The organism is Candidatus Methanoprimaticola sp. MG2 (assembly GCF_047501175.1).
Taxonomy (GTDB): domain Archaea; phylum Thermoplasmatota; class Thermoplasmata; order Methanomassiliicoccales; family Methanomethylophilaceae; genus Methanoprimaticola.
This window is the reverse complement of the sequence record NZ_JBEQWH010000001.1, coordinates 1-115,343: the sequence shown is the minus strand read 5'-3', so window position 1 is coordinate 115,343 and position 115,343 is coordinate 1. Positions and strand designations below refer to the sequence as shown.

General features: G+C 58.1%; 100 protein-coding genes, 4 tRNA genes, 2 rRNA genes and 2 pseudogenes. 49 read left to right on the top strand and 59 right to left on the bottom strand.

Annotated features, from left to right (window positions below; genetic code table 11):
• The first annotated feature begins 101 nt into the window (after nt 1-101).
• Together ileS and V5D86_RS00535 are read left to right on the top strand one after the other, a co-directional pair.
• Complete coding sequence (gene ileS, locus V5D86_RS00540; RefSeq protein ID WP_414594748.1) at nt 102-3,050, top strand: isoleucine--tRNA ligase; 2,949 nt, start codon at nt 102-104, stop codon at nt 3,048-3,050.
• A gap of 162 nt (nt 3,051-3,212) precedes the next feature.
• Complete coding sequence (locus V5D86_RS00535; RefSeq protein ID WP_414594747.1) at nt 3,213-4,592, top strand: ATP-binding protein; 1,380 nt, start codon at nt 3,213-3,215, stop codon at nt 4,590-4,592.
• On the opposite strand, the gene V5D86_RS00530 is transcribed toward V5D86_RS00535, so the two are convergent.
• Nucleotides 4,582-4,989 (bottom strand): winged helix-turn-helix transcriptional regulator, encoded by a 408-nt coding sequence (locus V5D86_RS00530; protein ID WP_414594746.1) that lies wholly within the window; start codon nt 4,987-4,989, stop codon nt 4,582-4,584. The two genes, V5D86_RS00535 and V5D86_RS00530, sit on opposite strands and share 11 nt — an antisense overlap.
• A gap of 57 nt (nt 4,990-5,046) precedes the next feature.
• Between V5D86_RS00530 and V5D86_RS00525 the strand changes: the two genes are divergently transcribed.
• From V5D86_RS00525 to V5D86_RS00515, 3 genes are all read left to right on the top strand, one after another.
• Nucleotides 5,047-5,613, top strand: coding sequence for a CDP-alcohol phosphatidyltransferase family protein (locus tag V5D86_RS00525; protein ID WP_414594745.1), 567 nt, complete (start codon nt 5,047-5,049; stop codon nt 5,611-5,613).
• Nucleotides 5,614-5,683: 70 nt separating this feature from the next.
• A complete protein-coding gene (locus V5D86_RS00520) occupies nt 5,684-6,445 on the top strand; it encodes an EFR1 family ferrodoxin (RefSeq protein WP_414594744.1) in 762 nt (253 codons plus the stop codon).
• 33 nt (nt 6,446-6,478) lie between these two features.
• Nucleotides 6,479-7,462 (top strand): 4Fe-4S dicluster domain-containing protein, encoded by a 984-nt coding sequence (locus V5D86_RS00515; RefSeq protein ID WP_414594743.1) that lies wholly within the window; start codon nt 6,479-6,481, stop codon nt 7,460-7,462.
• Nucleotides 7,463-7,497: 35 nt separating this feature from the next.
• Here V5D86_RS00515 and V5D86_RS00510 read toward each other — a convergent pair.
• The 3 genes and pseudogenes from V5D86_RS00510 to V5D86_RS00500 form a co-directional block, all read right to left on the bottom strand.
• Nucleotides 7,498-7,872, bottom strand: a pseudogene (locus V5D86_RS00510) (NUDIX domain-containing protein); the annotation flags it as partial.
• A 21-nt stretch (nt 7,873-7,893) separates the two neighbouring features.
• Nucleotides 7,894-8,274 (bottom strand): annotated as a pseudogene (locus V5D86_RS00505) (aconitase X swivel domain-containing protein); the annotation flags it as partial.
• Nucleotides 8,271-9,446: an aconitase X gene (locus tag V5D86_RS00500; RefSeq protein ID WP_414594742.1), complete on the bottom strand. Its 1,176-nt coding sequence runs from the start codon at nt 9,444-9,446 to the stop codon at nt 8,271-8,273. The gene V5D86_RS00500 and the pseudogene V5D86_RS00505, both read right to left, overlap by 4 nt.
• A 74-nt stretch (nt 9,447-9,520) precedes the next feature.
• Between V5D86_RS00500 and V5D86_RS00495 the strand changes: the two genes are divergently transcribed.
• Nucleotides 9,521-9,889, top strand: a complete 369-nt coding sequence (locus V5D86_RS00495; protein WP_414594741.1) for a fluoride efflux transporter FluC — start codon at nt 9,521-9,523, stop codon at nt 9,887-9,889.
• Between the two features lie 9 nt (nt 9,890-9,898).
• Here V5D86_RS00495 and V5D86_RS00490 read toward each other — a convergent pair whose 3' ends face one another.
• Nucleotides 9,899-10,045: a hypothetical protein gene (locus V5D86_RS00490; RefSeq protein WP_414594740.1), complete on the bottom strand. Its 147-nt coding sequence runs from the start codon at nt 10,043-10,045 to the stop codon at nt 9,899-9,901.
• A gap of 50 nt (nt 10,046-10,095) precedes the next feature.
• Nucleotides 10,096-10,575 carry an aminoacyl-tRNA deacylase gene (locus V5D86_RS00485; RefSeq protein WP_414594739.1) on the bottom strand — a complete coding sequence of 160 codons (480 nt, stop codon included), beginning with the start codon at nt 10,573-10,575 and terminating at the stop codon, nt 10,096-10,098.
• Between the two features lie 108 nt (nt 10,576-10,683).
• On the opposite strand from V5D86_RS00485, the gene V5D86_RS00480 reads away from it, so the two are divergent.
• The 5 genes from V5D86_RS00480 to cobT all read left to right on the top strand — a co-directional run bounded on the left by V5D86_RS00480 (nt 10,684) and on the right by cobT (nt 15,997).
• Entirely contained in the window at nt 10,684-11,220 is a 537-nt protein-coding gene (locus V5D86_RS00480) for an inorganic diphosphatase (protein ID WP_414594738.1), read from the top strand.
• 87 nt (nt 11,221-11,307) lie between these two features.
• Entirely contained in the window at nt 11,308-11,679 is a 372-nt protein-coding gene (locus tag V5D86_RS00475; RefSeq protein WP_414594737.1) for a hypothetical protein, read from the top strand.
• A 30-nt stretch (nt 11,680-11,709) separates the two neighbouring features.
• Nucleotides 11,710-13,872 carry a carbamoyltransferase HypF gene (gene hypF, locus V5D86_RS00470; RefSeq protein ID WP_414594736.1) on the top strand — a complete coding sequence of 721 codons (2,163 nt, stop codon included), beginning with the start codon at nt 11,710-11,712 and terminating at the stop codon, nt 13,870-13,872.
• Nucleotides 13,869-14,873 carry a phosphoglycerate mutase gene (locus V5D86_RS00465; RefSeq protein WP_414594735.1) on the top strand — a complete coding sequence of 335 codons (1,005 nt, stop codon included), beginning with the start codon at nt 13,869-13,871 and terminating at the stop codon, nt 14,871-14,873. Before hypF ends, V5D86_RS00465 begins: the two co-directional genes overlap by 4 nt.
• 5 nt (nt 14,874-14,878) lie before the next feature.
• Nucleotides 14,879-15,997 carry a nicotinate mononucleotide-dependent phosphoribosyltransferase CobT gene (gene cobT / locus V5D86_RS00460; RefSeq protein ID WP_414594734.1) on the top strand — a complete coding sequence of 373 codons (1,119 nt, stop codon included), beginning with the start codon at nt 14,879-14,881 and terminating at the stop codon, nt 15,995-15,997.
• On the opposite strand, the gene V5D86_RS00455 is transcribed toward cobT, so the two are convergent.
• The 12 genes from V5D86_RS00455 to V5D86_RS00400 form a co-directional block, all read right to left on the bottom strand.
• On the bottom strand, nt 15,987-16,592 hold the full coding sequence (locus tag V5D86_RS00455) for an NTP transferase domain-containing protein (RefSeq protein WP_414594733.1): 606 nt from the start codon (nt 16,590-16,592) through the stop codon (nt 15,987-15,989). The two genes, cobT and V5D86_RS00455, sit on opposite strands and share 11 nt — an antisense overlap.
• Nucleotides 16,593-17,414, bottom strand: coding sequence for an adenosylcobinamide-GDP ribazoletransferase (locus V5D86_RS00450; RefSeq protein ID WP_414594732.1), 822 nt, complete (start codon nt 17,412-17,414; stop codon nt 16,593-16,595). It lies immediately after the preceding gene.
• Nucleotides 17,414-18,421, bottom strand: coding sequence for an adenosylcobinamide amidohydrolase (locus V5D86_RS00445; RefSeq protein WP_414594731.1), 1,008 nt, complete (start codon nt 18,419-18,421; stop codon nt 17,414-17,416). The genes V5D86_RS00450 and V5D86_RS00445 overlap by 1 nt, the downstream gene beginning before the upstream one ends.
• A complete protein-coding gene (gene cbiB, locus V5D86_RS00440) occupies nt 18,418-19,437 on the bottom strand; it encodes an adenosylcobinamide-phosphate synthase CbiB (RefSeq protein ID WP_414594730.1) in 1,020 nt (339 codons plus the stop codon). Before cbiB ends, V5D86_RS00445 begins: the two co-directional genes overlap by 4 nt.
• A gap of 5 nt (nt 19,438-19,442) precedes the next feature.
• Nucleotides 19,443-20,552, bottom strand: coding sequence for a pyridoxal phosphate-dependent aminotransferase (locus V5D86_RS00435; RefSeq protein ID WP_414594729.1), 1,110 nt, complete (start codon nt 20,550-20,552; stop codon nt 19,443-19,445).
• 162 nt (nt 20,553-20,714) lie between these two features.
• A tRNA-Arg gene (locus V5D86_RS00430) sits at nt 20,715-20,788 on the bottom strand.
• 110 nt (nt 20,789-20,898) lie between these two features.
• Nucleotides 20,899-21,087, bottom strand: coding sequence for a 30S ribosomal protein S27ae (locus tag V5D86_RS00425; protein ID WP_414594728.1), 189 nt, complete (start codon nt 21,085-21,087; stop codon nt 20,899-20,901).
• A gap of 5 nt (nt 21,088-21,092) precedes the next feature.
• A complete protein-coding gene (locus tag V5D86_RS00420) occupies nt 21,093-21,410 on the bottom strand; it encodes a 30S ribosomal protein S24e (RefSeq protein WP_414594727.1) in 318 nt (105 codons plus the stop codon).
• Nucleotides 21,407-21,910, bottom strand: a complete 504-nt coding sequence (locus V5D86_RS00415) for a GTP-dependent dephospho-CoA kinase family protein (protein ID WP_414594726.1) — start codon at nt 21,908-21,910, stop codon at nt 21,407-21,409. The genes V5D86_RS00420 and V5D86_RS00415 overlap by 4 nt, the downstream gene beginning before the upstream one ends.
• A 5-nt stretch (nt 21,911-21,915) precedes the next feature.
• Nucleotides 21,916-22,107 (bottom strand): transcription elongation factor subunit Spt4, encoded by a 192-nt coding sequence (spt4, locus tag V5D86_RS00410; protein ID WP_414594725.1) that lies wholly within the window; start codon nt 22,105-22,107, stop codon nt 21,916-21,918.
• Nucleotides 22,107-22,706 (bottom strand): DNA-directed RNA polymerase, encoded by a 600-nt coding sequence (locus tag V5D86_RS00405; protein WP_414594724.1) that lies wholly within the window; start codon nt 22,704-22,706, stop codon nt 22,107-22,109. Before V5D86_RS00405 ends, spt4 begins: the two co-directional genes overlap by 1 nt.
• Nucleotides 22,707-22,789: 83 nt before the next feature.
• On the bottom strand, nt 22,790-23,272 hold the full coding sequence (locus tag V5D86_RS00400) for a hypothetical protein (RefSeq protein ID WP_414594723.1): 483 nt from the start codon (nt 23,270-23,272) through the stop codon (nt 22,790-22,792).
• Between the two features lie 29 nt (nt 23,273-23,301).
• On the opposite strand from V5D86_RS00400, the gene V5D86_RS00395 reads away from it, so the two are divergent.
• From V5D86_RS00395 to V5D86_RS00365, 7 genes are all read left to right on the top strand, one after another.
• A complete protein-coding gene (locus tag V5D86_RS00395) occupies nt 23,302-23,874 on the top strand; it encodes a dTMP kinase (RefSeq protein WP_414594722.1) in 573 nt (190 codons plus the stop codon).
• 65 nt (nt 23,875-23,939) lie between these two features.
• On the top strand, nt 23,940-24,887 hold the full coding sequence (locus V5D86_RS00390; RefSeq protein WP_414594721.1) for a deoxyhypusine synthase: 948 nt from the start codon (nt 23,940-23,942) through the stop codon (nt 24,885-24,887).
• Entirely contained in the window at nt 24,888-25,856 is a 969-nt protein-coding gene (locus V5D86_RS00385) for an isocitrate/isopropylmalate family dehydrogenase (protein ID WP_414594720.1), read from the top strand.
• A 38-nt stretch (nt 25,857-25,894) separates the two neighbouring features.
• Nucleotides 25,895-26,938: a uroporphyrinogen decarboxylase family protein gene (locus tag V5D86_RS00380; protein WP_414594719.1), complete on the top strand. Its 1,044-nt coding sequence runs from the start codon at nt 25,895-25,897 to the stop codon at nt 26,936-26,938.
• Between the two features lie 40 nt (nt 26,939-26,978).
• Nucleotides 26,979-27,065: transfer RNA gene (locus tag V5D86_RS00375), tRNA-Leu, on the top strand.
• Nucleotides 27,066-27,079: 14 nt separating this feature from the next.
• Entirely contained in the window at nt 27,080-27,421 is a 342-nt protein-coding gene (locus tag V5D86_RS00370; protein WP_414594718.1) for a hypothetical protein, read from the top strand.
• A gap of 223 nt (nt 27,422-27,644) precedes the next feature.
• The gene (locus tag V5D86_RS00365; protein ID WP_414594717.1) at nt 27,645-27,872 is read left to right on the top strand and encodes a hypothetical protein; all 228 of its coding nucleotides are present in this window, start codon (nt 27,645-27,647) and stop codon (nt 27,870-27,872) included.
• 117 nt (nt 27,873-27,989) lie between these two features.
• Here the strand turns inward: V5D86_RS00365 and V5D86_RS00360 are convergent, their stop codons facing one another.
• The gene (locus tag V5D86_RS00360) at nt 27,990-28,364 is read right to left on the bottom strand and encodes a nucleotidyltransferase family protein (RefSeq protein WP_414594716.1); all 375 of its coding nucleotides are present in this window, start codon (nt 28,362-28,364) and stop codon (nt 27,990-27,992) included.
• Nucleotides 28,365-28,419: 55 nt separating this feature from the next.
• On the bottom strand, nt 28,420-29,409 hold the full coding sequence (locus V5D86_RS00355; RefSeq protein WP_414594715.1) for a S66 family peptidase: 990 nt from the start codon (nt 29,407-29,409) through the stop codon (nt 28,420-28,422).
• Between the two features lie 51 nt (nt 29,410-29,460).
• Between V5D86_RS00355 and dcd the strand changes: the two genes are divergently transcribed.
• Complete coding sequence (gene dcd, locus V5D86_RS00350) at nt 29,461-29,952, top strand: dCTP deaminase (RefSeq protein ID WP_414594714.1); 492 nt, start codon at nt 29,461-29,463, stop codon at nt 29,950-29,952.
• Between the two features lie 57 nt (nt 29,953-30,009).
• Here the strand turns inward: dcd and V5D86_RS00345 are convergent, their stop codons facing one another.
• From V5D86_RS00345 to V5D86_RS00310, 8 genes are all read right to left on the bottom strand, one after another.
• On the bottom strand, nt 30,010-31,005 hold the full coding sequence (locus V5D86_RS00345; RefSeq protein WP_414594713.1) for a class I SAM-dependent methyltransferase: 996 nt from the start codon (nt 31,003-31,005) through the stop codon (nt 30,010-30,012).
• Between the two features lie 23 nt (nt 31,006-31,028).
• Nucleotides 31,029-31,835 carry an ABC transporter ATP-binding protein gene (locus tag V5D86_RS00340; RefSeq protein ID WP_414594712.1) on the bottom strand — a complete coding sequence of 269 codons (807 nt, stop codon included), beginning with the start codon at nt 31,833-31,835 and terminating at the stop codon, nt 31,029-31,031.
• Nucleotides 31,828-34,755, bottom strand: coding sequence for an iron chelate uptake ABC transporter family permease subunit (locus V5D86_RS00335; RefSeq protein WP_414594711.1), 2,928 nt, complete (start codon nt 34,753-34,755; stop codon nt 31,828-31,830). Before V5D86_RS00335 ends, V5D86_RS00340 begins: the two co-directional genes overlap by 8 nt.
• Nucleotides 34,756-34,761: 6 nt before the next feature.
• Complete coding sequence (locus tag V5D86_RS00330; RefSeq protein ID WP_414594710.1) at nt 34,762-36,123, bottom strand: ABC transporter substrate-binding protein; 1,362 nt, start codon at nt 36,121-36,123, stop codon at nt 34,762-34,764.
• 52 nt (nt 36,124-36,175) lie between these two features.
• The gene (locus V5D86_RS00325) at nt 36,176-37,174 is read right to left on the bottom strand and encodes a hypothetical protein (RefSeq protein WP_414594709.1); all 999 of its coding nucleotides are present in this window, start codon (nt 37,172-37,174) and stop codon (nt 36,176-36,178) included.
• Between the two features lie 204 nt (nt 37,175-37,378).
• A complete protein-coding gene (dph5, locus tag V5D86_RS00320) occupies nt 37,379-38,176 on the bottom strand; it encodes a diphthine synthase (RefSeq protein WP_414594708.1) in 798 nt (265 codons plus the stop codon).
• Between the two features lie 69 nt (nt 38,177-38,245).
• Nucleotides 38,246-40,342 (bottom strand): acetate--CoA ligase family protein, encoded by a 2,097-nt coding sequence (locus V5D86_RS00315; RefSeq protein WP_414594707.1) that lies wholly within the window; start codon nt 40,340-40,342, stop codon nt 38,246-38,248.
• A gap of 620 nt (nt 40,343-40,962) precedes the next feature.
• On the bottom strand, nt 40,963-41,640 hold the full coding sequence (locus V5D86_RS00310) for a hypothetical protein (protein WP_414594706.1): 678 nt from the start codon (nt 41,638-41,640) through the stop codon (nt 40,963-40,965).
• 290 nt (nt 41,641-41,930) lie between these two features.
• Here V5D86_RS00310 and V5D86_RS00305 point away from each other — a divergent pair, with 290 nt between their 5' ends.
• The 4 genes from V5D86_RS00305 to V5D86_RS00290 all read left to right on the top strand — a co-directional run bounded on the left by V5D86_RS00305 (nt 41,931) and on the right by V5D86_RS00290 (nt 47,071).
• Nucleotides 41,931-42,257 carry a HesB/IscA family protein gene (locus V5D86_RS00305; RefSeq protein ID WP_414594705.1) on the top strand — a complete coding sequence of 109 codons (327 nt, stop codon included), beginning with the start codon at nt 41,931-41,933 and terminating at the stop codon, nt 42,255-42,257.
• 62 nt (nt 42,258-42,319) lie between these two features.
• Nucleotides 42,320-43,993, top strand: coding sequence for a helicase-related protein (locus V5D86_RS00300; protein WP_414594704.1), 1,674 nt, complete (start codon nt 42,320-42,322; stop codon nt 43,991-43,993).
• Complete coding sequence (locus V5D86_RS00295; RefSeq protein ID WP_414594703.1) at nt 43,927-45,714, top strand: ATP-dependent DNA ligase; 1,788 nt, start codon at nt 43,927-43,929, stop codon at nt 45,712-45,714. The genes V5D86_RS00300 and V5D86_RS00295 overlap by 67 nt, the downstream gene beginning before the upstream one ends.
• A 4-nt stretch (nt 45,715-45,718) precedes the next feature.
• A complete protein-coding gene (locus tag V5D86_RS00290) occupies nt 45,719-47,071 on the top strand; it encodes a BRCT domain-containing protein (RefSeq protein WP_414594702.1) in 1,353 nt (450 codons plus the stop codon).
• 350 nt (nt 47,072-47,421) lie between these two features.
• Here the strand turns inward: V5D86_RS00290 and V5D86_RS00285 are convergent, their stop codons facing one another.
• From V5D86_RS00285 to V5D86_RS00260, 6 genes are all read right to left on the bottom strand, one after another.
• Entirely contained in the window at nt 47,422-49,083 is a 1,662-nt protein-coding gene (locus V5D86_RS00285; RefSeq protein WP_414594701.1) for an AMP-binding protein, read from the bottom strand.
• A gap of 9 nt (nt 49,084-49,092) precedes the next feature.
• Complete coding sequence (locus V5D86_RS00280) at nt 49,093-49,647, bottom strand: helix-turn-helix domain-containing protein (RefSeq protein WP_414594700.1); 555 nt, start codon at nt 49,645-49,647, stop codon at nt 49,093-49,095.
• Between the two features lie 54 nt (nt 49,648-49,701).
• On the bottom strand, nt 49,702-50,484 hold the full coding sequence (locus V5D86_RS00275) for an alpha/beta fold hydrolase (RefSeq protein WP_414594699.1): 783 nt from the start codon (nt 50,482-50,484) through the stop codon (nt 49,702-49,704).
• 85 nt (nt 50,485-50,569) lie between these two features.
• Nucleotides 50,570-52,225 (bottom strand): AMP-binding protein, encoded by a 1,656-nt coding sequence (locus V5D86_RS00270; RefSeq protein ID WP_414594698.1) that lies wholly within the window; start codon nt 52,223-52,225, stop codon nt 50,570-50,572.
• Nucleotides 52,226-52,372: 147 nt separating this feature from the next.
• Entirely contained in the window at nt 52,373-54,022 is a 1,650-nt protein-coding gene (locus tag V5D86_RS00265) for an AMP-binding protein (RefSeq protein WP_414594697.1), read from the bottom strand.
• A 2-nt stretch (nt 54,023-54,024) separates the two neighbouring features.
• Nucleotides 54,025-54,516, bottom strand: a complete 492-nt coding sequence (locus tag V5D86_RS00260) for a cupin domain-containing protein (RefSeq protein ID WP_414594696.1) — start codon at nt 54,514-54,516, stop codon at nt 54,025-54,027.
• A gap of 205 nt (nt 54,517-54,721) precedes the next feature.
• Between V5D86_RS00260 and V5D86_RS00255 the strand changes: the two genes are divergently transcribed.
• From V5D86_RS00255 to truD, 7 genes are all read left to right on the top strand, one after another.
• Nucleotides 54,722-55,390, top strand: coding sequence for a ParA family protein (locus V5D86_RS00255; RefSeq protein WP_414594695.1), 669 nt, complete (start codon nt 54,722-54,724; stop codon nt 55,388-55,390).
• Between the two features lie 13 nt (nt 55,391-55,403).
• Nucleotides 55,404-55,610, top strand: coding sequence for a ferredoxin family protein (locus V5D86_RS00250; protein ID WP_414594694.1), 207 nt, complete (start codon nt 55,404-55,406; stop codon nt 55,608-55,610).
• A gap of 2 nt (nt 55,611-55,612) precedes the next feature.
• Nucleotides 55,613-56,677, top strand: a complete 1,065-nt coding sequence (locus tag V5D86_RS00245; RefSeq protein WP_414594693.1) for a 3-methyl-2-oxobutanoate dehydrogenase subunit VorB — start codon at nt 55,613-55,615, stop codon at nt 56,675-56,677.
• Nucleotides 56,677-57,426 (top strand): thiamine pyrophosphate-dependent enzyme, encoded by a 750-nt coding sequence (locus V5D86_RS00240; RefSeq protein ID WP_414594692.1) that lies wholly within the window; start codon nt 56,677-56,679, stop codon nt 57,424-57,426. The genes V5D86_RS00245 and V5D86_RS00240 overlap by 1 nt, the downstream gene beginning before the upstream one ends.
• Entirely contained in the window at nt 57,423-57,956 is a 534-nt protein-coding gene (locus V5D86_RS00235) for a 2-oxoacid:acceptor oxidoreductase family protein (protein ID WP_414594691.1), read from the top strand. Before V5D86_RS00240 ends, V5D86_RS00235 begins: the two co-directional genes overlap by 4 nt.
• A 110-nt stretch (nt 57,957-58,066) precedes the next feature.
• Entirely contained in the window at nt 58,067-58,321 is a 255-nt protein-coding gene (locus tag V5D86_RS00230) for an RpoL/Rpb11 RNA polymerase subunit family protein (protein WP_414594690.1), read from the top strand.
• Nucleotides 58,318-59,625 carry a tRNA pseudouridine(13) synthase TruD gene (truD, locus tag V5D86_RS00225; RefSeq protein ID WP_414594689.1) on the top strand — a complete coding sequence of 436 codons (1,308 nt, stop codon included), beginning with the start codon at nt 58,318-58,320 and terminating at the stop codon, nt 59,623-59,625. Before V5D86_RS00230 ends, truD begins: the two co-directional genes overlap by 4 nt.
• On the opposite strand, the gene V5D86_RS00220 is transcribed toward truD, so the two are convergent.
• Nucleotides 59,626-63,093, bottom strand: a complete 3,468-nt coding sequence (locus V5D86_RS00220) for a tetratricopeptide repeat protein (RefSeq protein ID WP_414594688.1) — start codon at nt 63,091-63,093, stop codon at nt 59,626-59,628.
• 150 nt (nt 63,094-63,243) lie between these two features.
• On the opposite strand from V5D86_RS00220, the gene V5D86_RS00215 reads away from it, so the two are divergent.
• Nucleotides 63,244-63,316, top strand: a tRNA-Gly gene (locus tag V5D86_RS00215).
• Nucleotides 63,317-63,644: 328 nt separating this feature from the next.
• Nucleotides 63,645-64,844, top strand: coding sequence for an ATP-binding protein (locus V5D86_RS00210; RefSeq protein WP_414594687.1), 1,200 nt, complete (start codon nt 63,645-63,647; stop codon nt 64,842-64,844).
• Nucleotides 64,845-65,225: 381 nt separating this feature from the next.
• Here the strand turns inward: V5D86_RS00210 and V5D86_RS00205 are convergent, their stop codons facing one another.
• The 3 genes from V5D86_RS00205 to V5D86_RS00195 form a co-directional block, all read right to left on the bottom strand.
• The gene (locus V5D86_RS00205) at nt 65,226-65,684 is read right to left on the bottom strand and encodes a C-GCAxxG-C-C family protein (protein ID WP_414594686.1); all 459 of its coding nucleotides are present in this window, start codon (nt 65,682-65,684) and stop codon (nt 65,226-65,228) included.
• 450 nt (nt 65,685-66,134) lie between these two features.
• Nucleotides 66,135-66,458, bottom strand: a complete 324-nt coding sequence (locus tag V5D86_RS00200) for a hypothetical protein (protein ID WP_414594685.1) — start codon at nt 66,456-66,458, stop codon at nt 66,135-66,137.
• Between the two features lie 155 nt (nt 66,459-66,613).
• A complete protein-coding gene (locus V5D86_RS00195) occupies nt 66,614-68,194 on the bottom strand; it encodes a mechanosensitive ion channel family protein (RefSeq protein ID WP_414594684.1) in 1,581 nt (526 codons plus the stop codon).
• 299 nt (nt 68,195-68,493) lie between these two features.
• Between V5D86_RS00195 and V5D86_RS00190 the strand changes: the two genes are divergently transcribed.
• Nucleotides 68,494-69,207: a hypothetical protein gene (locus V5D86_RS00190; protein WP_414594683.1), complete on the top strand. Its 714-nt coding sequence runs from the start codon at nt 68,494-68,496 to the stop codon at nt 69,205-69,207.
• A 3-nt stretch (nt 69,208-69,210) separates the two neighbouring features.
• Complete coding sequence (locus V5D86_RS00185) at nt 69,211-70,356, top strand: heavy metal translocating P-type ATPase (protein WP_414594682.1); 1,146 nt, start codon at nt 69,211-69,213, stop codon at nt 70,354-70,356.
• A gap of 665 nt (nt 70,357-71,021) precedes the next feature.
• On the opposite strand, the gene V5D86_RS00180 is transcribed toward V5D86_RS00185, so the two are convergent.
• Nucleotides 71,022-72,281 (bottom strand): chloride channel protein, encoded by a 1,260-nt coding sequence (locus V5D86_RS00180; RefSeq protein ID WP_414594681.1) that lies wholly within the window; start codon nt 72,279-72,281, stop codon nt 71,022-71,024.
• 98 nt (nt 72,282-72,379) lie between these two features.
• On the opposite strand from V5D86_RS00180, the gene V5D86_RS00175 reads away from it, so the two are divergent.
• Genes V5D86_RS00175 through V5D86_RS00165 form a run of 3 tightly spaced genes read left to right on the top strand, consistent with a single transcriptional unit; the run spans nt 72,380 to nt 75,908 of the window.
• Complete coding sequence (locus tag V5D86_RS00175; protein ID WP_414594680.1) at nt 72,380-73,891, top strand: AMP phosphorylase; 1,512 nt, start codon at nt 72,380-72,382, stop codon at nt 73,889-73,891.
• Nucleotides 73,892-73,923: 32 nt separating this feature from the next.
• Nucleotides 73,924-74,934 (top strand): hypothetical protein, encoded by a 1,011-nt coding sequence (locus V5D86_RS00170; RefSeq protein ID WP_414594679.1) that lies wholly within the window; start codon nt 73,924-73,926, stop codon nt 74,932-74,934.
• Nucleotides 74,931-75,908 carry a hypothetical protein gene (locus V5D86_RS00165; RefSeq protein ID WP_414594678.1) on the top strand — a complete coding sequence of 326 codons (978 nt, stop codon included), beginning with the start codon at nt 74,931-74,933 and terminating at the stop codon, nt 75,906-75,908. The genes V5D86_RS00170 and V5D86_RS00165 overlap by 4 nt, the downstream gene beginning before the upstream one ends.
• Before the next feature lie 18 nt (nt 75,909-75,926).
• Here V5D86_RS00165 and V5D86_RS00160 read toward each other — a convergent pair whose 3' ends face one another.
• A complete protein-coding gene (locus V5D86_RS00160) occupies nt 75,927-76,676 on the bottom strand; it encodes an SDR family NAD(P)-dependent oxidoreductase (protein ID WP_414594677.1) in 750 nt (249 codons plus the stop codon).
• Between the two features lie 123 nt (nt 76,677-76,799).
• On the opposite strand from V5D86_RS00160, the gene V5D86_RS00155 reads away from it, so the two are divergent.
• The 4 genes from V5D86_RS00155 to V5D86_RS00140 all read left to right on the top strand — a co-directional run bounded on the left by V5D86_RS00155 (nt 76,800) and on the right by V5D86_RS00140 (nt 81,355).
• Nucleotides 76,800-77,354: a flavodoxin family protein gene (locus tag V5D86_RS00155; RefSeq protein WP_414594676.1), complete on the top strand. Its 555-nt coding sequence runs from the start codon at nt 76,800-76,802 to the stop codon at nt 77,352-77,354.
• 15 nt (nt 77,355-77,369) lie between these two features.
• A complete protein-coding gene (locus tag V5D86_RS00150; RefSeq protein WP_414594675.1) occupies nt 77,370-78,092 on the top strand; it encodes an ATP-binding protein in 723 nt (240 codons plus the stop codon).
• Nucleotides 78,089-78,304 (top strand): hypothetical protein, encoded by a 216-nt coding sequence (locus V5D86_RS00145; protein ID WP_414594674.1) that lies wholly within the window; start codon nt 78,089-78,091, stop codon nt 78,302-78,304. Before V5D86_RS00150 ends, V5D86_RS00145 begins: the two co-directional genes overlap by 4 nt.
• A gap of 204 nt (nt 78,305-78,508) precedes the next feature.
• Nucleotides 78,509-81,355, top strand: coding sequence for a DUF3427 domain-containing protein (locus V5D86_RS00140; protein WP_414594673.1), 2,847 nt, complete (start codon nt 78,509-78,511; stop codon nt 81,353-81,355).
• A 319-nt stretch (nt 81,356-81,674) separates the two neighbouring features.
• Here the strand turns inward: V5D86_RS00140 and V5D86_RS00135 are convergent, their stop codons facing one another.
• The 3 genes from V5D86_RS00135 to V5D86_RS00125 all read right to left on the bottom strand — a co-directional run bounded on the left by V5D86_RS00135 (nt 81,675) and on the right by V5D86_RS00125 (nt 85,064).
• On the bottom strand, nt 81,675-84,005 hold the full coding sequence (locus V5D86_RS00135) for a UvrD-helicase domain-containing protein (RefSeq protein ID WP_414594672.1): 2,331 nt from the start codon (nt 84,003-84,005) through the stop codon (nt 81,675-81,677).
• 289 nt (nt 84,006-84,294) lie between these two features.
• A complete protein-coding gene (locus V5D86_RS00130) occupies nt 84,295-84,765 on the bottom strand; it encodes a hypothetical protein (RefSeq protein ID WP_414594671.1) in 471 nt (156 codons plus the stop codon).
• 146 nt (nt 84,766-84,911) lie between these two features.
• Nucleotides 84,912-85,064 carry a hypothetical protein gene (locus V5D86_RS00125; protein ID WP_414594670.1) on the bottom strand — a complete coding sequence of 51 codons (153 nt, stop codon included), beginning with the start codon at nt 85,062-85,064 and terminating at the stop codon, nt 84,912-84,914.
• Between the two features lie 230 nt (nt 85,065-85,294).
• Between V5D86_RS00125 and V5D86_RS00120 the strand changes: the two genes are divergently transcribed.
• The 4 genes from V5D86_RS00120 to V5D86_RS00105 are packed head-to-tail and all read left to right on the top strand — an operon-like array spanning nt 85,295 to nt 88,875.
• Nucleotides 85,295-86,422 carry a pyridoxal phosphate-dependent aminotransferase gene (locus tag V5D86_RS00120; protein WP_414594669.1) on the top strand — a complete coding sequence of 376 codons (1,128 nt, stop codon included), beginning with the start codon at nt 85,295-85,297 and terminating at the stop codon, nt 86,420-86,422.
• Nucleotides 86,423-86,426: 4 nt separating this feature from the next.
• Complete coding sequence (locus tag V5D86_RS00115; RefSeq protein WP_414594668.1) at nt 86,427-86,942, top strand: hypothetical protein; 516 nt, start codon at nt 86,427-86,429, stop codon at nt 86,940-86,942.
• Nucleotides 86,942-87,907, top strand: a complete 966-nt coding sequence (mvk, locus tag V5D86_RS00110) for a mevalonate kinase (protein WP_414594667.1) — start codon at nt 86,942-86,944, stop codon at nt 87,905-87,907. The genes V5D86_RS00115 and mvk overlap by 1 nt, the downstream gene beginning before the upstream one ends.
• Nucleotides 87,904-88,875 carry a 4Fe-4S dicluster domain-containing protein gene (locus V5D86_RS00105; protein WP_414594666.1) on the top strand — a complete coding sequence of 324 codons (972 nt, stop codon included), beginning with the start codon at nt 87,904-87,906 and terminating at the stop codon, nt 88,873-88,875. Before mvk ends, V5D86_RS00105 begins: the two co-directional genes overlap by 4 nt.
• A gap of 49 nt (nt 88,876-88,924) precedes the next feature.
• On the opposite strand, the gene V5D86_RS00100 is transcribed toward V5D86_RS00105, so the two are convergent.
• The 5 genes from V5D86_RS00100 to tes all read right to left on the bottom strand — a co-directional run bounded on the left by V5D86_RS00100 (nt 88,925) and on the right by tes (nt 93,279).
• The gene (locus V5D86_RS00100) at nt 88,925-89,545 is read right to left on the bottom strand and encodes a flavodoxin family protein (protein WP_414594665.1); all 621 of its coding nucleotides are present in this window, start codon (nt 89,543-89,545) and stop codon (nt 88,925-88,927) included.
• Complete coding sequence (locus V5D86_RS00095; protein WP_414594664.1) at nt 89,542-90,078, bottom strand: flavodoxin family protein; 537 nt, start codon at nt 90,076-90,078, stop codon at nt 89,542-89,544. Before V5D86_RS00095 ends, V5D86_RS00100 begins: the two co-directional genes overlap by 4 nt.
• A gap of 188 nt (nt 90,079-90,266) precedes the next feature.
• Nucleotides 90,267-91,457, bottom strand: coding sequence for an NAD(P)/FAD-dependent oxidoreductase (locus V5D86_RS00090; protein ID WP_414594663.1), 1,191 nt, complete (start codon nt 91,455-91,457; stop codon nt 90,267-90,269).
• Nucleotides 91,454-91,627 carry a DUF362 domain-containing protein gene (locus V5D86_RS00085; protein WP_414594662.1) on the bottom strand — a complete coding sequence of 58 codons (174 nt, stop codon included), beginning with the start codon at nt 91,625-91,627 and terminating at the stop codon, nt 91,454-91,456. The genes V5D86_RS00090 and V5D86_RS00085 overlap by 4 nt, the downstream gene beginning before the upstream one ends.
• 5 nt (nt 91,628-91,632) lie before the next feature.
• A complete protein-coding gene (gene tes, locus V5D86_RS00080; RefSeq protein ID WP_414594661.1) occupies nt 91,633-93,279 on the bottom strand; it encodes a tetraether lipid synthase Tes in 1,647 nt (548 codons plus the stop codon).
• 317 nt (nt 93,280-93,596) lie between these two features.
• Between tes and V5D86_RS00075 the strand changes: the two genes are divergently transcribed.
• From V5D86_RS00075 to V5D86_RS00065, 3 genes are read left to right on the top strand one after another with little or no spacing between them, the layout of a single operon-like run.
• The gene (locus V5D86_RS00075; RefSeq protein ID WP_414594660.1) at nt 93,597-97,535 is read left to right on the top strand and encodes a lamin tail domain-containing protein; all 3,939 of its coding nucleotides are present in this window, start codon (nt 93,597-93,599) and stop codon (nt 97,533-97,535) included.
• Between the two features lie 54 nt (nt 97,536-97,589).
• Nucleotides 97,590-98,609 (top strand): NOG1 family protein, encoded by a 1,020-nt coding sequence (locus V5D86_RS00070; RefSeq protein WP_414594659.1) that lies wholly within the window; start codon nt 97,590-97,592, stop codon nt 98,607-98,609.
• Nucleotides 98,606-101,995: a DNA polymerase II large subunit gene (locus V5D86_RS00065; protein WP_414594658.1), complete on the top strand. Its 3,390-nt coding sequence runs from the start codon at nt 98,606-98,608 to the stop codon at nt 101,993-101,995. The genes V5D86_RS00070 and V5D86_RS00065 overlap by 4 nt, the downstream gene beginning before the upstream one ends.
• On the opposite strand, the gene V5D86_RS00060 is transcribed toward V5D86_RS00065, so the two are convergent.
• The 10 genes from V5D86_RS00060 to V5D86_RS00015 form a co-directional block, all read right to left on the bottom strand.
• On the bottom strand, nt 101,996-102,886 hold the full coding sequence (locus V5D86_RS00060) for a hypothetical protein (protein ID WP_414594657.1): 891 nt from the start codon (nt 102,884-102,886) through the stop codon (nt 101,996-101,998).
• A gap of 69 nt (nt 102,887-102,955) precedes the next feature.
• Nucleotides 102,956-103,804 carry a DNA-directed RNA polymerase subunit D gene (locus V5D86_RS00055; RefSeq protein WP_414594656.1) on the bottom strand — a complete coding sequence of 283 codons (849 nt, stop codon included), beginning with the start codon at nt 103,802-103,804 and terminating at the stop codon, nt 102,956-102,958.
• Between the two features lie 12 nt (nt 103,805-103,816).
• On the bottom strand, nt 103,817-104,203 hold the full coding sequence (locus V5D86_RS00050) for a 30S ribosomal protein S11 (RefSeq protein ID WP_414594655.1): 387 nt from the start codon (nt 104,201-104,203) through the stop codon (nt 103,817-103,819).
• Nucleotides 104,203-104,850, bottom strand: a complete 648-nt coding sequence (locus V5D86_RS00045; protein WP_414594654.1) for a 30S ribosomal protein S4 — start codon at nt 104,848-104,850, stop codon at nt 104,203-104,205. Before V5D86_RS00045 ends, V5D86_RS00050 begins: the two co-directional genes overlap by 1 nt.
• A 10-nt stretch (nt 104,851-104,860) precedes the next feature.
• Nucleotides 104,861-105,340 carry a 30S ribosomal protein S13 gene (locus tag V5D86_RS00040; RefSeq protein ID WP_414594653.1) on the bottom strand — a complete coding sequence of 160 codons (480 nt, stop codon included), beginning with the start codon at nt 105,338-105,340 and terminating at the stop codon, nt 104,861-104,863.
• Nucleotides 105,341-105,620: 280 nt separating this feature from the next.
• Nucleotides 105,621-105,708, bottom strand: a tRNA-Leu gene (locus V5D86_RS00035).
• A 14-nt stretch (nt 105,709-105,722) separates the two neighbouring features.
• Entirely contained in the window at nt 105,723-106,613 is an 891-nt protein-coding gene (map, locus tag V5D86_RS00030; RefSeq protein ID WP_414594652.1) for a type II methionyl aminopeptidase, read from the bottom strand.
• Nucleotides 106,607-107,254 (bottom strand): L-threonylcarbamoyladenylate synthase, encoded by a 648-nt coding sequence (locus V5D86_RS00025; RefSeq protein ID WP_414594651.1) that lies wholly within the window; start codon nt 107,252-107,254, stop codon nt 106,607-106,609. Before V5D86_RS00025 ends, map begins: the two co-directional genes overlap by 7 nt.
• The gene (locus tag V5D86_RS00020; protein WP_414594650.1) at nt 107,247-107,885 is read right to left on the bottom strand and encodes an MBL fold metallo-hydrolase; all 639 of its coding nucleotides are present in this window, start codon (nt 107,883-107,885) and stop codon (nt 107,247-107,249) included. Before V5D86_RS00020 ends, V5D86_RS00025 begins: the two co-directional genes overlap by 8 nt.
• Before the next feature lie 155 nt (nt 107,886-108,040).
• Nucleotides 108,041-110,954 (bottom strand): 23S ribosomal RNA (locus tag V5D86_RS00015).
• A gap of 558 nt (nt 110,955-111,512) precedes the next feature.
• On the opposite strand from V5D86_RS00015, the gene V5D86_RS00010 reads away from it, so the two are divergent.
• Nucleotides 111,513-111,977: a pyridoxamine 5'-phosphate oxidase family protein gene (locus tag V5D86_RS00010; protein ID WP_414594649.1), complete on the top strand. Its 465-nt coding sequence runs from the start codon at nt 111,513-111,515 to the stop codon at nt 111,975-111,977.
• 251 nt (nt 111,978-112,228) lie between these two features.
• Here the strand turns inward: V5D86_RS00010 and V5D86_RS00005 are convergent.
• Nucleotides 112,229-115,142 (bottom strand): 23S ribosomal RNA (locus V5D86_RS00005).
• Nucleotides 115,143-115,343: the final 201 nt, after the last annotated feature.

Genomic DNA, 115,343 nt, shown 5'->3' with positions numbered 1-115,343 from the left:
CCCATATCCTCCAGGGCGCCCCCAACCTTTATTACGGCACGCCGGATGCCCCGCCTACCAACCCCGAGGGAAGATAGAACCCCGGGACCAGAGGGAATGCGATGATAAAGCAGATCCGCGCCAATTATGATGCCAAGTCCATAGAGAACGACGTCCAGAGATACTGGGACGAGAAGGACGCCTACCTGAAGACCAAGGAGCTCCGCGCCGACGGCAGGAAGTTCTACTTCGTCGACGGACCCCCCTACACCACCGGGGCGATCCACCTGGGAACCGCGATGAACAAGACCGTCAAGGACATATTCATCCGCTACTGGAGGATGAACGGGTACAACGTCCACGACCAGCCCGGGTTCGACATGCACGGCCTCCCCATCGAGGTCAAGGTCGAGAAGAACATCGGCGTCCATTCCAAGAAGGACATCGAGGAGCAGGGCATCGACAGGTTCGTCACCACATGCAAGGAGTTCGCGCTGGGACTCCATGCGAGCATGACCGAGCAGTTCAAGCAGCTGGGCGTCTGGATGGACTGGGACAACCCCTACCAGACAATCAAGCTGGATTACATAGAGTCCGCGTGGTGGACCCTCCAGCGTGCGTACGAGAAGGGCCTCCTGAAGGACGCCAGCAGGGTCGTCACCTGGTGCCCCAGGTGCGAGACCGCCCTCGCCGAGGCGGAGATAGAGTACTGGGACGAGACCGACCCCTCCATCATGGTCAGGTTCCCCCTGAGGGACGGCTCCGCGTCCCTCCTGATCTGGACCACCACGCCGTGGACCCTCGCGGCCAACATGGCCGTCGCCGTCCACCCCGACTTCGACTACGCCAGGGTGAGGATGTCCGGCGCCGGCGGCGACGAGGAGGTCATCATCCTCGAGGGACAGGCCGAGTACATCATGCAGAAGGGCGGGTACGAGAGGTACGAGGTCATCGAGAGGATGAAGGGGAAGCAGCTCGAGGGCCTCGAGTACGTCCCCGTCTTCGACCTCGACGCGGCCCCCAGGAGCGAGTGGACATACAGGGTCGTCACCGCCGACTACGTGGAGCAGGACAACACCGGGCTCGTCCACACCGCCCCCGGCCACGGTCCCGACGACTACGACACCGGCAAGAGGTACGGCATCGAGCCGTTCTGCCCCGTGGCGGAGAACGGAAGGTACACCGACGAGTTCCCCATGCTCGCGGGCAAGAAGGTCAAGACCGTCGCCGACGACGTCATAAAGTACCTGGACGAGAGCGGCAGGCTCTACAACAGGAGCAAGATCAAGCACAGGTACGGGCACTGCTGGAGGTGCAAGTCCCCGATCATCTACAGGAACACCAGGCAGTGGTTCGTGGACGTGCCGAAGGTCAAGGACCAGATGATGTCCGAGATCGAGCGCGCCAAGTGGGTCCCCGACTGGGCCGGGGAGTCCAGGGAGAAGAACTGGGTCGACGGCGCCCGCGAGTGGTGCATCTCCCGTCAGAGGTACTGGGGCATCCCCATGCCCGTCTGGGAGTGCGAGTGCGGAGCCAAGAGGGTCGTCGGACAGTACGAGGAGCTCAAGGATGGCTCCGGTTACACCGACGGCATGGACACCCACAGGCCGTGGATCGACGGCGTCACGTTCAAGTGCCCCGACTGCGGCAAGGTCATGCACAGGGTCCCGGACGTCCTGGACGTGTGGTTCGACTCCGGTGTCGCCGCATGGGCGTCCCTGGGATACCCCCACAGGAAGGAGGAGTTCGAGAAGTGGTGGCCCGCAGACTTCATAGTCGAGGCACACGACCAGACCCGCGGATGGTTCTACTCCCAGCTCGGGGCCGGCGTGATCTCCTTCGACCGCGCGCCCTACGACGAGGTCATGATGCACGGATGGGTGCTGGACCCCAAGGGACAGAAGATGTCCAAGTCGCTCGGCAACGTCATCGAGCCCCTGGAGCTGATCGACCAGGTAGGAGCGGACTCGCTCAGGTACTACCTGATCAAGAGCAACGCGCCTTGGGAGGACACCGCCTTCCAGAAGGACGGTCCCAAGAACGCCAGGAAGGTCCTCAACACCTACTGGAACGTCGTCAACTTCGCGTCCACCTACATGATCATCGACGGCTACGACCCCGAGAGGTTCACGATGGACGACATCTCCCAGTACCTCCGCGACGAGGACAGGTGGATGATCTCCAGGACCGAGAAGATGAAGAGGTCGGCCACCGAGTTCCTCGAGACCAGGGAGCTGCACAAGCTCGCCAGGATGCTGGAGGACTACATCATGGAGGACCTCTCCAGGTGGTACGTGTGCCTGGTCAGGGACAGGTCCTGGTCCGAGAGCAGCGACATGGAGTCGGACAAGAACGCGTCCTACTTCACCCTGCACTACGCGATCATGAACACCGCGCTGGTCCTCGCGCCGATAGCCCCGTACATCGCCGAGGAGGTCTACCAGCACATGGGCGGGAAGCTCCTGTCCGTGCACATGGAGGACTGGCCCGGGTACGACGAGGGCCTCATGAACGAGGACATCGAGCACAGCACCTCCCTCGTCCAGAACATCGTGGACGTCATCGCCGCCGAGAGGGCGAAGATGGGCTCCAAGCTCAGATGGCCCCTCCTGCAGGTGTTCGTCCGCGGGAACGATGCGGACGTGAACAAGGCGGTCAAGAGGTTCGACGGCGTGCTGGAGGACCAGGCGAACGTCAAGAAGGTCGTCTACCTCGGGAAGGACGAGATCCCCGCCACCGACTCGATCGAGGGCGTGGAGTTCTCCGAGGGGACGCTGTTCATAGACTTCAGCGTCACCCCAGAGATCGAGGCCGAGGGCTACGCCAGGGAGCTCATCAGGAGGATCCAGCAGATGCGCAAGGAGCTGAAGCTGAACGTGGAGCAGTACATCGACTGCCAGGTCTCCGCCGAGCCCAGGCTCCTGGAGCTGTTCGGGACCTGGAAGGACCACATCTCGACCGAGGTCAGGGCCAAGACCCTGCTCTTCACGGACGACCCGAAGGGCGCTCAGGTCAAGGCCTGGGACGTCACCGGGAAGGACATCACGATCGGCATCTCGCCGGTCCAGTGATCATGCAAACAGGGGCTCCGGCCCCTTTCCACCTTTTCTCGCCGTTTTCGATCCGACCCCCTCGAGGAGTCTGCCGATTCTCATGATAGCTGACATCGTGTCATGAAAGTTGTACTGTGAGAGTCATGAAAGTTGTACTGTGAGAGTCATGAAAGTTGTACCATGAGAGTCATGAAAGTTATACTATTAGAGTCAAACTTTCAGAATATTTATATTGTCGAACAACATCCTGAACCCGATAAGATGACACTGACCAACAAAGGTTACATTCCGAGATTGATGGATCCACAAATCGATCTCATGATGAGATCATACGGTGCAGTGAGCATCGAGGGCACTAAGTACTGTGGTAAGACCTGGACGGCACTGAACCATGCCAACAGCATATATGCACTAGACGACCCGACCCTGCAGTTCAGGAATCTCAGATATGCCGAGATGGATGTCAACTATGCCCTGGAAGGTAAAGAACCTCATCTGATCGATGAATGGCAGCTATCTCCTGGAATATGGGATGGTGTTCGTCGTAAAGTAGATGAAGATAACCGCAAAGGACGGTTCATCCTATGCGGATCATCAACCCCTAATGATGAGGACGACAGTGTTGGAAATGGGGTAAAACACAGTGGCTTCGGACGTATAGGAACCGTTCGCATGCGCACCATGTCCCTGTTCGAATCCGGTTCGTCAGACGGCAGAGTTTCTCTGTCTGGACTATTCAACTCCGAATTCAAACCCACACCCATCAAAGACATGAGGCTCGAGGACCTGATCACCATGACGATGCGTGGTGGATGGCCCGGCAACCTGAACATGTCTGACGAGGATGCGTTCAACGCTGTATCCAGGTATCCTGACTTCATCTGCGAGAAGGATCTGAAACGCGTCGATCGCAGCAAGAACCCATCTCGCATGAAGATGCTGCTCCGCTCGCTCGCACGCAACGAATCCACCATGGTGAGCATGTCCACCATCTCCAAGGACATACTGGAAAATGATGATGAGAACATCAAGGGCTCGACCATAGCCGATTACATCGATACATTGAACAGAATGTTCCTGATCGAGGATCAGATGCCATTCAGTCCGAACCTCAGATCATCCGTGAGGGTCGGCAAAACACCGAAGAGACATCTCACTGACCCTGCATTGGCAGTAGCATCGCTGGGACTCAGCAAGAAGATGCTGGAAGACGATCTGAACACATTCGGATTCATGTTCGAATCCCTGTGCGAGAGGGATCTGGGCGTGTATGCGACAGCGAACGGAGGCAGGTTGATGCACTACCGCGACGGTTCTGGAAGGGAGATCGATGCCGTTGTGGAGATGCCCGATGGGAGATGGGGTGCGTTCGAGGTCAAACTCGGAACGAACATGATAGACTCCGCTGCCGACAACCTGATCAAGATCGGCAACATGATGGCGGATGATCCCAACGGTCGTGCACCCGAATTCATGTGCGTGATTTCCGGCATGGAATCCGCGGCATACAGGCGCGAGGATGGCGTTTACGTCGTGCCGATAACATCACTCAGGAACTGAACTGCGGACGAGTCGGATCCGAGAATCGTCCCGTACGGTTCTCGACATAGTACTTCTCCGCCCACTCCATCATCTGTATGAGAATGGGGATGAGCTCCATGGAGCGTTCCGTCAGAGAATACTCCACCCTGACAGGGACCTCCGGATAAACCTCGCGGGTCACCATCCCGTAATCCTCCATCTCCCTGAGCCGGGTGGTCAGCATCGTGGAGGTCATGCCCGGGATCATGGACCTAATCCTGTTGAATCTCATCGTGCCCTCCGTCGAAAGAACGAAAACGATCGTGCTCGTCCATTTCTCCAGGATAACCCTGTTGGCATCCCTGGCACGGTTTATGCGTTCGATGGTCACACCAGACGGCAAGACCGGCCCGTTCTCCCCAGTATCGTCGACCATACCAAGTCAGTACCAACATTGTTGTTGGTATAAAATCAATACCTACATGCAGAACACATGTTCGCAGACACAGAACATCTCAGAGGCCGGATCCCCAACGCCCTGAGTGTTTCCCGTATAGTCATGTCGGTACCTCTGGCCGTCGGACTGTACCGCTTCCTCACCGAAGGGACCTCCGGTCGCATGGTCATACTTATCCTGCTGATGATGCTGGCCACGGATGTCCTCGACGGAAGGCTCGCAAGACGCTGGAGGTGCACGAGCGACACCGGGGCCGTCCTGGATGTTGCCGGCGACCTCCTCATGGCCCTGCTGTCGGCGATCGCCATGTGTGCGGCCGAGGCGGTCACGCTGCTGGTACCGTTCATGGAGGTCCTGCTGATAGCCCAGTTCTTCGTCACATCCAGGATGTCGAATGATCACATGCGTCTTAGATACGACATGTTCGGGAGGATGGCGGGGATAACGTTCATGCTGATGCCTCTGGCGGTTGTCGTAATCCGCCTGATGGACCCGAACGCCGTAGCCCCCATGACGTTGATGGTCGTCATAGCGGTGACCCTCTCCGTGGCATCGATTGTCGTGAGGACCTCATCAATCGTGGCCAGGCCGACGGATCCGTGACCGACCGAGGTCCGCAGGGCCGAAGGATCCCGACTGCATCCGTTTATACCCGCACGGGACTCGGGCAGACATGATAGCGTACTTCAGCGCCACAGGCAACACCAGGCTCGTGGCGAGGATGATTGCGGAGACCACGGGGGACACCGCGGAGTACATCCCCGACATCATAGCATCCGGGAAGAAGGTCCTGGAATCCGACAGACCGTTCGTGATCGTCACACCGATATTCGCCTGGCGCATCCCGAGGTATGTCGAGGATTTCGTCAGGGACACCGAGTTCAAGGGCGAAAAGGGGATCTATTTCGTCGTCACCTGCGGCGGGGAGGCCGCGAGGGCGGACAGGTACATCAGAAGACTGTGCGGGGAGAAGGGCCTCGACCTCCTGGGCATCGGCGTGGTCGTCATGCCGGACAACTACGTCGTGTTCTTCGAACCGGTCGACAGGGACGAGGCCGAAGACATCGTCCGCAAGGCCGTCCCAACCATCGACGGCATCTCGTCCCGCATCTCCAGGCAGGAGCCCCTGGAGTACATGACCCGGGGCGGGCTTGTGAAGAGCACCCTCGTCAACTCGATGTTCATGAGGTTCTACACCGGCGGCAGAGGATTCCGCTCAACCGAGAGGTGCACCGGATGCGGGTCATGCGCCAGGATGTGCCCCGTCAGGGCAATCACGCTCGACGACGGCAGGCCCAGGTGGAGCAGCGACTGCATGCAGTGCCTCGCATGCCTCAACAGGTGTCCGGAGCAGGCCATCGAGTTCAAGGGGAGGACTGTCGGCAGGAGGAGGTACGTCTGCCCCTTCGACGACCCCTCCGAGCTCAGGGAATGAATTAATCCCCCTAGTGGATTGACGGGTGTTCACATGACCAGGATCCGTGACCGTATCGACGAGTACCGTGCGAAGTGCATAGAATGCGGGCAGTGCAGGGAGGTCTGTCCCTCCTACCGCCACGGCGGATGCGATCCGCTGGCGGTGATGCTCGGCGACGACAAGGCGGTCTTCGACTGCGTCGGATGCGGGGAGTGCTCGAGGATCTGCCCCGAGACGGACCCCAAGACCGTGATGCTCGCGGCATACAGCATCGTCACGGGCATGGAGGTCTCGGAGTGCTTCAGAGAGACGGGACTGGCGAGACCTCTCAGGGAGGAGTCGTCCAGGACCGAGCTCCCCCCGGGATGGACCGGCGACGACGTCTACGTCATGCCGGGATGCATCGTCAGATGCTGGAACCCCCATCTGGAGCATTCCGTCCCATCCGCGTTCGGGTCGTTCGGGATAAGGTGCACGGAGCTCCCCGGCTTCACATGCTGCATGTACCCGATCCAGTTCGGATGCATGGAGGACGAGGAGAGAGACGGCTACAGGACCAGGATGGGCGAGTCCGCGGACGGGAGGCCCATGGTCACGATGTGCGCGGGATGCAGCGAGATCATGCAGATGTCCGGCGTGGAGTGCGAGCACATGATCGTCTTCCTCCACAGGCATGTCGACGACCTTCCCGTGTTGAAGAGGAGCATCAAGGTCTCGATGGAGCCCGGATGCGCGGCGAAGCCGTTCGCTTCCGAGATGAGGGAGATACTCGAGCACATGGGCTGCGACATCGTGAATAAGGAGTCGGGGTGCTGCGGGAAGGCGTCCCGCAAGGTCGCATCCGTCCTCATGTCCGAGAGACAGGATGCCGCGAAGGACTCGGACGTCATCGTCGTGGGATGCCCCATGTGCTTCGAGAAGTACGATTCCCTCCCGGGCGGGAAGCCGGTGCTCTACATAACGGAGCTCGTCGCCATCGCGTCGGGTGACGGTTCCACGCTGAGGTACCACAGGACCCCCGTGGACCTCTTCTGACAATTGTCGGGGAGGGGAGACCCTCCCCCTGAGCTTCACTGGCCGATCATGCGGTCGACGACCTCTGCGGTCTTCGACACGGTCCTCCTGTTCCCGATCTCGGCAGGGGACACCCATTCGTAGCCCTCGTTCTCCTCGTTGAGGACTGGGTCCATGTGTCCGATCCTGTACAGGAACGGATGCACCTTCCAGAGTGTCCGGCCCTCCCTGACGTAGATGGGCTTCATCATGACGTCGGGGTTGGCCACGTCTATCCCGGTCTCCTCGTGGATCTCACGCCTTGCGGCCTGCACGGGGGACTCGTCCCCCTCGATCTTGCCGGCCACGAGGGACCAGCATCCGGGGAAGGACCTGCACGTATCCGGCCTCTTCAGGAGGAGGACCTTGTCGTCGCTGTACAGTGCCGATGACACGACGGGACGTACCTCCACGTCCTCTATCTCGACCGTCCCCCCGTCCGCGTCGACGGTGACCATGTCCCCGTCCTCGAACATGTCCACGGAGGGGATGGAGTCTACCATGGGGATGGACGAGATCACGGCGCCGGTGGCGACGATGGTCTCGGCGGACTCGTTGATGACCGCCGCAGGTGCCTTCCCGTGGACCATGAGGTCGTACATAACGAACGACCCGACGGTGCTGCCCTTTCCGCGTGGGAAGACGAGGATCTTCCCCGCGACGTTTCCCCCGTTCCCGACACGGAGCTCGCCTGTGGCCCCGTCGACTCCCCCTAGGAAGCTGAGGGGCTCGTCGAGCTTGAGGACCTCCCCTCTCGCCTTGCCGGAGGCTATGGTGCGTCCCGGGATCATCACATGACCACCTCCAGGAGTGCGGCGACGTCCCGGACCATGGCCTTCTGGGAGCAGAGCGTGGGCAGGTAGTTCCCCGCCTTGGCGGAGTTCGTACCGGTGCGCTGGAAGGTCCCTTCGATGGGGGCCACGACCATACAAGTGTCCGCGAGGACGGGACCGAACTGCTCCATGACGGCGACGTCCTCGGGGCATTTGGACCTGACCTCCTCGGAGGTGCAGAACCAGATCTCGATGTCCTTGCTGACCTTCCTCTTGCCCTTGAGGAATGCCGCGATCTGATGCATCTCCTTCTCGGTGAGATGGGGGCATCCGATGGCGATCAGCTGCACATCATTGACTGTGTTGAGCCTGTCGTAGGCCGCCTCCAGCTCCTTCTCGCCTATGTGGACGACCTCCAGGTCCGAAACGTCGAAGTTCCCGGCCTCGGGCGTGGCGCCCTCTGCGTGCCAGAGCGCGACGGACCCCGCGGCGGCCATCGCCGCGCTCAGTGTCTTGGCCTCCTCGACCTCGGGGGATATGCCCCTGAAGTACGGGATCCCGCTGCCGATGGCCATCCCGACGGCCTGTCCGAGCAGCGAGTATGAGAAGACGGACCCGTCGATGTCCGCATCGATGACGACGGTGGGCCTCCTCCTCTCGTCGAGATGGAGTCCGTAGTTGGCGGTCTTCCCGAGGATGGCCGCGGCGAGCGCCCCGGGACCCCCCTCGCGGTTGGTCCTGGCACCGATGAACGAGTTGACGAACGAGAGGGCGGACGACTCCGCCCAGGCGACATGGTCGCCAAGGGTGGGGACGTTGGCTCCCGTGTAAGGGGTGCAGGAACAGGTCTTCCTGACACCCATCTGACCATAGAGGTCGATTATCCTGAGCTGCTTCTCGGCGAACTCGGGCGTGATGTGCATCTCCCTCCAGCGGTCGCGGTCCATCCCGACCGGATTGAGCGTCGAGGGCACGGAGACCTTGGCTCCGCCTGCGGCCATGTCCTCGAGGTACTTCAGACCGCCATCCCCAATCGTCTTGTACGAGGCGCCGGATAGGTGCGCGGAAGTGATGTCGATGAGATCCTCGGCCCCGTAGATCTTGCCGAGCGCGGTGACGAGCTCCATCGCTTTCTGACGGCTCTCGCCCTCCTCTCCGTCGAGGATTGCCTGCTCATCCCTGGTTAGGTCCATGAGCCGTGCATGCACTGGTCCGTATTAGAACTGACGGACAACACGCTTATATCGAAGCTTCAATCCAGCACCCAATGGGAATGGAATCCATCATACCGTTCATCGCGGTCGCCGCCGGAGGCGCACTGGGTGCGCTGAGCAGGTTCGCTGTCTACCGGACGGTCGAGACCGGATTCCCCTGGGCGACGTTCATCGTCAACATCGTGGGATGCTGCCTCGCGTCGTTCCTGATGTTCAGGTACGGGATCTACGCCGACGGCCCCATGAAGGCAATGGTCTTCACCGGGTTCTTCGGAGCGTTCACCACGATGTCCACGTTCTCGATAGACACCGTCAACCTACTGGTCGACGAGGCCTATGCAAAAGCCGGGGCCAACATATTCATGAACTCCGTCCTCTGCGTCATCGGAGCGATCGGGGGGAGATGGCTGGCACTCCTATAATCCGAGGATTCAACCCTCGATCATGAACCTCAGACAGAACGGAATCTTCTTACCCTCGGTCTTATGGAACTCCACGCAATCGTTGCAGTTCCCGTGCCTGGGACACTCGATCTTGGGGCAGTTGCAGTTCTGGTTGATCACCACGACATCCGACATGATGCGGGAATCCGCATACTCAGTATAAACACTGAACGGGTGACCCGGTGTCACTCCTGCACGGGCTTCCTGATGTCGGCGAACTGGAACTCCATGGCCTTCCCGAGGTCGGCCACGGCCATCTCGATCTGGTACCCGACCTTCCCCGCGCTGAAGTACACCCTCTCGTGGGCCTGGCAGGTCGAGTCGACGGTGACCCTCATGGGACGCTTCAGACAGAGCGGGGAGCATCCTCCGTGGACGTACCCCGTCAATCCCAGCAGGTTCTTGGACTGGATCATCGATAGGGACTTCTCCCCGACGCTCGCGGCCGCCTTCTTCAGGTCCAGCTCCCCCGTCACCGGCACCATGAAGACGTAGTACTTCCGGTCCTTGGACTCTGTGACCAGGGTCTTGAAGACCATCTCGGGGTCCTCCCCCATGGTGTTGGCCACGTCGATTCCGGACAGCGCCTCATCCCCGTAGTGGTGGGTGGAGTATGCGATCCCGAGCCTGTCGAGATGCCTCATAGGGTTGGTCTTCAGCTCCATGATGCGTGATTAGCAACCGTATATTTGAATCGAACCGTGGGGAGGCCGGAACCCTCTTGTCTAAAGTATAAGAGAAAGGAGACCATCAGGTGTCCAAGAGGTTATCAAATGACCAACATTTTCCACGACATCGACCCCTCCCTGATCGCTCCCGAGAGCTTCACCGCCGTCATCGAGATCCCCAAGGGGAGCAAGGTGAAATACGAGCTCGACAAGGACACCGGGATGCTGAGGCTCGACAGGATCCTGTCCACCTCCACCGTGTACCCTGCCAGCTACGGTTTCATCCCCAGGACCTACGCCGACGACGGCGACCCCCTGGACGCCCTCGTCCTGTGCACCGAGACCATCGCCCCCATGACCCTCGTCCAGTGCCGCCCCATCGGAGCCATCATGATGGTCGACGGAGGGGACAACGACGAGAAGATCATCGCAGTCGCCGAGGGTGACCGCGACTACAAGGACGTCACCAAGATCGAGGACCTCCCCAAGCACCTGGTCGATGAGATGTGCCACTTCTTCAGCGTCTACAAGGCCCTGGAGAACAAGGTCACCGAGATCAATGGAACCGTCGGCAAGGAGGAGGCCGAGAAGCTGGTCCAGGCCGCCATGGACGGATACCAGAAGAAGTACGGCAAGCAGTGATGCCGACCGACCCCCGTCGTGTCCCGGCAGGGGTCGGCACCAAACATTTTCACAGCCTTTTTCTACATTAACGGCGTTACACCATCCATGGAATACGACATGGTCGTGTATGAGTCCGAAGAGTACCGCTCGAAGAATCCCGAGGATTCGGAGAGGTTCGACAGGAGCTTCGATTCCCTCCTGAAGGCCGACATCGTCATACGCAGGGTCATGTGCTCGTCCGCGGACGACATCGACCCGGACGGCGAGGCCCGCTCGATCGTCTCCGAGAAGGGGATGTCGGCCCTCCCGATCGCAGAGTACCAGGGGGTCGACATAAGCGTCGGGGCCTACCCGTCCGACCAGGATCTCGCGGACTTCCTGGACGTCCCCGACGGCATCCTCAGCGTGGACAGGCAGAAGCCTCCGGCTATGGGGAACGACCTTCCGCCCGCCTGCGCCTGCAGGCCCGTTAGATGAGCTTAAGGCACATAGCCCCATCATCGGTACATGAGGATCGTAATCCGCGGCACAGTACAGGGCGTCGGCTTCCGCCCGGCGGTATACCGTGCGGCCGAGAGATGCGGTGCGACGGGCACGGTCCGCAACGACGGCTCCGCCGTCTTCATAGACACGGACAAGGGGGAGGAGCTCCTCGGGGAGCTCCTCTCCGACCTTCCGCCGCTGGCCCGCATAGAGTCCGTGGAGAAGGTCCCGGCAGACCCCCCGTCCGGCACAGGTTTCTCCATAGTCCCGTCCGAAGGGTCCGGATCGGGGATGTCCATCCCCGCCGACAGCGCGATCTGCGACAGATGCGTGAGCGAGATGTTCGGCGACGGGAGGCGTCGCGGATATCCGTTCACCACCTGCACCGACTGCGGCCCCAGGTTCACCCTTCTCCGCGGGATGCCGTACGACAGGCCGATGACCTCGATGTCCGGGTTCCCCCCGTGTCCCGAGTGCGGGAGGGAGTTCGGTTCGCCCGGGGACCGCAGGTTCCATCATCAGACCATAGCGTGCCCGGCATGCGGACCGTCGTACCGTCTCGAGACAAAGGATGGAACGTTCACGGACGACCCCGTCGGACGCCTTGCCGGGATCCTCGACGACGGAGGACGCGCGATAGTCAAGGGGTGGGGCGGGATGCACATCTGCTGCACGCTCGACCGCATATCCGATCTGCGCGGATGGTACGGCAGGGGGCAGAAGCCCTTCGCCATCATGGCGAGGGACATGGATACCATCGAAAGGTACGGAACGCCCACGCCCGACGAGGCCGCCGTGCTCCAATCCCCCGAGAGACCGATAGTCCTGGTACGCAAGGTCCCCTGCGACGAGACGGAGGACGCGTCCCCCGGCCTGGACACCATAGGCCTGTTCCTGCCGTACACCGGGATGCATCACCTCCTGTTCTCCAAGCTGGACCATGACGCCCTCGTCATGACCTCCGCCAACCCTCCGGGGGAGCCCATGGCGGTGGAGGACCGGGATGCCAGACGCATCGATGTCGACACGTGGCTCCTGCACGACCAGCCGATAGTCAACAGGGCGGACGACACAGTCGTCAGGATGCTCGGCCCCCGGACCCAGTACATCCGCAGGTCCAGAGGATACGTGCCGTTCCGTCTGGACATACCCCTGAAGGGGAGCGCGGTCGCGCTGGGGGCGCAGGAGAACCTGTCGGGAGCGATAGCATGCGACGGGAGGGTCTGGCCCACGCAGTACATAGGCAACGGGGAGAAGATCGGGGTCCCGGAATATCTGGAGGAGGCGGTCCGCACGCAGATGGCCCTCACTGGCTGCAGACCGGACGCGGTGGCCGTGGACCTCCACCCTGGCTACTCGAACAGGCGCTTCGGGAGGCTCCTCGCGGAGGAATGCGGCGCGGAGCTCGTGGAGGTCCAGCACCACTGGGCCCACGCGGCGTCGCTCATGGTGGACAACGGCATAGACGGATGCGTCGCACTGACACTGGACGGCACCGGGCACGGCGACGACGGAACCGCCTGGGGAGGGGAGGTCCTGATTGCGGACCTCGACCGCTATGTCCGCGCGGGGCATCTCCAATCGATACCGTTGCTCGGTGGCGACAAGGCGCTGTACGACCTGCGCCGCCTCAGGTTCGCCATAGACCGCATGAACGGCGAGGACAACCATGACTTCACCGACAGCGAGGCGGCTGTCCTCGGGAAGATGATGGACAGGAGCGTGACGACATCGTCCATGGGAAGGGTGCTGGACGCGATATCCTACACGCTGGGCGTGTGCACCCGCCGCTCGTACGACGGGGAACCGGCGATGAAGCTGGAGACGCTCCTGAACAGGGGGAGGCTCGTCGAGGGGTACCGTCCCGAGACGAAGGGCAACGTGGTGATGACGGCGGAGCTGTTCTCCAGGATCGACCCCAAGGACAGGCCAGAGGACGTCGCGTACTCGATGGTCCACGGGATTGTCGAGGAGCTGTGCCAAATCGCCATCGATGCCGCGGATTCCTCCGGCATAGGGCCCGTCGGCCTGACCGGAGGCGTGTCCTACAACAGTGCAATTTCCTGCATGTTCACAAACACGGTTATATCTTCCAACCACGTTGCCACCCTCCATAGCCAGGTCCCCAACGGGGACTGCGGGATATCGACCGGACAGGTCGCCGTGGCATTGAAGAGGATACAATGAGCAACCTGCTATTCGTCTTACTTGACGGGGCTGAGGACGACCCCTGCCCACAGCTGGACGGCAAGAAACCCATAGACGTGGCAGAGATGCCGTTCTTGGAGTCCAGGGTGACCCACCGCTGCCGCACCACCGGACGCGGATACACCCAGCTCTTCCTGAACGAGTTCTTCACCGGGCACCCCCCGGAGATCGAGAGGGCCGTCCTGGAGGCGATGGGCCTCGGACTGTCCATCAAGGACCGCAAGAGGGTGGCGTACAGGCTCAGCCCCGCGAGGATCGAGGACAGTATGGTCCACTGGTGCTACAACAACGACGCGTTCAAGGACGAGCTCCAGGAGTGCGTCATGTCCCACATGGACATCCTCGAGCCTTACGATCCGGAGATAGAGTTCTTCGTGGAGGGCCGCGCCGTCTTGACGATGGAATCGGACACCGTCCCCGAGACGCCCGCTCCCCCCGTGGACGCGCCGCTGGTGGAGATCGGGGGGCCCCTCGGAGAGCTCATATCGGCCGTGTCCGAGGACATGGGCGGCGTGACCGAGTATCCATGGGGATGCGGGCGCTTCGGGAACCAGTATCCGGGGTTCCAGGGGATCAGGAACATGACCGCGTTCTCGGACAGCCCCACGTCGCTGGGCATATGCGCATCCCTCGGCTACGACGTCCGGCTCGTATACGACCTCGAGTCCAGGTTCCCTGCGGCCAGGGAGGCCCTGGAGCACGGGGACGTCTTCCTGCACATAGACGAGGTCGACGAGTACAGCCATCAGAAGGACCCGTTCAAGAAGAAGGCGGTCCTGGAGCGCACGGACGAGCTGATGGCCGAATACTTCCCGGATGCCGACCGCATCATATACTTCGCAGACCACGGAACGTCCTGCGTCACCGGCGAGCACATACTCACCGATGTTCCGGTATGGACCAACTTCGACATCGGACTGGAGGAGGGCAGGATACACCCCCTCGACGAGCTGGTGCCGACCATCATCAAGCATAGGTGAACACAATGGAATTCGAACTGCCGCCATCGCTCAACATCTACGGTAACGAGAAGATCGCAAAGGACGTCCTGTCGAGGATCTGGGGGAAGAGGGGGGTGTTCACATGCACCGTGGCGAACACCAAGACATCCACCATCCCCGGCATATCCGATGCGGGGGACACCCCCGAGCTCACCATGTTCACGGGACCCGCGGACGCGGAGCTCCTGATAAACAGGAACGTGACCTGCATGAAGGGCATCCCGATAAATCCCGGAGGGATTCCCACTCCCGCTACCCTCACGATGGCCGCCCTCGAGCTGTCCGGCATGGGCAGGTTCATCGTCAACGGCGGATGCTCCATCAAGCCCTACGTCCCCTACTTCGACATGGGCGGCGAGTCTGGAGACTTCATCACCACCGGGAAGGCCGTCAAGAACGTGAGGGAGGAGTTCGAGAAGGGAGTGATGCTGGGACGCATGCTCGCCGAGACGAACGACTTCGTGATCGTGAGCGAGAGCTGTGCAGGAGGGACCACCACCGCGCTCGCGGTGATGACAGCGATGGGCGTCGTGAAGGAGAACCTGGTCAGCAGCAGCTCCCCCAACAACCCCCGCGAACTGAAGACGAAGGTGGTCGCGGAGGCGCTCGAGGCCGCAGGCATAAGGCCCGGGGACCTGAAGGACGACCCCCTCAGGGCGATCGAGTGCGTCGGAGACCCCATGATGCCGGCGAACGTGGGCATCGTGTGCGGAGCCGCCCCCCACGTCCCCGTGATCATCGGAGGAGGCACCCAGATGGGAGCCGTCATCGCCAGCGTCGTCGCTCTCCACCCCGAGCTGATCGGGAACATCATCCAGGGGACCACCAGATGGCTCATGGACGATGTCAACTCCAGCATGAGGAGAATCATAGATTCCATCAGTCCCGACGTCCCAGCGGTATACGTCAACGTGGACTACTCGTCCAGCCCGTACGAGGGCCTCCAGGCCTACGAGTGGGGATTCATCAAGGAAGGCGTCGGGTGTGGCGGGTCCTCCGTGGGAGCGATCGCCATGTCCGGCGGCAGGATCACCGCCAAGGACCTCTTCGAGAAGGTCGAGGAGATCTACAGGGAGATTATGGGCGACGCCCTCACTCCCTGAAGAAGCTCCTCGCCAGGTCCAGCTCCTTCATCGTGTTCACGTTGACGGCGAGCTCGGGCCAATTGGTATCGAACAGGACCTCGTCCAGATAGTCGCCCCTGATCGTGCGGGGCCTGTTCATTATGCACAGTCCGGAGAGGACCCACTGGTTCCCTCTGGACTCCCTCGTGTAAGATGGGGTTATCCCCAGGTTGCGGACGGTGGTCTCGTCCACGACGGCTATCGCCGACTCCATGACGCGCGGGTCGAAGTACTCTATGAACGCGTCGACCACGCGGGTCGTCAGGAGGGGGAGGTCCGACGGACAGGTCAGCACATAGTCCCCGCTCATCCTCTCGAAGGATGTGTGGAGGTCGTGCATGAAGCTCTCCCCGGAGGTGCGGATGGTCTCCACGCCACGGTCCTTGAGATACTCCTCGGTGCGGAGCGTGTTGTCGCTGACGGACACGAATATCTTGTCGATGTTCTCCGACGCCATGAGGGCATCCAGGACGCGCTGGATCGTCGGACGGTCGCCCAGCATCTGCATTGGCTTCTCCACGCCGCAGCGACCCATGCGGCTTCCCTTGCCCCCCGCGTTTATCAGAGCCTGCAATCACATCACCATGGAGAACACCACTACCATGACCAGCATGATGGCCGCCCTGGAGATCTCGTTGGTGGCCCCGAGGATGTCCCCGTTGACCATGCCGAACACCCTGTTGGACCTCCTCGCCATGAGGTATCCGGACACCACGGACGCGATGAGTCCGAACAGCGCTGCGAACACCACGTCTTCGATGTAGACGGGGAGGTCGCAGATCGCACCGATCACGAGCACCCCGACGATGGAGAACAGGATCGCCAGTACCAACGATATCCCCGTGGACTTCCACATGGACGTCACACCGGTCTCCGACACCTGGCGACCGGCCATACCGTTCCCGGGCATCCCGAACGCCGCGCATGCGACCTGGGCGTTCTTGACGAGGACCTCCGTGATTGGGGCGAACGCCACGAGGAGGTATCCCGCCATGGTGTACTCCGAGAAGTTGATGAGGGTCACCACAAGGGCGACGCCGAGCGCGCCCGCACCTATCAGCGTGTCCTTCAGCGCACGGACGTGGTCCTCCTGGGTCCCGGCGACGACCGATCCGTCCCCGAAATCGGCCAGACCGTCGAAGTGCAGGAACCTGCTGCCCACGTAGGCCGTGGCCATGACGGCGATCGCCATGAACATGTTGCTCAGCACTATGCCCCTCATCTGCAGGTAGAAGACCAACCCCGCGACCACCAGGACCGCCAGGCCCATCAGCGCCCCCACCACCGGGACCAGATGGAACTCCCGGTCCATGGCGTCCATGTCCTCCTGGGTGAGGTCCTGCTGCCATATGGTGAAGAAAGACACCATGGCCTTCAGAGCATTCCCGTCTGCCATCAAATCCCTCCTGCCTTCATCGAAATCATCGTGATCATCCTGTCCAACATGGAACCTTCGCTGGGCGGTTCCGTGCCCAATAAACGTGAGAACGAAGAGGAGAGGAACTCGATAAGACCTTCGTTCCCGTCCTCTGCCATGGAATCGGCCCGGTCGGCCGAGAACCATATCAGGTCCATAGCCGCGGACACGTCCGCCCTGGCGAACATGTCATCCAGCCTCTCGGAGAACTCCTCCGGCGGACGGGAGGAGCCGGACATCGCATGGAGGTCCTCCGGGCCCAGTCCGAGCCTCCCCAGTATCTTGTACGGTGTCATGGGGGCGGGATGCTCGTCCCTTGCGGCCAGTGCGTGGCCGACCGAGGCGGTGACCGCCCTGGCGGCGGCTATCCCCACATCCGACCCGGTCCCCGTCCAGGAGACGCGGCCATCCCCGATCGGCGAGAAGACCGCCATGGAGTCCGATGTCGTCCCCGTCTCCCTGAACCCGCGCTCGGCGAGGGCCACCGACTTCCCCTCCACAAGGGGGATGAACAGGTTCACCTTCCCCTCGAAGGTCAGCGGGACCGGGGACACGACGCAGACGTTTATGGTCCCGGCCCTGAGCCGGGACGCCCTCATGGAGGACACCACGCTCTTCTCGTCGTAGTCGTCCAGATACTCCCCGGCGATCACATGGTTGCTGAGCCCGGCCGTGGAGAAGCACTCCACGACGGTGCCGCCGGAGGATGCCTCCTTGGAATTGAAAACATAGTCGACCTCGGCCGCGGTCATCATCCCGACCGAATCGTCTGGAAGGCCCAACGCATCCCTCACGCGGGCCGCGTCCGCCTCCGGGTCGGGGACGTCGTAGTTCTTGCAGACCTGCATGATGAACGCCGCCGTGGCCGTGGACGATCCCCCGTTCAGAACGGCGCTGCTGAGCACCTCCATCCTCTCCTTGAAGATGACGTATGCTACGGGGAGCCCGTCGACCTCCTCGATCCCAACCCTGTCTATGAAGCTCACAGCACCGAACCCCAGAAACCGAACAGAAGGTCCTCGAAGAACACCTGGACATGGACCCCCAGCAGGAGATAGCATACGAGACCGACCGTGAGCATGAACAGCATCGATGAGCGCTCTATGAGCCTGTAGCAGCGCCTGACATCGTCAGTAGTGGGCAACGGCCCGGTCCCCATGACGTACACGCCACGCTTCTCCATGCTTATGCCGAGGACGGCGGCGGTGGCGGTCATGGACCAGCCGCTGTTGGGGCTGGGCGTCTTGGAATGCTCCTCCCTGGCGGCGGGGACGGCCCGCCTCCAGTCCATCCCCATGGACATCCCCGCCAGGGCTATGAAGTAGGGGGACACCCGGGACGTCAGGAAGCCCAGCACGTCATCGAACTTCGCCGGGAAGAACCCGAGCCTCCCGTACCTCTCGTTGAGATACCCCCACATGGCATCCATGAGGTTCGCGCATCTGAACATCACCGCGCCCGGGAGGCCCAGGAGACCGAAGTAGAGGACGGGGGAGTAGACGCTGTCCACGAGGTTCTCGGATATGGTCTCGCAGCACGAGGACGTCACATGCTCCGCGTCCATGCCCCTGGTGTCGCGGCTGACGATCATCTGGACCTTGGCGTCGGCCCCGTCGATGTCCCCGGCCTCTATGTCCGAGCAGATGGGCTCGACATGGTCCCTGAACGAGAACACCGCGAAGGACACCTTGAAGAGGACCGCGGTGGAGACTATCCACAGGATCTCGCCCGCTGCGGGGGAGACCAGCTCCCCGACCCCGATCCTCATGAAGGACGTTATCAGAAGCCCCAGTCCGCTGAACAGCAGGAACACCAGGACGTACGCCAGGAATCCCATGACGGACGTGGCCCTCGAGGTCCTGTTGCGTATCCTGCGGTCCATGGCGCCTAGGATGTTCCCCATCCATCTGAGCGGATGGACCGAGTTGGGCACCTCCCCTATGAAGCGGTCGATGACGAGCGCGAGGACGACGATCAGCACCGCGTCCAAACATAGGGGCATCAGCTTCACCCGTTGAGCACCGAGTCGACGGCGGCGACGAAGCGACAGTTGCGTTCCCTGTCCTTCACACTGTATCTGACATATGATGAGAACTCCGGCCCGAACGATGAGCAGTCCCTGACGGATATCCCGCGGGTTATCATCCTCTTCTTGAACTCGGAGGCGTCCATGCCGGTGGACTCTATGGAATTGAAGTAGAAGAACGAGTCGGACACGTCCCCTGCGGGGAACCCTACGGCCTTCAGTGACGCGTTCATGATCTCGGACTCCTCGGCCATGACGCTCGCCGCATGGTCCACATGCTCGCTGCAGTCCCTGAGCAGGACGGTGGCGACCGCCTGCTCGATCTGACCGACGTTCCATGTCATGCGGACCTTGTCCATGTCCGAAACTATGTCCTGGTTGGCCATCCCGAAGCCTATCCTTATCCCGGGGATCGCGAAGGACTTGGTCAGGGACGACGTCACCACGAGGTTGGAGAACTTGGACACCATGCCCGAGAGGCTGTTGTCGACGAACCCGGGGACCAGCTCCAGGAGGGTCTCGTCCAGGAACACGAGGACGCCCATCGCCTCGCACTCCCTCACGATCCTGACAAGCTTGTCCTTTGGCTCGATCCTCCCGGTGGGGTTGTTCGGATTGCATATGTAGACCGCCTTCGCACCCTGCGCCTGCTCCAGCAGACGGTCGGTGTCGATGCGGAAATCCTCCTCGGGCAGCAGCCTGAACGGGTCTACCTTCGCGCCAACGATCCTGCACTGCTGCGTGTACTCGGCGAAGCTGGGGCACGGTATCACGACGCGGTCGCCCCTCTCGAAGAAGGTGTTGGGGAACATCCGGATTATATCTGACGATCCGGCGCCTACTATGACACATTCCTCCTCGACGTTGAACGTCTTGGAGATCACATCCTTGAGCTCCGCACACGAATCGTCGGGGTAGTGGCCGACCTCCATAAGGGCCGCCTCGACAATCTCAGGGAGGCACCCGGGAGGGCCGAAAGGATTCAGATTGTGACTGTAGTCCTCTACCCCTTCCATCCTCCAGGCCTGTCCTCCGTGAACAGTCTTCGGAAGGCCCAGGAGCTCCTCTCTGGGCGTGATGCGTCCCTTCATGGAAGCTAATGGAGAACTGCCTATAAAATGAATACAATGATATGCCGCTGGCACAGTGGTCCCGCATCCCACTTTCCCGCGGTATGCCCCATATGGCAACGGCGCACGGGACACGAGCATCCGTCGGAGACGCAGGACTGCCGGGATCGGAGGTCATCGAAGCGGGCCCGCCGGGATTCGAACCCGGGTCTGAGGCTCCGGAGGCCCCCATGCTATCCAAGCTATACTACGAGCCCAATGAGTTGAAGTACGGTGTTTAGAGAACGATTTGCCGGGGAGGGTTTCTCCCCGGCGATCCTGTGCCTCCGATTGAGAGGGTGGAGGCGGAAGAAGATGTTCTCTCGGCTCACTGCTTGTCAGTGAACTCGGTGTAGCCGCAGTTTCCGCAGGAAACGCGGTCCTTGTGGGTCGCCATGAACACGCCGGGGCCGCACTTGGGGCACACGGGCCTGGTCCTGGTGAGCTTGTCGCCCTCGACCTTGTAAGCGTCTTTCTTGGAGCAGACCTTGGGTGCTGCGTCTTTCTTTGCTGCCATCTTAATCACTCCTCAGCAGGGGCCTCAGGCTCTGCCTTGGGGGCCTCGATTCCGTTCCTCTTCAGGAGGTACTCCTTCTCCAGCTTGAGAGCCGCCTCTTTGGAGTCGTAGACCTTGGCGTATCCCTTGGACTTTCCGATCCCGTACATGGACTCCACGGAAGCGACGACGACGCAGTCCCTCTTGGACTTGACCGCTTTCGCGACCTCCTCGGCGACCGCGTTCCTTCCGGGGGTGGGCTCTCCGTTGTGGTCGATGGTGAAGTAGACCTCGACCCTCTGGCAGAGAGGATTCTCTTTTTTCTCGTTGATTTCCATCTTCATTCCAATTCCTCCATCTTGGACAGAAGCTCCCTCGCCCTGTCCCTAACGGCGTCGTCCACGACGATCGCCATCATGCATTTTCCGGGCATCCCGTAAACGATGCGGGCGTCGTCCGGAGCGTAGACCATGCACGGCAGAACCGCCAGATCCTCCTCTCCTTCGACCCGTATCAGTCCGGTCTCCCCTTCTATGCCCCTGCGGACCGCATCCGCCATCTCGGCGGTGATCGTCCCCGCAGGATTGACGACGGTCTCCTTGGGCTCGTCCTCGACGAGCCTGGCGAAGTCCGTCATCTCGCGGCGCTCGGTGAAGCCGTCGTATATCGACAGCGACGGCCGGACGCCGTGCCTCCTGAACACCAGGGACACGACGTCCCCGACGGTCAGATAAACGGTTTCATCCTCAATGGAGTCGAGACATGAGTCAGGCAGCTCCTCTCCGAGAGACTCCTTGAACGCGTCCCTCTGGGATTCCGGAAGTGCCAACCCTTTCTCGAACATCCGTCTCAGCGTACCTTGAGGGCATATCTCCCGTTGGCGGAGATGCCCATCTTCTTTGCGATCTCGGATTTCTCGAAATCGGTCACGGCAAGGAATCCCTGCCACTCTTTGGAGGTCTGACCTCCGCAGCGGGGACATACGTCGTCCTCGCTGATGAAGCTGCACTCCTTGCAGGCCTTCAGCACGGGTCCCGCCATCAGGCATCACCCGCCGATTCCGCCTTGGGGGCGTCCGCCCTGTCAGCACGCTTCTTGCGGTCCTCCTCGAGCCACTCGAGCTTCCCGAGCCCGGGCTGGCGCATGGTCAGTCCGATCTTGCTGTCCTGAGGGTTCTTCTCGTTCAGGTCGATGCTGACGACCCTCGCCCTGACCCTGTCACCGACGGCAAGGAACCTACCGGTCTCCTTTCCGACCAGCCTCTGGTTGACCTCGTCGATGTCGACGCGGTCGTCCATGATCTGGCTGACGTGAAGCAGACCGTCGAGAGGTCCGAATCTGACGAACGCTCCGAATTTGAGGATCTCGACGACGACGCCGTCCACGACCTCGTTGTCCCTGGGCTTGAAGACCACCTGCTCGAACTTCACGGTCTGGTAGACGGCACCGTCACCGTGGACGATGCGTCCGGGACCCTCTGCCCTGACGTTCTTGATCAGCAGTGTGAAGTTCTTGTCCCCCTCGGCGAGACGGCCCTCGTAGGTTTCCCAAGTGAGACTGTTGACAGCCTTCTCGGTGTCGTCCCCAAGTTCGGACGGGGGGATGCGGATGACCTTCTCGACCTCGTTTATCATGTACATAGCAGGTCCTCTCGAATAATGCGGACTAACACAGACTCATATATAAGCCTAATCGGCTCCCTATATTAGCGCGCGCTTTCCCTTTAGAACGGTCCGTCGTGACAACCGCTCCTGGCTATAACATCGGACAGTGACTCGTCCACCATCGGGCGGCCGCAGACCACGGAGGCCACCCTCGGCTCCCCATCGTCGTCGAGGTATCCGGGACCGAACGTGACGATCGGGTTGAGGACCTCCTTCCCCGTGGACTCCGAGGCGTTCCTGGCACCCATGTCGCAGCACAGGGCGAGGATGAGGTCGCATCCCCCGGAGGACCCGGCCATCCTCCTGGCGTTGCGCATGAAGCAGCATGCGGACGACGACTCCACCCCCAGGACATCCACGCCGTCGCCGACCAGGCGCTCCGCGAGGGCGGATGCCGCGTCCTTCCCCCCGAGTCCCCCGCAGAAGCGGACACAGGTGTTGCATGTCCACAGCAGGACCCTGCGACCCCTCACATCAGTCAGCAGGTCGTCGTACTCCCGGTCGCGGGCCATCACGATCATGATGCGGGGAAGGCCGTTCATGTTATAAGCTGGCTATGGGATTGTTCGGCATGTTCATCGCCCTAGACGGCCTGGACGGGTGCGGCAAGTCCTCCGTGGCGGCATCGTTGGCGGACCATCTGCGCTCGCAGGGGAGGTCCGTGGAGGTACGGGAGCATCCGAGCGACGGCTTCTTCGGGAGACGCTGCAAGGGGATGCTCCTGAGACGCGGAAGCGTAGCCTTGGCACTGTCCGCGGGATTCCTCTTCACGGACATGCTCGGCACCGCACGCCGCGTGCGCCGTGCACGCAGGGAGGGCACCGATGTCATAGCCGTCAGGTACCATCTGTCATGCCTGTTCCTCGAGGGGAGGTGCGGCGTGACGGTCCACTCGGCGTTCAGGGCGATCATGCCCAGGCCCGACGTCGACATCATGATCGACGTGGAACCGGAGACCGCGTTGGAAAGAGTCAGTGCCAGAGGCCTCTCCGAGGAGATGTTCGAGAACCTGGGGTCCATGGTCAGGACCAGGGATTCCATGCTCTCGTCCGACGGCATATCCGTCATCTCCGGCAACGGGACTAGGGAGGAGACGCTCGCTCTCGTCCTGGGTCTCGTGGAAAAACAGCACCCGCAGCCTTGACACGTCCGGTCACGCGACACCTTATTATTGGTGATGCAACTAGCCGACGATTCAGTGAGTTGAAAATGTCTGAGAAGCTCGAACTTATTCCCGTTCAGGACATCAAGGCAAAGAAAGGAATGACCGTCGATGAGCTGATACGCGCCATGGGACGCGCCGGGGGATTCACCGCCCAGAAGCTGGCGGACGCCACGGACATCGCAGAGGCCATGGTCTCCAAGAAGGACTGCCTCAGGATCCTCTCGTTCCCCGCATGCATCATGGCCACCGGGACCCGCGGGGTCATCGTGGACCTCGTGAAGAACCACATGGTGGACCTCATCATCACCACTTGCGGGACCCTCGACCACGACCTGTCCAGGACGTTCGCCGCCTACTACAAGGGCGACTTCATGATGGACGACGCCATGCTCAGGGACGAGTACGAGATCAGCAGGCTCGGCAACGTCCTCGTTCCCGACGAGTGCTACGGGATCGTCCTCGAGGACGAGCTCCTCCCCATGTTCGACGAGATCTTCGCCGAGACCGACTCCCTGCCCACCCACAAGATCATCGACGAGGTCGGAGCGCGTCTCGACAACGAGGACTCCCTCCTGTACCAGTGCCACAAGAACAACGTCCCCATCGTCGTCCCCGGCATCACCGACGGGTCCTTCGGATGCCAGCTGTGGATGTACTACCAGACCCACAGGAAGCTCAGGATCGACCTGTTCGGTGACGAGCAGATGCTGTCCGAGATGACCAACGAGGCCGAGTACACCGGCGCCATCATCATCGGGGGCGGGATCTCCAAGCACCATGTCATCTGGTGGAACCAGTTCCGCGGCGGACTCGACTACTGCATCTACCTGACCACCGCCGAGGAGTACGACGGGTCCCTCTCCGGTGCACGCATCAGGGAAGCGGTCTCCTGGGGGAAGGTCAAGGAGGACGCGAAGAAGATGACCGTGGAGGGCGATGCGACCATCACCCTGCCGATCATCTATGCCGGCCTCTGCGAGAGGCTGCTCTGAATGCCTAGCGTCCTGCTCCTGCCCGGTGACGGGCAGGGCCCCGAGGCGATCGCGGCCGCGGACACGGTGATCTGCAGCATCACCGACCGGGTCGAGGTGACGTACGGCGACATCGGGATGTCCGCATACGAGAAGTGCGGCGAGTCCCTGCCGTTCGAGACGCTCGACCTGGTCACGAGGAGCCCAGTCATCATATCCGGACCGACCGCGGCGCTGGACGGGGACGACGGCGTCCGCAATCCGCTGCGCGGCCTGCTGTCGCAGATGAACCTGTACGCCCGTTCCAGGACGTTCAGGACACTCTCGGGGGACCTCGGTCGCCCCGGTGCGGAGATCACGGTCTGGGGAAGCATCATGAATCCCCAGGCCGACATCGTCGAGACCCCCGACGTGGACGGCATGACCATATCAAAGTACATCCGCACCGAGTTCTACGCCAGGACCATGAACGCGGCCCTCGCGGACTTCGAGATGAGCGGGAAGACATCCGCGATGAGCATCGCCCGCGACGACCTCTTCAGGGAGTCCAGCAGGATGTTCTACGACTCGTTCGATGTTCTGTTCCAATCCGCGGATAGGAAAACAGGTCACATGAACATCCTCGACTGGATCTCCGAGACGATATCGGACCCGGAGAGGCAGCAGTTCGTGATAGTCGCCGACCTCTATGCGATGATCGCCGAGAGCGTCGCCGCCGGCATCACGGGAGGGGATGCCCTGTCGCCGACGAAGCTGGTCGGGTCTGACCAGTCGTTCATCATGCCGGGCAGCATGGACAGCCTGGACGTCAACTCGGTGTCCGCGATAACCGCGGCATCCGTCGCCCTTGCGGACCTCGGGTTCCGCGACGAGTCAGAGAGGGTGATAAAGGCCCTCAAGGGGACGGTCGCCGCGGGCGAGAGGCCGACCGACATGGGCGGCCCCCTGACGCTCGAGGAGTTCGTGGACTCCGTGACATCCCGCTTCTGAACAAACGGTTTAACTGTCACCAGGCGTTAGCATCATGCATGAAGAACGCTGGGCACAGGGAGGCCGTCCAGGCCGCCCTGGAATTCGATTCCTGCGGGAGGACTCCCGTCAACAACTTCGCCGTGGTCACCGCCGCCCGCTATGCCGGGGTGACCGTCGACAAGGCGCGCTGGGACCCCGCAATATCGGCGAAGGTCGCCGTCGACTATTCTCTGAAGACCGAGTCGGACTTCGTGAAACCCGTCCTGGACTCGCAGATACCCCTGCAGGACATGGGCATGAACGTGAAGTTCCCGGAGGACGACTACGGCAGCGTCCCCGGGCACATAGTCGAGACCCCGGAGGATGTCGACAAGCTGCACGTGTTCGACCCGGACAACGCCAGCGAATGCCCCGGGTTCACGAAGGTCAGGGAGGCCCTGGCCATCACCGCGGACATACTCCCCGAGGACCTGCACATCTGCGGTCTCTCCTGGGGACCGATCACCACCGCGGGGTACTTCATGGGGGCGGAGAACATGATGTTCGCCACTCTTGTGGACCCGGACCTCGTGAAGAAGCTGGTCGACAAGTCCGCCGAGCTCGTGTCCGCCATGGAACTGGCGATGATCGAGAGCGGGGCGTCCCTCATGTGGATGGCGGACCCCACGTCCTCGGAGGACCTTATCTCGCCAGACATGTTCGTGGAGTACTCCATGAACCCCATCAAGAGGGTCATCGATGATGTGAAGGGCAGGTTCGATGTCCCCAACTTCGTCCACATATGCGGCAACACCCTGGACACGCTCGTTCACCTGAAGGGGACCGGCGCGGACTGCCTGAGCTTCGACCATGCGGTCGATCCGGCCAAGGCCAGGGCCGCGGCTGGGAAGGACCTCGCCCTCATGGGCAACGTGGACCCGGTCAAGCTGATCATGTCCGGAACTCCCGATATGGTGACCTCGAAGTCGTATGAGATCATCGAGGCCGCAGGGCAGGAGGGCGGATTGATTCTAGCTCCCGGATGCGAGACGCCCATCTCCAGTCCGTACGAGAACGTGCTGGCAATGGGCCGTGCCGGAAGGGAATACTGGCAGAAGTGACGAAAGTATTATAAACAGGGGTCCCATCCCCAGCCTTACTGCAAGGGTAGTCAAGCCTGGCCAACGACGCTAGCTTGAGGGGCTAGTCCTTAGTGGTCCGCGAGTTCAAATCTCGTCCCTTGCACCACTTCATTTTCTGAGTTGGAGAACATTGATGTCAGCTGTTACGGAAGATCTGTAGCCACAGTCACCGTACACGACAGATCGGGATCCGGAGCGAAGGTTCCGAGGGGATCCGTTCCGACCGGCATAGTTCGTGACGGCATCCGCAGGGCACGCTCCTCCGGGTCCGCCGACACGGTGTTGATCGACATCCGCACATGCGACCTCACGCTGTCGCAGGTCATGGAGGGCATCCGCATGCTGTCCATGGGCCTTCCTGGACACGAGGTCTTCATGGACGGCGACCTCTACTCGATCGTCGCACGCAGGAGACCCTCCTGCATCACGGACAGGGTTTTTGCCAAGGGGACGACGGTCTGAACGGACGCGCCTTCTCAGCGTTCGCGTTTTCCATGGTCCTAGCGTATGCTCTGTCTAGCCTTTTACTCGAACCATTTATAAGGGTTTTCGGTGCCTCCGTTTATAAAGCGGAGACTCCGATTTCATTGGGTTGGTTCGAGTTGGTTCGGACGTCTGGCTGCACGGTTAACAGGGGTTCTTGGTTCGAGCGTTCGAACCGACCCGAACTATGAGGTGTGTGAGCATGGCCCGCCGCCGTCGCACAGGTCTCCGCGAGAACCGCATCCTCGTCGCCATATCCATCCTCGGATTGGACGAGAACGGCTACCGCCGGACTCAGAACGAGGTGTGCGCCGTGCTCAAGATGGCGAAATCCACGGTGTCCGAGTGCATCCACTGTCAGAAGAACACGACGATAAAGCGTTTCTACATCAAGCCTGATTTCGAGATCATCGTCGATAACGAAACGTAGAGATCGAAGGACGGATTGTACCTGGCGTTCATCATCGCCTTCGAACTGCTCGTATGTCAACCCATCCTAGATTCTATGTGCCTTGCGGCCGCCAGCATGGTCTTTAGGACATCCAGATCATTCTGCGTAGACCAACACCAGATCTGAAGAAATCCTGTCTATGAACTCCGGGTCGGCATCGGTCGGGACGATGTCAAGATCCCTCTCCGAAGCACGGTTGAGTCTGCTGTAGAGTTTCCCGATATCGAAGTAGCTGTCGATCATTCCAGAATCGATGAGCAGATCAACGTCACTGTTGGAGGTTGCTTCTCCGCGAGCATACGAGCCGAACAGGTATATCCTCTCCACGCCCATCTCCCTTGCTATGGGCGAGATGATCTCCGAGATCTCCCCGATGGAGTAAATCTTATCGTTCGGTTCAATCTTCGATCTCCTGATGCTCTCACCATCAAAAAAAAGCACATTCCGAATATCTAATTGAGCCTCGGACACCACATGTTCGCGGATCTTCCTGTGGTATGAGCCTGGACCGTGAATCGGATTCGACTTAAAGGTAGTTGAGCGAAGCCTTCCCTCCGGAGACGTCGAACCTCGCGACCGCTCCGTTGACGAACGTCATCCTCGGCGCCTTGTGCCCCACGTCCGCATCGGTTATCACGGGCACGTCGAACTGGTCCAGCGTCTCGCGGACCGTCTCGGCATAGTCCCTGCCGCTGTAGAACAGGGGCCTCCCGAACACGAACCCCGTGACACCGTCGAACCATCCGTCGGATGCCATGCCCTCCAGCATGCGGACGACCCTACTGTCGTCCATGTCGTAGGTCTCCATGTACCAGACGATCCCCTCGTCGGAATAGGACTCCACGAAGGGCGACGGGTCAGCCGTTCCCTTGGCGTGGAACCATTCCAGGACGTCCATGCATCCGCCTATGAGCCTGCCTGTGAAAGAGCCCTCCCCGCCCCACACGGTCGGCACCTCCTCGTTGAGACCCTCCAGACCCGTCACACGGTCGGAGAATCCCCCTTCGTGGTACGGGAATGACGCCTGGGAACGCCTGGTGCCCTCGATGACCTCCAGACACTCCGAGACGCTCCTGTGCCAGGGCTCCATGCCGTAATCGCCGAAGTTCCCACCGTACACGGTGGCGATGTCATGCTCCGCCGTGATCTTGAACAGGAGGGTGGTGTTGTCGGAGTACCCCTGGACCCATTTGGGGTTCCTCTCCACAAGGTCCCAGTCCATGAGCGGCAGCATCTCGAACTGGTAGTCTCCTCCCTTCGCCGAGACGATGTAGGACGTCCCCCCGTCGGACATCAGGGACTGGAGCTCCTCCACCCTCTGTTCCGCGGGAGCGCTCCTGCCCTCGTCGTCAAAGCACGAGTAGACGTCGGGGGTCTCCACGACCCTGTAGCCCCTGTCCTCCAGCCTCCTGCGCGCGTTCGCGAAGCGGGCGATGTCGGTGGGGTCCGTGACGCCGAACGAGGGGGCGGTCACTCCGATGGAATCTCCTTTGGCGAGGGGACGGGGGATGATCATGGGTCCGGGATTCCACTCCAGCTTATAACCGATGCCGTCATTCTCCAGGGCATGGCAATCCTATCCGACAGGGACATCGTGGAGAGCATGATGACCGGATACATAGGCATCAGCGACTACAGCGAGAGAGGACTCACGCCGAACGGCTACGACCTCCGCATCGCGGAGATATCCGTCAGGGGGGACCCCGAGGTCAAGAGGGAGGGGACCGTGACGATCCCGCCCCGCACGATGTTCTACGTGTCGACGGTCGAGAGGGTCCGGATGGCAAACGACATATGCGCCCAGCTGTGGCTCAGGACCACATGGATAAGGAGGGGCATCATAGGGGCCTTCGGGAAGATCGATGCGGGGTTCGAGGGGACGCTCACGCTGGGTGCCTACAACGCCACGGACGACCCCGTGGAGATCCCGATCGGGGAGAGGTTCTGCCAGATGGTTCTGGAGACACTCAACTCCGAGACCATAAAGGCCTACTCCGAGAGGAGCGGGAACTACCAGGGGCAGACTGGTATAACCCTGGAGCCTCTGAGGAAGGACTGACGGTGGTCCGGGAGCCACGCTCCCGGCCGATATCGTCCCCGAGGGCCGCGACGGGACTCACATCTTGTGGACGTCGATGGAGTACACGCTCATCGTGGGGGAGTACGTCTTCAGCTCGAACGTCTCGATCTCGATCGTATGGCCGTTCTCTGCGGCCATGGCCCCCATCTCCTCACACAGAGTGGGGAAATCCTCGCGTTCGATGATCTTGTACATGTGCACGGTACCGCCGTGATTCAGACGGTCCAGTGCCAACGGGAGGAACCTGTCGGCGATCTGCGGAAGGTTCATGATTATGCGGTCGGCCGACGGCAGCGTCGGTGCCACGACCGTCGCATCACCGGTGATGGGGACGAGCTGTTCCGCGTGGTTGTCATCCCTGTTTATCAGCGCGAACCTCTCCGCCTCCGGATTCAGGTCTATGGAGTATGCGACCTTCGGGTTCGCGAACCTGCAGATCTGTATCCCGAACGGTGCCACGCCGCCGAACATGTCCATGACGACCTCGCCATCCCTGACCATGGATGCTATCCTGTGCCTCTCGCCCGCGAGCCTCGGATTGAAGTAGACCTTCGCCGGGTCCGTGTGCATCCTTGCGCCGAACTCCTTGTGGACGGTCTCCGAGGTGCCCTCCCCGGCCATCAGCTCCAGGTCCCTTATCCTGAGGTCACCCTTGACCCCCGAATCGGAGAACACGCAGCGGAGGCTGCGGTTGGCCTTCATCATGGCCTCCCCGATCTCCCTCCTGAACGGGTCCAGCTCCTCCGGGACCTTGATCATGCCCACATCCCCGACAACATCGAACGACACGGGAAGGAGGTCCCCGAGCCCGTCCGGGAGGTCCAGGACGCTCCTGTAGTCGCCGACCGGACGGTCCTGCGGGCGGAGATCCCTCTCGACCGTCTCGTATCCCTCGACAGGGATCAGGATCGGGAGCAGGAGACTGTCGTCCTCGGCGGATATCCTGAAGGACACGTCCAGGATCCCGTCGTCGAGAAGGCGCGTCCTGACGGACTCCCCGTCACGCTTTGGGACCCTGATGCATTGAACCATGACAACCCCATCGGGAACTTGCCTTAAAGGGTGCCGTGCTCGCTGTGGTACCTCTTGGGGAGGACGAACAGCTCACCTTCGTCGTCGAATCCCACCGATGCGTCCACATCGTACACGTCACGGATCAATTCTGGGGTGATGACCTCCTTCGGATCACCGATGCCGACGATCTCCCCCTTCTTCATGATGATGCACATGTCGCAGTACCTGGCCATCAGGGATATGTCATGCTCGGCGACGAGTATCGACGTGTCCTTGCGGACCATGGCGTTGAGGTACTCCATCACATCAAGCTTGAACTTCATGTCCAGATGGGACGTGGGCTCGTCCACGAGCATCAACCTGGGACTCTGGACGTACGCCTTGGCTATCAGCACGCGCTGCCTCTCCCCGGACGACAGGGCCCCGACGGCGCGGTCCTTGAGGTGGTCGACCCCGAACTTCCTCAGGGCGTCCATGACCATCTCCTCGTCCTCCTCGGGCTCCCACCAGACGTTCTTCAGATACGGGTATCTCCCGAGCATGACCGTCTCGAACACCGTCAGGCCGAAGCTCCCCCTGAGCTCCGCCGGGACGGTGGCGACCTTCTTGGCCACCTCCGAGGGCTGGCAGTCCAGGATGGACGACCCGTCGATCAGGATGTCCCCCGCCGTCGCGTCATGGAGGCGGTTGATGCACTTCATCATCGTGGACTTCCCGCAACCGTTCGGTCCTATCAGCCCGACCAGCATCCCCGGCCCGATCTCATACGAAACCCCGCGGACGGCCCTGTACCCGTCCTCATATGTCTTCTCGAGGCCCCTGACCTCGAGAAGAGGCACCTCATCCATCGTAGATCCTCCCCTTCTTTATCAGCAGATATGCGAACACCGGTATCCCGATGATCGTTGTTATGGCACCGACGGGCAGCTCTATCCCGTAGTATCCGGTGCGGGACAGGAGATCGGCCAGCATCAGCATCACCGCCCCGAAGCAGAACGACGCGGGCAGCACCATCCTGTGGTCGCTGCCCAGAAGCATCCTGCACAGATGGGGGATGACGAGACCGACGAACCCTATGACCCCGCAGAATGCGACGCACACCGAGGTCAGCACGGATGCGAGTATCAGCATCAGGCGGTTGAACCTCCTCACGTCAAGCCCCATCTCGCGCGCCTGGTCCTCCCCCAGCAGGACCAGGTTGAACTCCTTCGCCCAGAACATGGGGACGAGGGACAGGAACACCGACAGGAACACGATCACCCCGACCTGGGACCATGTGACCTCCGCGAACGAACCGTAGAGCCAGGACAGCGCATTGCTGAGCTTTCCGCCGGCCATCGTAAGCATGATCGTCTGGAGGGCGGAGAACGCCAACCCGACCACGACACCGGCCAGGACGTAGTTTATGGAGCTGCCGCCGGCCTTCTCCGCTATGACCATCGTGCACGCGAATGCGACCAGACCGCCTACGATAGCCGCGATGGCTATCAGGAAGATCGAATGACTGGAGAACAGTCCGAAGAACGTGAAGTCGAACGCTATCACGGCTATGGCGGCGATGCCCGCTCCCGACGACACGCCCATTATGTACGGGTCGACCAGGGGGTTCCTGATGATCGCCTGATAGACCGATCCCGCTATGGCGAGCCCGATGCCCACGGCCAGGGCGGCGAGCGTCCTGGGGAGGCGGGACACGAACACCATCGTCTCCACGGTGTCCAGGCCGTTCCCGCCCTTCGCTATGGCGGAGAACAGGGCCGAGTACGCCTCCACCGGGTTCAATATGGACGTGGACCCTATGCAGATGCATAGCGTGAAGGTCACGAACACCAGGACCGCGCCTATGGCCAGGACGAACCTGAGGCGGTGCCTGTTGCGGGTGTTGTGGGACAGGTTGTCGCCGTACAGATAGTGCATCCCGCGGTCCTTCAGGTACTTGAACGGTCTCTCCTCGTGCCTCACGAAGCGCAGGACCGCCCATATGACGGCGAGGGCTGCGACCACCGCGAGGACGATCGCCGCGATGTATGCGATGACGGGCGCACCGGCATCGTTGGACGGCGGCACGTACGGCACGAAATCGCCCGAGAGGACGAACGTCCCCGAATCCGTGCATCCGATGAACATGTCACCGAGGATGAACGGGGCCGCCATGTTGAAGTTCCTGACCTCTGGTGCGCAATGGGCCGTCCCCACGATCGCGTTCTCACGGAGGTCCACCAGGTATATCGGGTCCGCCGAGGAGTAGCTGGTGAGGTACATCCACCTCCCGTCTACGATCACACCGGCGGAATGTATCTCCGCCAGACCTCCGACGACCCTCTCCAGGACCCCGTCCGTGCTGATCCTCATCAGCGAGGAGTCCGAACCCTCGTGGACCGTGAAGTATGCGCCGGAGTATCCGTCCGCCTCCAGAGGCGTCACGTACCTGCCGAACGTCCCCATGTCGGTGTTCATGTACCTCTTGACCAAGGAGTTCGACGAAGGGTCGTACTCGAACACGGCGAGTCCCGAATTGGCCTGGTTCATCCCGAGCCCGTCGGTGACCGTGAATATGAGGGTCAGGGTGGGGCCGGTCTCGAATACGGAGACCTGGCCTATGCCCCCGTACATCTTGCCGCGGATCTCCACCTGGTAGATCTCCTGGTCGGTCAGCAGCGAACCGTCGGTCTGGTCGAGTATGTACAGGTGCCCGTTGAGGGCACCGGCGAAGACGCGGCCCTCGGTCACGGTGGGGGATATGAAGTACGTGCCGCCGTCCAGCAGGTACGACCACACCAGGTTCAGGTCCAGGTCGAAGCAGTACACCATGCCGTTGGAGTGGGTGGCGTATATCGCTCCGGAATTGTACACGAGCGACGTGCATCCGGCATCGTACGTGGTCCCCGCATCGAAGTCCTTTATGAACGACGGCGTGGGGACGGCGTCCCCGTAGGCCGCACCTCCGATGGACGTGACGTTCTCGTTATCGTCGCCGGGGCCCGTCTTCCAGGGGATCTTGTAGATGTATCCGGTCATCGTGGAGAAGTACACATTATCCCCGACGACGACCGGTGTGGACGATTCATAGTTCATACCGGAGATGAAGCGGAAGTCCCATGCGTGCTCCCCGGTCCTGGCATCGATGCAGGACAGGACGGCATACCCCTTGTTCTCCCCCGTGGAGAACGTGCTGAACTTCTGGATAACGTACCCGCCGACGTAAAGAGGATTGGCGAATGCTGTCCCCTTCTCGTACCATGAGACCTCGTACTCCGACCCGGTCTCCGAACGGCCCTCCTGCGCCCCGGAGTTCATAGAGTCCCCGCGGAACATGGTCCATGCGGTCGGGTCGTTCGGCGTCTCCACGGGAGCGATGCCTTCCGGATAGAACCCGAGGGCGTACGCGGAACATCCGGACGAGGACGCGTCGACCTCGACCCATGTCCCGTCATCCCAACCGTACAGCCTCCAGGACGACGTCACCATGACGCCTGTGGAGCCTGGCTCGGACAGGGTGCCCCCCGTCGCCCCGGAGCCTATCGTCACGGACGCCGTTCCGTCGACGGAGATGTCCTCCCCGTCCCGCGACACCTCGAACCCGAGTCCCGAGGCCGCGCTGACGGCAACGTCCCACGCGGACTGACCCCGGCCCTCCGCCCACTGTGTCCTGCCATTGCCCTCGTCGATGAGGACATCCGTCCCGGAAGCCGCCTCCGAATCGAACATCGGGGCGAGGGAGACCAGTATGAATATCATGGCGACCGCGGCCGCCGTCCTTGCATGCATCGAATATCAACCTCGGTCGCTGTAGCTCAGATCCTTGCTGTATTGAAGATAATCGACGTAGTCGTCGCCGATGAATTTGGGAATGGACGCGTCGAAGCACTCGGGGTGGAGGAGCATCGCCACCAGTTCGGCGGTCTGCGCCAGTCTGGGTCCACTGCGCTGGACCAGTTCGGCGGCGCTCTCGCAGACCATGTAGACCCTGCCCTCCCTCCACGCGTCCGTCTGCTTCCACTGGGGGGACAGGTTGTCGTAGAGGTGATCGTACTCCTCCTGCGTCGCCCTGTACTCGGTCGTCACGACTATTATCGCGTCGGGGTTCTCGTACGGTATCCTGTCGGACGTTATATGGACCCATCCGTACCAGTTGGAGAACACGTTGGTCGCATTCATACTGGTCACTATGCCGTCCAGATAGGTCCCGCTGCCGGAGACCCAGGGACTGATGTCCGGTTCGAGGGATATCATCGTCCTCACCGGCTCGCCGCCCTGCGACGAGGATGTGATGTCCGAGAGCGTGTCCAGGACCTCCGTTATCTCCCCTATCACCTGGGCCCCCGCCAGCTCATACCCTATAGACACCCCGACGGCGAATATGTTGTCCAGGACGCTCCCTATGTCCTCTCCCGGATGTATAACCACGGAATCTATGCCGACGCTCCTGAGACGGTCCGCCAACTGCACGTGGGATGTCTGGGACCCGTCGCACACGACAAGGTCGGGATTGGTCCCGGTGATGAGCTCGAAGCTGGGATTGGTGTACGTTCCGACCATCGAGATCGATCCGTCCGACTTACCGTCCACTATGCTCTGGGGATAGTTGGAGTACTGGTCCGCACCCACGATTATGTTCTCCGCCTTGATCGAGCACAGGATCTCGGTGACGGTCGGCGAGAGCGAGACGACCCTGTACTTCTGGGCGTATCCGTATATCGGGTTCCCGCTGTAGTCTGTGGCGATGGTCGGCTCACGGCCATCCGTCGAGAAGGTCCAGGACGTCACGACATAGTCTGAGGGGCTCTGACCGTACGGAGCGTCCAGCTCCACCCATCCGGGATCCCCGGTGCCCATCCCCCAGAGTGTCCACTCGCCGCCCCTGCCGATGCCGTTTATGCCCGTGACGACCCCGGATCCATCCAGCTCGAGCTCGAACCCGTTCTCGTCGCAGGCATACCTCAGAAGGTCGATCATGGTCGGATGACCGGACGTGTCCGCATCGGTCCACACCGTGTCGTACTCCCCGAAGTCGATCACGGTCCCGTCGGCCTGTATCCTATCCGGAGATTCGGCAAAGACTCCTGCAGTGACGCCGAGGATCACCCCCGCCACTACGAGTGCCACACTCAGTGCCAGACGGGCCCCCTCATTCATGCCCCCGAATCTCCACCCATGTAAAAATAGGAGGGGTTTCCCCCTCGTTTATTCAAGCCTTGAACGGACTGTTGTCACCGACAGTGAGATCTGCGGCTGTCTCAGTAGGATTGACAGCATAGTATGTAGTTGCACCCATCTCGTAATCCCCATATGAGATGTACACGATGTTCGATGTCACATCCCCAAGAGGCGGACCCTGAACGAAATAGTTGTAGGACTGGTTGTAATTCGCACGGTCTGTGGAAGAATATAGGAATATCCCAGTCCCTACACCTATGTAATTACCTTCCGAATCCTGTCCCTTGGATTCGTTAACATGATCCTCGATGATGAGCAAACCATCATTCGTGTAAGATATGCCCCCATCCTTCATGGCAATATCGAATGCTTCCATTATGTCCTTCCCTTCGGATGCATACCATCCATCGATCTCTTCACCATACCCATCGAGATAGAAATAGTACTTTCCGGAATAGTCGAGAGGCTTGTAGTCGCTGTTGACCCTGAACGGACTGAGATCCCCCGCAGTTATGTCCGAGTCAGTCTCTGTAGGGTTAAGAGAATGATAAGTCGTCACACCGGATTTATAATCCCCGTATGAGAAGTATACGATGTTGGAGGTTATATTAGATAGTACAGGCCCCAGTGCGAAATAGTTGTAAGCCTGGTTGTAGTTTGTCACGTCGGTGGATGTATACAAGAATATTCCAGTTCCAACACCGAGATAATTTCCATCCGAGTCCTGTCCCTTTGACTCATTTATGTAATCGGAGATTGTCACTCCACCCCATGTATCAACCTTGTACGGTATGCCGTCCGCCTTCATCGCCGAATCGAAGGCCTCCATGATATCAGACCCATTAGCAACATGCCAACCGTTTATCTTCTCATCGAATCCGTCGAAATAGAAATAGTACGTATCCGCGGGATCCGCGCTTCCACCGCCATCCTTGTCCTTGGTCATCATGACCGCCGCAACGGCCGCGACGACCACGATCAGGACCGCGACGACGGCGATGATCTTCTGTTTGCTCTCCATGTCAATCACCAGGGGCACGAGTGCCCGTTGAGTCATGATACTCCTTTACTCGCATATAAATTGGATGGGTAGTCCAATTGAATCCAGCACCTACGGAAGGGTTGCTGGCACATACCATAAGGAGGTATCCGTATGGCAAAAATTATGTATCCCTACGGAAGGGTCTCACAGGGTTTGTCCCCGCCGGGACATGCCCGGCGGGATCGAGGATGGTCACTCGTCCTCGATGATCTCTTCGGGGGCGCCTGCGAACTTGACCAGCGCGAAGGCTTCCATGAAATGGAGCTTTCCGGGAAGGACTAGGGTGTAGAGCGGCTCGCCGAGGTCCATCTTGAGAAGGTCCTGGGGATACCCCGCGAAGACCTTCTCGTTAGAGGACCCGACCTGGGATGCGACGCACAGAAGTGTCTTGTCGTCGATGAGGCCCTCCTGCCAGTCCTCCTCGCCCTTCAGGAGCCACTCTATGGCCTGATGGGCGGTCATGTAGCGGAGCTCGTCCGCACGGATGTCCAGGAGGATCATGGTGTGGAGCCCGCGCCTCTTGTTCTCCATGATGTGGTCGTAGGGGGACTTGGGATGGTAGTTCTCCTCCATGAACGGCAGTGTGACGGTCCTCCCGAACTTGTAATGCTGCAGACCGAGCGATGTGGGACATGCGGAGAAGATGGATATGCCGTGGAACACCCTGACCGGGATCCCCGCCTCAGATGCCTGGATCCTGAGGTCCACATGGGTCGTGGCGGACATGGTGTCGCCGGCGGTGACGAAGCCGACCCTCATCTTCATCGCATCCTCGATGATGTCGTTGCACTCCTCGACCTGCGCGCGATAAAGTATGTGGACCTTCTTCCCGAGGGCCCTCTCCAGGTCCTCGGGCTTGGTGCCGATGAGGACGGAGGTGTAGAACTCGGCGTAGATCTTGTCGCACTCCTTGAGGGCGTCGAACGCCTTGACGGTCATTCCGTCTGTGCCGCTGAGGCCCAGACCGACGAAAACGAGCTCGGATGTCATCCGCCTTCAATCGACGGACAGTATATAAGGGTGGGGAGGGCCCGGAGGACCTCCCCTGAAGTTTCACGCTCACTCCTTGACGAGAGTGCACAGGGCGTCGACCGCCCAGCAGCCCTTGCCCTTGAGTCCGACGATGACTGGGTTGACCTCCAGCTCGTGGATCTCGGGGTTCTCGATGGCGATGAGGACCATCCTCTTGATGACGTCCTTCATGGCCTCGATGTCCGCCTCGGGGAGTCCCCTGGCTCCGGACATCAGCTTGTAGGCCTTGGTGCTCTTGATCATCTCGTCGAGCTGCTGCTCGGTCATGGGGACGTGGGCCTGGGAGATCTCCCTCAGGATCTCGACGTAGATTCCTCCGAGACCGAACGATATGACGGGTCCGAACTGCTGGTCCCTGATCATGGACAGGATGACCTCCTGTCCGGAGACCATCTGCTGGATGGACACTCCATCTATCCTCGCCTTGGGCGCGGCCTTGGTGCAGGACTCCATGATCCTGTTGTAGGCGTCCACGGCCTCGGCGGAGTTCTTGACACCGACGACGACACCGCCGACATCGGTCTTGTGCTGGATATCGGGGGATACGATCTTCATGACCACAGGGTAACCGATGCTGTCGCATGCGGATGCGGCATCCTCGGCGCACCTGACCAGGGCCTCCCCGGGAGTGGGGATGCCGTAGGCGGCGAAGATCTGCTTGCCCTCTGCCTCGGTCAGGGAGCCGCGGCCCTCGGACCTGGCCTTCGCGATGACCGACTCCGCGACGGACCTGCCGGAGATGGCGGGGACGTTCAGGGGGTCGTGACGCTCCTCCTTCCTGATCGTGTACTTCCTGAGGATGGACAGCGCACGGACCGCCCTGTCGGGGGTGGGGTAGGTGGGCATCTTTCCGGCCTTCAGGATGGCGTTGGCCCTGTCGCACTTGTATCCGCCCGCGAAACAGACGGTGGTGGGGACGGGGATCGTGTCCTTGATCTGCACGATGATCTCCGCGACGGACTCCAGGTCCGCGGTGTCCAGAGGCGATCCCATGATGACGAGTCCCCCTACATTGGGGTCCTTGGTCACGATGTCGATGACCTCCTTGAAGTACTCGGGCTTTGCATCCCCGCGTACGTCGATGGGGTTGGTGAGACCAGCCACAGTGGGGACGCGTCTCTTGATCTCGGCGATGGTCTCGTCAGAGAACTTGACGGCGTTGATGTGCGGTGCGTCGAAGGCCGCATCCGCGGACATGACCCCGAGACCGCCCGCGTTGGTGATGATCGCGATGCCGTCCTTCTTCATGGGACCGCACCTGCTGAACACGGCAAGGGCGTCGAACATCTCGTCCAGGTCCTTGGCCCTGAAGATGTTGAGCTTGTTGAAGATGACGTTGTTGACCGCATCGGACCCTGCGAGGGAACCGGTGTGCGAGGATGCCGCAGCGGACCCTGCCTGGGTCCTTCCGGACTTGAAGATGACTATGGGCTTCTTGACGGGCATCTCCTCGACAGCCTTGACGAACCTCTCTCCATCGGAGATCCCCTCGCAGTACATTCCGATGACCTGCGTGTTGGGGTCGTTGGAGATGTCCATGAGGAAGTCGGCCTCGTCCATGTCCGCCTTGTTCCCAAGGGTGATGAAATCGGCGATCCCCATCTTGTTGTGGTATGCCCAGTCGATGATGGAGGACCCGACGGCCCCGGACTGAGAGAAGATGGTGATGTTCCCGCTCTCGGGCAGGAGATGCGCGAACGTCGCGTTGATGCCCTTCCCGGGACTCATGAGACCGAAGCAGTTGGGCCCCATGAACCTGACGCCGCACTCCTTGGCGGTCTTGACGAGCTCCTTCTCGAGCTCGGCCCCCTCGGGGGAGTCCTCTTTGAATCCGGCGGTGAGGATGGTGGCGTACTTTATGCCAGCCTCCTTCATCTTCACTATCTCTCCGGGGACGAGCGCGGCCTTGACGGCGACGACTGCGAGGTCGATCGGCTCTCCGACATCGGTTACGGAGGCGTATGCCTTGCGTCCCATGATCTCCCCGCCCTTGGGGTTGATCGGGTACAGTTTGCCCTTGAAGCCGGCGTTCAGCATGTTCTTCATGAGCATTCCGCCCAGCTTCGTCTCGTCATTGGACGCGCCGATGATGGCAACGGAGTTGGGACTGAGTAGTTCCTTCATGAGGCGCGTATCTGGCTCGCTCCAATAAATAGCTTTCTTCTGAATTCGTAGAATAGTGGCAATATCCGTAGGTTTGCCTACGAATATCGTAATTATCGTATATCATTATTATGAAATCAGTAAAAATACGACAAACGTACGATTATTCATCGTACATGGTTCCCGACATGCCCTCATGGAACGTCAAATGCCGAATGCGTCCGATGATGCACTCGGACTGGGCGGTGTGGCAACGGCGATCCCGGGGGCGCATCGGACTAAGAGGCCGGGTGCCGGCCTCGTTTGGTGCGCCGCCCGTGTACCGCCCCCGTATCCCACCCCATGGCCGGAAAAGGTCCCATCCTCCCCATCCGGACCAATGCCAACTTCTAATATACGGAGACCCGATGATGGACGCGTCGGACCGGCGAAGGGGCGCGATCCCATGAACGCCATGTGCACGGTGCGACGAACAGAGTCCCATCCCAAATTTTGGGAACTTGCGGGAGCGAGCGACGTGCCGTCGTAGCCATGACCGGGAGACAACGTGGGGCCCGACAATCACCCCCTGCGCAAGTCAGCGCTCCGAGGCCGGCGTCATCGTCGGACGATGACAGGGCGTGTTAGCGCGTGGGGGACACTCATATGTGCATGCTGAGCCTCCTGAGCTTGCCCTCAGCCTCGCTCCTGAGCGGATAACGGGACAGCATCTCGTCGTATTGTATCCCTCTGCGCTTGTTGGTGGGGTTGAACCCCATCGAGATGTGCGCCAACTGGGCGTACAGGCAGTAGTCCATCACGATCTCGTTCACCGAGTCGGAATCTAGAAGCTCCGACATCGACACGACCTTCATCAGGATGCTCGAATGTCCTGTCGCACGCGAGTTCCCCGGGCGCACCCATCCGAAACGGATGTCATCGTCCCTTTCCAACAGGCCATCGTCGATCAGACGCTCGTAGCTATCCCGGATGTCCCTGCACCTCCCCCTCGTGCTCCTGCTCAGACCGGTGAACCTCTCCAGGTACACGGGCTGCTTGGACCTCAGGAACTCCTCCGATGTGAGCCAATCCGACACCTCCTTGGGATAGGCAACGTCGCTCTCTCCCTTGATCTTCATGAAGATGGTGTCGGCCAAAGGTACCATCACGCTCTCCGGAGCGGTGTCCAGATAGTCCGATACCTCGAAATTCGCCCATTTGTAGTTTCTCTGCCACTTTATCCTGAACTCCCTGAACGGGGAGTACTCGGCAGTGACGTCACTGTACCCGTACCTGCTCCCGACAGACTGGAAGATACGGTCGATCTCTGTGTTGTTCACTCACATTTCTCCTGCGGATCGCTCCGCATCGTACAAAAAAAATTGTTATACGTTTAAATGAGATTACTTTGCGAACCTTTACACCCCCAGACTTACCCACCATGTGGCATCGTTCGGACGGTATCCCTTGGACAGGCCCCCGATCCCTGATGCCCGGACGGGACCCTCGGAACGGTGACGAGGACACTTGCCGTCGAGAAGTCGAGGGAAAACCCCGGAATAACCATCGGATGTCGAATAACGCCGTTAATATTCTTTAAATAGGATGGATTTGAATCAGGTGCGATCATATGGTAACCATCACACCCGACGCGGAGAAGTTCATCAATGATCTTCTCGAGAAGAACCAGAAGGTCGGATACGGCATCAAGATCTACCTTTCCGGCTTCGCATGCTCCGGACCCCAGTTCGGCATGTCCTTCCAGGAGAAGGCCGCCGACGGAGAGAACGTCGACAAGTCCGCGAACGGATTCGAGATGTTCTACGACGACGAGACCAAGAAGGAGCTCGAGGAGTGCGTCATCGAATTCATCGACGATCCCAACTTCGGAACCGGTCTGACCATCAGGAACCCGAACTTCAACGGCTGCGCCTCCTGCGGCGGCGGATGCCACTAAACGTCTAACCGCGGAGGGTCATCCCTCCGCATCATTCTGTACCGAAGCCCTCCTGGAAGACCATGACATTCGTCGCCCATCCCCGCATAGCGCCCGACACGGTGGAGGAGAGGGGATACCAGACGCGCATGGTGGAGAGCTGTCTGAGGGCCAACACGCTACTAATCCTGCCGACCGGACTCGGGAAGACCATCATAGCCGTGAGGGTGGCCGCCGAGTACCTGGGCACAGGGAAGGTCCTGCTGCTCGCCCCTACCAAGCCGCTCGTGGAGCAGCACGCGGACGCGTTCTCGTCACTTCTCAGGGAAGCGGAGGTCGGCGTCCTCAACGGCGGCGTGAAAGGGGAGAGGAGGGCCTCGATGATCGAATCGTCAGACCTCGTGATCTCCACCCCCCAGACGATAAACAACGATCTCGATGCCGGGAGGTACGACCTGTCCGCGTTCTCCCTCGTGATATACGACGAGGCGCACCACGGCAGGGGTCAGTACGCATACTCGAAGATCGCCGGGCACGTGCCCCGGAGCACCCGCTCCATCGGTATGACGGCCTCGCCCGGCGACAGGATCGACAGCATCGAGGAGCTGTGCATAAGCCTCAACTTCAAGCGCATAGACATGCGCACGGAGAACGACCCCGATGTGTCGCCGTTCGTCCATGACACGTACGTGAACAGGATCGAGGTGTCCCTGCCGCAGGACATCCGCGACGTCTCGGCACTGCTGAAGGTCATGCTCGACCATTTCTACTCGGAGCTCTGCAGCCTCGGCATCGCCAGCAACAGGGTCCAACCGTCCAAGAGATACCTCCTGAACATAGCCGGGGACCTCGGTGCCAAGGCGTCCTCCGGGACCGCAAACGGCATCGTGTTCCGCGGACTCAGCGTGAACAAGACGTGCATACAGCTCCTGGAGGCCGTAAACAAGGTCGAATCCGAAGGGATGACCGTCCTAAGGAACTACCTGGACCGTCTCGAGGCCGAATCCAGACAGGACAGAGGCGGGAAGGCCGCCCAGGCCATCGTGAGGAGGCAGGAGTACTCCGCCGTGAGGACGATCCTCGACAGGACCAACGTCGAGCACCCGAAGGTGTCCCGCGTCATGTCGCTCGTCAGCAGGACCGTATCGGCGAATCCCGGGTCGAAGGTCCTCGTGTTCGCACAGTTCAGAGATACATGCGAGATGCTCGTGTCCAAGATCTCCACGATCCCCGATGCCCGCGTCAGCATGCTGATCGGACAGTCGAAGGGCGGCCTCAAACAGAGGGAGCAGATAGCCCTCCTGGACAGGTTCAGGACAGGGGATTCCAACGTCCTCGTGTCGACATCGGTGGGAGAGGAGGGCCTGGATGTGTCCAACACCGATGCGGTCGTGTTCTACGAGCCGGTGGCGTCCGAGATACGGTCGATACAGCGTCGCGGAAGGACCGGCAGGAAGAGCGACGGGGAGGTCTATGTCCTCATTGCCAAGGACACCGTCGATGAGGCGATCGAGAGGGCCGCCATACGCAAGGAGGAGGACATGAGGGCCAATCTCGAGAAGCTCAGCGACAGGCTCGGTCGCGGCATGACCCTGGGGGACACCGGACAGACCAGGCTGGAAGGTTTCGGCGAGCGGTCACGAAGTACGCGATGCTACCGCTCAAATAGTCGCCCCGCCTTTGCGAACCTATGCTCTATTCCGAGCTTGCCGAGACCCTTGACAGACTGGAGGCCACCAGCAAGAGGCTGGAGATGACCACCATATTGGCCGACCTGTTCCGCACAGCCGACCCGGACGAGCTGAAGGACATCGTCTACCTATCGCAGGGGAAGGTCCATCCGGACTTCTTCCCGCAGAAGATCGGCATGGCCGACAAGCTCATCCTGGATGCGATCGGGAAATCCGACGAGGAGGTCAGGAAGGCCGAGGAGCTCTGGGTCAAGATCGGGGACATCGGGGTAGTGGCGGAGAGGATCAAGACACGGCCCGTCCAGGGGACCCTGTTCCAGTTCGGTTCGGAGAAGCCCGAGATGGGGACGGTCACGGTGAAGGAGGTCATGTCCGCCCTCTACAAGATAGAGGAGACCGCCGGGAAGGGCTCGGCCAGCAAGAAGAACGAGCCTCTGAAGATGCTCCTCAAGAGGATGACCCCCCTCGAGGCCCGTTTCCTGTGCAGGATGGTCAACGGGAAGATGAGGGTCGGTGCAGGGGACATGACCATCCTCGATGCCCTCGCAGAGGCGTTCGCCACCAAGGAGGACCGTCCAGCCATCGAGAGGGCGTTCAACGTCACATGCGACCTTGGATTCGTCGCGGAGACGATCGCGAAGGGCGGCATGGATGCCATAGACGACGTGAAGGTCTCCGTCGGGAACCCCGTGAAGGTCATGCTCGCCGAACGCCTGCCGTCGGTCGAGGAGATCGTGGAGAGGATGGGCGGGGAGTGCGCCATCGAATACAAGTACGACGGCATCCGCGTCCAGGCCCACATAGGGAAGGACACCGTGAAGCTGTACTCGAGAAGGTTGGAGGACCTGACGTCCAACTTCCCGGACATCGCGGAGGCCCTGCGCAGCAGATGCAGGTTCGGAGAGGCCATCATAGAGGGCGAGTGCGTAGCCGTAGACCCGGATACGGGATACATGCTGCCGTTCCAGAACGTCACCCATCGCAGGAAGAAGCACGGCATCGACGATGCCGTCCGCGACATCCCCGTGAGGATGTTCATGTTCGACATCCTGTACAAGGACGGGGAGGACCTCACCCTCCGTCCGTACCTGGACCGCAGGAGGGCGCTGGAGAATGGCTTCGAGATGGGCGACAGCATACAGATGACCACCATGCGCATAGTCCGGAGCGAGGAGGAGGGAAGGGAGTTCTTCGACAACGCCGTCGCGGCGAGGTGCGAAGGGGTCATGGCCAAGTCCATAGCCGACAACTCCGTCTACCGTGCCGGCAACCGCGGGTTCCTCTGGATAAAGTACAAGAAGGACTACCAGGAGTCCCTCACGGACTCCTTCGACCTCGCCGTCGTGGGAGCGTTCTACGGGATGGGGAAGCGCGCCGGGAAGTACGGGGCGCTGCTGATGGCGTCCTACGACCAGGAGAACGGGAGGTTCGCGACCGTCTGCAAGCTCGGGACCGGGTTCGACGATGCCTTCCTTGACGGGATGCCGGACCTCCTCAACGGGACCCTGACCAAGGAGAGGCCGCAGATAGTCGATGCCGAGATGGTCCCCGACGTTTGGTTCGAACCCCATGTCGTGCTGGAGGTGGTCGCCGCCGAGATAACCCTCAGCCCCATACACACGGCCGCGAAGGGCGTGTACAGGGAGGATTCCGGCCTGGGCATCAGGTTCCCCAGGTTCACAGGGCGCGTCCGGGACGACAAGGAGGCTGAACAGTGCACCACCGTCTCCGAGATATCGGAGATGTACGAGATGCAGACGCACGATTCGGACGGTCTGTCGGAGTGATTGCATGGACGCAAAGGGACTGCTGTTTCTGGATGCCGAATGGGCCAACCCGAAGAACAAGAGCCTGTGCCAGATCGGGTTCATCTACCGCGACCTGGACACGGGAGCGGAAGAGGAGCGCTCGATCCTCATAGATCCGAGGGACGAATTCGACGAGGACTTCGTCGCCGTCCACTCGATAGACGCCTCCAAGGTGGAGGGGTGCCCCGATTTCCCACAGGTGTGGCAGGAGATACACCATTACTTCGATGATTCCGTCGTGGTCGGATACAACCTGCGCGGAGGGGCGCTGGATGCGATACAGAGGAACCTGTCCAGATACGGCATAGCCGTGCCTACGATACGGTTCATAGACACGATAAGCGTCGCGGAACGCAACGTCGACAAGACGGAGATCATCAACTATTCCCGCCCTATGATACACAGGTTCTTCGACATCGTATCGTACAAGATATACAAGGCGCTAGACGATGCCAAGGGATGCAGGTCCATATACGACAGGATGGCCGGCATGGAGCACATCGACATGGGCAGATTCGTGGAGGTGCTGGACCCTTCCGGGTTCGGAAGATTCACACCGTACTGCTCCACCATAGAGATCAACCGGCGCATCAGCACGCTCTACGGCATCATCCGGGGGATCTGCATCGACGGCGTCGTCACCGAGGACGAGAGAGGATACCTGTCGGAATGGTCCGACGAGAACGAGGGGGTACGCTCCGCGGAGGAGCTGGGGCCCCTGATGGACGCGCTGGACGCAGCGCTCGTGGACGACACTGTCAGCCCTGAGACGCTGGAGGCGGTCAACGCCTCGCTGAACGCGTACATCCTGAAGCAGAGGATGGGGCGCGAGGTGTTCGCGATGCAGGAGCTGCAGGGCATCGTCATCGGGATACAGTGCGACCACAGGATCGACCCTGCGGAGATGCTCGGCCTCAAACAATGGATGTATGACAACGGCGACCTTGCGGGGACCTCCCCGTACGACCAGGTGTTCAGGATACTGAAGAAGACCACCTCGTCCAACACCCTCGAGGAGAGCGACCGCGAGGACATACTCAGGTCCGTGGGGGACGTCTTCGACCCGCTGAAGAGCGTGGAGAGACAGATGATCGTCTTCGAGGGCAAGGCATTCAGCCTGAGCGGGAACTTCCTGTACGGTCCCAAGGAGAAGGTCCAGGAGTATCTGGAGTCCAAGGGCGCCAAGGTTCACACATCCGTCAAGAAGAGCACGAACTACCTCGTCGTGGGTGACGGGGAGCAATCGAAATACAACGACGGATACGGGACCAAGACCAGGAAGGCGGAGGAGCTGGGCATCACCATCCTCAAGGAATGTCAGATATTCGACGAGTGAGCGGCCACGCCCGTCGTCCATCAACCGACGTGAACGATCCGACCCTCCATGCGATGCATTTATCATCTGAACGACTGATGTGTCATCAGTCGGCCCGGCCGACGATGGGATGGACCCTCCTCGCGAGGGAAGGATGGATGCACGATGACTGAAGACAAGGGAACGGCCAGCGTCAGCACTGCGAAGATAAGGGACAGCGATCGCAATCAGCCCCAGCACGAACAGATCCACTGGGACGGAAGCGGAGACTGAATCCGCACAGTTTAAACGCAGGCGGCCCACGCCTGCCAATCTTCCGAAAAGATGAGGAAAGAAGGGCGTTAGCCCTGTTTCTCAGCCCTGTCGCGGACTCACGCGTCGGGCCAGAGCTTGGTCGCAAGCTCCCTCAGCTCGTACTTCAGGATCTTTCCCGCAGCGTTCATGGGAAGCTCGTCGATGAAATGGATGTACTTGGGGGTCTTGTACCAGGCGATGCCGTCTTTGCAGTAGTCGATTATGTCCTGCTCGATCAGGTCGACCCCGGGCTCCTTGACGATGAAGGCCCCGACCTGCTCCCCGTACTTCTCGCTCTTGACGCCGACGACCTGCACGTCCCTGACACCCGGACAGTGGTAGAGGTAATCCTCCACCTCCTTGGGGTAGATGTTCTCCCCTCCGCGGATGATCATGTCCTTGATCCTCCCGGTAACGTAGAAGTACCCCTCCGAGTCCCTGTATCCGAGGTCCCCCGAGTGGAGATACCCGTTGGAATCGATGACTTTGGCCGTCTCCTCGGGCATCTTGTAGTAGCCCTTCATGACGTTGTATCCCTTGCAGCAGAACTCCCCGATGACGCCGTCCGGACAGGGCTCGTTCGTCTCCGGGTCGAGGATCACCGTGTCCACTCCCTGGAGCCTCTTCCCCACAGAGGAGCACTTCTTCTCCAGGGACGGCTCGTCGTAGGTCGTCTGCGTCATCCCGGGGGACGCCTCCGTCAGACCGTAGACGATGGTGATCTCCTTCATATTCATCTTGTCTACGACCTGCTCCATCGTCATGATGGGGCACGGGGACCCGGCCATTATGCCGGTCCTGAGCGTGGAGAAGTCGAACTTGTCGAACAGCTTGTGGTTCAGAATGCTGATGAACATCGTGGGGACACCGTACACCGCCGTACACCTCTCGGTCTCGATGGTCGTCATCACCTTCACGGGGTCGAAGACCTCCACGAAGCACATCGTGACGCCGTGATTGATGCACGCCATGACCGCCAGGACACAGCCGAAGCAATGGAACAGCGGCACGTTGATGCACAGACGGTCCTCGGGACCGTAGTTCATGTTGGCCCCCAGCCAGTATCCGTCGTTCGCGATGTTGAAATGTGTGAGCATGACGCCCTTGGGGAACCCGGTCGTGCCGGAGGTGTACTGCATCATGGTCACGTCGTGGACGTCGACGGAGTCCTTCCTCTCCTGATACTCCTCATCGGAGACCTGACAGGCGAGGGACTTGACCTCGTTCATGGAGTACATCCCGCGATGCTTCGCAGGCCCGAGATAGACGACCCTCTTGAGATGGGGATACTTCTCGCTGTGGAAGTTCTCCCTGGGCTGGACCTTCAGCTCCGGGACGAGGTCGTACACCGTCTGGACATAGTCCACGTCCCTGAGTCCGTCGAACAGGAACAGGTTCTCCATGTCCGACTGCCTGAGGACATAGTCCAGCTCGGAACTCTTGTAGTTGGTGTTGATGGTCAGGAGTATCGCACCGATCCTGGCGGTGGCGAACATCAGCGTGATCCAGTCCGGGATGTTGGTCGCCCATATCGCGACCTTCTCGCCCTTCTGGACGCCCATCGCCATCATGCCCTTGGCCACACGGTCCACCTCCACTCCCCACTCCCTCCAGGAGAGACGGAGGTCCCTGTCGACGTAGACTATGGCATCGTTGTCGGGATGGTTCCGAATACACTTGTCCAGAAGGTCTCCCAGCCTCTCGTCGCTGGTTATGTTCTTCCTGGGTATGCACACCATGGGATCGCCTCAGAACGGTGTGTAGATGACCGCGTATATCTCCGCGGGCCCATCGATGGCGCCTACATAGTGGGGGACGACCGCGTTGAAGTAGACGCTGTCTCCCTCCTCGATCACGGTCTCCTCCTTCCCATACCTGATCAGGACCTTCCCCGAGACGACCACCATGAACTCCTCCCCCTCGTGCGAGGAGGTCTCGTGTGCCTCGTCGGGCATGATCCTGATGAACATGGGCTCCATGTGCCTGTCCGTCTTCCCCTTACCGAGCGGGAAGTAGTGATACTGGTTGGACGCGGCCTTGGTGGACGTCTCCTCCTCCCTCTCCGATTTCCTGACGACTATGGGGTCGGGCTGGAACTGGTCGTCCATGAACGTTCCGACCCTCTGACCGAGTGCACGGGACAGCTTGATGATGTAACCCACAGGGGGATAGACGAGACCCTCCTCCACATCGGCTACGTAGCCCACATCGAGTCCGGAGTTAGTCGCGAGCTGCTCCTGCGTAAGCCCCAGCGTCTCCCTGTACTTCCTCACCCTCATTCCGAGTTTACTCGTGTCTGTCATGGTCTTCCTCGCTCCAAGTTATGTTTCCTTGCTTAAAAATATGATTAATGCGGATCACTGCTCGTTCGAAGCCATGTGCTCCATGAACTCCTTGACGTAGAGGTCCGTCTTTATTATGTGACCGACGTTTGGGATCCTCAGGACCTTGCATCCGGGTATCCTGTCGGAGATGAAGTCCCCCAGCTTGGGCTCCACCATTATGTCGCTCAGTCCGTGGACCGAGAGGGTCGGGACGCTTATTCCGGAGACCCTCTCGCGGGTGTCGAACTCGTCCAGGGCACCCATCTGGTCCTTCAGCCCGCGTGCATCGAGGCCCTTCAGGGACCTGAGCGTCTTCCCCTTGGCCTCCAGGCCGGAGAAGAAGTCCTCGGTGAAGCAGAACGCATTGGTCATCATGCCTATGTACTCCGGGTCCCCGCCGCGAAGAGCGCAGTCCACGATACCGTTCATGAAATAGCTGGACCTCGCCGGCCTGTACGGGTAGGCGGACACGATCGTCAGGGACCTGAGCCTCTCCGGATGCTGCAACGCGAACTCCTGGGCGATGTGCGCACCCATTGACCATCCCAGCATGTGCACCTTGAACACACCGAGGAGGTCCATCAGCGCCCGGACGTCGTCGACGAAGTCCTGCTTCCTGATACCCTGTCCCGGATACCTCGTGAGTCCGGCTCCCCTGTTGTCGAAGGTGATCACCCTGTACCTCTGAGTGAGTTCGGGTATCATCTGCTTGAAGAATGAGGTGTCTCCAGAGAACCCTGTTATCAGGACTATGGGGATGCCCTCGCCTTCATCATGATAGTGCATCTCAATCCCATTGATGCTCGCGAACGGCATATCTATCGTTTTGCCATCTGGCTAACGTAGATATAATTTGTGAGTGCCGCCCCGCGGACACCAAAGGCTGCCGACGGTCCCCGGCTCACGAGGAGCTAGAGCCCTCCATGTCCTTGTCGCGGATCTTGACCCTGCGGACCTTCCCGCTGATGGTCTTCGGCATGGAGTCGACGAAGTCGATCACACGCGGGTACTTGTACGGGGCCGTCTCCCTCTTGGTGAAGTTCTGTATCTCGCCCTTCAGAGCATCGCTGGGCTCGAAACCGGACCTCAGGATGATGGTCGCCTTAACGAGCTGGCCCCTGACCGGGTCCGGCACGCCGGTGACCGCGCACTCGAGGACCGCCGGATGCTCCATCAGGACGCTCTCTATCTCGAACGGACTTATCCTGTACCCGGAGGACTTGATGATGTCGTCGTTCCTGCCCAAGTACCAGAAATACCCGTCCTCGTCCTTCCAGGCGAGGTCCCCCGTGTGATGCCAGCCATCCCTGAGCGTCTCGTTCGTCTTCTCCTCGTCCCTGTAATACTCCACGAATATCCCGGGCACCCTGGGCGAGATGGACACGACGATCTCCCCCTCCTCTCCGGGCGGGACCGGCTCGCCGTCCTTGTCAATCAGCTCCACCCTGAACTGTGGCGAGGGCCTTCCCATGGAGCCGGGCTTGGGGGTCATCCCCTTCAGCGTGCCGACTATGACCGAGGACTCCGTCTGACCGAACGCCTCCATCAGCTTGAGCCCGGTGGCCTTGTACCATGTCTGGTACGTGTCGGGGTTCAGGGCCTCCCCTGCGATGCAGCAGTTCTTGAGGGACGACAGGTCATGTCCCTCCAGACCCGCGTTGAGGTAGAGCCTGAACATCGTGGGAGGGCAGCAGAACGTGGTTATCCTATGCTTCTCGATCATGTCCATAATCTCGTGGGGCTCGAACCTGTCGTACTCGTAGACGAATACCGCGGACTCCATGATCCACTGGCCGTAGATCTTGCCCCACGCGTTCTTCGCCCAGCCGGTATCGGCGACGGACCAGTGCAACCCCTCGGGATCGACCTGGTGCCAGTGCTTCGCCAGCAGGACATGGCCCAAGGGGTAGCTGTGGTCATGGACCGCCATCTTGGGATTGCCGGAGGTCCCGGATGTGAAATACATGAGGAACCTGTCCGTGCGCTTGGTCGGCACCCTCTCCCAGACATCGGAGTACCCCTCGAGCTCGCTGTCGAAGTCGCACCATCCGTCCTTGGAACCGTTGACCGTGAACTTGCAGGCCAGCTTGTCGATGTTCCTGGACGCGTCGAATGAGTCCGTGACCCCCGCATCCGCGATGACGATCGCGGCCTTGATGCCGGCCGCATCTATCCTGTACTCTATGTCATGTGACTTGAGCATGTACGTCGCCGGGACGGATACGGCGCCCATCTTGTGAAGGGCGACGGATATGAACCAGAACTGATAGCTGTGCTTGAGGACGAGCATCACGAAGTCGCCCTTGCCGATGCCCTTGGAGGTGAGGTAGTTGCAGGTCTTGTCGCTCAGCCTCTTGATGTCGGCGAAGGTGAATCTCCTGCACTCACCGTTGGCACTCTGCCACACCAGCGCGACCCTCTGAGGATCGTTCACGGCGATGTCATCCACGATATCGTAACCGAAATTGAAATCATCAGGACAGTCGATGTCAAAATACTTCAGGAGGCCGTCATCGCCGTAGGTCTCTTTCACGTATCTCAGATTGATGTTCCTCATGGTTATGCACGCCGTTCGTTTGGTGCAAAAAATCCAGATATTTAATAGAATTGTATATGATTACGAATTCCGTAATATGAATTTAAACATACTACGGAATTCGTTTTTTAGTTTAAATAGTCGATATCGGAATACGACATATTCGGCTTATTTGGACCTCATCCTCTCGACGTCCTTGTTGCGGATCTCCACCCTGCGGACCTTCCCGCTGATGGTCTTCGGCATCACATCCACGAAGTCGATCACGCGCGGATACTTGTACGGGGCCGTCTCCCTCTTGGTGAAGTTCTGGATCTCCTTCCTCAGGTCGTCCGTAGGCTCGAAACCGGACCTCAGGATGATGGTCGCCTTGACGAGCTGGCCCCTGACCGGGTCCGGCACGCCGGTGACCGCGCACTCGAGGACCGCAGGATGCAGCATGAGCGCGCTCTCGATCTCGAAGGGACTTATCCTGTACCCGGAGGACTTGATGATGTCATCGTTCCTTCCGACGAACCAGTAGTATCCGTCCTCGTCCTTCCAGGCTATGTCTCCCGTATGGTGCCAACCGCCACGCAGCGTGACGGCGGTCTTCTCCTCATCCCTGTAGTAACCGATCATGATGCCCGGTGTGCCCGCTCTGACGACGATCTCCCCGTTGACCCCAGGAGGACAGGAGTTACCGTTCTCATCGACTATGTCCACCTCGAACTGGGGCGAGGGCTTCCCCATGGAACCGGGCTTGGGCATCATACCCTTCAGCGTACCGATGACCATTGTGGTCTCGGTCTGGCCGTATCCCTCCATGAGCCTCAGGCCGGTGGCATCGTACCATGTCTGGTACGTGTCGGGGTTCAGGGCCTCCCCTGCGATGCAGCAGTTCTTGAGGGACGACAGGTCATGTCCCTCCAGACCCGCGTTGAGGTAGAGCCTGAACATCGTGGGAGGGCAGCAGAAAGTGGTTATCCCGTGCTTCTCGATCATGTCCATGATCTCATCGGGCTCGAACTTGTCGTACTCGTAGACGAATACCGCCGATTCCATCAGCCACTGACCGTAAAGCGCCCCCCAGACGGATTTCCCCCATCCCGTGTCGCTGACGGTGTAATGGATCCCCTCGGAGTCCACCTGGTGCCAGTGCTTCGCGGTCATCAGGTGACCGAGGGAGTACAGATGGTTGTGGAGCACCATCTTGGGATTGCCGGAGGTCCCGGACGTGAAGTACATGAGCATGGGCTCGACCGCCCTGGTGTCCACCCTCTCGAGCACATCGGAAGCCTTCTCGACCTCCGCATCGAAATCGATCCATCCGTCCCTCGCCTTCCCGACGAGCATCCTGAGCTTGAGGGAGGGTATGTTCTCCGCACTCTCGACGGACCCGCTCACGTTGGACTGATCCGTGCAGATTATGGCCTTGACGTCCGCCGCGTTCACCCTGTACTCTATGTCGTGCTTCGTGAGCATGTGGGTGGCGGGAGCCACGATCGCACCGATCTTGTGGAGCGCGACCATGCAGTACCAGAACTGGTACCTCTGCTTCAGGATCAACATGACGACGTCGCCCTTTCCGACGCCCTGCGAGAGGAGGTAGTTGGCGACCTTGTCGCTCATCCTCTTGATGTCGGCGAAGGTGAACTCGTGCTCCTCGCCGGACTGACTGTCCCATACGAGCGCCATCCTTCCGGGATCGTTGACCGCTATGTCGTCCACGACATCGTATCCGAAGTTGTAGTTCTCCGGGTACTTGAGCCTGTACGTCTTCAGGAGACCGTCCGCATCGTAGGTCTCGTCGACGTATCTCTGATTGATGCCCCTCATGTTCAGCCCTTCACTACGACCGCGATGAACTTGCATCCTTCCTTGGATGTCGCATACATCCCGTGCGGCATGCTGGAATCGTAATACACGGAGTCCCCGGGCCCGAGATCCATAACATGACCGTTGTGATAGAACCTGAGGTTCCCCTCGAGGACATAGTCGAACTCCTGGCCCTCGTGGGTGGACGTGCGTATCGGAGCGTTCTGGTCCTCCTCTATGAAGGGGGCGATGACGATGAACGGCTCGGAGATCTTGTCCTTGAAATTGAATGCGAGGTGCTGATACTCGAATCCGACGCGCCTCTTCATGGGGAGTCCCCGGCCGTTCCTGACGAGCGTGCACTCGGACAGGTGGGGGTTCTCCCCAGTCAGCAGCTCCACTATGTCTATGCCGAACCTCTCGGCGCACTTGTGCAGGAAGGTGAAGGAGAAATCGAGCTCCCCACTCTCGTACTCGACATACTCGTCGACGGTCTTGCCGACGACTTCCGCCATCTCTTCAATGGATATTTCGCATAGCTCACGCATTGCGACTATACGCTGGGCAATCTCTGCGATGTTGGGTTCCATTGCTAATCCTCGGGGCTCCAGCAGAATTCCATTGGTTATAAACAATCCGTGTCACCGCTGTGGAAAGTCCCATTGAAACGATTGCCATGGACCTGAAAGCTAGTTATACGCTATGCGTGATGGCGTATCCATGTTCCCGTTGGAGAAGAGGGTGACCGTCGTCTGCGGACACTACGGGACGGGGAAGACCAATCTGTCGATAAACCTCGCATTGGACTGTGCCAGGGACGGTGAGGATGTGACCCTTGTCGACCTTGACGTCGTCAACCCGTACTTCAGGTCCGCCGACTATTCCGATGTCCTCACGCAGAACGGCGTGAAGGTGGTCGGACCCAACTTCGCCAACACAAACCTGGACACCCCATCCCTCCCGGGTGCGGTGAGGGATTCCATATTGGAAGGGTCCAGGGTGATCGTGGACGTCGGAGGGGACGATGCCGGCGCGACCGCGATAGGGGTCTACTCCAGGACCCTGACGGATGTGGACCCTGACGTGATCTATGTCGTAAACAGATACAGATCCATGACGACGCATGCGGAGGAGGCCGCAGGGATCCTCGGCGAGATCGAGAGGACATCCCGCCTCAAGGCCACATGCATAGCCAACAACTCCCATCTGAAGCAGGGGACCACCGAACAGACGGTCCTAGATTCGGTCGGATTCGCGGATGAGGTCTCTTCCCTGACCGGCCTGCCGCTCAGGTTCACGACGGCCCCCCGCCAACTGAATTTTGTCCTTTTAAATAAAATCTCTAACATATACCCAGTAGACGTCCATGTCAGGGCGCCCTGGGAGTGAAAAGGTAGTTCAAATGCCAAAAGTAACCGTTGATAACAACATCTGCAAGGGTTGCGAGATGTGCGTGGTAGCATGCCCCAAGCACATCATGTCGCTCGACAAGACCATTACGAACAGCAAGGGATACCACCCCGCCCATATCACCGACCAGGAAGCCTGCACCGGCTGCGGCTCCTGCGCTACGATGTGCCCCGATGTGGCGATAAGAATCGAGATGTGAACATGAACGGAAAAGTACTCATGAAGGGAAACGAGGCCATCGCCGAGGCAGCCATCGCCGCGGGATGCAGACACTTCTTCGGATACCCCATCACGCCGCAGACGGAGGTCGCGGCGTACATGTCCAAGAGGATGCCGAAGATCGGCGGCGTCTATCTGCAGGCAGAGTCCGAGGTGGCGTCCATCAACATGGTCCTGGGTGCAGGGGCGGCGGGCGTCAGAGTGATGACTTCCACATCGTCCCCCGGGGTCAGTCTCATGGCCGAGGGCATCTCGTACATCGCCGGATCGGACGTCCCCTGCCTCATAGTGAACGTCCAGCGCGGAGGTCCCGGACTGGGCGGGATCCAGCCGTCCCAAGCAGACTATCATCAAGCTACAAAATCCACCGCGCACGGGGACTTCCACATACTCGTGTTCGCACCGTCCACGGTCCAGGAGACCGTCGACATCATCTCCACGGCGTTCGACCTCGGGGACGAGTACAGGATGCCCGCCATGGTCCTCTCCGACGGCATGCTCGGACAGATGATGGAGCCCGTCGTGCTCCCCGAACCCAAGGACCCGGACAACGACTCCAAGGGATGGGCCGCCTGCGGACACCACGACAAGCGGGCGCACAACGTGGTCAACTCCCTGTACATCAACCCCCAGGAGCTCGAGGACCTGGTCATCCAGAGGTTCAAGAGATACGAGGAGATCAAGGAGAAGCACCAGATGGCCGAAGAGTACCTCACAGACGACGCCGACATAATCATCGTCGCGTACGGGTCCTCGTCCAGGGTGTCTAGGTCCGCCATCGATGCGGCGAGGAAGCAGGGCATCAAGGTCGGGATGATCAGGCCCATAACCCTCTGGCCGTTCCCGGAGAGGTTCATCAACAAGCACGTTGGCCATGCCAAGGCCTTCCTGTCCGTGGAGATGTCCATGGGCCAGATGGTCGACGACGTCAGACTGGTGGTCAACGGGAAGGTCCCGGTCGAGTTCTACGGACGCACCGGAGGCGTGATCCCGACCCCTAAGGAGATACTCGGGGAGATCGTCAGGATAAACGGAGGTGTTCAGTGATGACAGTGAAAGGAGAGAGGCCCCACGCACTGACGGAAGCGCCCTTCCACTACTGCCCGGGATGCACCCATGGGATCGTCCACAGGCTGGTGGCGGAGGTCATAGACGAGCTCGGCGTGGAGGGCAGGACCGTGGGGGTGGCATCCGTCGGATGCTCCGTCTTCACGTACAACTACTTCAACTGCGACATGGTCCAGGCACCCCACGGCCGCGCGCCCGCAGTGGCGACCGGTGTCAAGAGGGCGAGACCCGACAACGTGGTGTTCACCTACCAGGGGGACGGGGACCTCGCGGCCATCGGTATGGGCGAGACCGTCCATGCCGCCGCAAGGGGAGAGAACATCGTCGCGATCTTCATCAACAACGCGATATACGGGATGACCGGGGGCCAGATGGCACCGACCACCCTCCCCGGACAGGTCACCCAGACCTCACCCTACGGAAGGGATGTGAAGACCGCCGGGAACCCCATCAGGGTCTGCGAGCTGCTATCGTCCCTCGACGGGGTCGCGCTCGCCGAGCGCGTCACGGTGGACAGCGTCAAGAACGTCAGGGCCGCCAAGAAGGCGATCAAGAAGGCGTTCGAGTACCAGATGGCCGGGAAGGGATACTGCATCGTAGAGGTCGTGTCCACCTGTCCCACCAACTGGGGCATGTCGCCCACCGACGCGATCCAGTGGCTCAGGGACAACATGATCCCGTACTACCCGCTTGGCGTCTACAAGGATGTCGGGGAGGGAGAGCAGTGACCGACCTCAACGTACTGTTCGCAGGGTTCGGGGGACAGGGGATCCTGTTCGCCGGCAAGGTCATGGCATACGCCTCCCTGATGGAGGGCAAGGAGCTCTCCTGGCTCCCGTCCTACGGACCGGAGATGCGCGGCGGGACCGCGTCGTGCAGCGTCTGCATATCCGACAGCACCATCGGGTCCCCCCTGGTGGTCAACCCCGATGTCCTCGTCGCCATGAACCTCCCCTCCCTGGAGAAGTTCGAGAACGATGTGGTCCCCGGAGGGACGATCATCATCGACAGCTCCATCGTCAAGAAGGAGGTCGCAAGGACCGACGTCAAGGTCATCCGCATAGACGCATCCAGGATCGCCGAGGAGAACGGCCTGAAGGGGGAGGCCAACATGGTCATCCTCGGGAGACTGTTCAAGGAGACGGGCTTCTGCACCGCGGAGAACCTCGACCTGGGGCTCCAGAAGAGCATCCCCGCCAAGAAGGCCAACCTGCTGGAGAGCAACAGGAAGGCCATATCACTCGGGTCGGAGAGCTGAAAACCCAAAAGGGGCCATCGGCCCCTATCACCCCCATGTCCCGATCGGCCTCCGCGCCCGCGCAGGACCTTTTAGCAAAGTTATATAAGAACGATGGCATAGCCTCCGCCATGGAGATAGTGCTCGTCGAAAAGACCGCGGATTCTGCAACGATCGCATTCAAGGATGCCAACCTGACCCTCATCACGCCCCTCATGAAGGCGCTCGACGGGGATGACAATGTTGACTCGGTCAGATTCATCGAGACCCACCCCGAACTGGAGGCGAGGAAGCTCTTCGTCAAAGTGAAGGAAGGAGACCCTCTCGCCGCCATCAACAGGGCGTCGCAGAGCGTCGCAGACTACTACTCCAAGATCACAGAGTGATTCTTCTGTACAGAGAGTGTCTCACCGGGGAAGCCGACATCGGCATGCGCAGATACCTGTGCGATTCGGACGGAACCGGAGGGCACCTCAAGACGGAGCCCGAGGATTTCGTCGTCAACGAGATCTCGGACCCACCCCGGGCCAAAGACAACGGCGAGTTTTCCATCGCGACCGTCAGGACCAGGAACTGGGAGACGAACCGTCTCGTACGCATCATGTCCCGCAGCCTCGGCATGTCCAGGACCAGGATAGGGTTCGCGGGGACCAAGGACAAGCGTGCCGTCACGACACAGCTGATGTCGTTCAGATGCACCCCCGAGGAGCTCGCGAAGCTCAGCCTGAAGGATGTCGAGATATCCGGCATATACAGAGGCGCAAGGGCCATCCAGATAGGCGACCTCATCGGAAACTCGTTCGAGATCACCGTCAGGGACCTGACGATGCCTATGGGGTCCGTGAGGGAGACCGTCGAATCGGACATCGCCACGATAGGTGCGAACAAGGGGTTCCCCAACTATTTCGGGGTCCAGAGGTTCGGATCCGTCAGACCGGTCACGCACCTCGTCGGGGAGAGACTCGTTCGCGGGGACATCGAAGGAGCGGTCCGCACGTACATCTGCTACACCACGCCCCAGGAGGAACCGGAGCTCAGCGAGCTCAGAAGGTCCCTGGAAGGCTGCACCGACTGGTCCCACGCGGCATCGGTCATGCCTGAGAGCATGTCCTTCGAGAGGGTCATGGCGCAGGCGCTCGCAGGAGGGGAGGATTGGAAGGGTGCGATCTCCGCACTCCCGTCTAACCTGCAGATGATGTTCGTCCACGCATACCAGTCGTACCTGTTCAACGAGATGCTCAGCGAGAGGATGGCCAGAGGGCTGCCCCTCAACGCTCCCGTGGAAGGGGACGTCGTCATACCCCTGTCCGCAGACGGCATACCGAACCACGACGATGCCATAGTCGCCACCGGCAGGAACCTGGACCTCGTCGCAAGGCAGGTCAGGGTCGGAAGAGCGTTCGTCACCGCTGCGCTGTACGGGTCCGAGACGGTGCTCGCAGAGGGCGAGCCGGGGGAGATCGAGAGGTCGATGGCCGAGAGGAACGACCTCGTGCCGGAGGACTTCGTCATACCGGGACTGTCAAAATGCTCCTCGAAGGGAGGTCGCAGGGAGATCCTGTGCCCCGTCAAGGACCTGAAGGCATCGTTCGGCGAAGATTCCTACTCGGTCAGCTTCTCCCTGCCGAAAGGCAACTACGCCACATGCCTCATGCGCGAGTTCATGAAGTCCGAGATGCGCGACTACTGATCAGACGATCATCGAGCACGCGAGCCTGGCCTCGTAGACGCCCAGGTCGCACTGCTTCATCGCCTCGTAAACGGTCATCCCCTTCGGGAGTCCCATGGCTATGGACGCGACCTTGTCATCCGCCGTGCTAGGTGCTGGCGACAGCATGACCTTCTGGACATATGCCACCAGCATCCTGGCCGCATCAGCGTCCCTGGAGCCTGTCGCCACGTAGACCTTCTCGAGAGGGAGCAGCGGGGAACCCTCGAGGTCGGTCCATCTGAGCTTCATGATCACCTCATGGGACTGGAGCTCCATGTATTCGAAATCCCTGGAGTCCGGGCCGATAGGGCCTATGTCCGGAACCTCAGACAGATATCTGGACACCTCCTTCGCCATCTCCTGGTCCAGACCTATCGCGTCCAGTATGCTCGGGTCATCCGCCGTGGTCCTCGAGGAGTATGCGCGCACCAGGGCCTTCTCCGCATACTTCAGAACCGCAGGATCGACGCCCGCAGGCTTGAAGGTGCCCTCCACGAGTATCCTGGCCTCCTCTCTGCACCCGACGTCCTCCAGTATCCTGACCATGCGGACCTTGATGTCGCTGGGGATGTCCGGACATGCCGTGAGGAGGTCGTACGCGGACATGACCGAATCCGCATCTCCGCGGGAGTTCGCGATCTCCGCCTTCATCATTATCGCCGGGATGTTCGAGGGATCCTTCCTCAGGACCTTCGACACCGTGCCGTATGCGCCGGACACGTTCCCGCACGCGCGCTGCTGCCTCGCCAGCGATACCGCCAGGGCCAGGTCGTCCGGGTCCAGGGCGACCGCCTGCGAATAGCTGGATGCGGCCATCTCAGGATGGCCCATGGCCTCCAGCACCCTGCCCTTCAGAGAATGGACCGAAACGGTGTCCAGACCGTTGGCGATGGCCAGGTCGGCCTCTGCCAGGGCCCCTCTCAGATCGCCCTTCCGCTCCCTCGCGAGGGCGGCGACCTCGTGCAGCCCCGCATGGTTAGGGTTCGTGCGGAGGGAGTTCCCCGCAAGGAACGCGGCTCCCTCTATGTCGCCGCGTGCCATGGCTATCCTCGCCTTGTGACAATAGAGGTCCGGATCGTTTGGATCGGCGACCAGTGCGCGGTCCACGGTCCTCATCGCCGCCTTGAGGTCCCCCGCCTCCATCAGGGACACCGACATCGCCAGCAATGCCGCGGGGTCCTCCCTCTTGGCGGGCATCTCGGGCTCCGGCTCAGGCTCCGGCTCCGGCTCCATCCTGGGACCTATGCTGCCGGACACCATCTTCTCCCTCTCGTCGGACAGGGCCTTGGAATCCGGGTCGCACCTGAGACCCTCGTCCAGAGCCGTGACCGCACCATCCCTGTCCCCTCCGGACAGTCTCAGACGGGCAAGCTTGATCGTGGCCGTCTCTGACGGCTCGGACGAGATGCGGGCGATGAGGATCCTCTCCGCATCGTCCGGCCTCCCGATGCGCGTCAGGAGATCGGACTCCATGTCCATGATGCGGACGTCCTTCGGAGCGATCTCCGCCGCCTGCCGGACGTAGAACAACGCCTCCTGGTCGCGGGACGATGCCTGGAGTATGACCGCCTTGCGGACCAATGCGTACACGGACCTGGGATCCAGCTCTATCGCACGGTTCAGCGACTCTATCGCGCCGTACCTGTCGTTGGACCTCTCCTGCACGGATGCCTTGGATATCCAATACTCCGGCTCCCCCTGGTCCAGCAGGAGGGCCCTGTTGTACGCGTCCTCAGCGGACTCCAGGTCCCCGCGGGCCTCGTCCGCCATGCCTTTGGAATGCCATAGGACAGGGTTGTGCGGGTTCAGGGATGCTGCTTCCGCATACGTCACCGATGCCTTGAGGTACTCCCCCTGCCCGTACTCCATGTTCCCCCTGAGGCGCTTGAGCATCGGCTCCTTGGGGAACTGGCGCTCCAGACCGGAGCACAGGGACATCGCATCCCTGTCCAGGCCGCAGGACAGCATCTCGGATATGACGGACACCGCGCACTCCCTGGAGCTGTCCTCCTTCAATATCGAGCGGAACATATCGGATGCCGCGGTGCGGTCCCCGAGATTGCATGTGGATATCGCCAGGGACATCATGGTCACCACGTCCCCGGGAGAGGATTCGAGAAGCCTCCTGCACGTGCTGGCGGCCCTCTCGTGGTCACCGTTGTTCATGTACAGGTCCCTGAGCAGGGCTAGCGCGTCCCTGTTGTCCCCGTCCTGTGCGAGGATGCTGTCGCACTCCCTCTCGGCGGCCTCCTTCCTGTCCATGAGGTACAGCGTGCGGGCCAGCTGCGCACGGGCCGCCGTGTTCGTCTTGTCCATGCGGACGGCCCTCATGGCGGAGTACCTCGCGGACGGATAGTCCCCCGAGCGCATGACGATGATCGACCTCATGGTCAGCGTGTCCGGGTCGTCGCCCACGAACTTGGAGTACTTGTCCAGGAGGGCAGTGGCCTCGCGGTCCATCCCCCTGCCGATCAGGAACCTCACGGCCTCCACGTACTCCTCCGAGCCTGTGCGCTCGTTGTCCAGGAGCACACGGAGGGCGTCCATCATCTCCGACCTGCTCCCCGAGAGCATCTTGACGCGGATTATGTCGCGGAGGACCCTGCGGCTGTTGTGGTCCGCCCGGGACAGGAGGTCCATCGCCCTCATCGGGTCGGCCCCACCTATGGCGGCCTCGGCCGCCTCCACGAAGACGAACGGGGGCGCATCCATCGAGAGCAGTTCCGTATAGACCATGGACGCGGAGTGCCAGTCCTTCTCCACCACGGACATCCTCGCGGATGCCAGGAGGAACTCGGGGTCCTTCTCCGCATGGTACGGGGACGCCACGAGCTTGTCCGTGGCCACGTTCCTCCTGCCCGTGAACCAGTCGTAGTAGATCGAGTAGAGGTCCTGGACCCTGCCCTCCCCCATCGGATTCGTTGGCTTGTTGCCCTCCAATATGTCCTGTATGTTCTCCCTCTGAGGCCATCCTCCCTCGGGATCGACGTCCGCCAAGATCCTGTATGCGTCCCTGCACCGGGGGTCGTAGCCGTATGCGGTGTAGGCGAAGGACATGGCGGCCTCACTGTCACCCCTCTTCAGAGCGATGTTCGCGGCCGCTATCGAGCGTTCGACCATCTCCTGGGCGCCGGCCGACATCTCCAGGACCTTCTCCGCCCCGTCCAGGTCACCGTTCTCCAGAAGTACGGCGGATGCCCTCACGGACGGGAGACAGTCGGTGGAACGGCTCTTGGACACCAGTAGCTCCAGTGACGTGCGGTCCGCCAGACCCCCTTCCGCCAACGTGTCGATCATCATGACCAGGACGGTGGAGTTCATCTTGCCGCTGTACCTCTCAATCTCCCCCGCCAAGGCAAGCGGTCCACCGTTCGAGAAGGCCTTCCCGTCCAGGGATTTCCAAACGTGATACTCGAAGGAGCTCTGGAGAACGGGACGGCCTGACATGCATACGGTATCTCCGCATGCGTATGTAAGTGATTGGGATGGGGGATCCCACCCGTTCCGACACGATGCTGGACCATCGTCCGAAACGATGTGCCACAGTTGTTTCTAGACAGTTACGTATATATACAACAACTCAATTGGGGACTTTAGGCAGCTGTGATCTAGTTGGTTAGGATCTGAGCCTTCCAAGCTCATTGCCCGGGTTCGAATCCCGGCGGCTGCACTCATTTTTTCCTACTTGGACATTCAAATCGTCAAAACCCGATTTTTTCGCGTTTTTGCGTGACTACACGCCCGATTCCACGCACTATTTTCCCCAAGAATCAACCAGTTTCCAGAAGCTTCACAGGAATGATTGCAACAAAAGATGGGATTCGAATCCAACCATTCAGTGACAGGTTCCACGACCATGAGACCCTTGTAAGACCCTCACCACGTTCTATGCCCCTATCTATCGATTTATACCTCTGAACACGGGCCTGTTGTAAGGGTATATCTATCGTATCAGATAAAAGATAGATTATATCTATAATATGTCTGATATGATAGACATGTTCAGACCCGTGTCACGCCCAGAGTATTCCGAGCACCTCATCAGATTGAAGGATAACGGCAATGCGAAGGCGCTGATCGGGATACGCAGATGCGGAAAATCCACAATCCTATCGATGGTCGCCGAATCAGATGACAGAAACATCATCTATATCGACCTGGACACATGGGAAGGGCGCAGGATAGGTTCCGCAGAGGATCTTATGAAGATGATCGACTCATCGCTCTCCAAGGACAGAGATAGTTGCCTGTTCATCGACGAGATACAGAACGTGAACGGATGGGAAGAGGTCATCAGATCCCTCATCGCAGAGAGGAAATGCGACATCTACCTCAGCGGTTCCAATTCCAGACTGCTGTCCGGGGAACTGGCCACATACCTCACTGGGAGGACCAGCATAATTAACATCCATACACTGACTTTGAAGGAATGCCTCAGATTCGAACAATCTATCGGAAAGACCTCATCAGAGGTACTTGCGAGATTCATCCGCACCGGAGGGTTCCCAACAGTATGGAGGAACGGCTATTCTGAATCGGAATCATACTCCTCCATCAACGACCTGTACAATATGATCGTCAAAGCCGACATCATAGGCCGCCATAGGATCAGGAACCCGGACGACCTCGATCGCATCTTCGATTTCATATGTGGGAACATAGGCAATAGGACCTCGTTGAACAAGATCTTTGAATCCATGCACAAGGAGGACCCCTCCATCAACAGAAACAGCGTATACGATTATGTGCCATATCTCGAAGAGGCCTGCCTAATTGAACATGTGAAAGAGATGGACCTCAGGGGCAGGAACATCCTCACATCCAGCTACAAATACTATCTGTCCGACATAGGGCTTCGGAACGCCCGGCTGGGATTCAGATCCGATGAGATCGCAGGGACAATGGAGAACATACTCTACCTGGAACTCAGGAGCAGGGGCTACGAGGTCTATGTGGGTAACAACAATGGAAAGGAGATCGATCTTGTCGGGATCCTGAATGGCAGGCGGATATACATCCAAGCCTGTGTGAGACTATCGTCGGATTCCGTGATCGAAAGAGAATACGGGAATTTCAAAGGGATAGAGGACAATTGGCCGAAATACGTCGTGGTTCTTGAGAACAGCATGCTCGACTCAGACCTTGATGGGATAAGGACGATGTCCCTGGAGGAGTTCCTCCTGTCCGATGATTACTGACAATACCGGGGCGACGATTAGACAAGGTCTACCATGACCAGTCCCAGACCTCACATGGGTCCGACCGACAAGGGTTGAGGGACCTTTGGATCTGCTCGATGTCGAATCTCGAACAGGCCCTGTTATGTCGACGGTCCGACCCGGATGTCTTCATGATCTCATGGCACAGTCGTTCCGGAAGAATGGGATCGCATCTCCGACAAACCTGGTCATGATGCCCGACACAGGCTGTCGGGTTCACTCTAAATAGGCTGTCAGAATCGGTCCAGCATGATATGCCCATGGTGCGGACACGAGAACAATGATCTCAATCCCTTCGTCAAATGTCTCGGATGCGGCATACCCATGGAACTACAGCAGGCATCGGAGCCGAAGCGATCCTCATCGCCCCTCCCTCTCCAAGATGTCTGCAAGCATCTCCGATGCGGATATGACCATCCTGGGACAGAATTCCGTGAAAAGGCCCGTATCCCTCGCGATACGGGACTCCCCGTCGGATGAGAGGTCGTACCCGAGGAGGTCCCTGCATACGAATGACCCGTTCTCCCCGGAGAAACGGTCCATCATCTCGCGCGTCAGGCGTTTCACTCTTGCATTCCCCTCAGCATCCTCCGGATCGTCATGACCGTGGACCAGGCCTATGACCATCAGTGCACCGGTCACAGCACCGCACACCTCTCCCTTGCACATGCCTCCTCCGAAGCCCGCACCGATCCTCAGGGCCTGCTCCTCCGATAAGCCGTATCCGGGAGCGAACGCGGCGAAAACCGCCTGCGAGCATTGGAATCCTTTGCGGAAGAGTTCGGACGCCTTCATCACACGATCGTCGTATACGGTCATGGATGCACCTCAGACACATGCCCAGAGAATAACCCATCGGCACATCCGCCCCATGCCTTGGGATACATGAGGCCGGTGTTCCAGACATCCTGTTCGGGCCAGGATAGGGCTGTCGATCAAGTTCGTCACGAGGATCCTGAGGATCGAGATACAGGACGCGATAACTGAGCAGAGGCCCCCGCATCGAGGAGAGAGGATAACATCTGCAACATCAACGTGGACTCCCTGATGAGGTCCTTGAGGACGTTGATGCCCATCTCCAGCCTTTCGGGCTCGAAGATCCCAGAAGCGATGGTATCGCCCCGTCATGATGTGACCGTACAAACCCGTGTACTCATGAGATTGGGACCATGTGATCAGTTCACTGGAAGGGTTGCAAAAGTATCAACAGATGCTTCTGTCGAAGTCAGGCCATATCCCATGGATGACCCCGTACGACCCTTCAGACGTTCATCCGTCCATCCTCTTACATGCGGACCGCACGTCCACGACCGCCCTCAACATGGCAAGGATGCCGAAGGCGATCATCGCCGATCCCACCAGAGTGATGCCTGTGAGACTGGCAGGTATGAGGTCCATCCGATGCAGGATCGCCCAGATGATGAGTGCGGATGACCCGCATATCGCGTATGCCACCCATCTACCGGGACTGGTGATCGAACGGACATCGACCCCGCCTGCCTTCAACGGCCTCATCCAACGCCATTCCATGATCAATGGCAGGATGAATATCGCCACGGACAGCAATGCGAATCCTATCACATACTCATGCATGTCATCACCTTCCATGATCGCCCACAACCCATGGGCCGAAGACCTCCCGTCCGATCGACAGGAGAGCCAGAGGGATCCCGGACCTGTTCGTGGTCGGATTTCAGGAAGGCCGTGGCGGATTAAAGGTTTGGTGCCGGCCGAGGCCGGCGATGGGATCAGGCGTCGTCGCCTTCCCTGAGCTTCCCGTCACACGTGTTGAGTATGTTGACGTCCAGCTTGTTGTAGGGGATCTCGATGTCGTTCTCCCTGCAGAGTTCGACGATCCTCGTCCTGATGTCGCCTGCTATGCCGCCGGTGCTGTCGAAGTCGTCGACGAACGCGGCGAGCCTGAACTCAATCCCTGACTCCAGCAGGTTGGTGAGCCTGGTCGATGGCATGGAGCGGGAACCGTCCTTGATCACATGGTCGTGCTCCATGGCGGCCTGGACCATGATCTCGCTGACCTTCTTCAGGTCGGAACCGTACTCGACGGTCACGTACACGAAGATCCTTGCATCGCTGGACTCCCCGGTCATGTTCACGATGGTGCCGTTGGACACCACGTTGTTGGGGATCGTGACGACCTGGTCCTTGTCCCAGTTGTCGAACTCGGTGAACATGAGCTTGACCCTGCGGACGATGTAGACCTCCCCGCCTATCTTGACGAAGTCCCCCTTCCTGAACGGCCGTGTGGACAGGAGGACGATCCCGCTGAAGAACTGGCTGAGGGTGTTCTGGGCACCCATCGTGATGCCCAATGTGATCACTCCGGCACTCAGGAGGATCCCGGTGAGGTCCACTCCGAACATCGCCAGTATGGCAGCCACCGATCCGACCGCGATGATCATCTGGCCGAGCATCTTGAACAGAGGTATCAGCGAGGAGTCCACACCGACGTCCGACGCGGACTCTATGCCCTTGAGGACAGCGGTGACGACGAACATGTAGACGATCCATGCGATGCCGGCGCAGATGACCACGTACAGGATGTTCGAGACGAGGCCGACCGCCTGGCATATGTCCGCCCCGGCACCGACTATCCTGATGCACTGATTGATGGCGACTATCGCGATCAGTGCCGTGACCAGCTTGGTCAACGACCTGCGGATGGCCTTCTTCTCGTCATCGCTCTTCCTGGTACCGACGACGCGCGTGAGCAGAGGGACCACGATGCTGGTGGCGATGATGGACACCACGATCCACACCAGGAGTGTGACGATCGCCGCGAATGCGGCCGATCCGAGGAATCCGTCGAGGGTGTTCGGGATCGCACCGAAGAACTTGTTGTACTGGTCGTCGGACCCGAACTCGGACTCGACGGTTATGTTGATGATGACCTCCTTGGTTACGGCCGTGACGCCCGTGTTGTCCGTGAACTTCATGGTCATGAGGCCGGTCTCGGACCCTTTCTCGACGTATTTGTCCGCAGAGACGGTGACCGCGAACTCTATGTGGGAGTTCGGGTCTATGACACTGCCATTGGCGCCCATCACTTCGGTGGCTATGGTGGTCACCCCGTCCGTGGTGCTCTTGGCACTGAACGCCAGCGGGTAGTCGCTGTTGTTGAACACTATCACGTTGAAGCTGGATGAACTGCCGCTTCCGACGGTCACGTCCTTGACCATCGTCCGGTCACCGTCTATCAGCACGACGACGTCGTCATCGACAAGCGCGTCGCCATCCTCGAGCGCGAGAGGGACGAGACACGATGCCAGAAGGACCATCGCCATCATTGCGAAAATCGATCTTCTATCCATGTGATTCACGATATCGCTCACCAGCACCAGGTCTGAATATTTGCCATTATGCAAGACCGAACCCGCCCAACCATCACAGGTCCCGGGATCGAAGGATAATAACAACCGCATAACTCATCCGAATGCGTAATACTTTTACTGTTCCATAATATTACTTAATCTTATTTTTTATTATTCAAGTGTTACCGTATGCGATTGCTTGCGACCCCGGTCGCACAGAATGAGATTTCGTATCCTCACGCATCCCCGGTCTCGGAACATTATAAATCCGGACAATCCAAAGCATATCGTCCGATATCATGAACGCATTGACCGACCTATGGAAGGATGGGATGAAGAGGTCGGTGTTACTCCTCGTCATATCCGGAGCCTCACTCGTCGTATCCTTCCTCACGGATGGGAAGCTTCCCGTGGATCCCGCATGGGTAGCCATAGTGATCTGCGGAGCCCCGATACTATGGGACGCCGTGACCGGGCTCGTCCTGAGGCACGACATCAAAGCTGATGTACTCGTGGCGATGGCCATAGTGGCCGCCGTGGCATTGGGGGAATGGTTCGCCGCAGGCGAGGTCGCCCTCATAATGGAGATAGGCGGGTTCCTGGAGGACTATTCCGCAGCCAAGGCCAGCAAGGGCGTGGAGAGGCTCAAAGGCATGTCCCCCAAGACCGGAAGGCTCGTCATCGGGAACGGGACGATCGACATCCCCGTGGACGACATACTCGTAGGACAGACCCTCCGCGTCCTGTCTGGGGATTCCGTCCCCGTGGACGGGGTGGTGACCCTCGGGGAGACCTCCATAGACCAGTCGATGATCACCGGCGAGTCCATGCCCGTCGACAAGAGGGTCGGGGACAGGGTGTTCAGCGGGACGATCAATCAGATGGGCGCGTTCGACATGGTGGCCGAGAAGGTCTCCTCAGAGTCCTCGTTCCAGATGATGGCGGCGATGGTGTCGTCCGTGGATGCGGACAAAACCCGCATGGTCAGGACCGCGGACCGTTGGGCGACCTAGCTGGTGGCCATCGTGGCGGTCCTGGCGGTCGTGACCTATGTCCTTACGAGGGACGTGTACCGCGCGGTCACGGTCATGATAGTGTTCTGCCCGTGCGCGTTCATCCTCGCCACGCCGACGGCCGTAGTCGCCGCCATAGGGAACCTCACCAAGCACGGCATACTCGTCAAGGACGGGGATTCCCTGGAGAGGATGGCCTCCGTGGACATCGTCGCGTTCGACAAGACCGGGACGGTGACCCTCGGGAGGCCGGAGATCGTGGAGGTCCACAGCGTCATGGACGAGGACGAGCTGATACGTCTGGCGGCCTCTGCGGAATCCGGTTCGATGCACCCCCTCGCCAAAGCGTTCGCGGACCGTTCCTCCGACCTGGACATCCGGACATCGCGCCCCGAGTCGTTCAGGACGGTCCCGGGATCGGGAGTGAAGGCGGTCGTGGAGGGAAGGATCGTCCTGATCGGGAACTCCAGGATGATGAAGGAGCATGGTATCGTCGTCCCGAACGAGGCGGAGGCCCTGCTGGGAAGGATGGCGGAAGACGGGAAGACAGCAGTGATCGTTGCCATCGACGACGCATACTCCGGCATCGTGGCCCTCTCGGACACCATAAGGGACGCATCCGCGGAGACTGTGTCGGAACTTATGGGGATGGGCGTCGACAGCCTGCTCCTGACCGGGGACAACGGACGCATCGCGGAGATCGTCGCATCGGAGATAGGGATCCGGGATGTCAGGGCCGGATGCACACCGATGTCGAAGGTCGAAGCCATAGAGGACATGCAGGGACTCGGAAGGAAGGTCTGCATGATAGGGGACGGGGTGAACGATGCCCCGGCCCTGAGGAAGGCATGGGTCGGCATATCCATGGGAGCTACAGGGAGCGACATAGCCTCCGATGCGGCGGACATGGTCCTGGTGAAGGATGGCATAGAGTCGATACCCCACCTCGTCTCCCTCAGCAGAAGGATGATGTCCAAGGTCCGCATGAACATAGCTTTCTCGATGTGCTGGAACCTGACAGCTGTCGCATTGTCGATGTTGGCGATTCTCGGCCCCGTGACAGGTGCTCTCGTGCACAATGTCGGCTCGGTGGTGGTCGTGGTCAATTCGGCCGTTCTGCTGATCTACGGAAAGAGGAGCAAGACATGAGAAGACGGGCCTCCGGATGCATGGACCGTCGGATCACGGCAGCGACGACCGCCGTTCGGTCGTCTTCTGCCCCTCTTCCCGAAAGACCGTTACAACATTCAGTCAAGAGGCCACGCGATCATGCGTCCATTCCTGGATGTGGACTCCCGTCTCCGCCGGATCGTTCGAAGGATAAACAGGATCGGATGATGGAATCAAGGAACTGGAAAACATACCGCTTCTAATAGAAATCATTATATAGTTATCTCGAGATATTTACTATTACCAAAATTTGACCAATATTTCGCAAGACTTGTTGGACTGACCAGAGATGTGAGGACCGCAGTGTGCGGTAACCGTCTCATGGAGGTTTTGGTTCCGTCAATCAAGACTGGCGTCATTGTCGCAAGGCATTGACAAAGGTACGCACCCAAAAGCGGTTAGGCTTCGGCCGGGAAGGGACTCCTCGACGAGGGGAGTCACTTCAAGCCGCGTATGGGTACCACCGGTGGAGACACCGACATAAGACGGAATGATTCCAAGAACCGGCCAACGCCGTGAGGAAACATGTTCACCAGCATCGCTGGATGGACTACCGGGGGTAAAATCCCCGGACACTTTCTCAATTTTACATCACGAGTGGTGTCTTCGTCCGAAATTCGTGTACCATATAGGTACACGATGAATCAATCCGACCCGCCGCCATCCGTCTTCTCTATCGCACCGATGGACTTCGGCAACGGCATGTACGATCCGATCACGGCCGCGACGGCCATGGCAAGCACCGCCTCCACAGGAAAGCAGAGGAACAGCAGGAGTACGGTCATCAAGGGCTGCCTCATCACGCCTCCGACCGTCGCCGCAGTACATGCGCACACGCAGAAGGCAGGGTCCACCCCGGAGACTGCGGCCATGCCGTAACCGATGGCTATCCCCGCGAATATTACCGGGAAGAAATGCCCTCCACGCCATCCGAAGTTCACGCACATCGCCGTCACGACGATCTTGACGAATCCCGTCAACAGTAGCACGGCGATGGTCATCGTCGGCCAGAGTTCCATGATCTCCTCCGACTGGGTCTCCCCCGAGAACATCGTGAAGGGCAGGATGACGCCGCAGACGCCCAGGATCAGTCCCGCCAGCACGGCCTTGGACACCGGCCTGTCCCCGGCCCTCTCCGACACGCGTGCGAATGCATGATGTAGGACGCAGTACAGCCAACCAGCCGCCGCCCCTACCAGGGCCAGGGGGATGAGCCACACGAGCTCGTCCGATCCGTATTCTATCCTGGGGAACCTGGGCATGGACATGCCCCCACCGACGTAATGCGTGAGAGCCAGTATGGTCAGGATGGCGCCCGCCACCGCGACCAGCGTCACTACCGCCCGGGACACCTTGTCGGCAAGGATCTCGTGTTCCCCGTGCACACGTTTCCCACCCATGGCGCCGGCGAATCCGTAGAGGGGCGCGGTGAATATCGCGGACACTGCGGCATACATCCCGAGCTGGGTCAGCTCCTTGAAATCGCTTCCGAAACGCTTCAGGCGGTCCCCGGCCCATGTGCACACCCCCGCGATGACCCCCGTCAGCCCCGCCTCCGGTCCCACGGACCCTCCGAACACCAGCGGGAGGAGCGCTCCCAAGGACATGCGTCCGATGTCCCCGTACTCGTACCTGCCCGTCTCCTTCACCTTTGCCATAACGGTCGGGAGCTCCTCGGGATACTGTCCGAACCTCTTGATGAAGAGCCCTATGACCAGACCGCCGACGAGGCACATGAAGACCGGGTACAGGTCGCCCAGATAGACGGGGACCCTGTCCCATATCGCGGATATGCCCACGTTCATAGCGAAGAGTATCGCCCACACCGCGACCCCGGCCACCGAACCAGTGACCAGGACCGACAGGAGAAAGATCGTCCGATTGGCGATCCCCACACCGCTCATAGGCATCCATGACGGTCATCGACTTAAAGGCGACCGTCCCGGGCATACCACCCCAATGCATAATGAACCCCTCCGCCATACCGCGGTCGGAGATACGAGTGAAGCTGACCATACGGGAGTACGACATAGCATCGGAGGCGTCTCTGGTGCTCCTCAACGGCAGGGACTGCGAAGTGCTGGGGATCGATGAGGGCGACCGCGTCATTGTGACCGGCGACGGTCAGACGGTCGCCGTGGTCTCCGTGTCCCGCACGCTGGTGCAGGAAGGGGAGATCCTGGCCACCCCGAGGCTACTCGTCCGCTGCGGTGCCTCGTCCGGGTCCGTGGTGGACGTCACTGCATCCCATGCTCCGGAGTCCGTTCGGCACATCCGCGGCAAGATGGACGGCGAGAGGCTCACGGGTCAGATGATCTCCAAGATCGTGGACGATGTCGTAGGGGGACACCTGTCCCAGATGGAGATATCCGCATGGCTCACAGCGCTCCATATAAACGGCATGGACCTTGATGAGACCGCGGCATACGCCAAGGCCATGGCATCCACAGGGACGGTCCTCTCCTTCGGGGACCGCAGGGTCTTCGACTTCCATAGCTTCGGAGGACTTCCGGGCAACAAGATCACCCCAGTGGTCGTCTCCATCGTGACAGCCGCAGGCCTGACGATACCCAAGCTCTCGTCGCGTGCGATAAGCAGCGCCTGCGGGACGGCCGACTTCGTGGAGATGTTCTGCAGGGTGGACCTGGACTCGGACGAGGTCAGGCGCGTCACCGAATCCGTGGGGGGCGTGTTCTCATGGACCGGCGCGACGGACCTGGGCCCTGCGGGGGACCTGTTCATAAAGGTCCAGCGCCCGCTAGGGATCGATCCCAGGCCCCAGATGCTGGCATCCATCATGAGCAAGAAGGTGGCGGCCGGCGCGACGGACCTCGTAATGGACATCCCTCTGGGAACGGAGTCCAAGGTCAGGAGCGTCGAGGAGGCACGCTCGTACACCAGGGACCTGATGGACCTCGGCGAGAGGCTCGGGATAAGGGTGGAATGCGCCGTGACCTATGCAGAGCAGCCTCTGGGCCAGGCCGTCGGCCCGATACTGGAGGCGCGCGAGTGCATGCAGGTCCTCGAAGGCAGGGGACCGTCCGATGTCGCCGAGAAGGCATGCATCTGCGCAGGGATGATCCTCGAGATGGCGGGGACCGTCGATGGCCACGGGGAGGCCAGACGCATACTGGGGTCGGGAGAGGCCCTCGAGAGCTTCCGCCGCATAGTCGGGGCCCAGGGCGGGGACCCGGACACAACATCGGAGGACATGGTCCCCGGGATGTACTCCGAGGACATCGCATCCCCCCGGTCCGGGTTCGTCAGGAGGATCTCCAACAAGGCGGTCGTCGCCGTGGCCAAGGCGGCCGGGGCACCATCGGACAAGGGTGCGGGGGTCATGGTACGGAAGAAGCAGGGGTCCAAGGTGTCCGAGGGGGATGTGCTCCTGACCGTCTACGCTGATTCGGAAGCGAAGCTACGCCATGCCATGTGCGTGGCGGATTCCCTGGAACCCATAACCGCGGAGGGGATGGTCATGGGACACATCGGCCACCGTGACAGAAAGAACTAAGACGTGTCCGATGTTCGAAGATATCGAGACCGATGGATGCCTCCGAGAAGAAGCTGCTGATGAAACGCCTGCATGAGAGCGTCCACAGGAACGTCGACCGCCTCTTCATCGCCGCCAACTACATCCTGGCGGTCCTGATGATCGGATACGGGATCCTCGAGCCTTACAGCTACACCGTCGCAGACATTGTCCCGGAATGGAACCAGATCATAGGGTTCACCGCCCTGGTGGTGTTCGGCGTCGCGATCATCCTGTTCAGCGGGAAGGACCTCATGCGCTCCGCGGGAATGTACGCCCTTGCGCTGGGCATATACAGGTTCATGTATGCGGCGCCTCACATCCATCGCGGGGAGGCCCTGTCCACCATCTACCTCATCCTCGCACTGATCGGCCTGAACCTCATCATCACCGGCATAAGCTACCTTCGTGGGACCACCCGCGGAAGGATAGTCATGATGGTGAGCACGTCCCTGCTCATCGTGATCAATGCCTCCACCATAATCTATGGTGTGCACATCGGCATGAGCCTCGTCGAATACATCCAGACCATGCCTGGAACGTTCGTCATGATCGTCATGTACCTGGTCCTGCTGGGGATATTGAACTGCGAACAGCTGAGGAGCAGGGATCTCATGGAGATCCACAACAGGACCCTCGACAAGATCCGCTGCACATGGTGCACCATGCCGAACGCGTACATCCCGAGGGATGTCGCCAGGAAGGTCGCGTCGATGTTCGTCGACCGTTCCGGATGGACACGGGTGTCGGATGGAGGACCGGTCGAATGCGAGTACCGCTTCCAGATAGGAAACCAGAAGGATGTCACGCACGTGCTGATGCAGAAATGGAAGGGATACGAGTCGATATTCCTGACCATATCCGACCACCTGGACGGCACCCTGCTCCACGCATACAGGTTCGAGGCCACGTCCGTCGCGGTGGAGAACGACGATGTCTCCAGCGGCACATGGATGCGTCTGAACTCCGATGTCGGGACATGCCTCGGACTGGAGATCAGGGATTCCGAGGAGGACCTCGCATGAATGACAGCGAGACGATCGGGAAGGTCCGCGTGGTGACCGTCCTCGGCGCGACCATGCTGGTGACCGGGATCTATTATCTGATCCTCCGGCTGATGGACTTCTCGGACGAGTTCGACGAGATCCTCGCCGTGGGATCCTATGTGGTCATAACGGCGGTCGGACTCTGGATCCTCATCCACAAGGAGATGCGGATGCGCGAAGGGGTCTACCTGTGCGGTCTCGCCATTGGAACCGCCATCGTCATGCAGAACCTCATGTTCATGATCCTGGACCTCGATGACATGACGTTCTTCCTGGAGCTGGGGTCCCTGGTGCTCGGCGCCATGCTCATACTGTTCGCCGCAGGGTTCCTCTTCGGATACCAGATCTCCTCCAAGAGGCTGCTCATCACGGTGGCGATCGAGATCCTCATAATCATCATGCCGATGTTCCTGGACTGGTACGTCAAGGTCGTACCTGCCCTGACGATCATAAAGGAGAACTATGTCCAATTCCCGCTCCTCATACTCTTCCTGGTGTACGGGTTCGTCCTCACCAGGGACGGCATCAGGAACCTCTCGGTCAAGGAGAGGATAGAGAGGAACCTGGATTCCATCGAGGGGATGTTCCACTCCGATGCGGACATGTACATGACCCCGGAGGATGCGGACCGCGTCATGGACCCCGGGGCATGGACGCGCATGGAGGGTGGCCCCGTGGAGTCCGAGGTCTCCGTCGTGCTTCACGGCGAGCATTCCGTAACGCTCCTCTTCCAGAGGATGAGGGGCGACGGGATAATCCACGCGATCGTCCTGAACAACGGGCCGGACAGCTTCATACAGGGATTCCGCTTCGACATATCCGAGAGCATCAGGAATGACGATTCCATCACGTTCTACGGCCCCAGAGGGGTCTTCACCAGGGTTCGCGTGTCCGAGGTCCCGGCCAAAAGCCGCAGGATCCCCCTTTTCAGGAAGGCCGAGCCCGAGGCATGAGACCTCGGGCACATGATATCACATCACGATGCCGCCGTCCACATTGACGATGGTGCCCGTGGTGAACGACGCCTCGTCGGAGGCGAGGTAGACATAGGCCCCGGCCAGCTCGTCCGGGTCCGCCATGCGTCCAAGCGGTGTCAACATCTGGAGGAACTGCTTCATCCTGTCATCGGTGAACTCCTTCACCATATCCGTCGCGACCGCCCCCGGTGCGACGGCGTTCACACGGATCCCGTACTGACCCAGCTCCTTCGCGCACGACTTGGTCAGACCGTTGATGCCGAACTTGGAGGATGAGTATGCGGTCTGCATCTTGCCGCCATATGTCCCTACCATGGAGCTGGTGTTGATGATGCTGCCACCGCCGTTGTCCCTCATGACGCGTGCGACCTCACGGGTCATCTTGAACGGCCCCACGAGATTTATGTCCAACACCGACGTGAAATCCTCATCGGTCATGTCGAGGAGGCTCTTTGTGGAGGTCACCCCGGCATTGTTCACGAGGACGTCGATACGGCCCCAGCGGTCCACGACCGAGCCGACCATGTCCCTGATCTGCCCCGTGTCGTTGACATCGAATCCAGCGCCCATCAGGTCCGCATCTGGGAACTCCTCCCTCAGGGAACCGACCGCCCTCTCTGCACTGGACGCCCTGCTGCCGCAGACCATGACCTTCGCCCCTTCCGATATGAACGCCTTGGCTATGGAGAAGCCTATCCCACGGGATGCTCCTGTGACTATGGCCACCTTTCCTTCGAGCCTCATGATATCACTTAACGGTGTTACATCGACCATTCTTAAGATGGTATTGCTCCGAATGGTCCGTGTTAAGGAAGGTTACAGTCCCGATGGGAATCGGTTATAATCGGACACCCCGATTACCGGACCATGATAGTGTCGATCATCGCCAGTCCGAGGAGGGACGGCTTCGGGACAATGCTCGCGCATGCGATCGGCGAATCCGCGGAAGCGGCCGGAGCGGAGGTCAGGGAATACCGCCTGAACGACATGAGGTCGTACCGCCAATGCCAGAACTGCTCGGCATGCAAGGAGAACGGAGGGACGTGCGTTCTGAAGGACGACATCTCCCCGATAATCGACGATATCCGCGATGCGGACGGGATCGTGTTCAGCACATCGATCAACTTCAACGACATGGACGGACTGTTCAAGATGGTCCTCGACAGGCTGTACTGCTTCCTCGATGCCAACGCGACGACGATAATGCCCAAGGGGAAGAAGATAGCCATAGTGGTCACCGCTGGAGCCGACGATGCCGGTGCGAACCGCGTCGCCACCGACCTGGAGAAGGTCATGACGCAGCATTTCTTCTGCGAATCCGTGGGGAGGATCGCGTACTGCACCTGGATGATGCCAGCGGGCATGCCCATCGACGATGATGTCCTGGGCAGAGCGAGGGAGATCGGCAGGATGCTCGCCTGAGACGGATGTGACGACATGAGGGAGATACACATAGACAGGAGCAGATGCGACGGCTGCGGCCTGTGCGTGAACGCATGTCATGAGGGGGCACTGGCACTGGTGGACGGGAAGGCGGTGCTGGTCAGACGGGACTTCTGCGATGGCATGGGCGACTGCCTGCCCGCATGCCCCCAAGGTGCCATCAGCTTCGTCGAGGTCCCCTCGGGGATATCGACGGTCCGTCCCGACATCCCGTTGGGTGCGGGACCCCAATGGCCGATACAGCTCGCCCTGGTCCCCGGGAGGTCCCCTGTCTTCGAAGGGTCCGTGGTATTCGCCGCGGACTGCACGGCATTCGTGGTCGATGATTTCAAGGGACGTATCCTGAATGGGAGACCGGTGGTCATCGGATGCCCCAAACTGGATGACAGGGCCAGGTTCGACAAGGTACTGGCTATGATCAGGGACAACCCCATCGACTCCGTGGAGATCGTCCGCATGGAGGTCCCATGCTGCAGATCGCTCACGGACATCGTCAGAAAGGCGGCGGAGCAGTGCGGGAGAGATGTCGAGGTTAAGGAGACCATCGTCTCACGCGACGGCTCGACGCTCCGATCGGTGATATCCCGGCCCCGTGCCCCCTCCCCTGGGACGGAACTCGTACCCCGTGAATCGCTGATAACATTGGATGAGATCCAATCATGCCCTCGCGCGAGATCGTCCTTGGAACAATTCACCAAAGATGACAGATTGATGTGATCGCCTCCGGGTCGCACTTGGACCTGTCCTTGGATGGCAAGGGTGGGAAGGACCGCAGTGCCCTCTCGCTGAACAAGACTCTGCAGAACGACGTCATAGAGAGACGTATCATGCTAGAGAGGGCGAACATCCATGTGAGCGAGGATGACATCGAGCATCATCCATTGTTCGCAGCCAGGTTCATCAAGGAGATGGAGACGAGGACCGATTGAATCGATGAACACATCGCAACACCACCGATGTATGATGAGATGAATGAATGACTGTCAAACTCATCTTTCGTTTTGTTTATTATAAAGAGCGAAGAAGCACGACCTCCATATTTTGCCTGTCGATTGTGCTTCTTTGCTCCTGTCAACACTTCCTTTTTCAAAAACAAACTTTATGCTGCATCCCCTCAATTATGCACATCGTACATGATCTCATCTTCTGTCCCTGTGCTGAAATCCAAAGAAAATATAGAGTGTAAACCCGCACTCATTTTCAACGACACCGACTCCAACAAAAGAGTTCTTTCCACGATTCAGCGCGAGCTCAAACACAGCTCCAAATTCTCATTCTCCGTCGCATTTGTCACAACTAGCGGCCTCAGCTGCCTCAAACAGCAACTCATTGATTCAAAAGAAACGATCAAAGGCAGAATCTTAACCACGGACTATCTTAATTTCAGTGATCCCCGTGCACTTCGGGATCTTCTCAAATTCAATAATATCCAAGTAAGGATGTACACTAAAGAGAACTTCCACACCAAAGGATACCTTTTCTACGAATCAAACAAAACCACCCTCCTTATCGGAAGCTCCAACATCACTCAAGACGCCCTCAACAAAAACAAAGAATGGAATGTCAAAATCACCTCTGATGACTTGGAAAACAAAGAACTCATCAAGCAAACCGAATCAGAATTTGAAAAGATGTGGGAAGACTCTGAAATCCTCACCGAAGAATGGATCAAAAACTACGAGCCCCGCCACATCAAATCCAAAATCGAGAGAGACCGTCAAATCTTCACCGACGAAAGATATCCGAACATAATCAAACCCAACTCTATGCAGGAAGAAGCTCTTCAAAACCTTGCTAAAATCAGATCCGAAGGAAAAAAGAAAGCGCTCCTAGTCTCCGCCACCGGAACCGGAAAAACATACCTTTCCGCATTTGACGTTAGAGAATCTGGTGCGAAGAAAGTTCTTTTCCTTGTTCATAGAGAACAAATTCTCGATGATGCCCGCAGAAGCTACCAAAACATCCTTGGACCCAATGTAAAAACTGGAAAAATCTCTGGTACTTGTAAAGACTATGATGCAAACATCATCTTCTCCACCATTCAATCGATGTCCAGAAAAGACGTGATCGAACACTTCAAACCCAATCACTTCGAATACATCATCTGCGACGAAGCTCACCACGCCACAGCATCCACCTACAACAGGATCATCGAACACTTTCAGCCCAAATTCATGCTGGGCATGACTGCCACACCCGAAAGGATGGACACGGGCGACGTCTTCCAAAGATTCGATCACAACATCGCCTATGAAATCAGACTCCAGGATGCTCTCAGAAAAGAGATGCTCTGCCCCTTCCACTACTATGGAGTAACAGACATCACCATAAACGGGAGAGTTCTTGAAGATGATGAGGACATTAATTCTCTCACAACAGACGAACGTGTGAAACAGATTATCGAAAAAGCCGACCTATATGGCTATTCCGGAGACCGTGTTAAAGGGCTCATATTCTGTAGCAGAAAAGATGAAGCCAAAGAAATCTCCGAAAAGATGAATGCTTTCGGACTGAGAACTCAGTTCCTCTCCGGCGAAGACAACATGGAGAGACGTGAAGAATGCGTAAGAAAACTCGAACAGGATGAAAACAACGAAAATGCATTGGATTATATCGTAACAGTCGATATTTTCAACGAAGGAGTTGACATCAAATCGATCAACCAAATCATCATGCTCCGCCCCACCGAATCCACTACCATCTTCATTCAACAGCTCGGCCGTGGTCTAAGAAAAATGACACGGGACAACAAAACCAAGGAATTTCTAGTCGTTATTGACTTCATTGGGAACTACAAGAGCAACTTCCTGATCCCAATGGCTCTCACCGGAGACGCCACAATGAGCAAAGAGAATCTCAAAAGGAGACTGATGACCGGGAACGAGTCCATCCCTGGATGTAGCACCGTTGATTTCGATCCCATCTCTAAAGAAAAGATCTTTGACTCCATAAACAAAACTACCAGCCTTGTTTCCATTGCCAAAAACACATACAAAACCTTGGTCAAAATGCTCGGATACGAACCTGATCTAAGATATTTATACAAAAACAGCAAGATTGATCCGGAAGTCATTATCGATAAATACGGCAGCCTGAACAACTTCAAAGAGAAACTCAATCTCAACAGCATCGATTTTGACGAAAATGAAGACTCTACATTGAAATTTATCTCCAAATCATTCATTGACGGTATGAGACCTCATGAACTGATCATTCTAAACGATATACTAGAAAAAGGTTCCATCACACTTGATTCATTCGAAGAGCAACTGAATATCCACGGTGTCGAATTTGATCAGGATTCCTTGGATTCTGCCATTTCCATCCTGTCTGGAACCTACTCAGACGAACTTAAAGGAAATAAATTAATCTCACTAAACGGGGGAGAAATCGAAATATCAGATTACTTCAAAAAATGCATCTCTAATCCATATATGAAAGAATCAATAATTGATGTGATCGAGTGCGGACTGTCCAAATTCGATAATGAATACAGGAATACATTTGATGGAAGATTTACCCCCTTCAAGAGATATTCCAGAGCGGACGTGTGCCGTCTGCTGAATTGGAACAACAAGAACGAAAGTGTCACAATCTATGGATACAGAGTAAAGAAAAATACCTGCCCCATGTTCGTCACATACAGAAAAGACGAGTCGATCAGCAAGAGTACACTGTATGAAGACCATTTTATCGACAGAAAGACATTCAGCTGGATGACTCGCAGCAACGTATCTCTAGATGGAAAAGAGGTTCCTCAGATTTTGAATCCTGACTGCAAATCATACCTCTTTGTGAAAAAAGATGATGATGACAGCTCAAAATTCTACTACATGGGTGAAGTAACACCTATTAGAGAATCTGTAAAACAAACAACCATCGAAAACGATGAGGGTAAAATGCTTCCAATTGTCAACATCCCATTCAGACTGAAATCTCCCGTCCCTGAAGACATCTATGATTACATAACGGGACAGTAAGTAACTCCTTCAACTTCGGAAGAATAACCTCATCCACTTCCATCCAATCAATGGAGTCTAGATCTTCCTAGAAAACCCATCTCGTGAAAATATGCATAATCCTCAGAACACAGTCAATAATTTGACCTGACATTTGATATTTCACAATAAGGAATCGGTTCCAAAAATTCAAAATCGTCTCATAGTCAGACAGCTTCACGATTTGGATCGATAATGTCAAGGCATTATATCCAACATTACCGAGTTAGAGTTTTGATTATGCAAAAAGCATTTACTCAGCCAAACACGAACTCATCCAAATCAATTAAACTAGATACCATCACTTTGAGATTTTTCTGGTGAATCTACATCCATCCTTATAATTGGAACAACCATAAAACTTGCCGCCGTTTGACTCCCTCACCACTAATACACCACCACACATTGGACATCTCAATACAGATTCGGGCTCCATTTGAGATCTAATCTCTTTCACAAAGATCGATTCCTCACCCCTTACAGAAAGCAGATATGAACATTTACGCGCCCTTGTCAGAGCAACGTAAAACAGCCTCCGTTCCTCATCCAATAGTGACCCCCCACCTTCCAACAAGATTTCCATGATCGGCTGTTCTGGTCTAAAACTCGGAAATCCTCCTGGACCTACCCTATTATTCAAAATGAATACATGATCTGCTTGCAGACCCTTTGACCCATGAATGGTCATGAACTCAATTCTCAACTCAGGTCTCTTTGCGTATGAGACATCAAACACCTGCCCATTCACACGTGGCTTCCACCTGAACATATTCCCATCCAAAACTACAATATCATGACGATATCTACTTAGGAAGAATATGGTATCCTCTGAAGATACCTTATCCAATGCATCTGCCACCACAGATGGTAATTGAGACTGACTGAATGTAGTCAGTATTTTCAATCCAGTATCTCCCCGTACACCTGCAGCCAAATCCTTGTGAATCTGCCGAGGATTATTATTCATAAACTTGCAACTAACCTCTAAAAGTTGCCCAGAAAAACGATAGGTTGTCTGAAGTTTACACACCTCAGATGGTCCGAAGTATTTATCAAAATCCAAAATGTAACCAACATCACTGCCGTTGAACCCATATATGCTCTGCCAATCATCCCCTACACAAAACAATGAGAAATCATCCGAAAATCTCATTGCGAGGATAAGGTTCATCCTAGAGCGAGAGATATCCTGAAACTCATCTATGATGACATATCTGTATGGGTGCTCATATGCCCCAGCCTTTATACGGCTCGATGCCAAGCCAAGCATATCCTCAAAATCTATCTCTCCTGCATCAATAAGACGCTTACAATAGCTATCATAAATCGGCTGCAGTACTCTCTCCAACCGCCGCATACTCATTCTCTGACGTATAGAATTACCTGATGGGTATGCATCCCATCCCCCGGCGCCCTTGATCAACAATATACATGTGGCCAGCTGTGATGTGATCCTATTAAACATCACATCCCTCCCACCGGTTATCTTGCAATATGCATCGTTCTCTGATGTAGAGGCCTTGATACTCAAACTACTAAGATAAGCCTCCAATCTATCAATAAGAATCCCTTCAGAACGTTCATACGCAAAGAGCTCAACCAATATCGTTCCTTTCTCAAAATGTATCCTACGCTTCCATTCCATTGATTCCCGATAAGAATCCTTTGGATTCCGACCGTTATGGCAGACCAATGTCGGAGCCACATTCCCATCACGATCTATTCCAAAATATTCAATATAGATATTAGTCCCGATTATGTGAAAATCCGGTCTATATTGCCCATGATCCTCTGTACGAGTATCATATTCATAATTTCCTTCATACTCATAACGAATGCCACTGATGTAGAGATAATTCGCAATATCTGCTTCCCCATAACTCTTAACAACCTCTCCCTTCAACGAGATGAGTGGATTCTCCTCCAAATATTGCCTACGATATGGATTGCTTTCCAAGTCATCTCCATCATACAATCCATCATGTAGCATATACTGGTTCAATGCAGCCATATACATCGGATCTGCCATGTTCTTGAGTAATTCTTCAGACACAAACTTCTGAAGATCGATAGAAGTTACTTTTGGCATTAAACCATCACATTTCGCGATTATGCGAATGCCAAGACGATGAAATGTAGAAACATCCACCCTACTGCCAACCACATCCCTTATACGTCTGTCTAAATCAGACACTGTAGAATTTGTGAATGATAATACAAGGATCTCATCGGCCTTTGCCTTTCCGGACAAAAGCAAATATCTCACCAAACCTACCACTGTGGAAGTTTTGCCTGTGCCCGCACCAGCTATCACCAAACGAGTGCGAACGTCCATCGCAATGGATGAGAGCTGATACAGATCTAAGTCCCGCCCCTCGATAGGACAGATTAGTCTTCTAATCTTCAAGGCCTCCTGTCTTGAGATATTTCTGTTATGACTGTGTACCTTCTCTTCCGATGCTTGATAAATTTCAACGAACCTCTTGTAGGAACGCTTAGATTTCCTACTCACCAAACCTATCCTGAAAAGCAGACTTTTGGTCTTCTTATGAACATCCTCATAAAGAGATGCATATCTAGATCTCCAATTGTGCACAGAGCAAGGTTCCACAAATGATTCTTCCCTGAACAAAGAATCCAATTCTTGAATGGCAGTGTACAACTTGGAGATCGAATGGCCCATCCTATGGTGTATATCAGACTACATTCTTTTCTCTTACTCGGCGCTTAAGATTTTCAATCCCTCGCCATCACTCGTTGGAACTTTAACCATTCCTCCCCATCCGATATCATATCCCTTGTTACGCCTTGTTATATCATTTGCATCTCCAGGTGGAATTGTAGTGATTTCACTACATTTCCAGACAACTGGATATCAACATGGGTCTACAGGGAAAGGTGGCCTCACGGCCACCTGTTTATCAGAGTGTTGGGTCCCTCTCCATAGTGGGAGGATCGAAAGTCCAGATGTACTCATACTGGACCTCCACATCCGAGGGATCGGTACCTTCCGGGACATCGTAGACATATGCGAATGTCGCAGAACCTCCTTCTAGTACGGTCACCAACTTGTAATCCGGGTGCGAATAAGTGTCGACGGTGGTGGTGTACGACAGACCGTTTACGACGACACTGGTGCTGAACGTAAGCATATTGGTGTCGAACCCGTCCTCGTAGTGGTCGTTGACCACCACCCATGTGACGATCGCGTAATCTTCTCCAGGAGATGATTCCTGCTCATATCCGGAACCGGTCATGAAAGAATCGACGACCTCGACATCATAATCGTAACGGACGTCAGCAGGCTTCTCTCCGCCATCCATAACAAGTGCTACGATCAGAATGGCCACGATAAGCACGGGCACCATGATCAGCACAGTCTTCCTGTTCATATTATCCTCTTGGCACCTCTTGTGGGACGTGCCAAATCGGATCATCATGTTATAAAATAATAACTGCTTGATGTTATCTTTGTAAATTATGTCATCTATGTTATTGAATATAGATGGAAGAACCCCGCCTCGCAACAGACCACGGATCAGAACTCGGGACCATCCACCACGATGAATATCTCATACTCGGAAGGATCGGAGGGATCGCCGCTGCACACATCGAAGATCTCATAGTCCCCGAGGGTCCCCTCGTCGACCGAAACCTCGAACTCCTTGGATCCTCCCCCGGTACCGTGCATCGCTGTCCCTGGACTGAGACCTGCATAGACCCTATATAATCGGGTCGGTCAAGGGTTACGGCCGCGCCCTGGAATATGTATTAAAGGAAGGCCTGTCCGGACCCTCCTATCGTTCGAAGCTGGCACATTGTACATGGCACATCCGGACCGGAATATCGTCGATAAACGACGTTAAGACTTAGACGCCCTAAGACCCAATCACCTAATAAGGCGTTCCCGATACACCGGACATGAAATCCTCCAAGAGGATAGACGAGATACCGATGTCGGGCATCAGGAAGATGTTCGACCTCGCAGGACCGGACTCGATCAACCTCGGTCTCGGAGAACCAGACCTGGCACCGCCCCAGGAGGCCATCGACACAATGTGCGCCGCCTCCCGTGACGGGAAGAACAAGTACGGCCCCACCGCCGGGATCCCCGAGCTCAGGGACTCCATCGCAGACTACTTCTCCAAATACGGGAAGCTTGCGGGCGGCAACATCATGATAACCCCCAGCGGGTCCACCGCCCTCCTGGAGGTCACCCAGGCCATGCTCGACCCGGGGGACGAGGTCCTGGTGCCCAGCCCCGGATTCGTCATCTACGGCCCCCATGCCAGCCTCGCCGGTGCGAGGCCAGTGGAGTACAGGCTGACAGGAGACGGGACGTTCCAGCCCGACATCGAGGACATAGAGTCCAAGATCACCCCAAGGACGACGATGATCGTCGTCACAACACCGTCCAACCCGACAGGAGGCGTCATAACCAGGGACTCCAAGAAGGCGCTCCTGGACATCGCCCGGAGCCATGACATCACGATACTGGCCGACGAGGTCTACTGCGAGTTCGTCTACGAGGGGGAGCACACATCCTTCATGGACAGCCTGGACTGCTCCGTCGTGGTGAACGGGTTCTCGAAGATGATGGCGGTCACCGGATGGAGGATGGGGTTCATCGCCGCCGAGGAGTCCATCATGGACGCCCTCATCAAGATGCAGTACCACGTTTGCGCCAGTCCCGCCATGCCGCCCATGTACGGCATACTGGGGGCCATGCCGCACCTCGGACCGTACCTGGACGAGGCCCGCACCGTGTTCAGGGCCAGGAGGGACCTCATATGCTCACGCATCAACGAGATCGACGGCATGAGCATCATACCTCCCAAAGGCGCGTTCTACGCATTCCCCACGTACGACAGGGACATCCTGTCACAGGACCTCGCCAACGAACTGGCGAAGGCGGGGCTCATCTGCACCCCTGGCTCCGCATTCGGATCGTACGGGGAGAAGCATCTCAGATTCTCCTATGCCGCGGATGAAAAGAAGATAGAGAGGGGAATGGACATATTGTCGGACGTCATGTCCCGCCAGAAGTGATAGAATGGCAGGAGAACTTGACCCCAACGCAGACCTCTTCGGCGGAGCCGACGAGCAGGATCCCGAAGAGGCGCACATCGAGCGCACCTTCGGAAGGAACCCGAACAGGACGTCCCTGATGAGCGACCTCTTCTCCAAGGAGATGATGGAGACCGTCATGTCCGACCCGGACCTACCCGATGAGGCGAAGCCGCAACTGATCTTCAAGATGACCGCCAACAGCGTCATGGACATCATCATGGAATCCCTCGACGCCGACATGCGCGAAGAGGTCGCCGCCGCATTGGACGGATATCTGGGCGTATGCATCGTCAACAAGAAGTTCGAGGTGGACATGTTCGGAGAGCTGTCCAAGGCACTCGCGACCGTCGATCAGAACGACGGGGAATCCGACGAAGACTATCAGAAGCGCCTCGGAGACATGGAAGAGGCTTGGTGGAGCATACCTCAGCCGAAGCTGAACGGACGCAACCCTAGCGATGCCATAACCGAAGAGGTCAGAAGGTACGGTCTGGACTGATGGGCGAATGGTTCACAGCATCCGCCCCCGGGAAGTTCGTTATCCTGGGGGAGCATTCCGTGGTCTACGGCAAACCTGCGGTGACGCTGGCAGTGGATCTCAGGATGACGGTCGCCGTCCGGAGGTCCGGATGGAACACGATGAACGGCGAGAGACTGGACTTCAGGAGACAGCCTCATCTCAGGTACCTCACCAGGGACCTCAGGCACGCCATCGATGTCCTGACGTACAGCGAGATCCCCGTCGGGTCCGGCATGGGATCGTCGGCGGCGCTGAGCGCCGCCATGGCCCTTGCCATATCCACCATGGAGGGCGACAGCCTGTCCGAGGAGGAGATCATGCTCGAGGCGTATGACGCCGAGTTCTACGCCCAGGGCAACGGCAGCCCCATGGACGCCTCCACCAGCGTCCACGGAGGGGGGATCTCCATCAACATGCCCGAACCCCACGGGAGGCATCTGTGGGACGTGGAGCGCAACGGGAGGAGATGGAGCTTCAACGACCTCTCCGTGCCCGAGATGACGTTCGTCATCGGGAACACGGGCATACGCGCACCGACAGGACCACAGGTGGACAAGGTCCAGAGGTACATGGAGCGGAACCACTTCGCACGCGAGGTCATCGACGACATCGAGAGGGTCACCATCGAGGGCGGGAAGGCACTCATGCGCAGGGACCTGGTCTCACTTGGAAAGTGCATGACCGAGGACCATAAGCTCCTGTCCATATTGGGCGTGTCGTGTGACGCACTGAACAAACTGGTCAACGCATCGCTCCCTTACTCCTATGGGGCGAAACTCACGGGGTCCGGGGGCGGAGGGTGCATGGTGGCACTCACCGACGAACCGGAGAAGGTGTGCGAGGCGATCATTTCCAGGGGCGGTACGCCCTATGTAGTCAGGACAGGGGGTCCGGGGGCGATGATGGAACCCAACCCTCCCGACAAGACGGGGCTGAAAAGATGAGTTTCGCAATGCTTCAGGAGATAGACAAGATCAAACGCGCATGCATACTATGCGGGAAGTGCACCGCAGCATGCCCGTCGTTCGCCCATGGCGGGATAGACCCCATGGAGATCATGGCAGGAGGGGAGGAGGGACTGGACCAGTGCATCGTCTGCGGGACATGCTCAAGGGTGTGCCACCGCTCCGATCCGTTCAGCGTCATACGCATGCTGATCGCCATCGAGAACGACATACACGTGTCGGAGACGTTCCATAGGACCGGGTACGCCAGACCTCCCGCAGAGGACAAGTGCGTGGAACCTGTATGGACGGGCGATGATGCGTACATCATGAGCGGATGCGTGGTGGTCAGCCAGGCCCCGTTCATAGAGTATGCGGCATCCAGGGCCATGGATGCCATCGGAGTGGGATCGTCCAAGATTCCAAGGGAGGTGTGCTGCCTACACCCGGTCCAGTTCATGGAGATGACCGAATACGACAGACGCTCGATCCGCAAGGAGATGTGCGACTCCGCGAACGGGAGGGACATCGTCACGCTATGCTCCGGTTGCAGCGAGGAGATGGAACCCGTAGACCCTAAGGTCAGGCACATCATCAGGTACCTTCACGAACACATAGAGTCCCTTCCCAGATTCGAGAATGCCGTCAAGGTGGGGATGGAGCCGGGATGTTCGGCGATGGCCCTGTCCAAGGAGATGAAGGCTGTCCTGGAGAGGATGAACTGCATCGTGGTCAATCATGAGAGAGGCTGCTGCGGCAAGAACGCTCCCGTCTCGGTCCCTCTGATGGAGGAACGCGAAGCGGAGTGCGAAGGCGCCGACGTCGTAGTGGTCGGATGCCCCATGTGCTTCGTCAAGTTCGATGCACAGGAGAACGGCATCCCCGTGGTTCATATCTCAGAGCTCGTGGCAGTTGCGGCAGGGCACAGGGAATCCCTGCAGTTCCACAAGATACCCGTGAAACTGTGAGTCTAGAACGGTGCCCGCCCCGACCCGAGATCGGCACCGTTCCATATTCTCAACGGAAGAAACTGGTGGACGTCTTCCTACCATAGACGGGGTGCCCGATGCCTTCCTTCTTCCCAGCCTCGATGCACCTGATCATCCAAGCCATATTCAGGCCTATGTTGCGCATGGTCTGAAGACCCTCCAGGTCCATCTCCACCTGTTCCGGTTCCGAACCGAACACATGATTCCAATATGTGGAGGACACGACGGGCATCGAATTGATCGTGAAGTACTTGTTCATCACATCCATCGATGCTGTGTTGCCGGCACGCCTGGCACTCAGGACGGCGGCGGCAGGCTTGAACGCCAAAGACCCTCCCGATGAATAGAAGAGCCTGTCCATGAAGGTGAGGATCCTTGCGGACGGGTGCGCATAGTACACGGGGGAACCGAAGACGAAACCGTCACAATCCCTGGCCTTCTCCGCGACCTCGTTGACCAGGTCGTCGATCACGCATTTGCCGATGCTGCGACACTTGTTGCATGCCAGACAGTCGGACATGGGATTGTTGCCTATGAACACCTCCTCCGTCTCGATCCCCTGGTCATGGAGGGTCGAGGACACCTCCTGCAATGCGCGCCCGGTGCATCCGTTCCTGCGCGAACTCCCGTTAACGACCATCACTTTCATCTTACACACCTCCCCATCTCATATGCATCCCTGAGGGCCTGTGTGCCCTCGATCTCCCCGATCTCGTAGACGCCCTTGCCTATGACCGTTCCCTTCTCCACGGACCCGTCGAGACAGTCGGCCAGACCGCGCATGCATTGGATGGTGCAATCCGCCACTGTCTCGGAATCCTCGGCGGCGGTGGCGATGTAGTAGAACTGCTTGTCGTGTATCTCCGTCCAACGTGACACGCAACGGTCGATCACGGCCTTCAACTGGGCATCCACGGAATAGAAGTATACCGGGCTTGCGAGGACGATGACGTCCGAATCATGGATCGAGTCCACTATGGCAGGGACATCATCATCGATCACACACCGCTTCTTCTCGGTACAACGGTAACAGGCCCTGCAGAACCCTATCCTCCTCGAACGGAGGTCCACCTTCTCGACGATGTTCCCTGACTCGATGGCCCCGCGCATGAACTCCTCGCACAATTTGTCGGAATTGCCCTTACGGGGACTTCCGGAAATGATCAGTACCTTCTTCGACATCTGCGTCACCGTTCCAAGGAGGAACGGACCGCGGAATCCCCGAATGTATTTAGGATGATTGATGACAGGGTCAGAATGGGTGCGGGCCCTGCACGATGCACCCCCCACAGGGTCGTGTGAATACCAGTGTGCAGAACGACTCCGCATCCGGGATCGTGTGGAAGGGGCCGGAGGCCCCTTGAGAGGTTTCAGATGAGGTCCTCGAACCCTTCGACGACCTGGGGGAACTTCTCCTTGACGGCCTTCAGAAGGTTGTACACGTTGACCTCGCCGATGTCGGCGGTCTTGATCATCTGGATCAACTGATCGATGGTCTCATCGTCCAGGGAGGCGAGCTTCTCCTTCGCCATGAAGTTCCTGTAGAGCTTGTCCTCCATCCTGTCGCGCCACATCTTCTCGTATGCCATGAGGGCCTTCTTGGAGAAGTCGTCGCTCTTGGCGCACTCCACGATGACCTTGCCTGCATACATGCCGGTGCGGCATGCGTGGGCGATGCCACCTCCTGTGATGGGGTCGATGATCCTCGCGGCATCGCCGACGAGGACGATGTTGTCATCCACTGAACAGTCCAGCCCGGGACAGGTCGAGACGAATCCTCCCATGATCTCCAGGCACTGACCCTTGTTGAGACGGGGGTCCTTGGCGATGAAGTCGTCGAGGTAGCGCTTGGCATCCCCATCTCCCTTGCACAGCCTTCCCATGACGCCTATGCCGACATTGGCGACACCGTTGCCCTTGGGGAATATCCATACGTATCCTCCGGGTGCGACGGACCCTATGGTGAACTCGCAGTAGTCGGGGGCCACATCGATGTTGCACATCCTGTACTGGATGCAGGAGTCGATGTCGCTGAGCTTGAGGGTGGTGTCGATCCCGGCCCACCTTCCGACCTGGCTCTCGTATCCGTCGGCGGCCACGACGACCTTGGCACGGATCTCGATCTCCTCGCCCATGCTCCTGGCCTTGACGCCCACGATCTTGCCGTCCTCACGGATTATGCCCGTGGCGGAGGTGCGCAGCATGATCTGTGCCCCGGCCTCCGCGGCCTTCTTCGCAAGGGCCTTGTCGAACAGATGCCTCTCGAGGACGTATCCGACCTCGGCACCGGCCTTGGACTCGTCGAGCTGGAACGTGGTCCCCTGGGGAGACTTGATGATCGCTCCCTTCATGTCGCCGCGGATCCATGAGGGGTCGGGTTCGATGCCGACCTCCTGGAGCCACTTCTTGGACACTCCCTCGGCACACCTGAGGGGAGCCCCGATCTCGGCCTTCTTCTCGATGAGTATGGTCTTCAGCCCTCCCTCGGCGCAGTACCTTGCGGCCATGCTCCCTCCGGGGCCTGCCCCGACCACCACGACGTCACACTCGTAGGTGTTCATACCTTGGCCTCCAGTTTGAGTGCAGAGACGGGACACAGCTTGACACAGCGCCCGCACCTGTTGCAGTCATCGTTGAACTCCAGAACGAAATCGTTCAGGAATATGGCGTTCTGGGGGCACGATCCGACGCATCCCCCGCAGTGCAGACATTTGTTGAGGTCCACTATCATGAAGATCACTCCTTCTGAGGCTCGTCAGCCTGCTCGTCCTTGGGGACGATGAGGGCCTCGGCAAGCTCCTTTGCCTCCTTGGCATGGGTCTTCTTCCACTCCTCGAGAGGAACGGAGAACTCCTCCTCGACGCCCTTCCTGAACTCGGGTCCGGAATTGTAGGCGCAGAAGGGGATGACCCTGAGGTCCGGCGTCACATAGTGGACTCCGCACCTCCTCACCCTCTCCACATCATAGTTGAAGCTGTCCTGGAAGTGCATTCCAGCGATCAGCATCATCTTCCACGAGAACGCGGCGAGGGTGTCCTTGGACTTGTCGGACATGACATCCCTGATGAGCTCCACGAAGACCTTCTTCGAGAGCCCCTCCGGCATCTTGGACTCGTCGGTGCAGCTGTTGAGCAGCTTGACTAGCTTGGCGACATAGAGCTTCTTGAACCTGGAGTTCTCGGCCTTGTCGGCGATCTCGTTGAGTCCGGCGGAGAAGCGGGGGACGTCGACGAATCTGGGGAAGGGCACGACATTGCCCTTGTCGTCCTGGAACAGGTACGTCGCGATACCGCAGTGGGGATGGGTGGTGAACGTGACCTTGTTCTCCCCGAGGATTATGGACGCGAACTTGGAGATGGGCGCGACGACAGGGACGGGATACCAGTCTTCCTTGGTGGCGAATCCTGTCTGGGTCTCGACGGCCTCCACCAGGTCTGGGAGCGTGAACCTTCCGGAGGCGACCTCCTCGTTGGTCACCCTTCCGGTGAAGGCTATGGGCTGGAAGTTGACTCCGCGGACGACGTCCGCGTTGTCGAACGCGAATCTGACTATGTCGCCGATGATGTCGTCGTTCATCCCCTTTCCGACCACTGGCACGAGGACGACGGACGGAGGCTTGAGTCCGTCCGTCTTGAGCTTTCTGCAGTTCTCCAGCACTCCGAGCTTGACGGCCATCATCTTGCGGCCGCGGGAGCGGAGGTACACCTCGTCGGTGAGTCCGTCGAACTGCAGGTAGATCGTGTTCATACCGGCTTCCTTGGCGGCCTTCAGGAACTCGTAGTCCCTGGCGAACTTGATACCGTTCGTGGCGACCTGGACCTGCGCGAACCCGAGCTTCTTGGCGTCTGCGACGGCCTCTATGAACTGGGGATAGACAGTGGGCTCCCCTCCGGCGAACTGGATCGCGGTGCACTTGATCGGCTTCTCTGAACGGAGCGCGACCATCATGTCGTGGACCTGCTCGAACGTGGGCTCGTAGACGTAACCCGCATCGTTCGCATTGGCGAAGCAGATCGGACAGTTCATGTTGCATCTGTTGGTCAGGTCGAGGTTGGCGATGGCGGAGCAGGAGAGCATATCGATCCTCTCCCCGTCGATGACGATATGGACCGTGTCGTCGGGATCGTCACCGATGGTCCTGTCCATGGCATTGTGGAGTCCGACCCCGTCATAGGCGAACTTCTCCGCCCTGAGGTACATCTCCTCGTCTCCCCAGTAGACATCGGAGAACTTCCCGTGTTCGGGGCAGGTCTTGTCCATCCAGACTTTTCCGTCCTTTGCATAGATGTCCGCCTGGAGGATCTTCCCACACTCGGGACATATCGACCGAGTCTTCTTGGGAAGGCCCTTCTTCAGCGCATAATTAGTCGCGGTTGCAGTCATGGTACTTGAAATGGCCCACGCCGTTAAGGTATAAAATAAGAAGCCAACCTTCTTAAAAGGGGCAACGAAGTATCCAAATGCTGGAAAGGTCAGTATTATTGTTTTGGATAATACCATGCGGCACCCATGACCGTGCCGTTGGAGGAGTTGGTCCATGCCCATCCCGCGACCCCAGCACGGGACATCGTATCGCGAAGGATGCCTCGGCATCGAATGATCCGCGGATCCGGTCATACGGCATATGCATCTAACATCGTGTGTGTAAGTGTTACTTACGACCCACCCCTTTATCATCCCTTGGAGGAACCTGTCCCTCCATGAGAGGAACCGATACGAGAGGCAGCATGCCGTTCGCGGTGATTGCTGTGACGATACTGCTCCTGTCCGTCGCCGCCGGGGCAGTGGCGGCAAGCTACCAGAGGGCCGGGGACAACGCGGACAGGACGGGCGACGACATCGATGCCATCGACCATGCCGTCCTCGGGACCACCGCCTACATAGACAGGGGCCTAGGGGAGATCATATTCGGGATCTCCACGGATGACACACTTGGAGGCCTAGGGGAGAGGTCGGAGGAGTTCGACAGACGGATGTCGAAATGGTTCGAGTTTCAGTTCGACGGCAAGCCGATGGTCAGTGGGAGCACGAAGGTCGAGTACAGGTCCCATGACATCCACCTGGTATCGGAACCGATGGGCCTCAGCTCCCCGACCGACATGGACGGATACATGCCGACATATCTCCGCGGGACCGGTACCGTATCAGTGCATATAGAGTCCCAATCGGGAAAGGCGGACAGGGACCTGGAGATCTCCACGGATGGCAGCTATGCCCTCCCGCTGGCGGCCGAGAGGGGGTCCCTGTTCCAATCCATGGCAGGCGACGGGGGCATCAGCCTATCGCAGATGATGACATATCAACTGACGTCTCTGGCACAGTACAGAGTGATCTCCGGGTACGGGGCAACCGGCACCATGGGGAAGGGCACGACGGACATCATAACCCCCGACGATGTGAGGGGTGCCTACAGTATATGCATGCAGGCCCTGTCCGCGATCTGCTTCAGGGACGGGGACAACGTCCTGACGGGGAAGCAGCATGCCGATGTGGCGGACATCCTGGTGGCCGACGGAGGGACGGTGTCCATAGACCTCGCCGCGGTGTACTCCCAGGCCATGCTGTCCGCACTGGACGACATCCTGCTGAGATGGATGGACTACCTATACGCATACGACGTCGCTGAAGCGGTCATCGACGTCATACAGCCGTTCAGAGACTCCTTAAGGTCACTGGCATCGTTCATCAGAGGCGAGGAGAGGGTCAGCGGCGTACCGTATCTGAAGAAGGTGATGGATACGAATGGCTACTCCGAGGAGGACTACCGTTTCCCTGGGTCCGGCACCACCGAGGTGACCGTTGGCGGATACACAGTATCGGTGATCAACCCGGCATCGGACCTGTTCTCCATGAGCTGGCTCACACACTTCAAACAGCGCTACGACTCCGGGGACTACGTCCAGGACTTCATCCTAGACGTCCTGAAGGGAGCGGCGATACGTCTGGCCGAACGCAACGATCTCGGAGTGGTGACGTTCGCTGTCGACCCGTACGACACGACCGGGTTCCTGGAGAGGTTGAACCAGGTGTACCGTCAGACGGTCTCCGGATGCTGGGATGCCGTCGAATCGTCCGTATCGGATGCCCTGTCTGGATCGGACAGGAGGGACGAGTTCTACTGTAGACTTGCGGATGAGATCCATTCCCATTCCGGTGACCTCGTCCATATCGGGGAGTTCCGCGACAGGCTGCGCTCCGAACTGTCTGATGCCATCAAGTCCGACGACCGCCCCGAAGAGGAGAGGCCGGACATCGACGAGCTCATGGCGTCACCGGCCGTGTCGCGTGCGGTGTCATCCTACAAGGTGGCCGTGATCTCGGACCTGTCCCTGTTCGAGCCCCTCAAGGATGTGGACGGGGGGTCGGAAAGCCTGATGAAGAAGGTCCTGACGATGATCTGCTCCTATGGGCTGAAGGCTTTGGACATCCTGTATCCGGTCGAGGAGAAGGCACGCCTCATGGGCGATGAGATCCTGGCCATGAACGGCATGAACCCCTACGGCGGGGTCATCGACCTGCCGGGATCGGGATCGTTCGAACTGGTGGACGATGCGGGGAACCGTCTCACGGAGAAGCTGAGCGCTGATGTCTCCGCGGACGAGCTGATCGTGATCGTGACGAGCATCCCGGAGAAATGCGTGCATGTGACGGGATTCAGGGATGAGCGTGATGCCGCATATTCCACGACATTCTCGGTAACGGTCGTCGGTGACGTCGGATACAGGGTCGAAGGGTCAGGATCCCTGGCCGAATCGATGGACGGGATATCTTCCGCCATATCCGACTCCTTCATGGTGGACACGGTCTTGGAGGTCACGGTCGCGAGCGGATGGGCACTGGACGGTATCGACTACATCCCGACGTCTACCGTGCTCTCCGATCTCTCGAAAATGCTCCTGAAGATCTTCGAACCGTTGATAGAACCGCTCAGGAAGGTCATGGAGACGATCCGCGAGGCCATGACCGCGATAAGCGAGTGCGTCATGGAGGCCCTGGGGTTCGTATCTGAGCATCTCATCCGCCTGTACAACGCGATCATGGGTCCCCTGGAGGACCTGAGACAGATGATAGAGGACTCCATCGACGAGCTCATATCCGAATCTGTGTTCGACGTCCTGGTCAACATAAGCCAGGCACATCAGGACGTGACGTTCCAGTTCTTCGGGTGCGAGCTAACTCTGACCACCGACATAGGTACCCTGGCTTCCAAGACCAAATCCCTCCTGAGCATGACCCTGGCGATGCCGATAGCCGGACTGGGGATCGTGGCGGGGATCGACGTGAAATATCGCGGGGACCTCGGACAGTTCGACTCCGATGGACTGGTGATCACCGGAAGCGGTAGCGTTAAGGGGGACGGCTGGGAGGTCGGGGCCACACTGGACCCGCTGATGAAGGGCGGGAAGTACCTGATCACAGTGGACGGCAAGATCGGGAAGAACAGGATATCCCTGGTCGCTCCGAAGCTGGAGAGGTATCACAACATCGGGACGTCGCTGAGCGACATCCCAGGCATAGGCGATGCGCTGAACAACATCCCCCTGCCGGTCCTGGGGGTCAATGTCGGCCTGGATGCGGGATTCAACATCAGATACGCGTCGGCGATGCAGAACGGCATAATAATCAACGAGATCGAGTCCAATCCCGAGGGCGAGGACTCGGACAACGAATGGTTCGAGATACACAACAACACGGACAAGGGTGTGGACCTCAAGGGCTGGTACGTCTCGTACATCAACGGTGCCAGGGAGCATGTCATGCCTCTGAGCGGGACGCTGCCGCCGGGGGGCTTCCTCGTCGTGGAGCCCACGTTCAACATCATCAACGTGTCCGGGAACAGGCTGAGGATATTCGACGACGAAGGGAACCAGAGCGACTCCGTGGAGGTGCCGGGGGACAGTGACAACAGCTCCGCGACATGGCAACGCACCTTCGACGGGTCCACCAAGTGGGAATTCACCGAGAACACAATGGGCGGGAGCCAAGGGAACATAGCGTTCACCAACTTCGGGAAGGACGAGGTCGTGACCGTGCTGGAGAGGTCGATAGACAAGGCATTCGACAAGGTCCCGAACATCACAGACATCGATACCCTGGTCGCATACACCCAACAGCTCATCCGCTACATACTGGAGGGACTGATCGACCTGGCCGCCGAACAGCTGATCGACGCATCCGTGTTCGCTCAGGTGGACCTGAAGGACGCGACATCGACGGTCGCGACGGGGATGCGTGTCGCATTCCGCACCGACGGGGACCTGATACGCGACTGCCTCCGCTACGTGGCGGGACATCTGGAATCCATCCTCCTTGGCATGAGCAACCCGTATCGCATAGACCCGCTGGAGATGTTCACGGAGAACATCGACCTGGAGGTGTGCTTCCACACCGGGGTCGGATTCCCCCAGCTCCTGTCGAAGGGCATGGACGGTCTCCCGGAGATGGACCTCAATGTGGTGTTCAGGGCCAATCTGTCGTCGCTTACCAGGATCGTCGATATGGACACGGGAAGGCCGGAGATGGAATTCGGCATCCTGGCAAGGGACTGCCCTCCGGAACTCATACCATCCAAACTGGGGCCGAAGAGGGACATGTGCAACGACCTGTGGATGTTCAAGACGACCGTCACGCTAGCATGACGGGATGGACGGGGCCGCCAGGTGCGCGCCCCTCCCAGGCTCACCCTTATAATCATGCGCGCGTTGGGGAGTGACATGGCCGCGATGGACTTCAAGATCCCGACTGTCCTCACTTCGGAGGAGCTTATGGAGAAGGCGTTCCACAGAGCGTCTAAGATACGCAAGGAAGGGACCAACTCGCTCGATACGAAGAAGAAGACCGCCCTTGCGAAGGTCACCGCGTCCGGAGACATCATAGTGACGGCCCTTCAGGGCTACGTGAACAAATTCCCGAGACTCGAGAAAGAGGGTGACTTCCTGCCCGAGCTCGTAGATATCGTCATAGGGATAGACAGATACAAGAAGGCCCTCGGGGCCGTCAACTGGTGCGCCACCAAGGCGGACAAGCTGAAGAACGACACGCTCAGGGACATCCGCAGGACCAAGGACCCTGAGATAGTCGAGGCCACCAGGAGGAGCTTCTATGGGAGGCTCAACTCGTACGTCGACCGCATATCCGACGACCTCCTCTTCCTGCAGGACGCCAAGAACAAGTTCAGGAGACTCCCCGCCGTCGAACCCGATACGCCCACGATCGTGGTCGCCGGATTCCCGAACGTCGGGAAGAGCAATCTCGTCACCGTCCTCTCCAGCGCCGAGCCTGAGATCGCCCCGTACCCATTCACCACCAAGGGAGTCATAGTGGGTCACATCAAGGACGACTGGCGCAAATACCAGATAATCGACACGCCCGGACTTCTGGACAGGGAGTTCGACAAGAGGAACGCCATCGAGAAGCAGGCGGTCCTGGCCCTGAGGTACCTCACCGACGTCATGCTGTTCGTCATAGACCCGTCCGAATCCTGCGGGTTCCCCAGGGAGATGCAGGAGAGGCTGCTTGCCACGATCAAGGACAGCTTCACCGGGGTCACGATCATCGAGGCCGAGAGCAAGGCCGACATCATGAAGACCGGGGGCGACAGGATCTGCTTCTCGGCACAGTCCGGGGAGAACATGGACATCCTCACCGGGAGGATCCTCGAGGAACTCCGTTACATCGCGCGCCGCAAGGCCGCGGAGGCCCAGATCGAATGAGCGAGAAGGGTCCGGCATTCAGCGAGGAGATGTCGTCGTACTTCTCCGAACTGTCAGCGAAGAAGGACGAGTGCTACGCCATAGCCGGCAAGGCAAGGAAGATGGGATTCGACCCGTTCACCGAGGTGGAGATCCCTCAGGCAGAGGACCTCGCGTCCCGTGTGGAGAAGCTTCTGGACGACTACCATGTGGAAGGCGTGGCCGACGACATCCGCAGGCTGACCGCGGAACTTGGGAATCGTGAGCTAGTCGCACTGATGGTCGCGAAGGAGATGGCGAAACGCCCTGCGGAATCGACCGAGAAGGCTCTCGACAGGGCCGTGAGGGTCGGTCTGGCGGTACTCACCGAAGGGATCCTGGTCGCTCCGCTGGAGGGCATAGCCGACACGAAGATCGGCAAGAACGCCGACGGGACGAACTATGTCGACCTCATCTTCGCCGGACCCATCCGTGCGGCTGGAGGTACCGGCCAGGCCATGAGCGTCCTCATCGCAGACGTCGTGAGGACCGAACTGGGGATCGGGAGATACATCCCCACCGAAGGGGAGATCGCGAGATTCGACGAGGAGATCCCCCTGTACAAGCAATGTCAGCACCTGCAGTACACGCCGACATCGGAAGAGATAGACCTGATCGTGAGGAACTGCCCCGTATGCGTCGACGGGGAAGGGACGGAACAGATGGAGATATCCGGATTCAGGGACCTTCCGCGCATCGAGACCAACAGGGTGAGGGGCGGAGCCTGCCTCGTCATAGCCGAAGGGATGTGCCAGAAGGCATCCAAACTGAAGAAGCACGTCGACAAGATAGGTCTGTCCGGATGGGATTTCATCGGGAAGTTCCTGGATGCCCACAAGACGGAGAAGAAGGCGGAGGACCCCGAAGCGCCCAAGCACGTGGAGCCGAAGGAGAAGTACCTTATGGACATAGTCGCCGGACGCCCCATATTCGGCCATCCCTGTGTCGTCGGCGGGTTCAGGCTGAGGTACGGAAGGGCACGGACGTCCGGACTGGCATCCCTCGCGTACAGCGTCCCATCGATGTACGTGATGGACGAGTTCATGGCCATAGGGACCCAGCTCAAGATCGAGAGGCCTGGAAAGGCCAGCGTCGTCACCCCATGCGACGAGCTGGAGGGACCGACGGTCCTTCTGAAGAACGGAGACCTAGTCTACTGCGATTCCAAGGAGAAGGCGCTGGAGGTACGCAACCAGATTGCCGAGATAGTGGACAACGGGGAGATCCTGATCCCGTTCGGCGAGTTCTGCGAGAACAACCACACCCTCGTCCCATGCGGATATCCGATCGAATGGCACAGGCTGGAGATCCTGGAGAAGGGGGACCTGCCGGATGACTGGAGAGACCCCACGTACGAACGTGCAAAGGAGATGTGCTCCGTGCTGGGCGTGCCACTGCATCCTAAGTTCAACCTGTTCTGGTCCGACTGGCCATTGGACAGGATAAAGCTGCTCCGCGAACACGTCCTGGCGACCGGAAGGTATGACGGGACCAACCTGTCCATGGAAAACGAACCTGTGTCCAAGAGGATGCTGGAGGACCTGTGCGCCCTGCATATCCTGAGGGACGGACGTCTGATAATCGATGAGAGGTACTCTCTGCCGATGATCGACTGCCTGGGAATCAGGATAGAGGGTGACCGTCTTACCGCCGGGCCCGAGCTCGACGGCAGAGACACGCTCTCGGCCATCGGTGCGGCAGCTGGATATGAGGTCCGTGCACGCGCCATGACCCGTGTCGGGACCAGGATGGGAAGGCCGGAGAAGGCCAAGGAACGCGAGATGACCCCAAAGGTGCATGCGCTCTTCCCGGTCGGCAAGGATGCTGATTCCGGAAAGGAGATGAACTCTGCCATAGACGTCGCCAGATCCTCCGCATCGAGCAGGAAGGGCGGTCGCCCGGAGATATCCGTGGAGGTGGGCAACAGGTTATGCCCCATGTGCAAGACGTTCACATACAGGAACTGGTGCAGGACGTGCGGATCGCATACCACGTACGTTCCCAGACCCAACGACTTCGGGGACCTGGGGCCGGCACCGTTCCCGATCAATCTCGAGGACGAGTACAAGGCCGCCCTGGAATCGCTCGGGGAGAGGACCCCTCCGGAGCTCAAGTGCCTGGATGTGCTCATCTCCAAGACGAAACCTTGCGAAGCCGTGGAGAAGGGGATCCTGAGGCAGCGTAACGGTGTCAGTTGCTTCAAGGATGGTACGATAAGGTTCGACATGACCGACATCCCCCTCACCCATTTCAAACCCAGGGAGATAGGCCTGAGCATCGAGAAGGCGCACGAACTGGGATACGTGCATGATTGGAACAACGAACCCCTCGTCGATCCGGACCAGATATGCGAACTGAAGGTCCAGGACATCGTCCCGGCCAAGGACTGCGGAGACTATCTGGTCAAGGTCGCCGCATACCTGGACGATGAGCTCGAGAAGCTGTACCATCTACCGAGATACTACAACGTGAAGAACAGGACCGACCTCATAGGTCACATAACGTTCGGACTCGCCCCGCACACATCCGGAGGGATCCTGTGCAGGATAATCGGATACGCAGACGTACGCGGATGCTACGGGCATCCATTCTTCCATGCCGCCAAGAGGAGGAACTGCGACGGTGACGAGGATTGTGTCATCCTCGCAATGGACGGGCTCCTGAACTTCTCGAAGTCATTCCTTCCCGACCGCAGGGGAGGGCTCATGGATGCTCCGCTGGTCCTCACCACGAGACTGGACCCCAACGAGATCGACAAGGAGGCGCACAACGTGGACTGCCTTCGCCACTATCCGATAGAGCTGTACCGTGCCGCCATGGAGATGAAGGACCCTAAGACGATCGAGAAGCACATGGACCTCATCGCAGGAAGGATCGGGACACCTGACCAGTATGAGCACATGGGGTTCACCCACGATACGAGGGACATCTCTGAAGGACCGAAGTACTCTGCATACACCACACTGGAGACCATGATGGACAAGATGGATGCTCAGCTGATGCTCGGAAAGAAGATCCGTGCGGTGGACGAGCAGGATGTTGCCCGCAGGGTCCTCAACAAGCACTTCCTGCCGGACATGATCGGAAACCTGAGGAGCTTCTCCACGCAGACGGTCAGATGCACGAAATGCGGAGAGAAGTACAGGCGCATGCCCCTTGCTGGAAAGTGCACGAAATGCGGCAACTCCCTGACCCTGACGGTCCACGAGGCCTCCGTCAAGAAGTATCTGGAGATCTCCAAGAAGATCGGGGAGAAATACGGACTGGACACCTATACGAAGGAGAGGGTCGAGATCCTGGAGATGTCCATGGACTCCGTATTCAACAACGACAAGGTCAAGAAGTGCAAACTGACCGACTTCTTCTGATCACAGCTTGACGTTGAAGTATGAGTTCTTGAAAGCCTCCAACTGCATGGATATGCCCTTGTTCAGAAGCTTGGCGGTCAGCTTTCCGACATTCTTCGCCATGGATACCTGTGCGAAGAGACCTGACAGGTTGAACACGATGTTCACATACGGAAGGTTCGCCTTGGTGGACCAGTGATCCGCCAGGGCATCCATCCGCTCATTACCGGCCGCAACGACCGCGTCACGTATCGCCTCCGAGATCATCTTCGAGAACGCGATATGGATGTTCATCTCGGCCTCGGGCTTGGTACCAGCCTCCGGAGAGCACCTTTCCATCAACCCTCCGATGTCGGCCGGGACACGTCCCAGGACATCCAGGACATCCCTGAGGTCGGGATAGATGCTGAAGCTCTCCAGTGCCAGATACATGTATTCGGACGATACCGATGCTGCCTTGACAGGGTCCTCGCTCGATCCCTCGATCAGAGCGGTCATCAGATCCTGGATGAACTCCCCCTCGACCTCCATGGCAAACTCGGACACACCGGCACGGGAGTGGAGCTGTCCGTCACCGGATGATGCGAGAATGCATGCGGCCGCCGTCGACACCATCAGGCCATAGTCGTCCTCGGATGGCTGTCCGTTCTCCCTGACGTATGACGTCCACTGTGCGAGTCCCTCAGGGAAGTTACCGGCCTCCATGTCATCGATACCTGCCTTCAGCGTCCCTCCCTCCGGGACGGGGACGGCCTTGGGCTTGGCCTGCGGAGGCATCATCCCTAATGCGGCGGCCATCGGTGAAGCGTTCTGCTTGACACTCTGCTTGTCCGTGTAGTACGCACCGCATTTGGTGCAGAACTCGTCGGAATCGTCGGCAGTCGCTTGACCGCATTTGGGACAGATCTTCATGACCCGGCGAAGAGAAAGATACTATATAAATGGGGGTAAAAGCCCGGCAGAGATGCCGGGCAATGAGTTTCACTGTGCTTCGAGGCTCTCGATCTCGACCTTGAAGGCCTGGGCCTCCTCGGAGAGTATCTCGACAGCCTTGTCGAGCGCCTGTCTCGCAGTAAGGGATCCGTCGGTCTCGAACTTGAAGACGAACTGGGTGTCGTCACCGGTGACGGACAGTCCCCTGCCCGCACCGATGCTCTCCACACAGGACATGCAGAGGTTGCAGTCCCTGGGCTTGACGACCGTCAGCTTTCCGCCCTCGACCCCGTAGACATGCTTGGGACACACTTTGGCGACCTCGATCATGTCCTCGTCGGAGGCGTGCTTCTCATCGATATCGATCACGGGGAGGTACGAATACCCCACACCGTTGCATACCTGCCACTTGACGTGCTTCTTGGCTGTGCCCATCACAGCATACGCGTAGATCATGACGGCCTGACCGTCAGTGAGCTCCACGATGGGGATGAACTCGTCCTTGACCTTGAGGTCAGGGTTGCCGAGGGGCATGAGGTCGCCCGAGTACACCGTGCACGGTCCGTGCTTGTTCAGACTGTACATGATGGTGCAGTTGGGGCAGAACCCCTCGCCGTGACAGGAACATTCCTCCTGCGGGACGAACAGGTCGAGGTCCGTGGGGACCGGGACCATTCCGAGTCTGTGGGCGATGATTTCATCGAACAGGGGCGTGGTACTCTCGTACTCCTTACCGTCCATGTCGACGGGACCCAGGTGGAACTCCACCTTGTCGATCGCCATCTTAGGCAGGTCGGTCAGGAGCGTCCTGCGGAGAGCGTTGGCCATGGCGGGCGAGGAGTTGCGAAGGATGAACCTCGCCTTCCTCTCCTCCATTTCGAGAATCTCTATCTCCATGAGAGTTCCCCCTCAGACCCTGCGTCCCCTGCGTCCGCCCTTCTTCTTGGTACCGTCGTGCGGTATGGGTGTGACATCCTCGATACGGCCGATCTTGAGGCCAGCCCTGGTGAGGGCACGGATCGCAGCCTGGGCTCCGGGACCGGGAGAGGCAGATTTGTTGCCTCCGGGTGCCCTGACCCTGACATGGATACCGACGAACTCCTTCTCCTTAGCTGCCTCGGCGACCTTCTCGGCTGCCTTCTGGGCGGCATAGGGCGAAGACTCGTCCTTGGCCTGCTTGACGACCATTCCTCCGGTTGCCTTGGTGATGGTCTCGGCACCGGTGATGTCGGTCAGAGTGATCATGACGTTGTTGTAGCTGGCGTAGATGTTTGCGATTCCCCATTTTGCGGTCATCAGTTAACACCATCCTCTGCTGTGATTCCTGCCTCTGCCGCATCGGCCTTGGCGGCTGCCGCATCGGCTGCCTCCTGCTCTGCGACTGCCTTCGCCCTGACCGCTGCGGAAGCCGCGGCCTGGTCGGCGGACACCCTCATGGGGTGCATCTCATCGGTGTAGGGGGACACGGGGTTGTACTCGATGGAGGATTCCTCGACCCTGGAGACGAGGTATCCGGGAACGGTAACCCTGTGACCGTTCATGAATATGTGTCCGTGAACGATCATCTGCCTTGCCTGCCTGATGGTGCTGGCCAGTCCCTTCTCGAAGACGATGGTCTGAAGCCTGCGGGACAGGACGTCCTCGCTCTTCAGAGCAAGGATGTCGTTGAGGTTGGATCCGACGGGCAGGTATCCGAGCCTTCCGCACTTGTTCAGAAGTGCCTCGGCCTCGATCTTGGCCTGCTTGTCTCCGGACCTCAGGCGTGCCTGAAGGTCCCTGGACTGCTTCCTCAGGTTCCTGAGGATGGTATCGGCCTTCCAGACCTCGGTCTTGTTCTTGAGTCCGAATGCGCGGACGACCTCGAGTTCGGCCTTGATCCTCTCTCCCTGCCAAGGGTGGGAGGGGGTGTCGTAGGTCTTACGTGAAAATTTAGGATCTCCCATTCAAATCACCTCAGGATTTCCTCTGGACTCCGAGAGTCAGTCCGTGCCTTCCATTGGAACGGGTCCTCTGTCCCCTGACCTTGTGGCGTCCCTCGTGCCTGACACCGCGGTAGGAACGGATCATCTTCATCCTGTTGATATCATCCTTCTGGATGATGTCCAGGTCGTTTCCGAGAAGGTGCATGTCGGCACCGGACTCGTAGTCGTTCTGCCTGTTGATGGCCCAAGTGGGTGCGTACTCGACGTAGGACTTGACGAGGGCCTCGATCTCCTTGACCTTCTCGTCAGGGAGCGATCCCATCTTCACGTGGGGGTCCACATCGGCCTTGCTGGCGACGATCTGAGCGACCCTCTTTCCCACGCCTTTGATGCTCTGCAGTCCGACGACGGTCTTCTTCTGACCGTCGATGTCGGTGTTTGCGATACGGACGATGAAGTTGAAGTTCTCATCGACCGCCGCTTTCTGCGACTTCTTTTTCTCTCCTGCCATATAGATAGCCTCCGTAAATGAATCCCGTTGGGATGTGCTCAAGCTCCGGTTCCCGAAGGAAGGAACTCTCAGTGTTCCCTTCCGTCTCCGGACAGGGGTTCCTGAGTTTACGCGAACGTGGCGATGGGCTTATTATTTATAAAGGTAGGGGGAGGGCAGGAACCCGAACCCCAGACAGTTGGTGATGCACCATGCCAGTGAACCCGCCCCGGGTCGAATCCGAGGACTCCTCCGGGAATGAACAGCCAAACAGTGTCGATAAGGGCTCTGAAAAGGGAAATGGTGCTGGAGGCCGGATTCGAACCGGCGAACTCCTACGAGAAAGGATCTTGAGTCCTTCGCCTTTGACCAGGCTTGGCAACTCCAGCACTTGGTTGGGGTTTCACGGGAGAGTCGTCACCTCTCCCCTGTGACCGTCGATGTAGAAAGTGTACTCGTGTTGAGACACCATCCCGCCTCCGGCCTCTACCAGGGTAGCATATCCGGCGAGGACGCCACGACGCATCAGGTTCCTGACATGCTTCTCCGCATCCGGGAACTCACAGCTTCTCGCACAGAACGGGAACTCATGGAACTCCTCCTTGCAGTAATCGAGGAATTCCTGTGCCTTCGGATCTGCCTGGGGCTTGTCCCTCGCGATACGGACGATGTTACCGAACTTACCATTATCCACATAACCCTTTCCATCGGTCGCGAAAGGCTCGATGGCGACGGTCATGCCGGAGAAGATCCTCTGATCGTCGCCGGAGTCGTAGCTGGGGACCGAGAGGCCCGCATGGAGATTGTATCTCTCGATCTGGTGTCCACAGAGGTTCTCGATGGGCACGAAACCATCACGCTTCATACTCATCTCCACGGCCCTGCCGATCTCCCCTAGGGTCACACCATCGCCGATGAACTCGGCAACCGTGTTCCTCGCCCTCTTGGACGCCTCTATGAGCTCGGTGTATCTCTTGGTACCCACTTCGACGGTCCCAGCGGTATCCCCGACGAACCCGTCCAACTCAGCCCCACAGTCGATCTTGACGACATCTCCGATCTCGAAGACACTGGAATCGTTGCAAGACGGCGTGTAATGGGCAGCGATCTCGTTCCTGCTGATGTTGCATGGGAAGGCTAGCCCGCACCCGTGCGAACGTATGTATCCCTCCACCTCCTGTGCAACGTCGTAGAGCTTCACACCCTCGCCCACGAGGGACATCCCCAACTCCCTTGCCTCACCGGACACGCGTCCGGCCTTGCGCAGCTTCTCCAGTTCCTCGGAACTCAGCATCCTAAGACTTCCCTGATCTTGTCTGCAGGGATGGCACCCTGCCTGATGATCTCCACTTCCTTGTCCATGAGCCATACGATCGTGGAGGGCATTCCGAGCGTACATTCGCCCGAATCTATGTACGTGTCGACCGAATCGCCGAAATCAGCGATCGCGGCATCTACGTTGACCGCATCGGGATGAGAATGCAGATTGGCGGATGTGGCCACGATGGGCCCAGTACGCCTCACCAGCTCGAGCGCGAACCTGTTGTCGGGCATGCGTATCCCGACCTTCTGGGACGAGGATGTTACGATGTCCGGGACGTCCGGCTGCTTCTTTATGATTATCGTGATCGGCCCGGGCATGAACGCCTTGATCAGCTTGTCAGCATTCTCATTGAGAACAGCGACCCTCTCGAGCATGGCCTTGTCTGAAACCGCTACGGAGAGTGGCATGTCGAAAGGCCTGTTCTTGACCACATACAGGTTCTTGACCGCCGCTTCGTTGTAAATGTCCGCTCCGATTCCGTATACGGTCTCGGTGGGATACACAATCAGCTTTCCGGCTGCAACATCCTCTGCTGCAGCGATGACCGCGTCATCACATTGGGGGTCGAATCCGTGTGAGTAATCGCACTTTATTATCTTCAATTCAAACACCTGCCATTCTCAAGACCCCGGCGAGATAGCCGGAATCATACCTTTCGCATGTATTGCCATGACCCGGAAACAGTCCCCTTATGTCAATGTTACTAAACCTGGACAGTGAATCCACCATGGCGCCCATCGATCCGCCGGAGAAATCCGTCCTTCCGTAACCTGTAAGGAAGAGAGTGTCTCCTGAAATCAGATAGCCTGTGGACCCCTCATAGAGACAAATTCCCCCAGGAGTATGGCCGGGGGTCTCCATCACACGGAATGTGTGGTCGCCGGTCCCGATGGTGTCACCCTCCTTCAGAGGGTTCACATCCACGGGATGCATCGTCGCACCGAAGAGCGACGAGACCGTCAACATCGGATCTGCGGAAGAGATTGCCGCCACGTCAAGAGCTCCCGCATATGCGGGACATCCGAAAGCGTCGACCATGTCCTTGAGCCCGCCACAATGATCATAATGGCAGTGCGTCAACACGATGGAAGAGGGGCACCGGTCTGTCATCCGCCTGATGGAACGGATGACGTTGTCCGAGTCTTCCCCGGACCCCGTATCCACGATGATCGGATGATCGCCAGATACCAGATAGATATTGGAATCGTACGGGATTGCCGATGGAACCTTCCTGATGGTCATCGAGGTGCCATGGCCAGGTCATATAAACAGATGACGTTCGAAAGAACCACGAACACGAAATGGGATGGAACATCGGATGATGTCGAGAATGTAAAGTGGTTGGTTGGAGGATGAGAATTTTTCATACGGAACCTGTTTAACTGCTAGATCACACCCCAGCGACGTCTAAGAACTTTAGTAAGCCAGGACTGAACATCTCGGCGAACCTCGATGCTTACATCCGGCTTCTATCAAACTCATCATTTATGAGCGTTCTATGGGTACCTCTTTTTTAAGATGGCTTCGAGCTTAGATGCCTTCAGCTCTTATCCACTACCGCGTGGCTACTCAGCATGCCTTGTCAGACAACTGATAAACTAGAGGCGACGAACCCCTGTTCCTCTCGTACTAAAGGGTCCTTCTCATCAGGTACCAACACCTCCATCAAAAAGCAACAAAACTGTCTCGCGACGTTTTAAACCCAGCTCACGATCCCTTTTAATGGGCGAACAACCCCACCCTTGGCAGCTGCTGCACCACCAGGATAGGGAGAGCCGACAGCGAAGTAGCAAGCCACGAGGTCGATGTGAACTCTTGCTCGTGACAACTCAATTATCCCCAGGGTAATTTTTCTGACATCAATCACCCCCATTCAGGAGGTTGATTGGTTCGTTAGGCCTTAGTTTCCTATCTCCGATCCCTATTGTCTGGATCCGAGTCAAGCTGGCTTATACCCTTACATTCTTCGGTAGATTTCTGACCTACCTGAGCCAACCTTTGGGCACCCTTGTTATCTTTTTGAGGGCGTGGCGCCCCACCCGAACTGCCTGCCTATAGCTGTTCCTCCGGAGAGGTGAGTCGTAAAAACTTGCAAGGGCGGTGTTTCATCGGTGACTCGGAGAGATGCTAGCGCACCTTCCTGGGTAACGTCTCCCGCCTACCCTACACATGCCAATTCTTACAACAACAACAGGTTGCAGTGAAACTCCATGGGGTCTTCGCTTTCAGATGGAGGGGTCTGGATTGTGCACCAGACTGATTGTTTTCACTAGCGTCATGGCGGGGACAGTAGAACTCTCGTTGAGCCTTCATGCAAGTCGCCAATTAAGCGACAAGGTATTACGCTACCTTAAGAGGGTCATAGTTACCCCCGCCGTTTATCGGTCCTTCGATCCGTTGAAACAGATTTTCAGATGCCGACACTGGGCAGGCTTCGGCCTCTATACACATCCTTTCGAACTAGCAGAGACCTATGTTTTTATTAAACAGTCGGAGTTCTCTTGTCACTGCGACCAGCAGCTCTCACTGCTGGCACCCCTTCTCCCGAAGTTACAGGGCTAATTTGCCGAGTTCCCTCGCCACGATTATGCTAACACGCCTTAGGCTATTCACCTAGGGACACCTGTGTCGGTTCTTGGTACGAACAATAAGATTGTAACTATGCAGGTTTCACGGAATCCAGGAATTACCGGAAGCAAGCTTACGCTCGCCTCATCACGCATTCACCAACTTCTCACCATTACGGTTCTTCATCGGTTTCGGCGCTTAAATACGCTGACAGGCGTACTCCAGCTATCCCGAACTAACTACATAGGCAAAGATCTTACTGGTACAGGAATATTAACCTGTTTCCCATTCGATAACTTCGATTAAGAGTTACCTTAGGATCGACTAACCCTTGGCTGACGAACATTGCCAAGGAACCCTTGCCCCTGCGGCGACACGGATTCTCACCGTGCTTTGCTGCTACTCACTCCAGGATCCTCGTTGGTACACGGTCCACAGGACTTCACAGCCCTGCTTCTGCCCATGCACCACGCCCCCCTACCGAATTACTTTGCAGTATCCTACAGTATCGGTACTCGGTTTAGCCCCGTCCATTTTCTGGGCCCACGATCTAGACCGGTGAGCTGTTACGCTATCTTTAAAGGATGGCTGCTTCTAAGCCCACCTCCCGGTTGTTTTAGACCGCCGACGCCATTTCGTATTACACTTGACCGAAATTTAGGGACCTTAACTGTAGTCTGGGTTGTTTCCCTTATGGCCACCAAGCTTACCCCGGATGGCCTCACACCCGACGTCTACGATGAACGCAAGTTCGGAGTTTGACAAGATGCCGAGGAATTTCTTCCCCTAAGCACCCAATCGGTGCTCTACCTCACATTCCACCTCGATCGAGGTCTAGCTGCGACTAGTTTCGGGGGGAACCAGCTATTTCCGGCCTAGATTGGCCTTTCACCCCTATACCCAAGTCATCCAAACGATTTGCACATCAGAACTGGTTCGGACCTCCACCTCCCCTTCGAGAGGCTTCATCCTGCTCAGGCATAGATCGACCGGCTTCGGGTATCCGCACCATTGACTCCAGGCGAGCACACCTTGCCCCTCGCAAAAAGCTGCGGGCAATCGGTTTCCCTTCGGCTACCTTATTGAAAAGTTAACCTCGCCAATGACCAGAACTCCCTGGATCGTTTTTCGAAACGAACAAAATAACACTGGTCCACCAAAATTGGTTTCTTCCCTTTGATGCTATTTAAATCTTTAACCGTATGGTTTCAGGTCTTTTGACCTCCCGTTAAGGGTACTTTTCAGTCTTCACTCACGCTACTACTGCACTATCGGACTAGAGACGTATTTAGGGTTGGAAGTGAATGCCTCCCAAATTCATGCGCGATATCCAACGCACACTACTCGAGAACATCATCAATCTCCATATCCGCCTTCCTCTAAGGGGCTATCACCCTCTATGGCCTGGCTTTCCAGCCAAGTTTGAGTATTCGGACGTAGGAGTAAACGAGTCTGTAACACCACATTTCCCTTGCCTTTCGGTAGGGATTCGGTTTGCCCTATACCGCGTTCGATCGCCTTTAATAACGGTATCTCTGTTGATTTCTTTTCCTGCGGGTACTAAGATGCTTCAATCCCCCGCGTTCCCGATCATTACTGATCATTCCGAAGAATAGGAAGTCCCATTAGGTAATCGTCGGATCATAGGCTTCTTGCACCTACCCGACGCATATCGCAGCTTGACACGACCTTCTTCAGCGCTCTAGCCGAACCATCCCCCATACGGCGTAGCATCGCCGCTGGCGTATGATCTAGCACACGTCCAGGTTTCGTATGATTGGTGATCATCGGACTTGATCCGTTCTCATCCTCCAATTACGGAGCCCTACACCACTTCCCCGAGACAGGACCTCTGCCCGGGTGCATGCGATTGTGAATCCAGCCGACTTCTCGGCAGGCGTGGAAACGGCGTAGACGAGGGAAGTATATAAGACTTCCGACGAGTCGCCGCAATCCTTTCCGCGTCAATCCTACGAGTCTTCCCTTAAGCCCCTTTTCAGGTGCTAGAAAGGTGCTCGCAGACGGACGCAACAAACCATGTGAAACGGGCATAGTTAATAAAGTTAACGGTAATAGCGATTCATATTTAGCTGAAATAAATACAATACTGCATATAATTGTATATCCAACCACACGAGTTTGGATTTTTGGCATCGAACATTATCCAAATTAGAATAGAATCCACAGACATGGACATCCTGATGAAAGCAAAACAAATAGAACACCATCGAAGATGCATGTAACGAGATAATGTCCGACTGATGTCGATATAGAGATATTCCAAAAAATCCATGCTAGCGTATGAGCCCGTTCTCAGGGATGAATCGTGCGGATCGTAGATTGTCATCTGATGATGCAGAAGAGATCCTAAGAAATGGGAAGGTTGGAACACTTAGTGTCTCTGGAGTGGAAGGATACCCATATGGCATTCCGATGAATTACGTCTATGACCGGGGATTGCTGCAATTCCACACATCGTCCAGAGATGGATTGCTGCTAAGGTCTCTGAGATCGAATCCCAGAGCATCATTCTGTGTTTTTGAACATGTATGTAACTCCAAATACAGGAGTGTCATTGCATTCGGAATCCTTTCCATTGAGGGTGATAAGAAGGAGATCATCGAGCGGATCATAGACAAGTATGTTCCGAAACCATACAACGAATCGTCAAAGAAGAATATAGGTGAAAAGTTAGAACACATGTGTGGACTTTCATTGACCATCGAACACCTGACTGCTAAGTATGTCGATAAGCCCGGTGAATGAAACCTGGACCGTTAACATGTAACCCCATCTGAAAACTCTCTAGGATATTCCGATCGTATGGACCGGATAAGGGCGGATGATTGAAATGAACCGACGAAAATCAGATTGCCTGTCGGCATATCGACGAATCAAACTGCTATATGCGAAAACACAAGTTGGGATGGAACATCGGATGATGTCGAGAATGTAAAGTGGTTGGTTGGAGGATGAGAATTTTTCATACGGAACCTGTTTAACTGCTAGATCACACCCCAGCGACGTCTAAGAACTTTAGTAAGCCAGGACTGAACATCTCGGCGAACCTCGATGCTTACATCCGGCTTCTATCAAACTCATCATTTATGAGCGTTCTATGGGTACCTCTTTTTTAAGATGGCTTCGAGCTTAGATGCCTTCAGCTCTTATCCACTACCGCGTGGCTACTCAGCATGCCTTGTCAGACAACTGATAAACTAGAGGCGACGAACCCCTGTTCCTCTCGTACTAAAGGGTCCTTCTCATCAGGTACCAACACCTCCATCAAAAAGCAACAAAACTGTCTCGCGACGTTTTAAACCCAGCTCACGATCCCTTTTAATGGGCGAACAACCCCACCCTTGGCAGCTGCTGCACCACCAGGATAGGGAGAGCCGACAGCGAAGTAGCAAGCCACGAGGTCGATGTGAACTCTTGCTCGTGACAACTCAATTATCCCCAGGGTAATTTTTCTGACATCAATCACCCCCATTCAGGAGGTTGATTGGTTCGTTAGGCCTTAGTTTCCTATCTCCGATCCCTATTGTCTGGATCCGAGTCAAGCTGGCTTATACCCTTACATTCTTCGGTAGATTTCTGACCTACCTGAGCCAACCTTTGGGCACCCTTGTTATCTTTTTGAGGGCGTGGCGCCCCACCCGAACTGCCTGCCTATAGCTGTTCCTCCGGAGAGGTGAGTCGTAAAAACTTGCAAGGGCGGTGTTTCATCGGTGACTCGGAGAGATGCTAGCGCACCTTCCTGGGTAACGTCTCCCGCCTACCCTACACATGCCAATTCTTACAACAACAACAGGTTGCAGTGAAACTCCATGGGGTCTTCGCTTTCAGATGGAGGGGTCTGGATTGTGCACCAGACTGATTGTTTTCACTAGCGTCATGGCGGGGACAGTAGAACTCTCGTTGAGCCTTCATGCAAGTCGCCAATTAAGCGACAAGGTATTACGCTACCTTAAGAGGGTCATAGTTACCCCCGCCGTTTATCGGTCCTTCGATCCGTTGAAACAGATTTTCAGATGCCGACACTGGGCAGGCTTCGGCCTCTATACACATCCTTTCGAACTAGCAGAGACCTATGTTTTTATTAAACAGTCGGAGTTCTCTTGTCACTGCGACCAGCAGCTCTCACTGCTGGCACCCCTTCTCCCGAAGTTACAGGGCTAATTTGCCGAGTTCCCTCGCCACGATTATGCTAACACGCCTTAGGCTATTCACCTAGGGACACCTGTGTCGGTTCTTGGTACGAACAATAAGATTGTAACTATGCAGGTTTCACGGAATCCAGGAATTACCGGAAGCAAGCTTACGCTCGCCTCATCACGCATTCACCAACTTCTCACCATTACGGTTCTTCATCGGTTTCGGCGCTTAAATACGCTGACAGGCGTACTCCAGCTATCCCGAACTAACTACATAGGCAAAGATCTTACTGGTACAGGAATATTAACCTGTTTCCCATTCGATAACTTCGATTAAGAGTTACCTTAGGATCGACTAACCCTTGGCTGACGAACATTGCCAAGGAACCCTTGCCCCTGCGGCGACACGGATTCTCACCGTGCTTTGCTGCTACTCACTCCAGGATCCTCGTTGGTACACGGTCCACAGGACTTCACAGCCCTGCTTCTGCCCATGCACCACGCCCCCCTACCGAATTACTTTGCAGTATCCTACAGTATCGGTACTCGGTTTAGCCCCGTCCATTTTCTGGGCCCACGATCTAGACCGGTGAGCTGTTACGCTATCTTTAAAGGATGGCTGCTTCTAAGCCCACCTCCCGGTTGTTTTAGACCGCCGACGCCATTTCGTATTACACTTGACCGAAATTTAGGGACCTTAACTGTAGTCTGGGTTGTTTCCCTTATGGCCACCAAGCTTACCCCGGATGGCCTCACACCCGACGTCTACGATGAACGCAAGTTCGGAGTTTGACAAGATGCCGAGGAATTTCTTCCCCTAAGCACCCAATCGGTGCTCTACCTCACATTCCACCTCGATCGAGGTCTAGCTGCGACTAGTTTCGGGGGGAACCAGCTATTTCCGGCCTAGATTGGCCTTTCACCCCTATACCCAAGTCATCCAAACGATTTGCACATCAGAACTGGTTCGGACCTCCACCTCCCCTTCGAGAGGCTTCATCCTGCTCAGGCATAGATCGACCGGCTTCGGGTATCCGCACCATTGACTCCAGGCGAGCACACCTTGCCCCTCGCAAAAAGCTGCGGGCAATCGGTTTCCCTTCGGCTACCTTATTGAAAAGTTAACCTCGCCAATGACCAGAACTCCCTGGATCGTTTTTCGAAACGAACAAAATAACACTGGTCCACCAAAATTGGTTTCTTCCCTTTGATGCTATTTAAATCTTTAACCGTATGGTTTCAGGTCTTTTGACCTCCCGTTAAGGGTACTTTTCAGTCTTCACTCACGCTACTACTGCACTATCGGACTAGAGACGTATTTAGGGTTGGAAGTGAATGCCTCCCAAATTCATGCGCGATATCCAACGCACACTACTCGAGAACATCATCAATCTCCATATCCGCCTTCCTCTAAGGGGCTATCACCCTCTATGGCCTGGCTTTCCAGCCAAGTTTGAGTATTCGGACGTAGGAGTAAACGAGTCTGTAACACCACATTTCCCTTGCCTTTCGGTAGGGATTCGGTTTGCCCTATACCGCGTTCGATCGCCTTTAATAACGGTATCTCTGTTGATTTCTTTTCCTGCGGGTACTAAGATGCTTCAATCCCCCGCGTTCCCGATCATTACTGATCATTCCGAAGAATAGGAAGTCCCATTAGGTAATCGTCGGATCATAGGCTTCTTGCACCTACCCGACGCATATCGCAGCTTGACACGACCTTCTTCAGCGCTCTAGCCGAACCATCCCCCATACGGCGTAGCATCGCCGCTGGCGTATGATCTAGCACACGTCCAGGTTTCGTATGATTGGTGATCATCGGACTTGATCCGTTCTCATCCTCCAATTACGGAGCCCTACACCACTTCCCCGAGACAGGACCTCTGCCCGGGTGCATGCGATTGTGAATCCAGCCGACTTCTCGGCAGGCGTGGAAACGGCGTAGACGAGGGAAGTATATAAGACTTCCGACGAG

Bases quoted from the DNA above. Each gene is read 5' to 3' on its own strand.
- V5D86_RS00150 (WP_414594675.1), top strand. From the start codon at position 77,370: ATGAGGGAGATACACATAGACAGGAGCAGATGCGACGGCTGCGGCCTG.
- V5D86_RS00390 (WP_414594721.1), top strand. From the start codon at position 23,940: ATGTCTGAGAAGCTCGAACTTATTCCCGTTCAGGACATCAAGGCAAAG.
- V5D86_RS00085 (WP_414594662.1), bottom strand. From the start codon at position 91,627: ATGATAGTGGACCTCAACAAATGTCTGCACTGCGGGGGATGCGTCGGA.
- V5D86_RS00385 (WP_414594720.1), top strand. From the start codon at position 24,888: ATGCCTAGCGTCCTGCTCCTGCCCGGTGACGGGCAGGGCCCCGAGGCG.
- V5D86_RS00220 (WP_414594688.1), bottom strand. From the start codon at position 63,093: ATGTCAGGCCGTCCCGTTCTCCAGAGCTCCTTCGAGTATCACGTTTGG.
- V5D86_RS00160 (WP_414594677.1), bottom strand. From the start codon at position 76,676: ATGAGGCTCGAAGGAAAGGTGGCCATAGTCACAGGAGCATCCCGTGGG.
- V5D86_RS00355 (WP_414594715.1), bottom strand. From the start codon at position 29,409: ATGATCATCCCCCGTCCCCTCGCCAAAGGAGATTCCATCGGAGTGACC.
- tes (WP_414594661.1), bottom strand. From the start codon at position 93,279: ATGACTGCAACCGCGACTAATTATGCGCTGAAGAAGGGCCTTCCCAAG.
- V5D86_RS00400 (WP_414594723.1), bottom strand. From the start codon at position 23,272: ATGAACGGCCTTCCCCGCATCATGATCGTGATGGCCCGCGACCGGGAG.
- V5D86_RS00205 (WP_414594686.1), bottom strand. From the start codon at position 65,684: ATGACCGTATACGACGATCGTGTGATGAAGGCGTCCGAACTCTTCCGC.
- V5D86_RS00305 (WP_414594705.1), top strand. From the start codon at position 41,931: ATGGTAACCATCACACCCGACGCGGAGAAGTTCATCAATGATCTTCTC.
- V5D86_RS00115 (WP_414594668.1), top strand. From the start codon at position 86,427: ATGGCAGGAGAACTTGACCCCAACGCAGACCTCTTCGGCGGAGCCGAC.
- V5D86_RS00250 (WP_414594694.1), top strand. From the start codon at position 55,404: ATGCCAAAAGTAACCGTTGATAACAACATCTGCAAGGGTTGCGAGATG.
- V5D86_RS00420 (WP_414594727.1), bottom strand. From the start codon at position 21,410: ATGAAGATGGAAATCAACGAGAAAAAAGAGAATCCTCTCTGCCAGAGG.
- V5D86_RS00140 (WP_414594673.1), top strand. From the start codon at position 78,509: ATGATCTCATCTTCTGTCCCTGTGCTGAAATCCAAAGAAAATATAGAG.
- V5D86_RS00465 (WP_414594735.1), top strand. From the start codon at position 13,869: ATGAGCAACCTGCTATTCGTCTTACTTGACGGGGCTGAGGACGACCCC.
- spt4 (WP_414594725.1), bottom strand. From the start codon at position 22,107: ATGGCGGGACCCGTGCTGAAGGCCTGCAAGGAGTGCAGCTTCATCAGC.
- V5D86_RS00105 (WP_414594666.1), top strand. From the start codon at position 87,904: ATGAGTTTCGCAATGCTTCAGGAGATAGACAAGATCAAACGCGCATGC.
- V5D86_RS00165 (WP_414594678.1), top strand. From the start codon at position 74,931: ATGAATGACAGCGAGACGATCGGGAAGGTCCGCGTGGTGACCGTCCTC.
- V5D86_RS00090 (WP_414594663.1), bottom strand. From the start codon at position 91,457: ATGAACACCTACGAGTGTGACGTCGTGGTGGTCGGGGCAGGCCCCGGA.
- V5D86_RS00335 (WP_414594711.1), bottom strand. From the start codon at position 34,755: ATGCATGCAAGGACGGCGGCCGCGGTCGCCATGATATTCATACTGGTC.
- map (WP_414594652.1), bottom strand. From the start codon at position 106,613: ATGCTGAGTTCCGAGGAACTGGAGAAGCTGCGCAAGGCCGGACGCGTG.
- cbiB (WP_414594730.1), bottom strand. From the start codon at position 19,437: ATGCCCCTATGTTTGGACGCGGTGCTGATCGTCGTCCTCGCGCTCGTC.
- V5D86_RS00405 (WP_414594724.1), bottom strand. From the start codon at position 22,706: ATGTACATGATAAACGAGGTCGAGAAGGTCATCCGCATCCCCCCGTCC.
- V5D86_RS00345 (WP_414594713.1), bottom strand. From the start codon at position 31,005: ATGGTTCAATGCATCAGGGTCCCAAAGCGTGACGGGGAGTCCGTCAGG.
- V5D86_RS00190 (WP_414594683.1), top strand. From the start codon at position 68,494: ATGAACGCATTGACCGACCTATGGAAGGATGGGATGAAGAGGTCGGTG.
- V5D86_RS00365 (WP_414594717.1), top strand. From the start codon at position 27,645: ATGGCCCGCCGCCGTCGCACAGGTCTCCGCGAGAACCGCATCCTCGTC.
- V5D86_RS00065 (WP_414594658.1), top strand. From the start codon at position 98,606: ATGAGCGAGAAGGGTCCGGCATTCAGCGAGGAGATGTCGTCGTACTTC.
- ileS (WP_414594748.1), top strand. From the start codon at position 102: ATGATAAAGCAGATCCGCGCCAATTATGATGCCAAGTCCATAGAGAAC.
- V5D86_RS00020 (WP_414594650.1), bottom strand. From the start codon at position 107,885: ATGACCATCAGGAAGGTTCCATCGGCAATCCCGTACGATTCCAATATC.
- V5D86_RS00475 (WP_414594737.1), top strand. From the start codon at position 11,308: ATGGAATACGACATGGTCGTGTATGAGTCCGAAGAGTACCGCTCGAAG.
- mvk (WP_414594667.1), top strand. From the start codon at position 86,942: ATGGGCGAATGGTTCACAGCATCCGCCCCCGGGAAGTTCGTTATCCTG.
- V5D86_RS00100 (WP_414594665.1), bottom strand. From the start codon at position 89,545: ATGAAAGTGATGGTCGTTAACGGGAGTTCGCGCAGGAACGGATGCACC.
- V5D86_RS00480 (WP_414594738.1), top strand. From the start codon at position 10,684: ATGACCAACATTTTCCACGACATCGACCCCTCCCTGATCGCTCCCGAG.
- V5D86_RS00130 (WP_414594671.1), bottom strand. From the start codon at position 84,765: ATGAACAGGAAGACTGTGCTGATCATGGTGCCCGTGCTTATCGTGGCC.
- V5D86_RS00210 (WP_414594687.1), top strand. From the start codon at position 63,645: ATGTTCAGACCCGTGTCACGCCCAGAGTATTCCGAGCACCTCATCAGA.
- V5D86_RS00295 (WP_414594703.1), top strand. From the start codon at position 43,927: ATGCTCTATTCCGAGCTTGCCGAGACCCTTGACAGACTGGAGGCCACC.
- V5D86_RS00525 (WP_414594745.1), top strand. From the start codon at position 5,047: ATGTTCGCAGACACAGAACATCTCAGAGGCCGGATCCCCAACGCCCTG.
- V5D86_RS00285 (WP_414594701.1), bottom strand. From the start codon at position 49,083: ATGGTGTGCATACCCAGGAAGAACATAACCAGCGACGAGAGGCTGGGA.
- V5D86_RS00450 (WP_414594732.1), bottom strand. From the start codon at position 17,414: ATGGCAGACGGGAATGCTCTGAAGGCCATGGTGTCTTTCTTCACCATA.
- V5D86_RS00050 (WP_414594655.1), bottom strand. From the start codon at position 104,203: ATGACCGCAAAATGGGGAATCGCAAACATCTACGCCAGCTACAACAAC.
- V5D86_RS00060 (WP_414594657.1), bottom strand. From the start codon at position 102,886: ATGAAGATCTGTCCCAAATGCGGTCAAGCGACTGCCGACGATTCCGAC.
- dph5 (WP_414594708.1), bottom strand. From the start codon at position 38,176: ATGACATCCGAGCTCGTTTTCGTCGGTCTGGGCCTCAGCGGCACAGAC.
- V5D86_RS00195 (WP_414594684.1), bottom strand. From the start codon at position 68,194: ATGGATAGAAGATCGATTTTCGCAATGATGGCGATGGTCCTTCTGGCA.
- V5D86_RS00490 (WP_414594740.1), bottom strand. From the start codon at position 10,045: ATGTCGGATGTCGTGGTGATCAACCAGAACTGCAACTGCCCCAAGATC.
- V5D86_RS00290 (WP_414594702.1), top strand. From the start codon at position 45,719: ATGGACGCAAAGGGACTGCTGTTTCTGGATGCCGAATGGGCCAACCCG.
- V5D86_RS00340 (WP_414594712.1), bottom strand. From the start codon at position 31,835: ATGGATGAGGTGCCTCTTCTCGAGGTCAGGGGCCTCGAGAAGACATAT.
- V5D86_RS00265 (WP_414594697.1), bottom strand. From the start codon at position 54,022: ATGAGGGGCATCAATCAGAGATACGTCGACGAGACCTACGATGCGGAC.
- V5D86_RS00075 (WP_414594660.1), top strand. From the start codon at position 93,597: ATGAGAGGAACCGATACGAGAGGCAGCATGCCGTTCGCGGTGATTGCT.
- cobT (WP_414594734.1), top strand. From the start codon at position 14,879: ATGGAATTCGAACTGCCGCCATCGCTCAACATCTACGGTAACGAGAAG.
- V5D86_RS00245 (WP_414594693.1), top strand. From the start codon at position 55,613: ATGAACGGAAAAGTACTCATGAAGGGAAACGAGGCCATCGCCGAGGCA.
- V5D86_RS00495 (WP_414594741.1), top strand. From the start codon at position 9,521: ATGGGAATGGAATCCATCATACCGTTCATCGCGGTCGCCGCCGGAGGC.
- V5D86_RS00485 (WP_414594739.1), bottom strand. From the start codon at position 10,575: ATGGAGCTGAAGACCAACCCTATGAGGCATCTCGACAGGCTCGGGATC.
- V5D86_RS00045 (WP_414594654.1), bottom strand. From the start codon at position 104,850: ATGGGAGATCCTAAATTTTCACGTAAGACCTACGACACCCCCTCCCAC.
- V5D86_RS00270 (WP_414594698.1), bottom strand. From the start codon at position 52,225: ATGAGGAACATCAATCTGAGATACGTGAAAGAGACCTACGGCGATGAC.
- V5D86_RS00415 (WP_414594726.1), bottom strand. From the start codon at position 21,910: ATGTTCGAGAAAGGGTTGGCACTTCCGGAATCCCAGAGGGACGCGTTC.
- V5D86_RS00180 (WP_414594681.1), bottom strand. From the start codon at position 72,281: ATGAGCGGTGTGGGGATCGCCAATCGGACGATCTTTCTCCTGTCGGTC.
- V5D86_RS00275 (WP_414594699.1), bottom strand. From the start codon at position 50,484: ATGCCGTTCGCGAGCATCAATGGGATTGAGATGCACTATCATGATGAA.
- V5D86_RS00125 (WP_414594670.1), bottom strand. From the start codon at position 85,064: ATGCACGGTACCGGGGGAGGATCCAAGGAGTTCGAGGTTTCGGTCGAC.
- V5D86_RS00170 (WP_414594679.1), top strand. From the start codon at position 73,924: ATGGATGCCTCCGAGAAGAAGCTGCTGATGAAACGCCTGCATGAGAGC.
- V5D86_RS00280 (WP_414594700.1), bottom strand. From the start codon at position 49,647: ATGACAGACACGAGTAAACTCGGAATGAGGGTGAGGAAGTACAGGGAG.
- V5D86_RS00040 (WP_414594653.1), bottom strand. From the start codon at position 105,340: ATGGCAGGAGAGAAAAAGAAGTCGCAGAAAGCGGCGGTCGATGAGAAC.
- V5D86_RS00120 (WP_414594669.1), top strand. From the start codon at position 85,295: ATGAAATCCTCCAAGAGGATAGACGAGATACCGATGTCGGGCATCAGG.
- V5D86_RS00055 (WP_414594656.1), bottom strand. From the start codon at position 103,804: ATGGAGATAGAGATTCTCGAAATGGAGGAGAGGAAGGCGAGGTTCATC.
- V5D86_RS00520 (WP_414594744.1), top strand. From the start codon at position 5,684: ATGATAGCGTACTTCAGCGCCACAGGCAACACCAGGCTCGTGGCGAGG.
- V5D86_RS00515 (WP_414594743.1), top strand. From the start codon at position 6,479: ATGACCAGGATCCGTGACCGTATCGACGAGTACCGTGCGAAGTGCATA.
- V5D86_RS00010 (WP_414594649.1), top strand. From the start codon at position 111,513: ATGAGCCCGTTCTCAGGGATGAATCGTGCGGATCGTAGATTGTCATCT.
- V5D86_RS00435 (WP_414594729.1), bottom strand. From the start codon at position 20,552: ATGAAGGGACGCATCACGCCCAGAGAGGAGCTCCTGGGCCTTCCGAAG.
- V5D86_RS00530 (WP_414594746.1), bottom strand. From the start codon at position 4,989: ATGGTCGACGATACTGGGGAGAACGGGCCGGTCTTGCCGTCTGGTGTG.
- V5D86_RS00070 (WP_414594659.1), top strand. From the start codon at position 97,590: ATGCGCGCGTTGGGGAGTGACATGGCCGCGATGGACTTCAAGATCCCG.
- V5D86_RS00380 (WP_414594719.1), top strand. From the start codon at position 25,895: ATGAAGAACGCTGGGCACAGGGAGGCCGTCCAGGCCGCCCTGGAATTC.
- V5D86_RS00240 (WP_414594692.1), top strand. From the start codon at position 56,677: ATGACAGTGAAAGGAGAGAGGCCCCACGCACTGACGGAAGCGCCCTTC.
- V5D86_RS00330 (WP_414594710.1), bottom strand. From the start codon at position 36,123: ATGAATGAGGGGGCCCGTCTGGCACTGAGTGTGGCACTCGTAGTGGCG.
- V5D86_RS00425 (WP_414594728.1), bottom strand. From the start codon at position 21,087: ATGGCAGCAAAGAAAGACGCAGCACCCAAGGTCTGCTCCAAGAAAGAC.
- V5D86_RS00095 (WP_414594664.1), bottom strand. From the start codon at position 90,078: ATGTCGAAGAAGGTACTGATCATTTCCGGAAGTCCCCGTAAGGGCAAT.
- V5D86_RS00395 (WP_414594722.1), top strand. From the start codon at position 23,302: ATGTTCATCGCCCTAGACGGCCTGGACGGGTGCGGCAAGTCCTCCGTG.
- V5D86_RS00315 (WP_414594707.1), bottom strand. From the start codon at position 40,342: ATGAAGGAACTACTCAGTCCCAACTCCGTTGCCATCATCGGCGCGTCC.
- V5D86_RS00200 (WP_414594685.1), bottom strand. From the start codon at position 66,458: ATGCATGAGTATGTGATAGGATTCGCATTGCTGTCCGTGGCGATATTC.
- dcd (WP_414594714.1), top strand. From the start codon at position 29,461: ATGGCAATCCTATCCGACAGGGACATCGTGGAGAGCATGATGACCGGA.
- hypF (WP_414594736.1), top strand. From the start codon at position 11,710: ATGAGGATCGTAATCCGCGGCACAGTACAGGGCGTCGGCTTCCGCCCG.
- V5D86_RS00155 (WP_414594676.1), top strand. From the start codon at position 76,800: ATGATAGTGTCGATCATCGCCAGTCCGAGGAGGGACGGCTTCGGGACA.
- V5D86_RS00230 (WP_414594690.1), top strand. From the start codon at position 58,067: ATGGAGATAGTGCTCGTCGAAAAGACCGCGGATTCTGCAACGATCGCA.
- V5D86_RS00535 (WP_414594747.1), top strand. From the start codon at position 3,213: ATGAGAGTCATGAAAGTTATACTATTAGAGTCAAACTTTCAGAATATT.
- V5D86_RS00260 (WP_414594696.1), bottom strand. From the start codon at position 54,516: ATGGCGGAAGTCGTCGGCAAGACCGTCGACGAGTATGTCGAGTACGAG.
- V5D86_RS00255 (WP_414594695.1), top strand. From the start codon at position 54,722: ATGTTCCCGTTGGAGAAGAGGGTGACCGTCGTCTGCGGACACTACGGG.
- V5D86_RS00300 (WP_414594704.1), top strand. From the start codon at position 42,320: ATGACATTCGTCGCCCATCCCCGCATAGCGCCCGACACGGTGGAGGAG.
- V5D86_RS00500 (WP_414594742.1), bottom strand. From the start codon at position 9,446: ATGGACCTAACCAGGGATGAGCAGGCAATCCTCGACGGAGAGGAGGGC.